The sequence below is a fragment of the Ectopseudomonas guguanensis genome, assembly GCF_900104265.1.
Taxonomy (GTDB): domain Bacteria; phylum Pseudomonadota; class Gammaproteobacteria; order Pseudomonadales; family Pseudomonadaceae; genus Aquipseudomonas; species Aquipseudomonas guguanensis.
Genome location: NZ_FNJJ01000005.1, coordinates 170,020 through 285,362 on the forward strand (window position 1 = coordinate 170,020; position 115,343 = coordinate 285,362).

At 64.3% G+C, this 115,343-nt stretch carries 95 protein-coding genes (2 of these 95 only partly in view); 43 read left to right on the forward strand and 52 right to left on the reverse strand.

What is annotated here, in order from left to right; translation table 11 throughout:
- The 6 genes from betI to BLS61_RS09510 all read right to left on the reverse strand — a co-directional run.
- Positions 1–565, reverse strand: the 5' portion of a protein-coding gene (gene betI / locus BLS61_RS09485) for a transcriptional regulator BetI (RefSeq protein WP_090430180.1). 26 nt of this gene lie to the left of the window's left edge; only the first 565 of its 591 coding nucleotides appear in the window; it begins with the start codon at positions 563–565; its stop codon lies beyond the left edge, outside the window.
- A 218-nt stretch (positions 566–783) separates the two neighbouring features.
- Positions 784–1,635 (reverse strand): glycine betaine ABC transporter substrate-binding protein, encoded by an 852-nt coding sequence (locus tag BLS61_RS09490; RefSeq protein ID WP_090430182.1) that lies wholly within the window; start codon positions 1,633–1,635, stop codon positions 784–786.
- A gap of 196 nt (positions 1,636–1,831) precedes the next feature.
- The gene (locus BLS61_RS09495; protein ID WP_090430184.1) at positions 1,832–2,776 is read right to left on the reverse strand and encodes a choline ABC transporter substrate-binding protein; all 945 of its coding nucleotides are present in this window, start codon (positions 2,774–2,776) and stop codon (positions 1,832–1,834) included.
- Positions 2,777–2,803: 27 nt separating this feature from the next.
- The gene (choW, locus tag BLS61_RS09500) at positions 2,804–3,688 is read right to left on the reverse strand and encodes a choline ABC transporter permease subunit (protein WP_090430186.1); all 885 of its coding nucleotides are present in this window, start codon (positions 3,686–3,688) and stop codon (positions 2,804–2,806) included.
- On the reverse strand, positions 3,681–4,886 hold the full coding sequence (locus BLS61_RS09505) for a quaternary amine ABC transporter ATP-binding protein (protein WP_090430188.1): 1,206 nt from the start codon (positions 4,884–4,886) through the stop codon (positions 3,681–3,683). Before BLS61_RS09505 ends, choW begins: the two co-directional genes overlap by 8 nt.
- Positions 4,887–5,837: 951 nt before the next feature.
- Entirely contained in the window at positions 5,838–6,734 is an 897-nt protein-coding gene (locus BLS61_RS09510) for an ABC transporter substrate-binding protein (protein ID WP_090430190.1), read from the reverse strand.
- Between the two features lie 600 nt (positions 6,735–7,334).
- Between BLS61_RS09510 and gbdR the strand changes: the two genes are divergently transcribed.
- Positions 7,335–8,432, forward strand: coding sequence for a choline metabolism transcriptional regulator GbdR (gbdR, locus tag BLS61_RS09515; RefSeq protein WP_090430192.1), 1,098 nt, complete (start codon positions 7,335–7,337; stop codon positions 8,430–8,432).
- 264 nt (positions 8,433–8,696) lie between these two features.
- Here gbdR and BLS61_RS09520 read toward each other — a convergent pair whose 3' ends face one another.
- From BLS61_RS09520 to BLS61_RS09555, 8 genes are all read right to left on the reverse strand, one after another.
- On the reverse strand, positions 8,697–8,948 hold the full coding sequence (locus tag BLS61_RS09520) for a hypothetical protein (RefSeq protein WP_090430194.1): 252 nt from the start codon (positions 8,946–8,948) through the stop codon (positions 8,697–8,699).
- 84 nt (positions 8,949–9,032) lie between these two features.
- Positions 9,033–9,806, reverse strand: coding sequence for an electron transfer flavoprotein subunit beta (gene etfB, locus BLS61_RS09525; protein WP_090430414.1), 774 nt, complete (start codon positions 9,804–9,806; stop codon positions 9,033–9,035).
- A gap of 62 nt (positions 9,807–9,868) precedes the next feature.
- Complete coding sequence (gene etfA / locus BLS61_RS09530) at positions 9,869–11,101, reverse strand: electron transfer flavoprotein subunit alpha (protein ID WP_090430196.1); 1,233 nt, start codon at positions 11,099–11,101, stop codon at positions 9,869–9,871.
- Between the two features lie 88 nt (positions 11,102–11,189).
- Positions 11,190–13,151 carry a dimethylglycine demethylation protein DgcB gene (dgcB, locus tag BLS61_RS09535; protein ID WP_090430198.1) on the reverse strand — a complete coding sequence of 654 codons (1,962 nt, stop codon included), beginning with the start codon at positions 13,149–13,151 and terminating at the stop codon, positions 11,190–11,192.
- A 159-nt stretch (positions 13,152–13,310) separates the two neighbouring features.
- A complete protein-coding gene (gene dgcA, locus BLS61_RS09540; protein ID WP_090430200.1) occupies positions 13,311–15,368 on the reverse strand; it encodes a dimethylglycine demethylation protein DgcA in 2,058 nt (685 codons plus the stop codon).
- Positions 15,369–15,476: 108 nt separating this feature from the next.
- On the reverse strand, positions 15,477–16,007 hold the full coding sequence (locus BLS61_RS09545) for a 4-vinyl reductase (RefSeq protein WP_024306595.1): 531 nt from the start codon (positions 16,005–16,007) through the stop codon (positions 15,477–15,479).
- A 170-nt stretch (positions 16,008–16,177) separates the two neighbouring features.
- The gene (locus BLS61_RS09550; RefSeq protein ID WP_090430202.1) at positions 16,178–17,155 is read right to left on the reverse strand and encodes a dipeptidase; all 978 of its coding nucleotides are present in this window, start codon (positions 17,153–17,155) and stop codon (positions 16,178–16,180) included.
- Positions 17,156–17,394: 239 nt separating this feature from the next.
- Positions 17,395–18,339, reverse strand: coding sequence for a GlxA family transcriptional regulator (locus BLS61_RS09555; protein ID WP_090430205.1), 945 nt, complete (start codon positions 18,337–18,339; stop codon positions 17,395–17,397).
- Positions 18,340–18,611: 272 nt separating this feature from the next.
- Between BLS61_RS09555 and choX the strand changes: the two genes are divergently transcribed.
- The 4 genes from choX (at position 18,612) to BLS61_RS09575 (ending at position 22,240) form a co-directional block, all read left to right on the forward strand.
- A complete protein-coding gene (choX, locus tag BLS61_RS09560; protein ID WP_090430207.1) occupies positions 18,612–19,544 on the forward strand; it encodes a choline ABC transporter substrate-binding protein in 933 nt (310 codons plus the stop codon).
- A 98-nt stretch (positions 19,545–19,642) separates the two neighbouring features.
- Positions 19,643–20,530 (forward strand): 3-dehydrocarnitine:acetyl-CoA trimethylamine transferase CdhC, encoded by an 888-nt coding sequence (gene cdhC / locus BLS61_RS09565; RefSeq protein ID WP_090430209.1) that lies wholly within the window; start codon positions 19,643–19,645, stop codon positions 20,528–20,530.
- A 139-nt stretch (positions 20,531–20,669) separates the two neighbouring features.
- Positions 20,670–21,635, forward strand: a complete 966-nt coding sequence (locus BLS61_RS09570) for an L-carnitine dehydrogenase (protein WP_090430211.1) — start codon at positions 20,670–20,672, stop codon at positions 21,633–21,635.
- A 122-nt stretch (positions 21,636–21,757) separates the two neighbouring features.
- Positions 21,758–22,240: a thioesterase family protein gene (locus BLS61_RS09575; RefSeq protein ID WP_090430213.1), complete on the forward strand. Its 483-nt coding sequence runs from the start codon at positions 21,758–21,760 to the stop codon at positions 22,238–22,240.
- A gap of 42 nt (positions 22,241–22,282) precedes the next feature.
- Here BLS61_RS09575 and BLS61_RS09580 read toward each other — a convergent pair whose 3' ends face one another.
- The gene (locus BLS61_RS09580; protein ID WP_090430215.1) at positions 22,283–22,678 is read right to left on the reverse strand and encodes a YkgJ family cysteine cluster protein; all 396 of its coding nucleotides are present in this window, start codon (positions 22,676–22,678) and stop codon (positions 22,283–22,285) included.
- Between the two features lie 224 nt (positions 22,679–22,902).
- Here BLS61_RS09580 and BLS61_RS09585 point away from each other — a divergent pair, with 224 nt between their 5' ends.
- From BLS61_RS09585 to BLS61_RS09615, 7 genes are all read left to right on the forward strand, one after another.
- Positions 22,903–26,526, forward strand: coding sequence for a DUF2339 domain-containing protein (locus tag BLS61_RS09585; protein ID WP_090430217.1), 3,624 nt, complete (start codon positions 22,903–22,905; stop codon positions 26,524–26,526).
- The gene (locus BLS61_RS09590) at positions 26,523–27,890 is read left to right on the forward strand and encodes a DUF3999 domain-containing protein (protein WP_090430219.1); all 1,368 of its coding nucleotides are present in this window, start codon (positions 26,523–26,525) and stop codon (positions 27,888–27,890) included. Before BLS61_RS09585 ends, BLS61_RS09590 begins: the two co-directional genes overlap by 4 nt.
- Positions 27,891–28,073: 183 nt before the next feature.
- Positions 28,074–29,774: a histidine kinase N-terminal 7TM domain-containing diguanylate cyclase gene (locus BLS61_RS09595; RefSeq protein WP_090430416.1), complete on the forward strand. Its 1,701-nt coding sequence runs from the start codon at positions 28,074–28,076 to the stop codon at positions 29,772–29,774.
- 34 nt (positions 29,775–29,808) lie between these two features.
- The gene (locus BLS61_RS09600; RefSeq protein ID WP_090430220.1) at positions 29,809–30,816 is read left to right on the forward strand and encodes a class 1 fructose-bisphosphatase; all 1,008 of its coding nucleotides are present in this window, start codon (positions 29,809–29,811) and stop codon (positions 30,814–30,816) included.
- A complete protein-coding gene (locus BLS61_RS09605; RefSeq protein WP_090430222.1) occupies positions 30,816–31,418 on the forward strand; it encodes a DUF924 family protein in 603 nt (200 codons plus the stop codon). The genes BLS61_RS09600 and BLS61_RS09605 overlap by 1 nt, the downstream gene beginning before the upstream one ends.
- 69 nt (positions 31,419–31,487) lie before the next feature.
- Complete coding sequence (locus BLS61_RS09610) at positions 31,488–31,739, forward strand: outer membrane protein assembly factor BamE domain-containing protein (RefSeq protein WP_090430224.1); 252 nt, start codon at positions 31,488–31,490, stop codon at positions 31,737–31,739.
- A gap of 11 nt (positions 31,740–31,750) precedes the next feature.
- Positions 31,751–32,293 (forward strand): lipocalin family protein, encoded by a 543-nt coding sequence (locus tag BLS61_RS09615; protein WP_090430226.1) that lies wholly within the window; start codon positions 31,751–31,753, stop codon positions 32,291–32,293.
- 66 nt (positions 32,294–32,359) lie between these two features.
- Here the strand turns inward: BLS61_RS09615 and BLS61_RS09620 are convergent, their stop codons facing one another.
- On the reverse strand, positions 32,360–32,797 hold the full coding sequence (locus BLS61_RS09620; protein ID WP_090430228.1) for a hypothetical protein: 438 nt from the start codon (positions 32,795–32,797) through the stop codon (positions 32,360–32,362).
- Between the two features lie 77 nt (positions 32,798–32,874).
- Between BLS61_RS09620 and pip the strand changes: the two genes are divergently transcribed.
- Both pip and dtd read left to right on the forward strand, forming a co-directional pair.
- Positions 32,875–33,846, forward strand: coding sequence for a prolyl aminopeptidase (gene pip / locus BLS61_RS09625; RefSeq protein ID WP_090430230.1), 972 nt, complete (start codon positions 32,875–32,877; stop codon positions 33,844–33,846).
- A complete protein-coding gene (dtd, locus tag BLS61_RS09630; protein WP_090430232.1) occupies positions 33,843–34,280 on the forward strand; it encodes a D-aminoacyl-tRNA deacylase in 438 nt (145 codons plus the stop codon). Before pip ends, dtd begins: the two co-directional genes overlap by 4 nt.
- A 209-nt stretch (positions 34,281–34,489) precedes the next feature.
- Here the strand turns inward: dtd and BLS61_RS09635 are convergent, their stop codons facing one another.
- From BLS61_RS09635 to ubiE, 9 genes are all read right to left on the reverse strand, one after another.
- Entirely contained in the window at positions 34,490–35,200 is a 711-nt protein-coding gene (locus BLS61_RS09635; protein ID WP_090430235.1) for a 16S rRNA (uracil(1498)-N(3))-methyltransferase, read from the reverse strand.
- Positions 35,197–35,991, reverse strand: coding sequence for a twin-arginine translocase subunit TatC (tatC, locus tag BLS61_RS09640; protein WP_090430237.1), 795 nt, complete (start codon positions 35,989–35,991; stop codon positions 35,197–35,199). Before tatC ends, BLS61_RS09635 begins: the two co-directional genes overlap by 4 nt.
- Positions 35,988–36,326 carry a Sec-independent protein translocase protein TatB gene (tatB, locus tag BLS61_RS09645; protein ID WP_090430239.1) on the reverse strand — a complete coding sequence of 113 codons (339 nt, stop codon included), beginning with the start codon at positions 36,324–36,326 and terminating at the stop codon, positions 35,988–35,990. The genes tatC and tatB overlap by 4 nt, the downstream gene beginning before the upstream one ends.
- Before the next feature lie 3 nt (positions 36,327–36,329).
- Positions 36,330–36,563 (reverse strand): twin-arginine translocase TatA/TatE family subunit, encoded by a 234-nt coding sequence (gene tatA, locus BLS61_RS09650; protein WP_024306614.1) that lies wholly within the window; start codon positions 36,561–36,563, stop codon positions 36,330–36,332.
- A gap of 22 nt (positions 36,564–36,585) precedes the next feature.
- On the reverse strand, positions 36,586–36,921 hold the full coding sequence (locus BLS61_RS09655; protein WP_011920745.1) for a phosphoribosyl-ATP diphosphatase: 336 nt from the start codon (positions 36,919–36,921) through the stop codon (positions 36,586–36,588).
- The gene (gene hisI, locus BLS61_RS09660; protein WP_090430240.1) at positions 36,914–37,312 is read right to left on the reverse strand and encodes a phosphoribosyl-AMP cyclohydrolase; all 399 of its coding nucleotides are present in this window, start codon (positions 37,310–37,312) and stop codon (positions 36,914–36,916) included. Before hisI ends, BLS61_RS09655 begins: the two co-directional genes overlap by 8 nt.
- A 70-nt stretch (positions 37,313–37,382) precedes the next feature.
- Positions 37,383–38,969: a ubiquinone biosynthesis regulatory protein kinase UbiB gene (gene ubiB / locus BLS61_RS09665; protein ID WP_090430243.1), complete on the reverse strand. Its 1,587-nt coding sequence runs from the start codon at positions 38,967–38,969 to the stop codon at positions 37,383–37,385.
- A complete protein-coding gene (locus BLS61_RS09670) occupies positions 38,966–39,583 on the reverse strand; it encodes a ubiquinone biosynthesis accessory factor UbiJ (RefSeq protein ID WP_090430245.1) in 618 nt (205 codons plus the stop codon). The genes ubiB and BLS61_RS09670 overlap by 4 nt, the downstream gene beginning before the upstream one ends.
- A complete protein-coding gene (ubiE, locus tag BLS61_RS09675; protein ID WP_004372941.1) occupies positions 39,583–40,353 on the reverse strand; it encodes a bifunctional demethylmenaquinone methyltransferase/2-methoxy-6-polyprenyl-1,4-benzoquinol methylase UbiE in 771 nt (256 codons plus the stop codon). The genes BLS61_RS09670 and ubiE overlap by 1 nt, the downstream gene beginning before the upstream one ends.
- 360 nt (positions 40,354–40,713) lie before the next feature.
- On the opposite strand from ubiE, the gene BLS61_RS09680 reads away from it, so the two are divergent.
- From BLS61_RS09680 to BLS61_RS09690, 3 genes are all read left to right on the forward strand, one after another.
- Positions 40,714–40,989 (forward strand): polyhydroxyalkanoic acid system family protein, encoded by a 276-nt coding sequence (locus BLS61_RS09680; RefSeq protein WP_090430247.1) that lies wholly within the window; start codon positions 40,714–40,716, stop codon positions 40,987–40,989.
- A gap of 207 nt (positions 40,990–41,196) precedes the next feature.
- Positions 41,197–41,643, forward strand: a complete 447-nt coding sequence (locus BLS61_RS09685) for a phasin family protein (protein WP_090430249.1) — start codon at positions 41,197–41,199, stop codon at positions 41,641–41,643.
- Between the two features lie 10 nt (positions 41,644–41,653).
- On the forward strand, positions 41,654–42,505 hold the full coding sequence (locus BLS61_RS09690) for a phasin family protein (RefSeq protein ID WP_090430250.1): 852 nt from the start codon (positions 41,654–41,656) through the stop codon (positions 42,503–42,505).
- A 66-nt stretch (positions 42,506–42,571) separates the two neighbouring features.
- On the opposite strand, the gene BLS61_RS09695 is transcribed toward BLS61_RS09690, so the two are convergent.
- The 10 genes from BLS61_RS09695 to BLS61_RS09740 form a co-directional block, all read right to left on the reverse strand.
- Complete coding sequence (locus BLS61_RS09695) at positions 42,572–43,186, reverse strand: TetR/AcrR family transcriptional regulator (protein ID WP_090430252.1); 615 nt, start codon at positions 43,184–43,186, stop codon at positions 42,572–42,574.
- 69 nt (positions 43,187–43,255) lie between these two features.
- Positions 43,256–44,938 (reverse strand): class II poly(R)-hydroxyalkanoic acid synthase, encoded by a 1,683-nt coding sequence (phaC, locus tag BLS61_RS09700; protein ID WP_090430254.1) that lies wholly within the window; start codon positions 44,936–44,938, stop codon positions 43,256–43,258.
- Positions 44,939–45,245: 307 nt separating this feature from the next.
- Entirely contained in the window at positions 45,246–46,103 is an 858-nt protein-coding gene (phaZ, locus tag BLS61_RS09705; RefSeq protein WP_090430256.1) for a poly(3-hydroxyalkanoate) depolymerase, read from the reverse strand.
- A gap of 140 nt (positions 46,104–46,243) precedes the next feature.
- Positions 46,244–47,923, reverse strand: coding sequence for a class II poly(R)-hydroxyalkanoic acid synthase (gene phaC / locus BLS61_RS09710; RefSeq protein WP_090430258.1), 1,680 nt, complete (start codon positions 47,921–47,923; stop codon positions 46,244–46,246).
- A gap of 365 nt (positions 47,924–48,288) precedes the next feature.
- Positions 48,289–48,660 carry a gamma-butyrobetaine hydroxylase family protein gene (locus BLS61_RS09715; RefSeq protein ID WP_090430260.1) on the reverse strand — a complete coding sequence of 124 codons (372 nt, stop codon included), beginning with the start codon at positions 48,658–48,660 and terminating at the stop codon, positions 48,289–48,291.
- A gap of 108 nt (positions 48,661–48,768) precedes the next feature.
- Complete coding sequence (gene hslU, locus BLS61_RS09720; RefSeq protein ID WP_090430262.1) at positions 48,769–50,109, reverse strand: ATP-dependent protease ATPase subunit HslU; 1,341 nt, start codon at positions 50,107–50,109, stop codon at positions 48,769–48,771.
- A gap of 41 nt (positions 50,110–50,150) precedes the next feature.
- Entirely contained in the window at positions 50,151–50,681 is a 531-nt protein-coding gene (hslV, locus tag BLS61_RS09725) for an ATP-dependent protease subunit HslV (RefSeq protein ID WP_024306625.1), read from the reverse strand.
- Positions 50,682–50,919: 238 nt separating this feature from the next.
- Complete coding sequence (locus BLS61_RS09730; RefSeq protein ID WP_090430264.1) at positions 50,920–51,594, reverse strand: SPOR domain-containing protein; 675 nt, start codon at positions 51,592–51,594, stop codon at positions 50,920–50,922.
- Positions 51,595–53,334 (reverse strand): arginine--tRNA ligase, encoded by a 1,740-nt coding sequence (argS, locus tag BLS61_RS09735; RefSeq protein WP_090430265.1) that lies wholly within the window; start codon positions 53,332–53,334, stop codon positions 51,595–51,597.
- A gap of 220 nt (positions 53,335–53,554) precedes the next feature.
- Positions 53,555–55,774: a primosomal protein N' gene (locus BLS61_RS09740; RefSeq protein ID WP_090430266.1), complete on the reverse strand. Its 2,220-nt coding sequence runs from the start codon at positions 55,772–55,774 to the stop codon at positions 53,555–53,557.
- A 158-nt stretch (positions 55,775–55,932) separates the two neighbouring features.
- On the opposite strand from BLS61_RS09740, the gene rpmE reads away from it, so the two are divergent.
- From rpmE to BLS61_RS09760, 4 genes are all read left to right on the forward strand, one after another.
- Entirely contained in the window at positions 55,933–56,145 is a 213-nt protein-coding gene (gene rpmE, locus BLS61_RS09745; RefSeq protein WP_024306629.1) for a 50S ribosomal protein L31, read from the forward strand.
- A gap of 28 nt (positions 56,146–56,173) precedes the next feature.
- Positions 56,174–56,974 carry a thermonuclease family protein gene (locus BLS61_RS09750; RefSeq protein WP_090430268.1) on the forward strand — a complete coding sequence of 267 codons (801 nt, stop codon included), beginning with the start codon at positions 56,174–56,176 and terminating at the stop codon, positions 56,972–56,974.
- On the forward strand, positions 56,971–58,407 hold the full coding sequence (locus BLS61_RS09755) for a M48 family metalloprotease (protein ID WP_090430270.1): 1,437 nt from the start codon (positions 56,971–56,973) through the stop codon (positions 58,405–58,407). Before BLS61_RS09750 ends, BLS61_RS09755 begins: the two co-directional genes overlap by 4 nt.
- Positions 58,408–58,511: 104 nt before the next feature.
- Positions 58,512–59,780, forward strand: coding sequence for a malic enzyme-like NAD(P)-binding protein (locus tag BLS61_RS09760; RefSeq protein WP_024306632.1), 1,269 nt, complete (start codon positions 58,512–58,514; stop codon positions 59,778–59,780).
- Positions 59,781–59,944: 164 nt separating this feature from the next.
- On the opposite strand, the gene BLS61_RS09765 is transcribed toward BLS61_RS09760, so the two are convergent.
- On the reverse strand, positions 59,945–62,356 hold the full coding sequence (locus BLS61_RS09765) for a penicillin-binding protein 1A (RefSeq protein ID WP_090430272.1): 2,412 nt from the start codon (positions 62,354–62,356) through the stop codon (positions 59,945–59,947).
- Positions 62,357–62,537: 181 nt separating this feature from the next.
- Here BLS61_RS09765 and BLS61_RS09770 point away from each other — a divergent pair, with 181 nt between their 5' ends.
- The 15 genes from BLS61_RS09770 to BLS61_RS09840 all read left to right on the forward strand — a co-directional run bounded on the left by BLS61_RS09770 (position 62,538) and on the right by BLS61_RS09840 (position 81,671).
- On the forward strand, positions 62,538–63,602 hold the full coding sequence (locus BLS61_RS09770) for a pilus assembly protein PilM (RefSeq protein WP_090430274.1): 1,065 nt from the start codon (positions 62,538–62,540) through the stop codon (positions 63,600–63,602).
- Positions 63,602–64,174: a type 4a pilus biogenesis protein PilN gene (pilN, locus tag BLS61_RS09775; protein ID WP_090430276.1), complete on the forward strand. Its 573-nt coding sequence runs from the start codon at positions 63,602–63,604 to the stop codon at positions 64,172–64,174. Before BLS61_RS09770 ends, pilN begins: the two co-directional genes overlap by 1 nt.
- Positions 64,171–64,791 (forward strand): type 4a pilus biogenesis protein PilO, encoded by a 621-nt coding sequence (gene pilO / locus BLS61_RS09780; RefSeq protein ID WP_090430278.1) that lies wholly within the window; start codon positions 64,171–64,173, stop codon positions 64,789–64,791. Before pilN ends, pilO begins: the two co-directional genes overlap by 4 nt.
- Positions 64,791–65,315, forward strand: a complete 525-nt coding sequence (pilP, locus tag BLS61_RS09785; protein WP_090430280.1) for a type 4a pilus biogenesis lipoprotein PilP — start codon at positions 64,791–64,793, stop codon at positions 65,313–65,315. Before pilO ends, pilP begins: the two co-directional genes overlap by 1 nt.
- 55 nt (positions 65,316–65,370) lie before the next feature.
- On the forward strand, positions 65,371–67,488 hold the full coding sequence (locus BLS61_RS09790; RefSeq protein ID WP_090430418.1) for a type IV pilus secretin PilQ: 2,118 nt from the start codon (positions 65,371–65,373) through the stop codon (positions 67,486–67,488).
- Between the two features lie 5 nt (positions 67,489–67,493).
- Positions 67,494–68,012 carry a shikimate kinase AroK gene (gene aroK / locus BLS61_RS09795; RefSeq protein ID WP_090430282.1) on the forward strand — a complete coding sequence of 173 codons (519 nt, stop codon included), beginning with the start codon at positions 67,494–67,496 and terminating at the stop codon, positions 68,010–68,012.
- Between the two features lie 51 nt (positions 68,013–68,063).
- Positions 68,064–69,167 carry a 3-dehydroquinate synthase gene (gene aroB / locus BLS61_RS09800; protein WP_090430284.1) on the forward strand — a complete coding sequence of 368 codons (1,104 nt, stop codon included), beginning with the start codon at positions 68,064–68,066 and terminating at the stop codon, positions 69,165–69,167.
- A 10-nt stretch (positions 69,168–69,177) separates the two neighbouring features.
- A complete protein-coding gene (locus tag BLS61_RS09805; protein WP_090430286.1) occupies positions 69,178–70,734 on the forward strand; it encodes an AAA family ATPase in 1,557 nt (518 codons plus the stop codon).
- Between the two features lie 238 nt (positions 70,735–70,972).
- Positions 70,973–75,421, forward strand: coding sequence for a glutamate synthase large subunit (gene gltB, locus BLS61_RS09810; protein ID WP_090430288.1), 4,449 nt, complete (start codon positions 70,973–70,975; stop codon positions 75,419–75,421).
- Positions 75,422–75,455: 34 nt separating this feature from the next.
- Complete coding sequence (locus BLS61_RS09815) at positions 75,456–76,874, forward strand: FAD-dependent oxidoreductase (protein WP_017678548.1); 1,419 nt, start codon at positions 75,456–75,458, stop codon at positions 76,872–76,874.
- A 130-nt stretch (positions 76,875–77,004) separates the two neighbouring features.
- A complete protein-coding gene (locus tag BLS61_RS09820; protein ID WP_003246668.1) occupies positions 77,005–77,394 on the forward strand; it encodes a GntR family transcriptional regulator in 390 nt (129 codons plus the stop codon).
- Positions 77,391–78,269 carry an ABC transporter ATP-binding protein gene (locus BLS61_RS09825; protein WP_003246667.1) on the forward strand — a complete coding sequence of 293 codons (879 nt, stop codon included), beginning with the start codon at positions 77,391–77,393 and terminating at the stop codon, positions 78,267–78,269. The genes BLS61_RS09820 and BLS61_RS09825 overlap by 4 nt, the downstream gene beginning before the upstream one ends.
- Positions 78,266–79,603: a hypothetical protein gene (locus BLS61_RS09830; protein ID WP_090430290.1), complete on the forward strand. Its 1,338-nt coding sequence runs from the start codon at positions 78,266–78,268 to the stop codon at positions 79,601–79,603. Before BLS61_RS09825 ends, BLS61_RS09830 begins: the two co-directional genes overlap by 4 nt.
- Positions 79,604–79,703: 100 nt before the next feature.
- Positions 79,704–80,771, forward strand: coding sequence for a uroporphyrinogen decarboxylase (gene hemE, locus BLS61_RS09835; RefSeq protein ID WP_090430292.1), 1,068 nt, complete (start codon positions 79,704–79,706; stop codon positions 80,769–80,771).
- A 129-nt stretch (positions 80,772–80,900) separates the two neighbouring features.
- On the forward strand, positions 80,901–81,671 hold the full coding sequence (locus tag BLS61_RS09840; protein WP_090430294.1) for a ParA family protein: 771 nt from the start codon (positions 80,901–80,903) through the stop codon (positions 81,669–81,671).
- 46 nt (positions 81,672–81,717) lie between these two features.
- Here BLS61_RS09840 and BLS61_RS09845 read toward each other — a convergent pair whose 3' ends face one another.
- The 10 genes from BLS61_RS09845 to BLS61_RS09890 all read right to left on the reverse strand — a co-directional run bounded on the left by BLS61_RS09845 (position 81,718) and on the right by BLS61_RS09890 (position 97,181).
- A complete protein-coding gene (locus BLS61_RS09845) occupies positions 81,718–82,515 on the reverse strand; it encodes a universal stress protein (protein ID WP_090430296.1) in 798 nt (265 codons plus the stop codon).
- Positions 82,516–82,637: 122 nt separating this feature from the next.
- A complete protein-coding gene (locus BLS61_RS09850; protein ID WP_090430298.1) occupies positions 82,638–83,081 on the reverse strand; it encodes a PaaI family thioesterase in 444 nt (147 codons plus the stop codon).
- A 240-nt stretch (positions 83,082–83,321) separates the two neighbouring features.
- Positions 83,322–83,756, reverse strand: coding sequence for a thioredoxin TrxC (gene trxC / locus BLS61_RS09855; protein ID WP_090430300.1), 435 nt, complete (start codon positions 83,754–83,756; stop codon positions 83,322–83,324).
- A gap of 59 nt (positions 83,757–83,815) precedes the next feature.
- Positions 83,816–85,093 carry a bifunctional O-acetylhomoserine aminocarboxypropyltransferase/cysteine synthase gene (locus tag BLS61_RS09860; RefSeq protein WP_090430303.1) on the reverse strand — a complete coding sequence of 426 codons (1,278 nt, stop codon included), beginning with the start codon at positions 85,091–85,093 and terminating at the stop codon, positions 83,816–83,818.
- A gap of 122 nt (positions 85,094–85,215) precedes the next feature.
- Complete coding sequence (locus BLS61_RS09865; protein ID WP_090430306.1) at positions 85,216–87,006, reverse strand: SLC13 family permease; 1,791 nt, start codon at positions 87,004–87,006, stop codon at positions 85,216–85,218.
- 307 nt (positions 87,007–87,313) lie between these two features.
- Complete coding sequence (gene selO, locus BLS61_RS09870; protein WP_090430308.1) at positions 87,314–88,777, reverse strand: protein adenylyltransferase SelO; 1,464 nt, start codon at positions 88,775–88,777, stop codon at positions 87,314–87,316.
- Positions 88,778–88,792: 15 nt separating this feature from the next.
- The gene (gene mscK, locus BLS61_RS09875) at positions 88,793–92,143 is read right to left on the reverse strand and encodes a mechanosensitive channel MscK (RefSeq protein WP_090430309.1); all 3,351 of its coding nucleotides are present in this window, start codon (positions 92,141–92,143) and stop codon (positions 88,793–88,795) included.
- A 126-nt stretch (positions 92,144–92,269) separates the two neighbouring features.
- Entirely contained in the window at positions 92,270–94,015 is a 1,746-nt protein-coding gene (locus BLS61_RS09880) for a potassium/proton antiporter (RefSeq protein ID WP_090430311.1), read from the reverse strand.
- Between the two features lie 164 nt (positions 94,016–94,179).
- The gene (locus BLS61_RS09885) at positions 94,180–95,985 is read right to left on the reverse strand and encodes an acyl-CoA dehydrogenase (RefSeq protein ID WP_090430420.1); all 1,806 of its coding nucleotides are present in this window, start codon (positions 95,983–95,985) and stop codon (positions 94,180–94,182) included.
- A 155-nt stretch (positions 95,986–96,140) separates the two neighbouring features.
- Positions 96,141–97,181 carry an NAD(P)H-dependent flavin oxidoreductase gene (locus BLS61_RS09890; RefSeq protein WP_090430313.1) on the reverse strand — a complete coding sequence of 347 codons (1,041 nt, stop codon included), beginning with the start codon at positions 97,179–97,181 and terminating at the stop codon, positions 96,141–96,143.
- A gap of 116 nt (positions 97,182–97,297) precedes the next feature.
- Between BLS61_RS09890 and BLS61_RS09895 the strand changes: the two genes are divergently transcribed.
- Entirely contained in the window at positions 97,298–98,152 is an 855-nt protein-coding gene (locus BLS61_RS09895) for a 23S rRNA (adenine(2030)-N(6))-methyltransferase RlmJ (RefSeq protein ID WP_090430315.1), read from the forward strand.
- Positions 98,153–98,256: 104 nt separating this feature from the next.
- Here BLS61_RS09895 and BLS61_RS09900 read toward each other — a convergent pair whose 3' ends face one another.
- The 4 genes from BLS61_RS09900 to BLS61_RS09915 all read right to left on the reverse strand — a co-directional run bounded on the left by BLS61_RS09900 (position 98,257) and on the right by BLS61_RS09915 (position 103,214).
- Positions 98,257–99,510, reverse strand: a complete 1,254-nt coding sequence (locus tag BLS61_RS09900) for a cyclic di-GMP phosphodiesterase (protein ID WP_090430317.1) — start codon at positions 99,508–99,510, stop codon at positions 98,257–98,259.
- A 70-nt stretch (positions 99,511–99,580) separates the two neighbouring features.
- Positions 99,581–99,778, reverse strand: a complete 198-nt coding sequence (locus BLS61_RS09905) for a putative motility protein (protein ID WP_090430319.1) — start codon at positions 99,776–99,778, stop codon at positions 99,581–99,583.
- Positions 99,779–99,794: 16 nt separating this feature from the next.
- A complete protein-coding gene (gene msrA / locus BLS61_RS09910; RefSeq protein WP_090430321.1) occupies positions 99,795–100,448 on the reverse strand; it encodes a peptide-methionine (S)-S-oxide reductase MsrA in 654 nt (217 codons plus the stop codon).
- Positions 100,449–100,499: 51 nt separating this feature from the next.
- A complete protein-coding gene (locus tag BLS61_RS09915) occupies positions 100,500–103,214 on the reverse strand; it encodes a putative bifunctional diguanylate cyclase/phosphodiesterase (RefSeq protein ID WP_090430324.1) in 2,715 nt (904 codons plus the stop codon).
- Between the two features lie 164 nt (positions 103,215–103,378).
- On the opposite strand from BLS61_RS09915, the gene BLS61_RS09920 reads away from it, so the two are divergent.
- A complete protein-coding gene (locus tag BLS61_RS09920) occupies positions 103,379–103,885 on the forward strand; it encodes a hypothetical protein (protein WP_090430326.1) in 507 nt (168 codons plus the stop codon).
- 92 nt (positions 103,886–103,977) lie between these two features.
- Here BLS61_RS09920 and aceF read toward each other — a convergent pair whose 3' ends face one another.
- Both aceF and aceE read right to left on the reverse strand, forming a co-directional pair.
- Entirely contained in the window at positions 103,978–105,954 is a 1,977-nt protein-coding gene (aceF, locus tag BLS61_RS09925; protein WP_090430328.1) for a dihydrolipoyllysine-residue acetyltransferase, read from the reverse strand.
- 11 nt (positions 105,955–105,965) lie between these two features.
- Positions 105,966–108,611 (reverse strand): pyruvate dehydrogenase (acetyl-transferring), homodimeric type, encoded by a 2,646-nt coding sequence (gene aceE, locus BLS61_RS09930; RefSeq protein WP_090430330.1) that lies wholly within the window; start codon positions 108,609–108,611, stop codon positions 105,966–105,968.
- 272 nt (positions 108,612–108,883) lie between these two features.
- Here aceE and glnE point away from each other — a divergent pair, with 272 nt between their 5' ends.
- The 5 genes from glnE to BLS61_RS09955 form a co-directional block, all read left to right on the forward strand.
- A complete protein-coding gene (glnE, locus tag BLS61_RS09935) occupies positions 108,884–111,826 on the forward strand; it encodes a bifunctional [glutamate--ammonia ligase]-adenylyl-L-tyrosine phosphorylase/[glutamate--ammonia-ligase] adenylyltransferase (protein WP_090430332.1) in 2,943 nt (980 codons plus the stop codon).
- Positions 111,827–111,970: 144 nt separating this feature from the next.
- Positions 111,971–112,894: a branched-chain amino acid transaminase gene (locus BLS61_RS09940; protein ID WP_090430334.1), complete on the forward strand. Its 924-nt coding sequence runs from the start codon at positions 111,971–111,973 to the stop codon at positions 112,892–112,894.
- A gap of 83 nt (positions 112,895–112,977) precedes the next feature.
- Positions 112,978–114,021 carry a lipopolysaccharide heptosyltransferase II gene (waaF, locus tag BLS61_RS09945; protein ID WP_090430336.1) on the forward strand — a complete coding sequence of 348 codons (1,044 nt, stop codon included), beginning with the start codon at positions 112,978–112,980 and terminating at the stop codon, positions 114,019–114,021.
- A 1-nt stretch (position 114,022) separates the two neighbouring features.
- On the forward strand, positions 114,023–115,027 hold the full coding sequence (gene waaC / locus BLS61_RS09950) for a lipopolysaccharide heptosyltransferase I (protein WP_090430338.1): 1,005 nt from the start codon (positions 114,023–114,025) through the stop codon (positions 115,025–115,027).
- Positions 115,028–115,036: 9 nt separating this feature from the next.
- Positions 115,037–115,343, forward strand: partial view of a glycosyltransferase family 4 protein gene (locus tag BLS61_RS09955; RefSeq protein ID WP_090430340.1) — the start only. Its footprint extends 818 nt past the window's final position; the window shows 307 of its 1,125 coding nt (coding positions 1–307); the start codon lies at positions 115,037–115,039; its stop codon lies off the right edge, out of view.

Sequence of the window (115,343 nt, forward strand, 5' to 3'; positions counted from 1 at the left end):
CGAGGTAGTCGTAGGCGATCCGGCGCGCCTGTTCGGTGTCGAAGGCTTCGCCGGAAAGCGCACCGCGCAGCCACAGGCCGTCGATCAGCGAGGCCAGGCCGCGGGCGGCGAAGCGGGCCTGGTCCTGCGGCAAAACCCGGCGAAACTGGCCGCACAGGTTGGAATAGAGGCGGTGGTCGTTGACCCGCTGCAGGCGGCGCAGGGCCGGCTGGTGCATGCTGCTGGCCCAGAACGCCAGCCAGGTCTTCATCGCCGGACCGCTGACCTGGCTGTCGTCGAAGTTGCCGTCGATCATCGCGCGCAGGTGGGCGCGCGGGCTGTCGTCGCTCAGGGCCTGGCGCCGCTCGGCCACGGCATCGCGCAGCGCCTGCATCAGGTGGCGCATGGTGGCTTCGAGCAGCCCGTTCTTGTCGTTGAAATAGTGGCTGATGATGCCGTTCGACACCCCGGCCAGGCGGGCGATATAGGCGATGCTGGCGTCCGCCATGCCGACCTGGTCGACGGCTTCCAGGGTGGCGGCGATCAGTTGCGAACGGCGAATGGGCTGCATGCCGACCTTGGGCATGGGGGATCTCCAGCGGGCGAAGTTGCGCCGGAGTCTAGGCGGATTCTGATCATGCGATCAATCAAGGGAAGCGGGGAGGACGCTCCCGCAGGGGGGCGCGTGGCCACCTGGGCCGTTCGTCCGGGCTTATCGTGGGTACCCGTGGTGCGCATGGCACACCCCGCGGAAACGACGAAGCAGGCCGCAGCAGCCCGCTTCGTCGCGTTAGCGGGCCTGCGTTACTTCAGCCAGCTGTCGACGCGATCCGGGTTGGCGGCGATCCAGTCCTTGGCGGCCTGATCCGGCTTGGCGCCTTCGCGAATGGCCAGCATCACCGCACCGACTTCCTCGCCACTCCAGGACAGCTTGGCGAGGAAGGCCGCAGCGTCGGCCGCCTTGCCCTTCAGCTCGGGGTTGGCCACGGTATCGACGCGCTCGTCGTCACCGAAGACCTTCTTCGGATCTTCGAGGAAGCGCAGTTTCCACTTGGCGAACATCCAGTGCGGGATCCAGCCGGTGACCACGATCGGCTTCTGCGCCTTCTCGGCGCGGGTCAGGGCAGTGGCCATGGCCGGGCCGGAGCTCGGCATCAGCTTGATGCTGGAGAGGTTGTATTCCTTGATGGCGTCCTCGGTGCGGCGCATCACGCCGGCGCCGGCGTCGATGCCGGTGATCTTGCCGTCGAAGTCCTTGGCGTACTTCTCCAGGTCTTCGATGGTCTTGGCTTCGACGTAATCCGGCACGATCAGGCCGATCTTGGCGCCGGAGTAGTTGGTGCCAAGCACTTCCACCTTGTCCTTGAGCTTCTCGTAGTACTCGCCGTGGGTGGCCGGCAGCCAGGCGGACAGGGTCACGTCGAGGTCGCCGCGGGCCACGCCCTGCCACATGATGGCGGGTTCGACCGGCTTGAGTTCGACGCTGTAGCCCAGTTTGCTTTGCAGGATTTCACCGGCGACATGGGTGACGGCGACGCTGTCGTCCCAGCCGTTGACGTAGCCGATCTTCAGGGTGGGTTTGTCGGCGGCCAGGGCGCTGCCCATGCCGATGGCCAGGGCGGCAGCGCCGAGGCAGAGATGCTTGATTACGCGCATGTTTGTTGTGCTCCATCAGTGAGTGGCAGTTGCAAGATCGTTGACTGGCTCGTTCTCATTGCGGGCCTTGCGAAACCGTATTGCGCAGCAGATTGCCGGTTCGCGGGCAAAGCCTCCCCGTCACGGCCAAATCGGCCGCTAGTGTTCAGCGAGGAGGATTCCGGGTCCTTGCGGGCCCGAATGGGGTCGTGGCCGCTTACAGCCCGACGTGTTTCTTCACGGCGGCGACGCCGTCCTGACCGTCGAAGGTGGTCACGCCGCTCAGCCACTGGTCGAGGATCGCCGGGTTGGCCTTGATCCACTCCTTGGCGACGTTCTGCGGGTTTTCCTTCTCCAGCACCTTTTCCATCAGCTGGCTTTCGATCTCGACGGTGAACTGCAGGTTGTTCAGCAGCTTGCCGACGTTGGCGCAGCGCGCTTCGTAATCCGGCGGCACCACGGTGTAGACCTTGGCGGCGCCATAGTCGGGGCCGAACACGTCGTCGCCACCGGACAGGTAGGTGATGTCGTGCTGGGTGTTCATCGGGTGCGGCGCCCAGCCGAGGAACACCACCGGCTCCTTCTTCTTGATGGCGCGCGACACCTGCACCAGCATGCCGGCCTCGCTGGACTCGACCATGCGGAAGCCGCCGAGGCCGAACTGATCGTTCTTGATCATGCCGTCGATCAGCAGGTTGCCGTCGTTACCCGGCTCGATGCCGTAGATCTTGCCGCCCAGCTGATCCTTGAACTTGGCGATGTCCTGAAAACTCTTCAGGCCGGCTTCGGCGGCGTAGGTCGGTACCGCCAGGGTGTACTTGGCGCCTTCGAGATTGGCCTTGGGCAATACCTTGACGCCGTTGTCCTTGAGGAAGGGCTCGATCACCGAGTCCATCGAGGGTGCCCAGTAGCCGAGGAAGACATCCACCTGGCCGCTTTTCACACCGGTGAAGGCGATGGGCACCGAAGCCATGATCTTGCGCGGCTGGTAGCCCAGGCCCTCGACCAGGGTCATGGCCACGCCGGTGGTGGCGGCGATGTCGGCCCAGCCGATTTCGGCGAAACGTACCTGTTTGCAGCTCGCCGGCTCTGCGGCCATGGCACCCTGCATCAGGGCGCAGGACAGCAGGCCGATTGCGGCGGTGATCTTGATCGTTTTCATCTGCGGTTCCCTGTGAAGTGAAACGGATTAGGTGGACTGGCGCTGCAGCTTGCCGCTGAACCAGGCGAACACGCCACGCCTGGCGGTCTGCTTGGTGCCGAAGCTTTCGGTGATGCGGTCGAGAATGATCGCCAGCAACACCACGGCCATGCCGCTCTCGAAGCCTAGCCCGATGTCCAGACGCTGGATGCTCGCCAGCACATCGTTGCCCAGGCCGCCGGCGCCGACCATCGAGGCGATGATCACCATCGACAGGGCCATCATGATGGTCTGGTTGACCCCGGCCATGATCGACGGCATGGCGTTGGGCAACTGCACCTTGAACAGCAACTGGCGACTGGTGCAGCCGAACGACTGGCCGGCCTCGACGATTTCCTTGTTCACCTGGCGAATGCCCAGGCTGGTCAGACGTACCGCCGGCGGCATGGCGAAGATCACCGTGGCGATGATGCCGGGCACGCGGCCAAGGCCGAACAGCATGGCCGCCGGGATCAGGTAGACGAACGCCGGCATGGTCTGCATGAAGTCGAGAATCGGCCGGATGATGGTGGCCACGCGCTCGCTGCGCGCCGCCCAGATGCCCAGCGGAATACCCAGCAGCAGGCTGATCAGGGTCGAGGAGAAGGTCAGTCCGAGGGTGACCACGGTCTGCTCCCAGAAGCCGGTCATGACGATGAGGATGAATGCCACCGCGGTGAAGATGGCGAAGCGTACGCCGATGCGCCACAGGCCAAGGCCGACGAAGATGGCGATCAGCAGCCAGGCCGGCGGCAGCATCAGCAGGTTCTCGATGCCCTCGGAGAAGCCGCTGACCAGTTGCCCGATGCTGTCGAACAGGCCGCTGTAGTTGTCCAGCAGGTGCTGGACCACGTCGTTGACCCAGCTGCCCAGGTCGAGTTTCTTGTCACTCATGGGATTCCCCCTGCAGGCGGGTCAGCAGACGGCCCTTGCTGATGGCGCCGCAGTAATGACCTTCGGCGTCCACCACCGGGATCGGCCCTTCGTTGTCCACCAGGCGGCTGATGACGTCTTCCAGCGGCATGTCCTCGGGCACCGGCACCACCTGCTTGAGGGCGTTGGCCTCGAGCGGACGGGGCTCGTCGCCGTCGACCATCAGGGCGATCTTTTCCAGGCTGATCGAGCCCTGGAAATGGTTGTCCTCGTCGACGATGAAGGCATAGTGCTTGTCCAGCGCCTGCAGCTCCTTGCAGATCTTCGCCGCGTCCGGCGCCTTGCCGTTGTACACGTAGGTCGGCACGCTGTCGGCCTTGAGCTGGCCGGCGGTGAGGTAGCGGCTGGTGTCGACGGTGTCGAAGAAGTTGCGCACGTACTCGTTGGCCGGCTTCTCGATCAGCTCCTGCGGGGTGCCGACCTGGATCAGCTTGCCGCCTTCCATGATGCCGATGCGGGTACCGATGCGCATGGCTTCCTCGATGTCGTGGGAGACGAAGATGATGGTGCGGCGGTGGGTCTTCTGCAGCTCCAGCAGCACGTCCTGCATCTCGCGGCGCTTGAGCGGGTCGAGGGCGGAAAAGGCCTCGTCCATGATGATCATCGAGGGGTTGACCGCCAGCGCGCGGGCCAGGCCGACGCGCTGCTGCATGCCGCCGGACAGCTCGTTCGGGTACTTGCTGGCGAAGGGTGCCAGGCCGACCTGCTCGAGCACCTCCATGGCGCGCTTCTCGCGCTCCTTGCGGCCGACGCCGGCCACTTCCAGGCCGAAGGCGGCGTTGTCCAGCACGCTGCGCGAGGGCATCAGGGCGAACGACTGGAAGACCATGCTCATGTCGCGACGGCGCAGGTCGATCAGTTGCGACTGCGGCAGCTTGGCCACGTTCTGGCCATCGATGTAGACATCGCCGGCGCTGGGTTCGACCAGGCGGTTGATCAGGCGGATCAGGGTGGATTTGCCGGAGCCGGACAGGCCCATGAGCACGAAGATTTCGCCTTCCTCGACGCTGAACGACACGTCGCTGACGCCGATCACGGCGCCCTTCTCGGCGAGGATCCGCTCCTTGCTCCAGCCTTCCTTGAGCAGGCCGATGGCTTCTTGTGGGTTGGAGCCAAACACCTTGTACAGGTGTTCGACCACGATCTTTCCAGACTGCATGGGACGTTTCCCCTTCAATCGGCATCCAGTTGGCGCTGGCACGACTGGGCACGCATCATCGAAGCGTAGAACAGCGGTGACCGGCCTCAGATATCTGTGGGTGTTTTCTGAAAGTCGAGGTTGGCGAACGTTTCGCTGCGCTGGCTGACGCAGTCACCCGGACACATCCACGCGGCGCACCGGCAGCCCGTCGCGTCGTTGTATCGTGTCGATGAGTGAACCTTGCCTTGCCGTACTGCAAACCGCTTTCCAAACCCTCTGGCAGTGTTTCGAAACCCAATCCCTTGGGGGTTCACGTTCCATCCTGGAACATGCGTACATCCGAAATTTCTTGTTGGGCTGGCGCCCGCAAAGGTGGTGGGCCAGCGCTTATCTGTTCTTCGGTCCGGGGTTGTGGGGCCCCGGTCTGCCGCCCTCTGAAGGAGCCGGCAGCGACGTTATCGGCTGACTCAACGATATAGCCTTGGAGCCTGCGCAATTATCGGTTTGCGACTCTGACATGTTGGGCGGCGACATGCCGCTGTTTGCTGCGTGTCCACCGATTTTCTTACCCGTCATCGCGGTGCCGACAGGGGGCGATCCGGCGATTCGCGCTGGCCTCCGCAGGCAGGTTTCGACTGCGCTGGTACGCTGTACGCGTTAAAAACCTTAACAGACTCTTTTACCCTCAGGTCAACCCTGAAGGCCGCGCACGGCGCGCTTTGCAGCGTGCCGATCAGGCTGCAGGCAGCATGTCACGGGCGCTGCGCTGGTGTTGAAAAAAATTGACAGCGATGCGTCGGAAAAGATCATTCTTCACCGAAAAACATTCCTGCAGCATTGCGCTTCAGCGTTGAACAGGCAGCCGTTGCTGTGCTGCCAAAAGCTTCTTCCGGAAGGTGCCAGGGATTCGAGTGGTACGGCGGATTTTTCCGCTGTTTAGCTGCAATTTACTGGTTTTTCGCGATCTTTTCATTGCCGACGGCTGACGCCCTCGCGCCAGCCTGCAACCAGTTCCGGGTTGTCGTCCATCCAGCGTTTGGCCACGCGCCGCCGGTTGGTATTGCCTTCGAGCACGCCGCTCATCAACTGGTTTTCCGCGGCGATGGTGAAAACCATGTTGCGAAACAGCCGAGCCACGTTCGGGCACTCCCTGGCGAAGCCGCCGCGGGCGACGGTATTGACCTTGGCCGCGCCATAGTCGGGGCCGAAATACTGGTCGCCGCCGGAGAGATAGAACATGCGCAGCCGATCGTTCATCGGGTGCGGCTCCCAGCCGAGGAATACGGCGGAGCGCCCCATCTGCTGGGCACGTTCGACGTGGTTGAGCATGCCCTTCTCGCTGCTTTCCACCAGGGTGAAGTCACTCAGGCCGAAGACGTTCTCGCGGATCATGCTCTTGACCATCTCGTTGCCTTCGTTGCCCGGTTCGATGCCGAAGATCTGCCCACGCAACTGGTCCCTGAAACGATGGATATCGGCGAAGTCCTGCAGGCCGGCTTTGTGCGCAGGCTCCAGCACGGCGAGGGTGTAGCGCACGGTGGGCAGGTTGGTCTGCAGGGTTTCGATGCGGCCGTTTTGCAGGTGGGGGTCGATCAACTGGGTCTGCGCCGGCATCCAGTTGCCGAGAAAGACATCGACTTTGCCTTCGGCGAGCGCCTGATAGGTGTCAGGCAGCGACAGGCGCCTGACCTGGGTGCGATAGCCCAGATCGGTCAGTACCAGGCGGGCGACGGCAGTGGTCATGGTGATGTCGGTCCAGCCGACATCGGCGAAGGTGATCATCTCGCATCGTTCGGCTTCCGCCGCAGGCAGGGTGGCACCGTACAGCAGGCCGGCTACAAGCAGCCAATGAGCGAGTCTGTTCATGGATCACACCTGCCTGTTCGAGAGCGATGGATGGAGTCGCTGACTAGAAAGCAAATCACGGACCGCCTGCATCGTGAAAAACGACCTCCACATGCCCAGGAGGGACGTCATTCGGCGTCGGGCGCAGGTCTTGACCGACGCCGGCGAGTGCGGAGGCACTCCGCGCTGCGCAGTGTGCGCTCGGCTCGGACGGCGACCTGCCATGCGCTTCTTTTCCCGCCGCTACCCGAATCAGGGCAGCGCAGGGGCAGGCGAGGGCATTTCGCCAGTTTTTGGTGCGCTGCACCCTTCAGCAAGCCGTGCGATGAGCTGTTACCGCCCATCCGTTACTGCCTTGAAGGGGCTGTGTAGGGGCTATCCTCGACAGTGCTACCGAAATGCACAGAGCCCTTGGAAACCGGGCCTCACGGGCTGTTCGCAGGCTGCTGCAACAGCTTGCGAAGCCCGGTTGGCGCGCCGGTCGTTTTTTATTGAAGGCCTGATCAATTTCGGCATGGGCTTTGCGTGATTTCCATGACCAGCTGGTCTCGAATCAGCGCATAACAAAACCAAGGTCCGCCCGTCGGGCCGATACCGTGCTTAGCGTGAGGGTTTCCATCGATGTCGCAGTCCAGCCAAGGGGCGCAACCCCAGAATCGTGCCGCCCAGTCCATCGGCTTCCTGCTCCTGGACAATTTCACCCTGATTTCCCTGGCCTCGGCCGTGGAGCCCCTGCGCATGGCCAACCAGCTCTCCGGCAAGGAGCTGTATCGCTGGCACACGCTGACCCTCGATGGCCAGCCCGTCAGCGCCAGCGACGGCTTGCAGATCACCCCGGACGCTTCCATGCACAACGCACCGGCACTGGACGCGGTGATCGTCTGCGGCGGCGTGGACATCCAGCACAGCGTCAAGCGTGAGCACGTCAGCTGGCTGCAGCTGCAGGCACGCCAGGGTCGCCAGCTCGGCGCCGTGTGCACCGGCAGCTGGGCACTGGCCAAGGCCGGTCTGCTCGACGGCTACGATTGCAGCGTGCACTGGGAGTGTCTGGCCTCGATGCAGGAAGCCTTCCCGCGTGCGGCCATCACCACCCGTCTGTTCTCCATCGACCGCAACCGCAATACCTCGTCCGGCGGCACCGCGCCGATGGACATGATGCTGCACCTGATCGGCCAGCAGCATGGTCGCGAACTGGCCGCCGGCATCTCCGAGATGTTCATCTACGAGCGCATTCGCAACGAGCAGGACCACCAGCGCGTGCCGCTCAAGCACATGCTCGGCAGCAACCAGCCGAAGCTGCAGGAGATCGTCGCGCTGATGGAGGCCAACCTCGAGGAGCCGATCGACCTCGACGAGCTGGCCTGCTTCGTCGACATCTCGCGGCGCCAGCTCGAGCGCCTGTTCCAGAAATACCTGCACTGCTCGCCATCGCGCTACTACCTCAAGCTGCGCCTGATCCGTGCACGCCAGCTGCTGAAGCAGACCAGCATGTCGATCATCGAAGTGGCCTCGGTGTGCGGCTTCGTTTCCACCCCGCACTTCTCCAAGTGCTATCGCGAATATTTCGGCATTCCGCCGCGCGACGAGCGTGCCGGCCAGCAAGGCCACAACCTGGTGGTGCTGCTGCCGATTCCCGAACAGCAGCAGGTCAATTCCAGTGCGGTGCTGGCGCTTAGCCGGGCGCAGGGTGAATCGACCTTTGCCAGTGTGCGGATCTGAGTCGAGCCGCAATGAAAACGGGGCGCCACTGGCGCCCCGTTTCGTTTTGAGTGGTGGTCGTTTCTGGTGGGCTTAAGCCCACCCTACGGTCTGAAACGGATCGCCGCCCGGCCCACCCTGCGCGGTGCATTGTAGTCGTTGTAGGGTGGGCTTCAGCCCACCAATCTATGCGTGAACCCCTCCGGCATGGCGGTGAGGTCCACGTTGGTGAGCTCGGCCTTTACAGGGCTGCGACACCCTTCGGGTAGGCCGAAGAGGAGTAAGTCAGGCCGGCTTTGGCACCAGAGCCGGCAGCAGATGCCGGCTGATGGCTTCGCGTACATTCGGCAGCAGGGTGGCGCTGCCGCCGAGCAGTTCCTCTACCAGATGACGCAGGGCCACGGCGCGCTCCGGGCTGAGGCCACTGACGGCCAGTTCGCAGGCCTGCTCCGGCGTGGCGCCCGCGGGAATGCTCATGCCCAGCGCGATCAGGCGTTCGCGAAAATCCTCCTGGTCGATCAGGTCGGCGTGCATCATGGTTGTGACTCCTTGTGGCAAGGCTGGCGTTTGACAACGTAGACGAAGCGGCAAGGGTGATGCAGGCAGTCTTCCAATCGCCTGCTAACGCAGGACGCCTTCTTCGATCAGCAGGTTGAAGATAGCCTCCGCACCCTCCTGTGGCGAGACATCCTTGAGTATCTTGCCACCGCCACCACTGGCTTTGGCCGTTGCGGCCTTCATCCGTTCCGCACCGGTCTTGGCCTTGATCACCTTCAGGCGCTTCGGCCTTGGCTTGGCCGGCTGCAGGCTGGACTCGGCCAGCAGCGGATCGTCTATCACGGTGACTTCGTGGGCTTCGATCTGGCCACGGCGGGCCGGGCCGAAGGCGCTCTGGCGTGCCACTGGAGCGGCATTGTCGACGCTGGCCACACAGGGCAGGCGTACCTTGAGGCGACGGCGCTGGCCCCGTGGCAGTGCCTGCAGCACCTGGGCCACGCCGTTCTCGACCTTCTCCACTTCGGCCAGGCCGACCACCATCGGCCAGCCCAGGCGTTCGGCCAGCAGGAACGGCAGCATGCCGGAGCCTTCGCCGGTTTCAGCCTGGCTACCGGTGAGTACCAACTGCGTGCGGCTGCCTTGCAGGTAGTCCACCAGCAGCGGCAGGGCGTCGGCGCCTTCCGGCTGCTCAAGTACATCGAGCTGCTCCAGGCCCATCCCCAGGTAGCCGCGCAGCGCTTCAGCCTGCGGATCGCCGGCATGCAGCAGTTGCAGATTCTGCCCGGCCAGGCGCAGGCCGAGCTCCACCGCGCGGGCGTCCTGTTCGGCGCGGCGCGAGCGGCCGGAGGTCGGGTGGGCGCCGACCGAGACCAGGGCGACGATATTCAGATCAGTCATGGTGTCCCCGTAGCCCGGATGCAATCCGGGAAAGCTGGTGGTGAACCCGGATTTCATCCGGGCTACGCCGCATCACGTTTTCCTTCCTCACGCCAGGCGGCGACGCGTTCCATCAGCGCGCAAAGGATCTCCGCCGAGTCGCCGATCACTGAGAGATCGGCACGCTTGATCATGTCGCAGCCAGGATCCATGTTCACCGCCACCACCTTGTCGCAGGCGCCAATGCCCTGCAGGTGCTGGATGGCGCCGGAAATACCGACGGCCAGGTAGACGCGGGCGGTTACCCAGGTACCAGTGGCGCCAACCTGGCGGTTACGCGGCATGAAGCCGTCGTCCACCGCCACGCGCGAGGCGCCTTCGGTGGCGCCGAGGGCGACGGCGGCCTGGTGGAACAGCTCCCAGTCCTTGACGCCGTTGCCGCCGGAAAGAATGAACTCGGCCTCGGCCATGGGAATCTGTGCCGGGTCCACGGCCACCGGGCCGAGATCCTCGATGCGCGGCAGGCTGTGGGCGACCTTCTCGGCCAACTCCAGCGGGCGCGCTTCATGACGGGTTTCGCTGACCGGTTCGGCGCATTCGGCTGCCGCCAGGATCAGGCGGGGCAGGGCGCGCTGGATGTCCTGCTGGCCACTGCCGGCACGGCCAATAGCCTGTTCGCCGGTGACCTGCCAGACGCGCGTGGCAGGGCGTTCGCCCAGCTTGGCGGCCAGGCGCCGGCCCAGTTCGCCGCCACCGGTGCGGCTGTCGGGCAGCAGCCAGTGACGCGGCGCCAGCTGGCTTTCCACTGCGCTCAGGGCCAGTACGCGAGCTTCCGGGGCGTAGCCGTCGAAGGCATCGCCCTCGATGCGCAGCAGGCGGTCGACGCCGGCCGTGTCGAAGGCGCTTTCCTTGTCCTCGCCGAACACCACGGCGACCACGGCGCCACTCTCGCCGGACAGCTTGCGGGCCAGGCCGAGCAGATCCTTGTCATGGCTGGACAGGCGACCGCCGACCATGTCCGGCACCACGCAGACGTGGAAGGCCGGTTGCTCGACCACATGCAGCGGCAGCTGGACTTCGACGCTGGCGCTGCTGCGCTTGCCGGCGGTGCCCTGCTGGGCACCGCTGCGATCGATACGCTTGAGCCCGGCCGGGCCGATGAAACCGGCGGCGATGGCGTGCGGGTTCTTGCGGATGATGCCGTTGGGGCCCATCCAGCTGGTCTGGTTCTGGCTCTGCATGGCCGCATGCAGCGGATGCAGGCGGTTACGGGCGATCCACTCGGCGCGTGGGTCGCGGCGGATGATGTCGCTCATTGCATAGCCTCCAGGCTGTGCGTAGGGCGGGTGCAACCCGCCGGAGAGATGCTGGCGGGTTGCACCCGCCCTACGTCGATCGTGTTCATCACTGCACCTCCGCCAGTTCACGCCTGGCTGCCGGCTTTTTTGCCGCCACCTCGACGGGCTCGATCAGCACTTCGGCCACCAGCTCGGCGATGTCCTTGATCTCCGGACGCGGTGCGACCACGCCTTCGAGCATTGCCGTGCACTGCGGGCAGCCCACGGCCACCAGTTCGGCGCCGGTCTCCTTGATGTCGACCATGCGCATGTCGGGAATCCGCTGCTTGCCGGGGATGTCGGTGATCGGTGCGCCGCCGCCACCGCCGCAGCAGCGCGAACGGAAACCGGAGCGTTCCATTTCCTTCACTTCGATGCCGATGGCCTTGAGCACGGTGCGCGGCGCCTCGTACTCGCCGTTGTAGCGGCCGAGGTAGCAGGGGTCGTGATAGGTCACACTGGTCGCCTTGCTCTGGCCCAGGTTGAGCGAACCCTTGCGCACCAGCTCGTCGATGAAGGTGCTGTGGTGCAGTACTTCGTAGTGGCCGCCGAGGGCGCCGTATTCGTTTTTCAGCACGTGGAAGCTGTGCGGGTCGCAGCTGACGATGCGCTTGAAGCGGTACTTGGCCATGGTGGCGATATTGCGCTTGGCCAGCTGCTGGAAGGTCGCCTCGTCGCCCAGGCGGCGGGCCACGTCGCCGCTGTCGCGCTCTTCCAGGCCGAGCACGGCAAAATCGACGTCAGCAGCCTTGAGGACCTTGACGAAGGCGCGCAGGGTGCGCTGGTTGCGCATATCGAAGGCACCATCACCGACCCAGAACAGCACATCGGCCTCCTGCTTGTCGGCAAGCAGCGGCAGGTTCAGGTCTGCGGCCCAGTTCAGGCGACCGCCCGGGTTGAAGCCGCCGGGGTTGTCGGTGGCGATCAGATTGTCCAGCACCTCGGCACCCTTGTTCGGGGTGGCGCCCTTTTCCAGGGTCAGATGACGGCGCATATCGACGATGGCATCGACGTGCTCGATCATCATCGGGCATTCCTCGACGCAGGCGCGGCAGGTGGTGCAGGACCACAGGGTCTCGGCATCCACCAGGGCCTTGCCGTTCAGATCGACGATCGGCTGGTGTGGGCCGCCGCTGTGTTCGCCCAGCGGCTTGCCGGGGTAGGGCGAACCGGCGAACTTGGCGTCATTGCCACCAGCCAGGCCGATGACCATGTCCTGAATCAGCTTCTTCGGGTTCAGCGGCTGACCAGCGGCGAAGGCCGGGCACATGGCCTCGCACTTGCCGCACTGCACGCAGGCGTCGAAGCCAAGCAGTTGGTTCCAGGTGAAGTCGGTGGGCTTTTCCACGCCCAGCGGGGCTTTCGGGTTGTCCAGATCGAGGGCTTTCAGACCAGTCGAGCGACCGCCGCCGAAACGCTCGGCGCGGCGGTGCCAGGCCAGGTGCAGGGCGCCGGCGAAGGCATGCTTCATCGGCCCGCCCCAGGTCATGCCGAAGAACAGCTCGGACACGCCCCAGGCCACGCCGACGGCGAGGATGACGGCCAGAATCCAGCCGCCGAAGCCGGCTGGCAGAATTCCGGCGACCGGCAGGGTGGCGATAAAGAAGCTCGCCGCGAACATCAGCAGACTCTTGGGCAGACGCATCCACGAGCCTTTCGACAGGCGCGAAGGCGGATTGCGCCGGCGCTTGGCGACGAACAGGGCGCCGACGAACATCAGCACCGTGGCCGCCAGCAGGGCGAAGCCGAGGATGCGGTTATGCAGGCCGAAACCGTGCACGACGATCGCCAGTACGGCGGCGAGGACGAAACCACCGGCGGTGGCCACGTGAGTCTTGGACATGTACTTGTCGCGTTCGACCACATGGTGCAGGTCCACCAGGTAGCGACGCGGCATCTTCAGCAGGCCGCCGATCCAGTCGACCTTGGCCGGTCGGCCGCGACGCCACATGAAGAAGCGCTTGGCCGCGCCAATGACCGCAAGGGCCAGGGCGGCGAAGAGCAGGATGGGGAGGAGGGTGTTCAACATCTCGTGGTCTCCTTCGCGGGACCGGAAAACAACACGTTTCAGTCCCCTCGCCCCTGCGGGGAGAGGGTTAGGGAGAGGGGGAGCAGGGACCGAAAGTCACCGCCTAACGGCCCCTCTCCCCCGCCCCCTCTCCCGCAAGCGGGAGAGGGGAGACCAGCATCAGAAATCCTTGCACAACCGCAGGGCGTCGTAGATCGCCGCATGGGTGTTGCGCTGGGCCACGCAGTCGCCGATGCGGAACAGCAGGTAACCCCCTGTCTCGCTCAGGCAAGGTTGCGGCTTGATCGCGAACAGCGCCTCGACGTCGATCTGCCCCTTGTTGCGCGAACCGTCCTTGAGCGCGTAGTAGAGGCCCTCGTCCGGACGGACGCCGTTCTCCACCACCACCTGATCGACCACCCGCTCTTCCTTCTGGCCGGTGTATTCGTTCTCCAGCACGGCAACCAGCTTGTCGCCCTCGCGGTAGACCTTCTCCAGCATCATGTCGCCGGTCATGATCACTTCTTTCGGGTACAGGCTGCGGTAGTAGGTAGGGAAGGTGGTACCGCCCATGGCTACGCCCGGCTTGATGTCGTCGGTGACGATCTCGACCTGCGCGCCCTTGTCGGCGAGAAAATCCGCCACCGACATGCCGGTGAATTCGCAGATGGTGTCGTACACCAGCACGTTCTTGCCCGGTGCAACCTTGCCCGAGAGCACATCCCAGCTGCTCACCACCAGACCTTCGGCAGCGCCCCAGTGCTCGTTCTGCTCGAGGAACGGATGACCACCGTTGGCCAGCACCACGATGTCGGGCTTGAGATCGAGGATGGTGGCTTCGTCGGCACCGGTGCCCAGGCGCAGGTCGATGCCCAGACGTGCCAGCTCCAGCTGGTACCAGCGGGTGATACCGGCGATCTGGTCACGCTGCGGTGCGCGGGCAGCGATGGTGATCTGCCCGCCGAGCTGGTCCTGCTTCTCGAACAGGGTCACGTCGTGGCCGCGCTCGGCAGCGACGCGCGCGGCCTCCATACCGGCCGGGCCACCACCGACGATCACCACCTTGCGCTTCGGCCCGGTGGATTTCTCGATGATGTGCGGCACGCCCATGTATTCACGGCTGGTGGCGGCGTTCTGGATGCACAGCACGTCCAGGCCCTGGTACTGGCGGTCGATGCAGTAGTTGGCGCCGACGCACTGCTTGATCTGGTCGATCTTGCCCATCTTGATCTTGGCGATCAGGTGCGGGTCGGCGATATGCGCGCGGGTCATGCCGACCATGTCCACGTAGCCGCCTTCGAGGATGCGCGTGGCCTGGTTCGGGTCCTTGATGTTCTGCGCGTGCAGCACCGGCACCTTGACCACTTCCTTGATGCCGGCCGCCAGGTGCAGGAAGGGCTCCGGCGGGTAGCTCATGTTGGGGATGACGTTGGCCAGGGTGTTGTGGGTGTCGCACCCTGAGCCAACGACCCCAATGAAATCGATCATGCCGGTGGCGTCGTAGTAGGCGGCGATCTGCTTCATGTCCTCATGGGACAGGCCATCCGGGTGGAATTCGTCGCCGCAGATACGCATGCCCACGCAGAAATCGTCACCGACTTCCTTGCGCACGGCCTTGAGCACTTCCAGGCCGAACTTCATGCGGCCCTCGAAGGTACCGCCCCATTCGTCGGTACGCTTGTTGACGCGTGGCGACCAGAACTGGTCGATCATGTGCTGGTGCACGGCGGACAGCTCGACGCCGTCCAGGCCGCCCTCCTTGGCCCGACGCGCAGCCTGCGCGTAGTTGCCGATCACCCGCCAGATTTCCTCGACCTCGATGGTCTTGCAGGTGGCGCGGTGCACCGGTTCACGGATGCCGGACGGCGACATCAGGGTCGGCCAGTGGTAGCCATCCCAACGCGAGCGACGGCCCATGTGGGTAATCTGGATCATGATCTTGGCGCCGTGCTTGTGCATGGCATCGGCAAGATTCTGGAAGTGCGGAATGATGCGGTCGGTGGACAGGTTCACCGAGCTCCACCATTGCTGCGGGCTGTCGATGGCGACTACCGACGAGCCGCCGCAGATGGCCAGGCCGATGCCGCCCTTGGCTTTCTCTTCGTAGTACTTGACGTAGCGCTCGGTGGTCATGCCGCCGTCGGTGGCATAGACCTCGGCATGCGCGGTGGAGAGCACGCGGTTGCGGATGGTCAGTTTGCCGATCTGGATCGGCTGGAACATTGCTTCGAAAGCCATTGCGGCACCCTCACGGAAAAGCGGCCTGGGGTTACTTCGTGGGAGGCGCTTTAGCGGCGATAGCGGTTGGCCAGTCGCGGCTGAAGCCCCTCCCACAGACCTTTGTTGTTAGAGCGGTTTGACGCGGAACAGGCCGTGGTCGTGGCCTTCCTGCGAAGCACCGTAGACCTGTTCGGCGACGGTGCGAATGCTGCTGCCCTGGGCCTGCAGAATCTGGTCCATGGCCCCGGCGAACCAGCCGGTGAACATGTAGTCGACCGGGCGCCCGCACTTGCCGTAGACGTAGACGAAGGCCGAGTGATCCAGGCGCACCTCGCAGGTACCGGCCTCAAGGTCGATCGACTGGATCTTGAACAGACCCCAGCCGCGCTGCGACAGGCGCTTCATGTAGTGCTCGAACACCGCCACGCCGGACAGGCCATGGCACTCGGCTTCCTTCTCGCACCAGTGCCAGGCGGACTTGTAGCCGGCCTTGTAGAGAATCTCGGCGTACTTCTCGGCGCCGAGCACTTCCTCGATGCCGATATGGTTGTTGACGAAGAAATGCCGCGGTACGTAGAGCATCGGCAGGGCGTCGGTGGTCCAGACGCCGGTTTCGTCGTCGACCAGGATGGGCATTTCGGGGGCGTGGGTGGCCATGTGTTCAAACTCCAGAATTCGTTGGTTTTTTTTGCCCTCTCCCCAGCCCTCTCCCGCAAGCGGGAGAGGGGGCTGTCCGTGCATGCATGACTTCAAGTGCATGCCGGCCGCTTTGCTCCCCTCTCCCATTTATGGGAGAGGGGCCGGGGGAGAGGGGCTGTTAAAAAGGCTTACTCGCCCCAGACGTCGGCCAGTACGCGCACCCAGTTCTCGCCCATGATCTTGCGTACAACGCGCTCGGAATGGCCGCGCCCCAGCAGGGTTTCGGTGAGGTTGGGGAACTCGCCGACGGTACGGATACCCAGCGGGTTGATGATCTTGCCGAAGTTGGTCAGGCGGCGGGCGTAGCCCTTGTCGTGGGTCAGGTATTCGAAGAATTCCTTGCCGTGACCCTGGGTAAAGTCGGTACCGATGCCGATGGCGTCTTCACCGACGATGTTCATCACGTACTCGATGGCTTCGGCGTAGTCGTCGATGGTCGAGTCGATGCCCTTGGCCAGGAACGGCGCGAACATGGTCACGCCGACGAAACCGCCGTGGTCGGCAATGAACTTCAGTTCTTCATCGGACTTGTTGCGCGGGTGCTCTTTCAAGCCGGAAGGCAGGCAGTGGGAGTAGGTCACCGGCTTCTTCGACTCGAGGATGACTTCCTCGGAAGTCTTGCTGCCGACGTGGGACAGGTCGCACATGATGCCCACGCGGTTCATCTCGGCGACGATCTCGCGACCGAAGCCGGACAGGCCACCGTCACGCTCGTAGCAGCCGGTGCCGATCAGGTTCTGGGTGTTGTAGCACATCTGCACGATGCCCACGCCGAGCTGCTTGAACACCTCGACGTAGCCGATCTGGTCCTCGAACGCATGGGCGTTCTGGAAACCGTAGATGATGCCCGTCTTGCCCTGTTCCTTGGCCTTGCGGATGTCGGCGGTGGTGCGTACCGGCATCACCAGGTCGCTGTTCTCGCGGATCAGCTTGCTGCTGGCAGCGATGCTGTTGACGGTGGCCTGGAAACCTTCCCACACCGACACGGTGCAGTTGGCGGCGGTCAGGCCGCCTTTGCGCATGTCTTCGAACAGTTCGCGGTTCCACTTGGCAATGATCAGACCGTCGATGACGATGCTGTCGGCGTGCAATTCGGCTGGGCTCATCAGGCTTGTCCCCTAATACTGGCGCGCCGAGTCGGTTGTCGGCGCTTTGGGGAGAGCTTATCCCCGGGGGGCTGGGCGACCCGGTACAAAAACGACTGGGGGTTTGCCGAAAGCGTCAAGCCGAGGTCGCGAACGGATATGTTCGCCCCGCGCACTTCATCACCTGTAGGAGCGGCTTTAGCCGCGATCGTTGACGGCAGGCTTCGCGGCTGAAGCCGCTCCTACGGGTAGCTTTGCATTCAGGCTGGTCGTTCGTGGCGGTCCTGGCTGGGGCTGGCGGCGAAGCGCCGGCGATAGCAGCGCGAGAAGTAGGAGGCCGACTCGAAGCCACACGCCAGGCTCACCTCCATGACGCTGAGGTCGCTCTGGCGCAGCAACTGGCGCGCCTTGTCCAGGCGCAGCTCGAGGTAGAAGGCCGATGGCGTGGTGTGCAGATGATGGCGAAACAGGCGTTCCAGCTGACGCACGCTGATGCCCACCTGAGCGGCCAGCGTCTCGCTGGATAGCGGCTGCTCGCACTGGCGCTCCATTTCGCCGATCACCCGCACCAGTTTCTTGTTGTGCAGGTCGTAGCGGCTGGCCACCTGCATGCGCTGGTGATCCAGGCGGGTGCGGATACGGCTGACCACGAACTGTTCCGACACCTGCACCGCCAGCGCCTCGCCGTACTCCTGGCCGATCAGCCCCAGCATCAGATCCAGGCTGCTGGTGCCGCCTGCGCTGGTGATGCGCTTGCCGTCGATCTCGAACAGTTCCTGGGTTACCAGTAGTGCCGGGTAGCGCTCGCGAAAGGCATCGATGGCTTCCCAGTGCAGCGTCAGGCGCTGGTGCTGGAACAGCCCGGCCTCGGCCAGTACGAAGCTGCCGGTATCGATGCCGCCGAGCACCGCCAGTTCCGGCTCGCGCCGTTGCAGCCAGTGCGCCAGGTGATGGTCGTAGTGTGCCAGTGGCTCGAAACCGGCCACCACGAACAGGGCGCGGGTTGCGTGTGGCAGTTCCAGCGCGCCATCGACGTTCAGCGACATGCCGTTGCTCGCCTGCACGGCGTCACCGTTCTGGCTTAGCAGGCGCCAGCGGTATAGCTCGCCACGAAAGCGGTTGGCCACGCGCAGCGGCTCGATGGCCGACATCAGGCCCATCATGGAAAAACCGGGCAGTAGCAGGAAGCAGAAGATCTGGGGCATTCGGTTCACGGCATCGGTGCAGGGTGCTCGTGGCCCGGATGAAATCCGGGGGAATTGCGTATCGGCATGCTGGGAGATTAATACGCCATCATCGCTCTTGTACTGGAAAGTGGTCGGATAAAGTCAACAAACAGTCGTTCAAGTGCGAATTTCGCAGTCTTGTCGAGCGTAAGGTGCTTTCATCGGGAGACGAAGATTCCCGAGCACGGTGGGGGCTTAAAGCCTCTAGAAGAACGAAATAGAACCGCTGTGACACGATGAGGAGCACCCAGATGAAAGGTCTTACCGCGCTGGCCGCGTGCTGCACCCTGAGCCTGTTCAGTACCTCCCTGCTGGCCGACGAAGCCAGTTGCAAGAACGTCCGCATCGGCGCCGTCGGCTGGACCGACGTGGTCGCCACCACCGCCGTCGCCAGCGAGCTGCTGAGCGGTCTCGGCTACGAAACCAGGCAGACCCAGGCGTCGCAACAGATCATCTTCGCCGGTATCCAGAAGGGGCAGATCGATGCCTTCCTCGGCTACTGGAAGCCGATCATGGACGACAACATCAAACCCTTCCTCGATGCCGGTGCGGTCAAGGTCGCGGCCGAGCCGTCGCTGGATGACGCCGTGGCCGTGCTCGCCGTGCCCAGCTACACCGCCGACAAGGGCCTGAAAACCCTGGCCGACATCGCCAGGTTCAAGGATGAACTGGACGGCAAGATCTACGGTATCGAGGCCGGCTCCGGGGCCAATACGGCGATCCAGAAGATGATCGATTCCAACCAGTTCAGTCTCGGCGGCTTCAAATTGGTGGAATCCAGCGAGGCCGGCATGCTGGCCGCCGTTGGCCGTGCCGTGCGCAATGAGAAACCCGTGGTGTTCTTCGGCTGGAAACCACATCCGATGAACCTGTCGATGCAGATCACCTACCTCACCGGCACCGAGGATGTGTTCGGCCCCAACGACGGTGCCGCCACGGTTTCCACCGTGACCGCACCGGATTACGCCGAACGCTGCCCCAATGCCAACCGCCTGCTGACCAACCTGCGTTTCACCAGTCAGCAGGAGGCCGAGCTGATGCAGCCGATCATGGATCGCAAGCCGGCCGCACAGGTGGCGCGTGACTGGATCAAGGCCAACCCGCAGGTGGTCGAGACATGGCTCGAGGGCGTCACCACCCTGGATGGCAAGCCCGCCAACGTCGCATTGCTCGCCGGTAACTGAAACCCCGGCGCCGGGCTAGCTGGCGCCGATCTCCCTCTTTGTTTAGCGCCTGCGGCCTGGCCGTCGGCACTTGTTCGCCCCTGGAAAGGACAATCGAAATGAATTACGAGGTTATCGTCACCTGCGCGGTGACCGGCGCCGGCGACACCGTCGGCAAGCACCCGGCGATCCCGGTCACGCCCAGGGAAATCGCCGCCGCCGCCATCGAGGCAGCCAAAGCCGGCGCCACCGTTGCCCACTGCCATGTGCGCGACCCGCAAACCGGCAAGCCGAGCCGCAACGTGGCGCTGTACCGCGAGGTGGTCGAGCGCATCCGCGAGAGCGACACCGACGTGATCATCAACCTCACCGCCGGCATGGGCGGCGATCTGGAAATCGGTCGCGGCGAGCAGCCGCTGGAATTCGGCGCCGGCACCGACCTGGTCGGCCCGCTGGAGCGCCTGGCGCATGTCGAGCAGCTGCTGCCGGAAATCTGCACCCTGGACTGCGGCACCCTGAATTTCGGCGACGGCGATTTCATCTATGTCTCCACCCCGGCGCAGCTGCGTGCCGGCGCCAAACGCATCACCGAGCTGGGGGTGAAGGCCGAGCTGGAAATCTTCGACACCGGCCACCTGTGGTTCGCCAAGCAGCTGCTCAAGGAGGGCCTGCTGGAAGACCCGCTGATCCAGCTGTGCCTGGGCATCCCCTGGGGCGCGCCGGCCGACACCACGACCATGAAGGCCATGGCCGACAACCTGCCGCCCGGCATCACCTGGGCCGGCTTCGGCATCGGCCGCATGCAGATGCCCATGGTCGCCCAGGCCATGCTGCTCGGCGGCAACGTGCGGGTCGGCCTGGAGGACAACATCTGGCTGGATCGCGGCGTGCACGCCAGCAACGGCCAGTTGGTCGAGCGCGCCATCGAGATCATCGAACGCCTCGGCGGCCGCGCCCTGACCCCGGCCGAGGGGCGGGAAAAGATGAAGCTCAAACCCAGACGCTAACGCTGCTTCCTCCCCTCTCCCATTTATGGGAGAGGGGCCGGGGGAGAGGGCCTGTGTGCATTCCCCGTAGCCCGGATGAAATCCGGGAAAACTTCACCTGCCATGCCCCGGATTGCATCCGGGCTACCGGAGTTCAACCATGACCTTCGTTACCGATATCAAGACCTTCGCCGCCCTCGGCACCGGGGTGATCGGCGCCGGCTGGATCGCCCGCACCCTGGCCCACGGCCTCGACGTGATCGCCTGGGACCCGGCGCCCGGCGCCGAGGCCGCGCTGCGCGCGCGCCTGGCCAATGCCTGGCCGGCGCTGCAGAAGCAGGGCCTGGCCCCCGGCGCCTCGCTGGAGCGCCTGCGCTTCGTGAACACCATCGAAGACTGCGTACGCGATGCCGATTTCATCCAGGAGAGCGCCCCCGAGCGCCTCGAACTCAAGTGCGAACTGCACGCCAAGATCAGCGCCGCCGCGCGCCCCGATGTGTTGATCGGCTCCAGCACCTCGGGCCTGCTGCCCAGCGAATTCTATGCAGACGCCAGGCATCCCGAGCGCTGCGTGGTCGGCCACCCGTTCAACCCGGTCTACCTGCTGCCGCTGGTGGAGGTGGTGGGCGGTGTGAAGACCGCGCCCGAGGCGGTGCGGGCCGCCATCGAGGTCTACCAGTCGCTGGGCATGCGCCCGCTGCATGTGCGCAAGGAGGTGCCTGGCTTTATCGCCGACCGCCTGCTCGAGGCGCTGTGGCGCGAGGCGCTGCACCTGGTCAACGACGGCGTGGCGACTACCGGCGAGATCGACGATGCGATCCGCTTCGGCGCCGGCCTGCGTTGGTCGTTCATGGGCAGCTTCCTGACCTACACCCTGGCCGGTGGCCCGGCTGGCATGCGCCACTTCATGGCGCAGTTCGGCCCGGCGCTGAAGCTGCCCTGGACGTACCTCGAGGCACCGGAGCTGACCGAGGGGCTGATCGATGCGGTGGTCGAGGGCACTGCCGAGCAGCAGGGCGAACGCAGCCTGGATGCCCTGGAGCGCTATCGCGACGATTGCCTGCTGGCGGTGCTGGAGGCGATCCGTCAGACCAAGGCCAGGCATGGCTTTGCGTTCGCCGAGTAATCGAACCCTTCCCGGTGCGCGCGGCGCACCCTACGCGGAGATAGCCAACGACTCCGAACCGCCCCCCTCTCCCGCTTGCGGGAGAGGGGCTGGGGGAGAGGGGCATTTCAGGAGTCACCTGTATGCCAGCCAAGCCGCTGACCAGCTACCAAACCACCATCTCCCCTGACTGGGTCGACTACAACGGCCACCTGCGCGATGCCTTCTATCTGCTGATCTTCAGCCACGCCACCGATGCGCTGATGGATATGCTGGGCCTGGACGAAGCTGGCCGTGCCCGCACCGGGCATACCCTGTACACCCTGGAATGCCACCTCAACTTCCTGGCGGAGGTGAAGGAGGGCGAAGCGGTGGAAGTGCGCACGCAATTGTTGGCACACGACACCAAGCGCCTGCATATCCACCACGCGCTGTACCGACCTGGCGAGGACGCCAGCCTCGCGGAGAGCGAGCAGATGCTGATGAACATCGACAGCGCCGCCGGCCGCGCGGCGCCGTTCGACGCTAAGGTGACCGACAAAGTCGCGCAGCTGGCCATCGAGCATCAGGGCTTGCCACCGCCGGCGTGCGTTGGCCGGGTCATTGGCCTGCGCCGGGCTTCGTAGGGTGCGCTGTGCGCACCAGATCCGGTGCCCACGTGACCGGCCCTACTTGGGCTTGTACGCGCAATACCCCGGCCGCGGGCCGACCTTGGGATGATGGCGGCAGGTATCCGGGCGCTTGTCGTAGACCGTGCACAGGCGCGTCTTGCGATCGAGGAACAGGCAGTCGTTGTTGGACATGCGCGTCAGGGTGAAGATGCCCGACTTCTGGTTGAAGCGCTCGACGATGCCATCCTTCTGCAGGCGCTTGGCGATGTTCTTCGGTGGCTCGCTGCGCTCGAACTCATCCACCAGCTCCAGGCGGATCAGATCGTTCAGGCGTACTTCCACCGGCAGGGTGCAGCAGCTGGAGATGCAGCTGTGGCACATGTCGGCCGTGTATTTGGCCCAGGTTTCCAGGCGGTCGATCTCGGCGGCGGCTATCAGGCGGGGCTTCATCATGGCTTTATCGTGCGGTCTGCGCCGCTGCTGTCACGGGGCGGCGATGATAGCGGGCGCGCGGCATTTGTGAAGCACCGGCTGGCAGTTGGCTACTTTGCGTTGTGCCTGTGACCTGGGTGGCAGTCGTCTCTCTGTGGCTGGACGCTCGCTGCTCCTATACTGGCACCCACCTCGGGCTGCCGGCAGGGACGCGAGGACACTTCCACAGCGGTAGGACACAACGCATGCAATGGATCTTCATGCTGGTCGGACTGGTGCTCGGCGCTGGTGCCAACGAATCCGTCACGGGCGCCATTCTTGGCGGCCTGCTCGGCCTCAGTCTGGGGCAGGCGCTGCGCCTGCAAGGGCTGGAGACGCGCAACGCGCAACTGACCGCACAGCTCAAGGAATTCGCCGAGCGCTTCGAGCGCGGCACGCGCGCCATGCACGAGCGCCTGGTCAAGGTGGAGCAGGGTCAGCGCGATGAACCCGCGCCCGAGCCGACTCCAGCCCAGGCCAGCGTCAATAGCGAGCCGCAAGCCGAACCACCAGTGGAGTTGGTGGTGGCGCAGGCCGCCGAGCCGACGCCGGAACCGGAGCTGGACTGGACGCTGGCGCCGGAGATCGGGGCGCCAGCCCCGCAGCCGGCCGCAGAACCTGCACCCGCCGCCGCACCAGCTGCTCATCGACCGCCACTCGCGCCGCAGCAAAGCCCCTGGCGCGCGCAGACGCCGCGTGAACCGAATCTGCTCGAACGCGGCTTCGCCGCCGCCAAGGCCTGGCTGCTTGGTGGCAACACCGTATTGCGGGTCGGTGTGGTGCTGCTGTTCCTCGGCCTGGCCTTCCTGCTGCGCTACGCCACCGAAGGTGTCGAGGTGCCGATCGAGCTGCGCTACATGGGCGTGGCGGCCAGTGCCCTGGCTCTGCTCGGCCTGGGCTGGTGGCTACGCCGACGCAATCCCGGTTACGCCCTGGTGCTGCAGGGTACCGGCATCGCCGTGCTGTACCTGACGGTGTTCGCCGCCATGCGCCTGCACCCATTGCTCGACTCCGGCATGGCGCTGGGGCTGCTGGTGGCGGTGACGCTGTTCTCGGCGATTCTCGCCGTGCAGCAGAATGCCCTGGGCCTGGCCGCCGCGGCAGCGTTGGGCGGGTTCGCCGCACCGATCCTGACCTCCACCGGCAGCGGCAACCATGTCGCGCTGTTCTCCTATTTCGCCCTGCTCAATGCCGGCATCTTCGCCATCGCCTGGTTCAAGGCCTGGCGTCTGCTCAACCTGATCGGCTTCGTCGGCACCTTCGGCATCGGCTTCGCCTGGGGCCTGCGTTCCTACACGCCGGAGCTGCTGGGCAGCACCCAGCCGTTCCTGATCCTGTTCTTTTTGATGTACGTGGCCATCGGCCTATTGTTCGCCCGCCGCACCCTGCGTGACGCGGCGGATTCGCCCGAGGCGCGTGACGAGCTGCTGCGCTGGTCGCTACGGCGTGGCGACTACGTCGATGCCACCACGTTGTTCGGCCCGCCGTTGATCGGCTTCGGTCTGCAAGTCGCATTGGTTCGACATATCGAGTTCGCCGCAGCGTTCAGCGCCCTCGGTCTCGGTCTGTTCTATTTGCTGCTGGCGCGGGTGCTCAAGGCGCGCGCTGGCGACCGCGCACTGCTGCTGGTGGAAACCTGCCTGGCACTTGGTGTGATATTCGCCAGCTTGGCCATCCCCCTGGGGCTCGATGCGCGCTGGACAGCGGCGGCCTGGGCGGTGGAAGGCGCCGGTATCTACTGGCTCGGCCTGCGCCAGGGGCGGCCGCTGGCGCGTGCCTTCGCCCTGCTGCTGCAAGTCGGCGCAGCGCTGGCTTTCCTCGGTGGACTGGAGCTCGGCTACGCCAGCCTGCTGGACGGTTCGCCGCTCGGCGCGCTGATGCTCGGTGTGGCGCTGCTGTTCAGCTACTGGCAACTGCGACGCGAACCTGAGGCGGGCAGCGCCTGGGAGAGGCGCCTGCTGCCCTGGCTCGGCATTGCCGGCCTGGCGTTTCTCTATCTGATCGCACCGCTGCTGTTCGAGGCCCCCGGCACGGCCATCGCCTGGGCGCTGGCGGGGCTGGCGACGCTGCTCGTTGGTCTGCGCCTGGCAGCGCCGAGCTTCGTCTACAGCGCCTTTGCCGTGCAGCTGCTCGGCGGGCTGCTGTTCCTCGGGCAGATGGCGCTGGATTCGCTGTTTGGCGGTAACAGCTTCAAGGCGGGCTGGTTCGGCCTGCTGGCCGCGTCGATGGTCGGTTTCGGCCTGATTGCCGGCATGCTGCTGGCGGCGCGCGACCCGCAGATTCGCGAGAACCGCCGGCTGCTCGGCGCATTGTCGATGGTCATGCTCGTGGGCCTGGTGTTCATCAATCTGGCCGTGCTCTTCGTTCTGCCCTGGGTGGCTGCTGCGGCGGTATGGGGCGGCACGGGGCTGCTGATTCTCTGGCTGGCGCTGTATCTGCAGCAGCGCGCCGCCTTCCTGTTCAGCCTGGCGCTGCAGCTATTCGCCGGCCTGGCCTTCCTCGCCGCCGGGCCGCTGCTGCTGGCAGGAATCAGCGGCGAGGGCCTATCGCCGCTGGCGCATACCGGCTTCTGGACGCCCGCTGTGCTCGGCCTGGCCGCGCAGATCGGCGCCTGGCGTCTGCACAGCCTGGCGCACGGCGGTCGCGAGACGGGCATCGACGGCGTCAGCCTGCAGCGCCTGGGCCAGCTGTTATTGGCCTGGGGCGCGGCCTGGTGGGCACTGGCCCTGGCCAGCGAGGTGCTGCGCTTCGTGGCGCCGCAGCTGCAGGCAGCTGTTCTGTTGCTGGCGGCGGCGCTGACGACCCTGCTCTGGATGCTGCTGGCGCTGCGCACTCGCTGGCGCGAGCTGGCGCTGCTGTGCAGCCTGCTGGCGCCGGTGGCCGGTCTGATCCTGGCCTATGCCTGGCATCCCTTGCATCACCCGGCGGCGAATTTCGGCTGGCTCGGCTGGGCTGCGGTGCTGGTGGTGCATCTGCTCGCCCTGCGCCGTCTGGCTGAACTGCTGCCGAGCCGCGCGGCCAGCATTGCCCATGTGCTTGGCTGCTGGTTGCTGATCGGCGTGCTGGCGCTGGAACTGCGCTACCTGATGCTGAGTCTGGCCGATCACTACAACGCCTGGCGCTGGCTGGGCTGGGCGCTGCTGCCGACGGCCTATCTCTGGCTTATGGCGCAGGCGCGTCGCCTACCCTGGCCGGTGGCCGGCTTCGAGCGCGAATACCGCCTGTGGGCAGCGGCGCCGCTGGCGGCGCTGATGCTTGGCTGGTTCTGGCTGGCCAACGCCAACAGCGCCGGCGACAGCGATCCACTGCCTTACCTGCCGCTGTTCAACCCGCTGGAGCTGGGGCTGCTGCTGTGCCTGGGTGCGCTGTTTGTCTGGGCACGCGATGCGCTGCCGCGCTTGGGCCTGGAACCTGTGCGTGCGCAGCAGCTGGTGCAGGGCATGGCGGGGCTGTCACTGTTCGCCCTGCTGACGGTGATGGTGATGCGTAGCGCCCACCACTGGGGCGGCGTGCCCTGGCATACGTCGGCTTTGTTCGACTCGATGCTGGTGCAGGCTGGCCTGTCCATCGTCTGGACCCTGATCGCCCTGGCGCTGATGCTCTTCGGCCACCTGCGCGTACGCCGCGAGCTGTGGCTGGTGGGAGCGGCGCTGATCGCCCTGGTGGTGGCCAAGCTGTTCTTCGTCGAACTGGGCAACCGCGGCGGCCTGGAGCGCATCGTGTCGTTCATCGGGGTGGGCGTACTGCTGCTGGTGGTGGGTTACTTCGCCCCCTTGCCGCCACGCAAGACCGAACCTTCAACCCGCAACGAGCAGGAGCCTGCCGCGTGAATATCCTTCGTCTTGGCCTACTGCTGTCCCTGTCGCTGAGCGCCGCGCTGCAGGCCGCCGAGCGTGCGCAGGACTTTCGTCATGGCGCGCCGTTGCAACTGTCCGGCGAGGGCCCCTGGTACCGCCTGGAGCTGCCGATCGCTGCGCACTTTGCCGCGCAGCATGGCGACCTGCGCGACCTGCGCGTGTTCGATGCCCAGGGCCAGGCGCAGGCCTATGCGCTGATTCCGGGGCGCAGCGAGACCGTGGCGCATGAACAGGAGCACGGCGTGCGCTGGTTTCCCCTGCATGGCCGCGCCGATGCACAGGCGGCGCCGGCCTTGCGGGTCGAGCGCAGCACCACGGGCACACTGATCGAGCTGCGTGGCGAGTCCGCTGCCGAAGCGGACCAGCAACTGCGTGGCTGGCTGCTCGACGCCAGCGCCATCGACGCCCCATTGGTGCGCCTGAGCCTGGATTGGAGCGGTGGCGAGGACGGCTTCCAGCGCTTCAGCATCGAAGCCAGTGACGACCTGCAGCGCTGGCAGAGCTGGGGCGAGGGGCAGGTGGCGCGGCTGAGCTTCGCCGACGAACGCATCGATCAGCGCCAGATCGAGCTGCCCGGCCAGCGCGCCCGCTATCTGCGTCTGCTGTGGCGTGCGCCGACGCAGGCGCCGCAGCTGGAAGTGGCGACCCTGCGCAGTCGCCGCCAGGATCAGCAGGCGGCGCCGTTGGTCTGGTCCGAGCCGCTGCCGGCCGAGCACGGCGCCGACGGGCTGTATCGCTGGCAGCTGCCGCTGGCGTTACCTCTGGAGCGGCTGCGCCTGCCGCTGGCGCAGGCCAATACCCTGGCACCGCTGCGTATCGAGGCGCGCAGCAGCGATCAGGGCGCGTGGCGGCCGCTGGCCAGCGGTCTGCTCTATCGCCTGCCGGAGAACGGTCGGGAGATGGTGCACGACGAACTGGCCTTGCCGGGCTGGCCGGTGCGTCAGTTGCGTCTGCAGCTCGACCCGCGAGGGGGCGGTCTGGGGCCGGAGGTGCCGAACCTGCAGGTCGCCGTGCGCGCCACCCAGCTGGTCTTTCTCGCCCGCGGCGAGGCGCCCTATCGCCTGGCCCTGGGCAATGCCGGTGCGCAATCGACGGCGCTGCCGCTGCCCAGCCTGATTCCCGGTTACCAGGCCGAGCGCCTGGCCAGTCTCGGCCGCGCCGAGCTGGACGACGCGAGCCTGCTGGCCGGTACGGCGGAGCAACCCTCCGCCCTGGCGCAAGCGGACTGGCAACGTTGGGGGCTCTGGGCTGTACTGCTGGCAGGAGTCGGGTTGCTGGCCGCCATGGCGACCAGCCTGCTGCGACGTCCATCCAGCGCCGGAGGCGAGGGTGGATGAATAAACCCCTGTATTGGTGGGGGTTTTGCAGTACATTAGGCGCCCTGCGCCAATCCAGCATTCGAGGTCAGGAAGGCCCTTGCGTATCTTGGTCTGCGTCACCCTCCGAGCGTCTCGCTACACCACTCCCGGCCGTGGCGTGCGCGCCGCTTGCCATTCGCAGCCGTTATGGCGGGTGTGCTGATGCAGGCCTGCCTGGCTTCCGGCTGGAGCCTGTCACCGCCGGTACTGATGACCCTGCTGGTGAGTCTCGGGGTCATCCTGCTGGCGCACTGGGTCACCCGCCAGCGCGATTTTCCGGGGCGTGACAGCTTCATCCTGCTGCACCTGGCCAGCTTGTGGTGGATGGGCGCTGCGGCCCTGGAAATGAGCTTCTTCGCCGCCGACTGCAAGATGTTCTGGGCCAGCATGGCCTGGCCCGGCATCGTCTCCACGCCCACGTTCTGGGCGGTGTTCCTCTGGCAGTACGTCAACAGCATGCGCACGCCGCTGCCGCGCAGCCTGCTCTGCGGGCTGGGCCTGGCGCCGCTGCTGGTCTGGGGCCTGGCCCTGAGCAACCCCTGGCACGGCCTGTTCTACGGCGCCGGCAGCGCGCCCGTCGACGACAGCCTGGGAGCGCCGGTGCGCTATCAGCACGGCCCGCTGTTCTATGCCACGGCGGTCTACGTCTACCTGTTCATGGCGTTCTGCATGGGTGTGGTCAGTCGCGCTGCGGCGCTCAGCCAGGGGCTGCACCGCCGTCACTACCTGGCGTTCGTGCTGGTCACCGCGGTGCCCTGGGTGGCCAACGTCGGTTATGTGGTGTTCGGCTGGACCCTGTTCGGCTTCGACCCGACGCCCTTCAGCTTCGCCTTCACCCTGGTGGCCTTCTCCTGGCTGATCGTCGGCGTACGTCTGTTCGACCTGCTGCCGGTGGCGCGTCATCTGTTGCTGGAGGCACTGCTCGACCCGGTGCTGGTGATCGACCCGAGCGGGCGGGTGATCGAAGCCAACCCGGCGGCGCTGAAGCTGGCAGGCCTGCAGCAGGGCTGGCAGGGCACCGAGCTGGCGCAGTGGCCGGTGTTCGGCGCCGACCTGCAGCGCCTGCTGCATGAAGCGGCCGACCAGGATCAGGATCGGCCGCTGACCCTGACCAGTACCGCGCGCTACTACGAAGTTCGCGTGCGCGCCATCGAACGCAGCACGCGCCATGGCCCGGCCCTGCTGGGCCATATGCTCTACGTGCGCGACGTGACCCAGCGCCACCTCAGCGAGCTCAAGCTGGCCGAGGCCCTGGCACTGAGCGAGGAACGCCTGCGCACCATCTCCAGCCTGCACGAGCAACTACGCGAACAGGCCCTGTGCGACCCGCTGACCGGGCTCTACAACCGCCGCTACCTGGATGAGTTCTTCGAACGTGAGCTGGCCAGAGCGCAGCGTGAAAATCTGCCCTTGGCTCTGGCGCTGATCGACCTCGATCACTTCAAGAAACTCAACGACGAATGCGGGCACCTGGTCGGCGACGACGTGCTCAAGGCCGTCGCGCAGCACCTGCTGGGCAACCTGCGCAGCACCGATGCGGTGTTCCGCATCGGTGGCGAAGAGTTTTTGCTGATCCTGCCGGGCGCCGATTCGTGTGAGGCGGTCGAACGTCTGCAGGGTATCTGCGCGCAACTGGCGGTAAGCGATATCGCCACCCGCGGTGGTGATCAGCGCGTAACCCTGTCTGCCGGCCTGGCCCATTGGCCAGAGCAGGGGCAGGCGCTCGACGAGCTTTTGCAGGTCGCCGACGCCGCGCTGTACCAGGCCAAGCGCGACGGCCGTAACCGCGTCTGCGGCTTGCCGGACGATGGCGATGCCAGCCATCCATCCCGGCAGGCAGCATTGCGCGGCGACTCGGGTTAAACTGCCCGCGATTTTTTTCTTTCCGGAGTCTTCCATGTCCCGCGTCACCCTGAGCCGCTACCTGATCGAGCAGACTCGCAGCCATAACACCCCGGCCGATCTGCGTTTCCTTATCGAAGTCGTGGCACGGGCCTGCAAGGCGATCAGCCACCAGGTTTCCAAGGGCGCCCTCGGCGGCGTACTGGGCAGCCTGGACAGCGAGAACGTGCAGGGCGAAGTGCAGAAGAAGCTTGACGTGATCTCCAACGAGATCCTGCTCGAGGCCAACGAATGGGGCGGTCACCTGGCCGGCATGGCGTCCGAGGAGATGGACAACGCCTACCAGATCCCCGGCAAATATCCGAAAGGCGCCTACCTGCTGGTCTTCGACCCGCTGGACGGCTCCAGCAACATCGACGTCAACGTCTCGGTCGGCACCATCTTCTCCGTGCTGCGTTGCCCCGAGCGCAACGGTGAGACTGGTGATCTGGGCGAGGAAGCCTTCCTCCAGCCGGGCACCCAGCAGGTCGCCGCCGGCTACGCCATCTACGGTCCGCAGACCATGCTGATGCTGACCCTCGGCGATGGCGTCAAGGGCTTCACCCTGGATCGTGAACTGGGCAGCTTCGTGCTCACCCACGACAACATCAAGGTGCCGGAGTCGACCAAGGAATTCGCCATCAACATGTCCAACCAGCGTCACTGGGAGGCGCCGGTACAGCGTTACGTCTCCGAGCTGCTGGCCGGCGAGACCGGGCCGCTGGGGCGCAACTACAACATGCGCTGGATCGCCTCGATGGTGGCCGACGTGCATCGCATCCTCACCCGTGGCGGCGTGTTCATGTACCCGCGCGATGCCCGCGAGCCGGACAAGCCGGGCAAGCTGCGCCTGATGTACGAAGCCAACCCGATGTCGATGATCATCGAGCAGGCTGGCGGCGCCGCCACCGACGGTAACCAGCGCATTCTCGATATCCAGCCCACTTCCCTGCACCAGCGCGTACCGGTGTTCCTCGGTTCCAAGGAAGAAGTGCTGCGCATCACCGCGTACCACCGCAACTGATGCCCGCCTGGCAGCCGCTGCTCGACTGGTGGTTCGGTGCCGATCACGGCACGGCTGCCGAGGTGGCGGCGGCTCGCCAGAGCTTGTGGTTCGGCAAGCGCGACAGCCAGGACCGTGAGGCCGAGGCGCGTTTCGGCGCGCTGGTCGAGCAGGCACTGGCTGGCCAGCTCAAGGGTTGGCAGGACGACCCGCAGGGCTGGCTGGCGCAACTGATCCTGCTCGATCAGCTGCCGCGCATGATCTTCCGCGATACGCCGCGCGCCTTCGCCGGTGACAGCCTGGCCCGGCCGTTGTTGCAGGATGGCCTGGAACGCGGCTGGGATCGCCGGCTGGCACCGATCCAGCGGGTGTTCGCCTATCTGGTGTTCGAGCACGCCGAGGATCTGCCCTTGCAGAATCGCGCCGTCGAACTGTTTGCCAGTCTGCTTGACGAAGCTGCTGACAACGAGCGCACGTTGTTCGCCGACTATCTCGATTTTGCCGAACGTCACCAGCGGGTGATTGCGCGCTTCGGCCGCTTCCCTCACCGCAACGCCATTCTCGGTCGTCTCAGCACCGACGAAGAGCAGGCCTTCCTGCGGGAACCCGGCTCGCGTTTCTGAACTCCAAGCGGGCAAGTCGTCGCCGGCTATGCCAAGCTTGCTGGCATCTTCCCATCAGGAGCTCCATCCATGTCGATGCGTATCGTCGCGTTGCTCGCCTGCTGCCTGCTTGCCGCCTGCAGCAAGGTCAATCAGGAAAACTACTCCAAGCTCAAGGCCGGCATGAGCAAGGCAGAGGTCGAGAGTCTGCTTGGCGCACCGGGCGAGTGCGCCGGCGCGCTGGGTATGACCAGCTGCACCTGGGGCGACGACAAGGCCTATATCAGCGTCCAGTACGCCGGGGACAAGGTGATGATGTTCTCCGGCAAGGGACTCAAATGACAGGAGCTTTCATGCGTTCGATCCTAATCGCCAGCGCCGTTCTCGCTCTCGCCGGCTGCGCCAACTCCGGCACCGGCAGCATCCCCAAACCGCCACCGCAGACGATGCAGGTCGACCTGCAGCGCTATCAGGGCACCTGGTACGAGCTGGCGCGTTTGCCGATGTTCTTTCAGCGCAATTGCGTGCAGTCAGAAGCGCACTACGGTTTGCGTGACGACGGCCGCATCGACGTGACCAACCGCTGCCGTGACAAGGACGGTGAGTGGATCGAGGCCAAGGGCGTCGCCGAGCCTCAGGTCGAAGGCAAGACCGACAAGCTGTGGGTGCGCTTCGACAACTGGGCCAGCAAGCTGCTGCCGATCAAGGGCGACTACTGGGTGATCTACCACGACGAGGATTACCGCGTGGCGCTGGTTGGCCACCCGGAGCACAAGTACCTGTGGCTGCTGTCGCGCACCCCTGAGGTGGACCAGGAAACCCGCGACAAGCTGCTGAGTATTGCGCGCGAGCAGGGTTACGTGACCTCGGACCTGATCTGGCGCCAGGCCGACTAGCCTGTAGCCCGGATGTAATCCGGGGATGCCTACAGGGTATTTCCAGGATTGCATCCGGGCTACGAATCACTCCCAGTCCAGGCGCGCGAGCTTCCATTCGCCGCCGTCGAGCCACCACTCCAGTTTCACCGAATAGTGCCGCGCACTGTCGGGGATCAACCCTTCGGCTCCGCTCAGGCCCACCTGCGCCTCGGTGTAGCCCTTGCTGCTGATTGCCGAGTCGATCCAGCTGTTCTTGCCCAGGGCGAGCACCTTGACGTTCTTGTGGCGCAGGAACAGCAGGGTCATGGTGCGCTTGGCCCATTCGCGGTCAAGCTCCTGGCGGGCCAGGAAATCGCCATGCAACTGCTCCATCACCGCGCCGGTGCTCTTGGCTTCGATATTGTCCTGCAACTGCTGCACGGCCGCTTCCAGCTTGGCCTGCGGGTCGTCACGGCCGCCGCAGCCGGCGAGCAGGAGCGGCAGGGCGATGAGCAGCGACCAGGTTAGATGACGCATCGACATGCTGAACTTCCTTTTCATGGTTATGATGCCGGGCAGAGCGGACACGGCAGTTGTAGCCCAGCCAACAGGAGCCAACCATGCAGACTTTGTATCCGGAGATCAAACCCTACGCCCGCCATGAGCTGGCGGTCGAGCCGCCGCACGTGCTGTACGTCGACGAGAGTGGTTCGGCGGACGGGCTGCCGGTGTTGTTCATCCATGGTGGCCCGGGTGCCGGCTGCGACTCTGCCAGCCGCCGCTACTTCGACCCAGCCCTGTATCGCATCGTCACCTTCGACCAGCGCGGCTGCGGCCGCTCCACGCCTCATGCGAGCCTGGAGAACAACACCACCCAGGCGCTGATCAGCGATATCGAGCGTATTCGCGAGCACCTGGGGATAGACAGGTTCGTGCTGTTCGGCGGCTCCTGGGGCTCGACCCTGGCGCTGGCCTATGCACAGGCCCATCCACAGCGCGTGCACGGGCTGATTTTGCGCGGCATCTTCCTCTGTCGGCCGCAGGAATTCAGCTGGTTCTACCAGGAAGGCGCCAGCCGCCTGTTCCCCGATTACTGGGAAGACTACGTCGCACCGATTCCGCCTGAGGAGCGTGGCGATCTGATGCAGGCCTTCTACAAACGCCTGACCGGCGCCGACCAGATCGCTCAGATGCACGCGGCCAAGGCCTGGTCGACCTGGGAAGGGCGCACCGCCACCCTGCGTCCGAATACCCAGGTGGTCGAGCGCTTCAGCGAGGCGCACCGGGCGCTGTCCATCGCCCGTATCGAATGCCACTACTTCGTCAACGACGCCTTTCTCGAGCCGAACCAACTGCTGCGTGACATGCCGAAGATCGCGCATTTGCCGGGCATCATCGTGCATGGCCGCTACGACGCCATCTGTCCGCTGGATAACGCCTGGGCGCTGCATCAGGCCTGGCCCAACAGTGAACTGCAGATCATCCGTGACGCCGGCCACTCGGCGGCGGAGCCTGGCATCACCGATGCACTGATCCGTGCCGCTGAGCAGATGGCCCGCCGTCTGCTCGACCTGCCGCCGGAGGATGCATGAAGCTGCTGATCCAGCGCGTCAGCGCAGCCAGGGTCGAGGTCGAAGGTGAAGTGGTGGGGAGCATCGATCAGGGCCTGCTGGCGCTGGTCGGCATCGAGCCGCAGGACGATCAGACCAGCCTGACTCGCGCCCTGCACAAATTGCTCAACTACCGCGTATTCAGCGACGAGGCGGGCAAGATGAACCGCTCGCTGGCGGATGTGCAGGGCGGGCTGCTGCTGGTCTCGCAATTCACCCTGGCAGCCGATACCAGGAGTGGCATGCGCCCCAGCTTCTCCAGCGCGGCGCCGCCTGCGCAGGGCGCGGCACTGTTCGATGCCCTGGTCGAGCTGGCTCGGGCTCAGCACCCGCAGGTCGCCACCGGACGCTTCGGCGCCCATATGCAGGTGCACCTGGTCAACTACGGGCCGGTGACCTTTCTGCTGGAGGTGTAAGCCTGGCATTGAGGGACCCTCACAGCTTTCGCGGCTAAAGCCGCTCCCACATTAGTGTGGGACGCGCTGGAAAAGCAGGTCTGCCACCTCCCCGTGGGAGGGGCTTCAGCCGCGACTAGCAATCAGCACTGTGCAGCGGGTAGACAACACGCAGCTCGTCCACCGCCCGTAGGGTGCGCCGCGCGCACCAGCGCTTCAGGGGAGCGCGATCAGAACAACCTGGCCAGCAACGCCGGCACCGCCGTCTCCACGCGCAGAATGCGCTCCCCCAACTGTACCGGCTGCAGGCCTGCGGCCTCACGCAGCAGCTCGACTTCGTAGGGAATCCAGCCACCTTCCGGGCCGATGGCCAGGGTCACCGGCTCCTGCACGGCGCGCGGGCAGGCCGGGTAGTCGCCCGGGTGGCCGATCAGACCCAGCGTGCCGCTTGCCAACGCCGGCAGGCGATCCTCGACGAAGGGCTTGAAGCGTTTCTCGATGCTCACCTCGGGCAGCACCGTATCGCGCGCCTGCTCCAGGCCGAGAATCAGCTGTTCACGAAGCGCTTCGGGGGCGAGAAAGGGCGTCTGCCAGAAGCTCTTCTCCACCCGGTAGCTGTTGACCAGCACCAGACGCGGTACGCCCATGGCGCTGACGGTTTGCAGCACACGTTTGAGCATCTTCGGGCGGGGTAGGGCGAGGATCAGGGTCAGCGGCAGTTTGGCCGGTGGCGGCTGGTCGAGGCTGACCTGCAGCTCTGCATGCTCGGCATCCAGCGCGAGCAGTTGGCCCTCGCCCATCAGCCCGCCAAGGCGACCGACGCGCAGGCGATCCCCCGCTTCGGCGCGATGCACCTCATGCAGATGCTTCAGGCGTCGGCCAGTGAGGCGGACCCGATCGACGCCGGTGAAATCGGCGTCTTCCAGCAGCAGCAGGTTCACGACAGGGGCGCGGGCGGCTGGTCTTCGGGCTTGGCCTCTTCCTCGGCCGGCTCCTCGTCGCGCTTGCGCTTGACCAGCGCGCCGGCCAGCAGGCCGCTTTCGAACAGCAGCCACATCGGCACGGCCAGAAGCGTTTGCGAGAACACGTCCGGCGGCGTCAGCACCATGCCGACCACGAAACAGCCGACGATCACGTAGGGACGGCTCTTGCGCAGGGTGGCGACGTCGACCAGGCCGACCCAGATCACCAGAAAGGTGGCGATGGGAATCTCGAAGGCCACGCCGAAGGCGAAGAAAAGGGTCAGGACGAAGTCCAGGTACTGGCCGATGTCGGTCATCATCGCCACGCCCTGCGGGGTCACGCTGGCGAAAAAGCCGAACATGATGGGGAACACCACGAAATAGGCGAAGGCCATGCCCGCATAGAACAGGAAGATGCTGGAGATCAGCAACGGCACGGCGATGCGCCGTTCATGGGTGTACAGCCCCGGCGCGATGAAGCCCCAGGCCTGGTGCAGGATCACCGGCATGCCAAGAAACAGCGCGCACATCAGCGTCAGCTTGAACGGCGTGAGGAAGGGCGAGGCGACGCCAGTGGCGATCATCGTCGCGCCTTCCGGCAGGTAGGCGCGCAGCGGCGCCGCCACTAGGGCGTAGATGTCCTGGGCGAAATAGAACAGGCCGGCGAAGATCACGAAGATAATCACCACACAACGCAGCAGGCGCGTGCGCAGCTCGGTCAGGTGCGAGACCAGGGGCATTTCCTGGTCGGCGTCCGGCAGTTTGCTCATGGCTGGGGATTCTTGTCCTGGGCGGCGGGCTGGGGCGTTTCGGCGGGCTTGCCGGGTTCGCTACCCGGCTTGAGGCTGGTGGTGTCGAGGATGTCCTGCTTCATCGCCTTCATTTCCCGCTCCAGTTCGAGAATCCGCTCGTTGTGCAACTGGCGGCGGATCTCGTCGGCGCCGATTTCGCGTTCCACCTCGGCCTTGATCGAGTTGAAGCTGCGCTTGATCCGACCGATCCACAGGCCGGCCGTGCGCACCGCGCCCGGTAGACGCTCAGGGCCGAGCACCACCAGAGCGACCAGGCCGACCAGCAGCAGTTCGGTAAAACCGATGTCGAACATGGCTCAGTCTTTCTTCGCCGGCTCTTCGACCTTGCGTGCCTGGGCGTCGATGGTCTGCCCCTTGGGCTCTTCGACTGCCGGCTTGTCGGCTTCGCCGTTGTCCATCGACTTGCGGAAGCCCTTGATCGCGTCGCCCAGGTCCGAGCCCAGATTCTTCAGGCGCTTGGTGCCGAACAGCATGACCACGATGAGCAGGATGATCAGGAGTTGCCAGATGCTGATACCGCCGAAACCCATGATGAGTTCTCCGTTGTGAAAGTTATTCGGATTGCGGTCGCGCGGCTTTTTCCGCGTGGCCGGAGAGGCCGAAACGGCGATCCAGTTCATCCAGCACGGCCTGCGGATGCTGGCCGAGGGCGGCGAGCATGACCAGGCTGTGGAACCACAGATCGGCGGTTTCGTAGATCAGGTCCTTGCAGTCGCCGCTGGCGGCGGCGTCCTTGGCGGCGAGAATGGTTTCCACCGATTCCTCGCCGACCTTTTCCAGAATCTTGTTCAGGCCCTTGTGATACAGGCTGGCGACATACGAACTGTCCGGCGCTGCACCCTTGCGCGCTTCCAGTACCTCGGCCAGGCGGCTCAGGGTGTCACTCATGGCTGTGTCCTGCATAGATGGCGTGCGGATCTTTCAGCACGGCGTCGACGGTTTTCCAGCCGCCATTCTCGTACACGCGATAGAAGCAGCTCTCGCGCCCGGTGTGGCAGGCGATGCCGCCCAGCTGCTCGACCATCAGCACGATCACGTCGGCGTCGCAGTCCAGGCGCAGCTCGTGCAGCTTCTGCACATGGCCGGACTCCTCGCCCTTGCGCCACAGCTTGCCACGCGAGCGTGACCAGTAGATGGCGCGCTGTTCGCTGGCGGTGAGGGCGAGGGATTCACGGTTCATCCAGGCCATCATCAGGATGCGGCCGGTCTGGTGGTCCTGGGCGATGGCCGGCACCAGGCCGTCTTCGTTCCAGTGGATTTCGTCGAGCCAATCGTTCATCGGTGTTCCAAATCTGCCGGGCCTGCCGGATGGTCAATTCGCCAAGTGTGCCAGTGCTGTGGCTAGCTGGCTATCGGCGCAGCACCAGATAGAGACCGCCGCCGACCATCAGCCAGGCCGGCCAGGCGGCCAGCAACGGCGCCAGGCCTTGAAGCGTGCCGGCGCCTATCAGTGCTGCACCGAGCAGGCGTAGCGGCCATTGATCGCGGTCGGGGCGCTGCTCTTCGCGCTGCTGCGACCTCTGCAGGCGTTCCAGGGTGTCGCGGGCGATCTGCGACAGGTGTGGCACCTGCTCGGCCTGTTGCTGCAGGTTGCGCAGCAGGTGCAGCGGGCTGATGCGCTCGCGCATCCAGCGCTCGAGGTAGGGCTGGGCGGTGCTCCACAGGTCCAGATCCGGGTACAGCTGGCGGCCCAGGCCTTCGATGTTGAGCAGGGTCTTCTGCAGCAGTACCAGCTGCGGCTGCACTTCCATGTTGAAACGACGTGCGGTCTGGAACAGGCGCAGCAGCAGCTGACCGAAGGAGATGTCCTTCAGCGGCTTTTCGAAAATAGGCTCGCACACGGTGCGGATGGCGGCCTCGAACTCGTTGACCTTGGTTTCGGCCGGTACCCAGCCCGAGTCGATGTGCAGTTGTGCCACCTTGCGGTAGTCACGCTTGAAGAAGGCCAGCAGGTTGCGCGCCAGGTAGTCCTGGTCCTCGTCGGTGAGGCTGCCGACGATGCCGCAGTCGATGGCGATGTACTGCGGGCTCCAGGGCGTGCGGGTGCTGACGAAGATGTTGCCAGGGTGCATGTCGGCGTGGAAGAAACGGTCGCGGAACACCTGGGTGAAGAAGATCTCCACGCCGCGTTCGGCCAGCAGCTTCATATCGGTGCGCTGGTCGGCCAGGGTGGCCAGGTCGGTCACCGGAATGCCGTAGATGCGCTCCATCACCAGCACCTGGTGGCGGCACAGGTCCCAGTAAACCTGCGGCACGTAGAGCAGTGGCGAGCCTTCGAAGTTGCGCCGCAGCTGGCTGGCGTTGGCCGCCTCGCGCAGCAGGTCGAGCTCGTCGTAGATGGTCTTCTCGTAGTCGCTGACCACATCCACCGGATGCAGGCGGCGAGCATCGGCAGAGGCCCTCTCGGCGATGCGGGCGAGCAGGAACAGCCAGGCCAGGTCCTGGCGGATCACCGGCTTGAGGCCGGGGCGTACTACCTTGACCACCACTTCCTCGCCACTTTTCAACTGCGCGGCGTGCACCTGGGCCACCGAGGCCGAGGCCAGCGGCTGGCTGTCGAAGCGGGCGAACAGCTCGCTCACCGGCGCGCCGAGCTGCCGCTCGATCAGGGCGATGGCCTGATCCTCCGGGAAGGGTGGCACCTGATCCTGCAGGCGTGCCAGCTCGTCGGCGATGTCCGGCGGCAGCAGGTCGCGACGGGTGGACAGCAGCTGGCCGAACTTGATGAAGATCGGCCCCAGGTCCTCCAGAGCCAGACGCAGGCGCGCCCCGCGTGACAGCGCCAGCGGCCTGCGCGGCAGCCAGCGCCATGGCAGCAGCCAGGACAGCGCACGCAGCCAGAAGGGCAGCGGCAGCTCGAAGAGCATTTCGTCCAGTTGATAGCGGATCACTACGCGCTGGATGCGCAGCAGACGGCGAACGGCAAGCAGCTTCATGCGTCGGGCTTATTGGCAGAAGTGAGGCGCTCGATGCGTGCTTCCAGGCGGTCGAGGGCGAGTTTGAGTTGGTCCAGTTCGGCGAAGCGCACATCGGCTTCGCGCTGGCCCACCAGGGTTCGTGATTCTTCGGCCAGGTAGTCGGCCAGGTCCTGCCTGAGGCTGGCGGCGCCGTTGCTGGCCAGGTTCACTCGGCTGCGCAGATGACCGGCGAGCAGGGTGGTGGCCACCGGGCCGAGCCAGCGCGAGACTTCGTATTCCCAGTCCAGCTCCAGATCCTGCAGGACGCCGGCCAGTTGCAGCAGCACCGCGCTGTCGCCATCGAGCGATACTTCGGGACGATGCAGCACGGCGGTCTTCTCGCGGCTCAGGGCCAGGCGCGCCAGGCTGGCAGCTGGAGCTGTCAGCGTGCAGTCGGCGGGCGCATGCCATTGCGCAGCCAGCTGCAGGCCATCGCCGCTGGGCAGGATATACAGCTCAAGCGCAGGGCTCTGGCACTGCACGGCGATGACCTTGCCGCTCAGCGATTGCAGACGCGGCAAGGCCGTACCATCGAGGCGCAGGACGCGGTTGAGGCCCGTCTCGACGCCTGCCAATAGTCCCGTAATGAGCATTAAGGCTTGATGCCGCGGTGCAGGGCGACGATGCCGCCGGTCATGTTGTGGTAGGTGACGCGCTCGAAGCCGGCGTCGACCATCATCGCCTTGAGGGTTTCCTGATCCGGGTGCATGCGGATCGACTCGGCGAGGTAGCGGTAGCTGTCGGCATCGTTGGTGATCAGCTTGCCGGCCAGCGGCATGAAGCTGAACGAGTAGGTGTCGTAGACCTTGGCCAGCAGCGGGTTGCCGGGCTTGGAGAATTCCAGCACCAGCAGGCGGCCGCCGGGCTTGAGCACGCGCAGCATGGAGCGCAGGGCATCTTCCTTGTGGGTGACGTTGCGCAGGCCGAAGGCGATGGTGACCACGTCGAAGTGGTTGTCGGGGAAGGGCAGCTTTTCGGCATCGGCCTGGACGAACTGCACGTTGCCCGCCACGCCCTTGTCCAGCAGGCGATCACGACCGACCTTGAGCATGGAGTCGTTGATGTCGGCCAGCACCACCTCGCCGGTGGGGCCGACGATGCTGGCGAACTTGCGGGTCAGGTCACCGGTGCCGCCGGCGATATCCAGCACACGGTTGCCCGGGCGCACGCCTGACAGCTCGATGGTGAAGCGCTTCCACAGGCGATGCAGGCCGCCGGACAGCACATCGTTCATCAGGTCGTACTTGGCCGCCACCGAGTGGAAGACTTCGGCCACTTTCTCCGCCTTCTGGCTTTCCGGCACGTCCTGGAAACCGAAGTGAGTGGTGGGTTCCTGCTCCTGGGCCTTGCGTGGATCGCTCATGTCGCTCTCACCGGATAGAAAACCGCCCCATTCTAAAGCTGCCTGCCGCCTTTGTCTTGCCTGGGTGCCAGGTGGGCTGGCGGGCTGTTAGCAGGCCGTTGAAAAACGTAGGCGAGGCAGCCAGTGCAAGGCAAAAACAGGCGAAAAACGGTCGGAGTCGCGCTCGACTTTACGAGCTGTAAATGAGCACTTGATTCGCTTCGCTCACCCCTTCGGGGCCGCGCTAAAGCGCGTTCAGCCTTCGGCTGTGAGCCTGTTTTTAACGCAGCAATGGCAACGTAGGTAGTTTTTCAACAGCCTGTTAGAGTGCTGTGACTTCATGCCGCAGTGCTGCGGCGCCTGCCAGTTCAAGGAGTTGCCATGTCCCGCATTCGAGTCGAACGATCCCATACCCTCGGTCGCGAGGGCGCCCGCGAAAAGGCCGAGCGCCTGGCCGAACGCTTGGCCAGCGAGTACGACGTACGTTATCGCTGGAATGGCGACGTCCTGGAGTTCAAGCGCAGTGGTGCCGATGGCAGCATCGCGGTCGGTGAAGACACCGTGCGCGTCGAGCTCAAGCTCGGGCTGCTGCTGTCGCCCATGGGCGGCATGATCCAGCGCGAGATCGAGCAGGTGCTGGACAAATCTTTGGGTTGAAGAGGCTGCAGGCCGCAGGTAAGAGCAAAAGCAATTCGGCACACTGCCTGGCCTGAAGCCTGAAGCCTGAAGCCTGAAGCCTGAAGCCTGAAGCCTGAAGCCTGAAGCCGCTCCTAGTATGCGATTTCTAATTTTTCTCCCTAGGGTGTACCCAAGCCTGCATTCCGTGGGCGTTTCCGCTAACTGTAAAAGCGCGTGAGGTGCACCATGTCGAAAGTCGCCGTGAAGAAGAAAGTCGAAGCCGTGGCCGAAGAAAAAGCCGGTCTGTTCGACGATGTGAAGGGCTATGCCCGCAAGATCTACCTCGCCGGTCTGGGTGCCTACGCCAAGGCCGGCGCCGAAGGCGCCGAGTACTTCAAGGAGCTGGTCAAGGCTGGCGAAGGCGTCGAGAGCAAGGGCAAGAAGCTGGTCGACGAGCAGGTCGAGGCCGCCAACAGCCAGATCGAGTCGGTGAAGAAGTCGGTCAACTCCAACGTCACCAGCGTCAAGGGCAAGGTCGAAGTTCAACTCGACAAGATCGAGAAGGCTTTCGATACTCGTGTGGCTTCCGCTCTGAACCGCATCGGCATTCCGTCCAAGCAGGATGTTGAAGCACTCTCTGCTAAGCTGGATGAGCTGAGCGCGTTGCTCGAGCATGTCGCGCGTACCAAATAAGGAGATCAGGATGGCTGTTAAGAAGAAAACCGAGAAACAGACCAGCTCCTGGATCGGCGAGGTCGAGAAATACTCGCGTCAGATCTGGTTGGCAGGCTTGGGCGCTTACTCCAAGGTCAGCAAGGACGGCACCAAGCTGTTCGATACGCTGGTCAAGGACGGCGAGAAGGCCGAGAAGCTGGCCAAGAGCGAAGTCGACAAGCAGGTTGATGCGGTGAAAGCCGGTGTCGGCTCCAGAGTCGGCTCTGCCAAGTCCAAGGTCGACGAGGTCAAGGGCAAGGCGATCGGCAAGTGGAGCGAACTGGAAGAGGCGTTCGACAAGCGTCTGAACAACGCCATTTCGCGCCTGGGTGTGCCCAGCCGCAACGAAGTGAAGGCGTTGAACGACAAGGTCGACAGCCTGACCAAGCAGCTGGAAAAAATCGCCGGCGTGTCGGCCAAGTCGGTGGCCAAGCCCGCTGCCAAAGCCGCACCCAAGCCTGCCGCGAAGGCCGCTGCCAAGCCCGCCGCGAAGCCGGCAGCCAAACCGGCCGCCAAGGCCGCAGCTAAACCGGCAGCAGCCAAACCGGCCGCGAAAGCCGCTGCCAAACCCGCTGCGAAGCCGGCTGCCAAGGCTGCAGCTAAACCCGCTGCCGCCAAGCCTGCTGCAGCAGCCAAGCCTGCTGCAGCAGCCAAGCCGGCTGCCGCCAAGCCTGCAGCCAAACCGGCTGCGGCTAAGAAGCCGGCCGCGAAAAAACCTGCTGCGCCCAAGGCGGCTGCACCGAAACCGGCAGCGCCTGCTGCAGCTCCGGCGGCCACGGCGACTCCGGCTGCTGCTCCGGCTCCGGCTGCTGCCCCGGCCACTCCAGCCACCCCGTCCTGAGTTTCACGGGACTGAAAACGCCCGGCCTGGTGCCGGGCGTTTTCGTTTCTCGCTCTGGGAGGCGCCTCAGGCTTCCAGGTAACGCTGCGCCAGATGCTCGACCGTGCCGCGCGATGGCTGGTTCAGGTGTGGCGCGACCAGCATCATGATCTGGTACACCACCAGGCGTACTTCGCCTTCCTGATCGAGGATGCGCTGATAGTCCAGGGAGAACAGCAGGGTCAGGGTGATCTGCTCCACCAGCTGACCGAGCGCCTGGGTGCCGCTGTTCAGTTGCCCGTTGGCCATCAGCCGAGCGAGCAACGACGCCAGGGTACGCTTGAGTGCGTTCAGCCAGTGGCGAATGCCGCGCGCCAGTTTCGGCAGGCGTCCCGCCAGGTTGGACAGATCCTGGAACAGGAAGCGGTACTGCGCCAGGCGTTCGACGATCAGGTGCAGGAACAGCCAGTAGTCCTCGACGTCCAGCTCGGCATCCGCAGGCGGATCGAGCAGCGGCGCCATCTCGGCCTGGAAGCGTTCGAACAGCTCCAGCACCAGCGGCTCCTTGCCGTGGAAGTGGTAGTAGAGATTGCCCGGGCTGATGTCCAGCTCGTTGGCGATCTCCAGGGTGGAGACATTGGGTTCGCCCTGTTCGTTGAACAGTTGCAGGGCAGTCTGCAGGATGCGCTCGCGGGTCTTCATCCGTGGTTTCTTGTTGGTCGTGGCGCGGAAGTATGACGATAACCGGCCGGCAGGTTGCCGGCCAGGCTTTCAGCGGATATGCACGTAAGTGCCCGGTGCCGCCTCCATCGCTGGATAGTGCTGGTTGCCCAGCGCCATCAGGGTTTCCCGTTGCTCGCCGGAGCGCGCCTGAATCCATTCCAGCCACTGCGGCCACCAGCTGCCCTGCTGGTGCTGGGCATCGTGGAACCAGGCGCGCGGGTCGAAGGAGAGCCTGGTGTTCTCGTAGTAGTTGGCCTTGGGGTTGCCGGGCGGGTTGAGAATGCTCTGGATATGGCCGCTGTTGGACAGGATGAAGCGGCGGTTGCCGCCCAGCAGCAGGGTCGAACGATAGACCGCGTCCCAGGGCGTGATGTGGTCGTTGATGCCGGCCACGCTGAAGCTGTCGACGTTGACCTTGGCCAGGTCCACCGGCGTGCCGCAGACCTCCAGCCCGCCTGCGCGGCTGAGCGGGTTGTGCTTGAAGAAGTCGATCAGGTCGCCGTGGAAGGCCGCGGGCAGGCGGGTGTTGTCGTTGTTCCAGTAGAGGATGTCGAAGGCCGGTGGCTGCTTGCCGAGCAGGTAGTTGTTGATCCAGTAGTTCCAGATCAGGTCATTGGGACGCATCCAGGCGAATACCTTGGCCATGTGGCGACCGTCCAGCACGCCTTGCTGGTAGGAGCGGCGCTTGGCCGATTCCAGGGTTTGCTCGTCGGCGAAGAGCATGGCCGGGCTGTCGATCTGGCTGTCCAGCAGACTGACCATGTAGGTGGCGCTGGAGATGCGGCGTAGCTGGCGGCGCGCCTGCAGGTGGCCTTGCAGGGCGGCGATGGTGAGGCCGCCGGCGCAGGCGCCGAGCAGGTTGACGTCCTTGCTGCCGGTGATGGCGCGGCAGGCTTCGACGGCGTCCTCGACTGCCTGCACGTAGCTCGACAGACCCCACTCGCGGTGTCGCGGATCGGGGTTGCGCCAACTGATCATGAAGGTCTGCAGCCCGTTCTTCAGCGCGTACTGGACGAAGCTCTTATCGTTGGACAGGTCGAATATGTAGTACTTGTTGATCTGTGGCGGCACGATCAGTAGCGGGCGCAGGTACTGCTTCTCGCTCATCGGCCTGTACTGGATCAGTTCCAGCAGCTCGTTGCGAAACACCACGGCGCCGGGGGTGCAGGCCAGGTTGCGACCGACCTCGAAGGCGTGCTTGGTGACCTGGCTGGGCAGGCCGTCGTTGTGCAGCAGGTCCTCGAACAGGTGACGCAGGCCCTTGAAGACGCTGCTGCCGCCGGTGTTGAACAGCTCCTTTACCGCCTGCGGATTGAGCGGGCTGTTGGACGGCGACAGGGCATCGCTGAGCAGCGAGGCGAGGAAGCGCGCACGGGCGCGATCGTCGGCCGACAGGTCGCTGTCATCGATCCAGGCCGCCAGCTGTTGCTGCCACGCCAGGTAGGCCTGCAGGCTGCGTCGATAGAAGGGGTTGAGGTGCCAGGTCGGGTCGGCGAAGCGGGCGTCCTGCGGGTTGACCTTGTGCAGCGTGTCGCCGAGCAGCACGCGGCCGAGCTGGCCGCCGAAGGCCAGCAGATGCCGGCCGCTGCGCACCGGGTTCTTCAGACCCTGGGTCGCCAGCAGGCGCAGGGTGGACAACAGGTCGCGGCCGCGTACGCCCACCACCGCGCTCTGGGCATTCATGAAACTGGCAGGTGCCGGCAGTGATGCCGGGTTCGACTTGTCTCGCATGGGGCAACACTCCGTCGTCAAACCGTTTAGAGACTTCATGGCGCGGACTGCCTGATGCGCGCCTTGTGCTTGTGCATCATATGCAGCAAGCCCTGTACCAGGCGCACTGGAAGGGGTTCCGGTGCGCCGGCTCGAAAATGAAAGGCTTCATGCGGCCGATACCGAACGGCCCGGTGTCGATCAAGCGCCGTCGCACCCTTCCCGTCTGGTGTGGGGAGTGAACTGCGTACAGCCTTGACTCATTGGCACCGGCCTCGAGCGGCCCCATTGTCGAGCATGCAGAACATTGCGCACTAAGTTGGTGCCGTCAATGCTGGCGTAGCGGGGTGGGCTGCGGGTGCATCACTGCGCGGTGCCGCTCCTCTTCGAGAAACTTCATGATGATCGGCGCCACCGCTTCGGCGCGGGTCACCAGGAACAGGTGGCCGTCGTCGATGATGTGCAGCTCCGAGTTGGGAATGCGCCAGGCCAGCAGACGCATGTTGATCAGCGGGATCAGTGGGTCGTCGTCGCCGGCCATGATCAGCGTGGGCTGGCGAATCTTGTGCAGCCAGTGGATGCTGGTCCAGCCCAGACCTGCGAACAGTTGCCAGTAGTAGCCCATCTTGCCGCCCGAGCGCACCTTGCTGGCATGCGCCATGGCCAGCTTGGGATCGCGACGGAAGGCACCGCCGTAGATGTCCGGGGCGATGCGCACGCCGTAGGACGGCTGCACGTAACGCCGCGGGCTGGCCATGCGCCAGAGCACCTTGGGCTTGCCCGGCACCATCACCGCACCGGCCGAGGTGGCGGCGAGGATCAGCTTCTTGCAGCGCTCGGGATAGTCGTGGGCGAACTGCTGGGCCAGGGCGCCACCCCAGGACACGCCGATGGCGTTGACCTGACCGTAGTCGAGGTAGTCGAGCATGCGCGCCGCCAGCTTGGCCAGACCGGGGAAGCGATAGGGCGTGGTCGGTGTCGAGGAGCCGCCGACGCCGGGCACGTCGAAGGCAATGATTTCCAGCTCCGGGTCCAGGGCGGCGACGAAGGGCATCACCAGCTCCAGGTTGGCGCCGATGCCGTTGAAGATCAGCAGTGGCACCAGTTGGCCGTTACCCGGCCGCACCGCGGTGCGGATGGTCTGCCCATCGAGATCGATGGTGCGGAATACGAATGGTTGCGGCATGGGCGCAGCCCCTGTGGAGTTGAGCGCTGGAGAGGGCCGTCCGGGCCGCCTCCAGGATTACCAGGGATTACCTGGTTCGCCACGCCGGTTCACCCGTCGTGGCGTGCGGCACTTCCCGGTGCCGCTGCGGTTGAGGTTGATCAACGTTCATGTACATAGGTGCCCGGGGCGGCTTCACCGGCCGGGTATTTCTTGTTGCCCAGGGCCCGTGGAGCATTCTTGGTTTCGCCCGAACGCTCGGCCAGCCAGCTCTGCCAGTGCAGCCACCAGGAGTCGGCGTGCTTGGTCGAGCTTTCCTGCCAGGCTTTCGGGTCCAGCGGCATCTCGCTGTTGGTCATGTAGCGCGCCTTGGGGTTGCCCGGCGGGTTGAGAATGCTCTGGATATGGCCGCTGTTGGACAGCACGAACTCGCATTTGCCGCCGAACAGATGGGCCGACTTGTAGCAGGAGTCCCATGGCGTGATGTGGTCGGTGGTGCCGGCGACGACGAAGAAGTCGCAGGTGACCTGCTTGAGGTCGATCGGCGTGCCGCAGACTTCCAGCGCGCCCGGGCGGGTCAGCGGGTTGGTCTGGAACATCTCGATGAATTCGCCATGCAGCGCCGCCGGCAGGCGTGTGGTGTCGTTGTTCCAGTAGAGGATGTCGAACACCGGCGGCTCATTGCCCAGCAGGTAGTTGTTGACCCAGTAGTTCCAGATCAGGTCGTTGGGGCGCATCCAGGCGAACACCTTGGCCATGTCGCTGCCTTCCAGCACGCCGGCCTGGTAGGAGCGGCGCTTGGCGGCCTCCAGGGTCTTCTCGTCGGCGAACAGGGCGACCTGGGTGTCGAGCTGGGTGTCGAGCACGCTGACCAGCAGGGTCAGGGCATTGACCTTGGGCTGGCCGAGGGCGGCGTAGTGGCCGAGCAGCGAGGCGGTGGTCAGCCCGCCGGAGCAGGCGCCGAGCATGTTGATGTCCTTGCTGCCGGTGATGGCGCAGATGACGTCGATGGCGTCCTTGAGCGCCTCGATGTAGGTGGACAGGCCCCACTCGCGCTGCGCCTTGGTCGGGTTGCGCCAGCTGACCACGAAGGTCTGCACCTGGCTGCGCAGGAGGAAGCGCGCCAGGCTCTTGTCCGGCGACAGGTCGAAGACGTAGAACTTGTTGATCTGCGGCGGCACCACCAGCAGCGGGCGCTCATGCACGCTTTCGGTGATCGGCTTGTACTGGATCAGCTCGAGCACGTCGTTGCGAAACACCACGGCGCCCTCGGTGGTGGCCAGGTTCTTGCCGACCTCGAAGGCCTCCATGTTCACCTGGCTGGGCATGCCGCCGTTGTGCACCAGGTCCTTGGCCAGGTGCGAGAGACCGTCGAGCAGGCTCTTGCCGCCGGTTTCGAAGAAGCGCTTGACCGCTGCCGGGTTGGCCATGCTGTTGGAGGGTGCCATGGCTTCGGTCATCAGGTTGATGACGAAGTGGCCGCGGCTGGCGTCCTGCTCGGACAGCGAGCTGTGCTCGATCCAGTCGTGCAGTTCCTTGCGCCAGGCCAGGTAGGTCTGCAGGTAGCGGCGATACAGCGGATTCTGGCTCCAGGCCGGGTCGGCGAAGCGACGGTCGCCGTCCTCGGGTTTGAGCTGGGACTGGCCGAGCATGACGTTCTTCAGTTCGAGTCCGAAATGAGCGACATGCTTGGCGCTGTGGAAGGGTTGCTTGAGTGCCTGGGCGAGCACCATGCGGGCAGAGGTCAAGAGATCCTTGCCGCGGATACCGATCACCGGGTTGAGTCCCAGGGTGTTTTCCGAGGCCTGGCGTTTCAGGTCTTCGTTGTTCTTATCACTCATCTACGACGCTCCATTGTCCTGAGACGAATACCGGCGTGTTGGCGCGCACGGCGACACAGGGCCTGGTACTGCTCGGGTTACCGGGGGCGGATCGAGTCCGCATCTTTCTTTGCATCTGGCGCAGCCAAATGCAGGGAACCTGCCAGTTCCTTGGTTACCCGAGTTTGTGAAGTTAAGCAAGCTGATCGATGGGGCAGGAGTATGCAGCGATAGATTAGAAAACGCGCCCTAACTGCAGGGATCGCCGCAGGTGCACAAGGCGGACGCTCTAGGGCGAGGCTTTGTCGCGCAACCGCCCTGGGCGGGCCGTTGCGCATGCGATGACCAGGGGCGTGGGCCCGGCGAGCCAGCCCGAGGGCGACGTTTCAGAGCATCAGGCGCACGACCGACTCGTTGGGGTCGCGGGACTTGCCGGCCGCGCTGAGCTGCGCCAGGTAGTCGGCCCACAGCTGGTCCTGTCGGGTGGCCAGCTCATGCAGGTAATCCCAGGTGAACAGGCCGCTGTCATGGCCGTCGTCGAAGCACAGTTTCAGTGCATAGTTGCCGGCCGGTTCGATGCGTTCGAGGCCGACGCCGAGCTTGCCGGTCTGCAGGATCGGCTTGCCATGGCCCTGCACCTCGGCAGACGGCGAGTGCACGCGCAGGAACTCGGCGCTGAGCGAGTAGCTCTGTTCGCCGTAACGCAGCTCCAGCGTCTTCGACGCCTTGTGCAGTTTGATCGCGCTGGGGATGGGCATGGGAGAATTTCCGGCTACAGGCTACAGGCTACAGGCTACAGGCTACAGGCTACAGGCTACAGACCTTGCTTTGGCTTGCAGCCTGCCGCCTGAAGCCTGCAGCCGCTTTTAAAGAATATACCGCGACAGGTCTTCGTCCTGCGCCAGTTCGCCCAGGTGGCCGTTGACGTAGGCAGCGTCGATGCGGATCGGCTCGCCGTTCTGCTGGCCGGCTAGGTCGGAGGCCTTGAAGGAGACTTCTTCGAGCAGGCGTTCGAGCAGGGTGTGCAGGCGTCGGGCGCCGATGTTCTCGGTCTTCTCGTTGACCTGCCAGGCGATCTCGGCAATACGCTTGATACCGTCCTCGGCGAATTCGATGTCCAGCCCTTCGGTCTTCAGCAGCGCGCTGTACTGCTCGGTGAGCGAGGCGTGCGGCTCGCTGAGGATGCGTTCGAAGTCCTGCGGGCTGAGGGCCTTGAGCTCGACGCGGATCGGCAGGCGGCCCTGCAGCTCGGGCACCAGATCGCTGGGCTTGCTCAGGTGGAAGGCGCCCGAGGCGATGAACAGGATATGGTCGGTCTTGACCATGCCCAGCTTGGTGTTCACCGTGCAGCCTTCGATCAAGGGCAGCAGGTCACGCTGCACGCCCTCACGCGATACATCGGCGCCGCCGGTATTGGCGCGCTTGGCCACCTTGTCGATCTCGTCGATGAAGACGATGCCGTGCTGCTCGACGGCTTCCAGCGCGCGGGCCTTGAGCTCTTCCTCGTTGACCAGGCGTGCGGCTTCCTCGTCGCGCACCAGCTTCAGCGCATCGGCAACCTTGAGCTTGCGGCTCTTCTTCTTGCCCTTGCCGAGGCCGGCAAACAGGCTTTGCAACTGATTGGTCATCTCCTCCATGCCCGGCGGGGTCATGATCTCCACGCCCATGGGGGCCTCGGCGACTTCGATGTCGATTTCCTTGTCGTTCAGCTGCCCCTCGCGCAGGCGCTTGCGGAACAGTTGGCGGGTGTTGGAATCCTCGCTGCGCACCGGCTCGTCGCCAAAGCCCTGGCGTGCGGGCGGCAGCAGGGCGTCGAGGATGCGCTCCTCGGCGGCATCTTCGGCGCGGTGGCGCACCTTGGTCATTTCCTGTTCGCGCAGCATCTTCACCGCCGCATCGGCCAGGTCGCGGATGATCGACTCGACATCGCGACCGACATAGCCGACCTCGGTGAACTTGGTGGCTTCGACTTTCAGGAACGGTGCGTTGGCCAACTTGGCCAGGCGCCTGGCGATCTCGGTCTTGCCGACGCCGGTCGGGCCGATCATCAGGATGTTCTTCGGCGTCACTTCCTGGCGCAGCTCTGCCGGCAGCTGCATGCGCCGCCAGCGGTTGCGCAGGGCGATGGCGACGGCGCGCTTGGCGTCGTCCTGGCCGATGATATGGCGGTTGAGTTCGTGGACGATCTCGCGGGGCGTCATGGACATGGAATCGGGCTCGCTATCGAATCGGTATGAAGAAACGGACGTCACTCGGGGGCGTCCAGTTCCTCGATGGTCTGGTGATGATTGGTGAAGACGCAGATATCGCCGGCAATACCGAGCGCGGTCTCTGCCACTTCACGAGCGGACAGGTCGGTCTTCATCAGCAGGGCGCGTGCGGCCGCCTGGGCGAAGTTGCCGCCGGAGCCCATGGCGATCAAGCCCTCCTCGGGTTCGACGACGTCGCCGTTGCCGGTGATGATCAGGGATGCGTCCTTGTTGGCCACCGCCAGCATGGCTTCCAGGCGGCTCAGGCTGCGGTCGGTGCGCCAGTCCTTGGCCAGCTCGACGGCGGCGCGTACCAGATGGCCCTGATGTTTTTCCAGTTGCCCTTCGAAGCGCTCGAACAGGGTGAATGCATCGGCGGTGGCACCGGCGAAGCCGGCCAGCACCTGGCCGTGGTAGAGGCGCCGGACCTTCTTGGCGTTGCCTTTCATCACGGTGTTGCCGAGGGATACCTGGCCGTCGCCAGCCATCACGACCTTGCCGTGGCGGCGTACTGAAACGATGGTGGTCAAGGGAAGAGTCTCCGCGCTGCGGGGCGAATTGCCCGAATGGAAACTCAGATGGGGTGCCCGCCCCAGCTTTTCAACCGGCGGCGGGCTCAACAGGCTGTTGAAAAAACTACCTGCGTTGTCTGGCCGTCGTTAAAAACAGCCTCAAAATGCTCATTTACAACGCGTAAACTGCGCTTTTTCGGCTGTATTTCCTCGGCCAGCCTGCCTCGCCTACGTTTTTCAACGGCCTGTTGGGCGATCAGCGGACCTGGCGCTGCTGTAACAACAGGTTGCTGAAACCGTTGCCGGCCAGGGTCTTCTGCGCGACCGCCAGTTGTTCGCGGCTGGCGAAGGGGCCGACCAGCACGCGGTGCCAGGTTTCCTCGCGCACCTTGCCGGTTTCCACCCGCACGTTCTGGCCGAGCAGGATGATCTGCGCACGCAGAGTGTCGGCATCGTCGCGCTTGCGGAACGAGCCGGCCTGCAGGAAGAACTGCGTGGTGACCGGCGCGCTGGCCAGCACGGGCGGCGGAGGCGGCGGTACCTGGCCGTTGAGCGCGGCTTCGGCACGGGCCGTATCGATCTTCGCGGCTTCTTCCGGGGTGACCGGTTTCTGCTCCGGTGCAGGTGGCGGCGTTTCCTCCAGCGCCTGTGGCAGGATCACTTCGGATTCCGGCAGCAGGGTGTAGAAGTCGTATTTGGGCCTGGCCGGCTCGGGCTGCGTTGGCTTGGGTTCCGGCTTGGTGCTGCGCACCTGCTCGCCCTTGTCGCGCTTGATCTCGTCACGGCCCGGTTCGAGACTGAACAGGAACATGAAGAAACCACCGACCACCAGGCCGCAGGCCAGCCAGATCCAGCCCGGTACGGGCTTGTTCGCCGGGGCCTGATAGCGACTGGCGCCGCGTTTCGGCGCCGGCTTCTTGCGCGCTGCCATTTACATCCGCTCCAGAGTTTCCAGGCCGAGCAGCTCCAGGCCCTGCTTGAGGGTGCGGCCAGTCAGGGCTGCCAGGCGCAGACGGCTGTCGCGTGTGGCTTCGCTCTCGGCGCTGAGGATCGGGCAGTTCTCGTAGAAGCTGGAGAACAGGCCGGCGATGTCATACAGGTAAGCGCACAACATATGCGGCGTGCCTTTCTCGGCGACATTGCCGAGCAGCTCGCCAAACTGCGCCAGTTTGGCAGCCAGGGCCTGTTCCTGATCGGCGACCAGGGTGATCTGCCCGCCGATTTCATCCACGCCCTTGCCCAGCTTGCGGAAGATGCTGGCGACGCGGGTGTAGGCATACAGCAGGTACGGCGCTGTATTGCCTTCGAAGCTCAGCATCAGGTCGAAGTTGAAGCTGTAGTCGCTGGTGCGGTGCTTGGACAGGTCGGCGTATTTCACCGAGGCGATGCCGACCACGCGGGCGATTCTACGCAGCTCGTCCTCGTCCAGTTCCGGGTTCTTGTCCTTGACCAGGCTGTAGGCGCGCTGCTCGGCTTCATCGAGCAGTTGCACCAGTTTCACGGTGCCGCCGTCGCGGGTCTTGAACGGGCGGCCGTCCGGGCCGTTCATGGTGCCGAAGCCCATGTGTTCCATTTCCATGCTGGACGGGACGAAGCCGGCCAGGCGCGCGCAGGCGAAGACCATCTGGAAGTGCAGGGCCTGGCGCTGGTCGACGAAGTACAGCACGCGGTCGGCCTTGAGCACGCCTGCGCGGTAGCGGGTGGCAGCCAGGTCGGTAGTGGCGTACAGGTAGCCGCCGCCAGCCTTCTGCACGATCAGCGGCAGCGGGTTGCCTTCGGCATTCTTGAACTCGTCCATGAACACGCACTTGGCGCCATTATCCTCGGTCAGCAGGCCCTTGGCGGCGAGGTCGGCGACCACCTGTGGCAGGTCGTCGTTATAGGCGCTCTCGCCCTTGACATCGGCCATGGAGAGCTTGACGCCGAGGCGGTCGTACAGCGCCTGGCAGTGCGACAGGGAAATGTCGTTGAAGCGATGCCACAGACGCAGACACTCGGCGTCGCCGGCCTGCAGCTGGACCACCAGTTCGCGGGCGCGGTCGGCGAACTCGGGCGACTCGTCGAAGCGTTTCTTCGCTGCACGATAGAAGCCTTCCAGGTCGGCCAGCTCGCTCTCGGCGGCCGCCGGGTTTTCCTGCATGTAGGCCAGCAGCATGCCGAACTGGGTGCCCCAGTCGCCGACATGGTTCTGGCGAATCACGGTGTCGCCGAGAAACTCCAGCACCCGCGCCACGCCGTCGCCGATGATGGTCGAGCGCAGGTGGCCGACGTGCATTTCCTTGGCCAGGTTGGGCGCGGACAGATCGACCACCACGCGCTGCGCCGGGCCGTTCTTGCGCACGCCAAGTTTGGCATCGGCCAGTGCCGCTTCCAGACGCTGTGCCAGGGCATCACTGTTCTGGAAGAAGTTGAGGAAGCCGGGGCCGGCGATTTCCACCTTGGTGATCTGCTCATCGGCCGGCAATGCTGCGATCAGCTTTTCGGCCAGGTCGCGCGGCTTCATGCCGGCCGGCTTGGCCAGCATCATGGCAATGTTGCTGGCGAAGTCGCCGTGGCTCTTGTCCTTGGTGTTCTCCACCTGGATGACCGGCGTCAGGCCTGCAGGCAGCACGCCTTCGGCGGTCAGGCGGTCGAGGGCTTGCTGGATCAGGTGGCGAATGCTGTCTTTCATGTTCGGCTCGGGTTGCCTTGGGGCTTTGGTCGAAAACTGCGCATTATAGAAGTAGCTGCAGGTTGCAGGCCACAGGCTTCAGGCAAAGCGATCGGCCTGCAGTGGGTAGGGTGGGCTTCAGCCCACCAAGGCTGGCCGCTGTTGGTGGGCTGAAGCCCACCCTACGGACTGAAGCGGGACGCCGCCCGGACCTCTCTATGGACTGTTGCAGCGCGTCGGTTTAGAACAGATCGATCGGGTCGACATCCAGCGACCAGCGCACCGCGCGGCCACTGGGCATTTGCTCCAGCGCATGCAGCCAATGGTTGAGCAGGCGGTGTAGCGGGGCGCGGGCATTGCCCTGCAGCAGCAGTTGGGCGCGAAAGCGTCCGGCGCGGCGTTCCATCGGCGCCGGTACCGGGCCGAGCAGTTCGATGCCGGTCAGCCCCAGTTCACCCAGCAGGTGCTCGGCTTCGCTGCAGGCCTCATCGAGAAAACCTTCTGCCTGGCCGGGCTTGTGCGCTTCGGCGCGCAGCAGGGCCAGGTGGCAGAACGGCGGCAGGCCGGCACTGCGGCGCTCGCTCAACGCCTGCTCGGCGAAGGCGAAGTAGCCCTGCTCGGTCAGTTGCACCAGCAGCGGATGGTCGGCCAGGTGGCTCTGAATGATCACCTTGCCCGGTTCCTCGGCACGCCCGGCGCGGCCGGCGACCTGTACGATCAGCTGCGCCATGCGCTCGCTGGCGCGAAAATCCGCCGAGAACAGGCCCCCGTCGGCGTCGAGGATCGACACCAGCGTCACCCGTGGGAAGTGGTGGCCCTTGGCGAGCATCTGGGTGCCGACCAGGATGCACGGCTCGCCCTTGTTGATGGTAGTGAACAGGCGATCCATCGCGCCCTTGCGCGAGGTGCTGTCGCGGTCGATGCGCAGCACCGGGTAGTCGGGGAACAGCAGCGCCAGGCGTTCTTCGGCGCGCTCGGTGCCGGCGCCGACCGGGCGCAGGTCGACGTGCTGGCATTTCGGGCAGTTGCTCGGTTGCTTCTCGACGTGGCCGCAGTGGTGGCAGCGCAGCTCCTGATAACGCTGGTGCACGGTCATGCGTGCATCGCAACGCGGGCATTCGGATAGCCAGCCGCAGTCGTGGCAGAGCAGGGTCGGGGCGAAGCCGCGGCGGTTGAGAAACACCAGCACCTGCTGGCCGGCCGCCAGGGTCTGGGCGATGGCCTGCTGCATCGGTCCGGAGATACCCGAGTCCAGTGGCCGGCTCTTCACGTCCAGGCGCAGAAAGCGCGGCTGGCTGGCGCCGCCGGCGCGCTGGGTCAGCTTGAGCAGGGCGTAGCGGCCGCTGTGGGCATTGTGCAGGCTTTCCAGCGAGGGTGTGGCCGAGCCGAGGACGATGGGGACGTCTTCCTGGTGCGCGCGAACCAGTGCGAGGTCACGGGCGTGATAGCGCAGACCTTCCTGCTGTTTATAGGAGGCGTCGTGTTCTTCGTCGACGATGATCAACCCAGGGTTCTTCATCGGCGTGAACAGTGCCGAGCGGGTGCCGATGATGATGTCGGCCTCGCCATCGCGCGCCGCCAACCAGGCATCGAGGCGATCGCGATCATTGACTGCTGAATGCAGCAGGGCGATACGTGCGTTGAAGCGGCGGGCGAAACGGTCGAAGGTCTGCGGGCCGAGGTTGATCTCGGGGATCAGCACCAGCGCCTGCTTGCCGGCTTGCAGGCATTGGTGGATCAGTTGCAGGTAAACCTCGGTCTTGCCGCTGCCGGTGACGCCAGCGAGCAGGAAGGCATTGAACTGACCCCAGCCCGACGCCACGGCATTCACCGCCGCGCGCTGCTCGGCATTCAGCGGCAGTTCCGGTTGCGCCAGCCAGTGTGCAGGCTTGGCATGCGGCTGGGTGCGGCGCACCTCGACCCGTACCAGCCCCTTCTCATGCAGTAATTGCAGGCTGTCGCGGTTGAGTTGCAGCTGGCCGAGCAGACTGTGGGCCACGCCGTGCGGGTGTTGTGCCAGTGCCTTGAGTGCGTCGCGCTGGCGTGGGGCGCGGGCCAGGCGTGGGTCGTCGACACTGGCGCCTTTGCTGGCCAGCCAGTAACGCTCCTGGCGAGTTTCGGCCGGTTCGCCCTGGCGCAGCAGTACCGGCAAGGCCCAGCTCAGGGTGTCGCCCAGGCTGTGCTGGTAGTACTGCGCTGTCCACAGGCACAGTTTGAACAGCGGCGCTGGCAGCGGTGGGTGAGCATCGAGCAGTTCCAGAGCGGGCTTGAGCTTGTCGAGTGGGACTTCGCTCTGGCTGTCGACTTCCACCAGCACGCCGATCATCTCGCGGCGGCCGAAGGGCACGCGCAAGCGTACGCCTGGCTGCAAGGCACTGCGCGACACGCCAGCGGGGGCGAGGTAGTCGAACAGGCGGCGCAGCGGCGAGGGCAGGGCAAGGCGCAGGATCAGGTTGGGCAAGCCAGGAGCTCCTTTGACAGGCCGGCGATCTTAGCACGCGACGGCCGGCACCTTGCGCAGCTTGCATCGTGTCGGGTGTCTGGTAAGATGCGCGGCCTATTTCTGTGCGGTGCCTGACATTGGTCGGGTGGCGGCACGACTACCCCGAGGAAAGCACCATGAAAGCCGATATCCATCCGAACTACGTCGAGATCGACGCCACCTGCTCCTGCGGCAACGTGATCAAGACCCGCTCCACCATTGGCAAGAACCTGAGCCTGGACGTTTGCTCCGAGTGCCACCCGTTCTATACCGGTAAGCAGAAAGTGCTGGACACCGGCGGCCGTATCGATCGCTTCAAGCAGCGCTTCGGCGTATTCGGCGCCAAGTAAGCGACCGAACGAAAAAACGGAAACTGGCATGCGCCACTCCGTGATACTGAAAAAGGCGTCCCTGGTGGGCGCCTTTTTCGTTTCTCTGCTTTGTGCCGGCCTGGCCCAGGCCTTCTGTCCGCAGCGTGCCGATCTTGCTCAGGTCGCCGTGCGCCAGGTGGTCGATGGCGACACGGTGCGCCTGGTCGACGGGCGCAGCATTCGCCTGATCGGTATCAACGCCCCTGAACTGGGGCGCAAGGGGAAAAGTGACGAGCCTTTCGCCGTGCAGTCCAAGCGGCGTCTGCAGGCGCTGGTCGATGCCAGCGATGGGCGTGTCGGCCTGCTTTACGGCAAGCAGCGCAAGGACCGCTACGGGCGCACCTTGGCGCACCTCTATGACCGCCAGGGGCGTAATCTCGAAGAGCAATTGCTGAGCGAAGGTCTCGGTTTCATGGTCGCGGTGGCGCCCAATGCTGCGCTGGCCAGCTGTCAGGCGCAGGCCGAGCGCCAGGCGCGGCGTCAGCGCCTCGGCTTGTGGCGTAGCAATCAGGTGAAGGCGGCTGGCCAGCTGAAAGGTGGCGGTTTCGCCCTGCTCGGCGGTCGGGTTGTCGAGGTGCAGCGCAATCGCGGCGGCCTGTGGATCGATCTCGAAGGCGGTCGGGTGCTGCGCGTCGCGCCCGAACTGCTCGGCGAGTTCGATCTGCCCGCTTTGCAGAAACTCAAGGGGCGGCGGGTGGAGGCGCGTGGCTGGGTCATCGATCGCCAGAGTCGCGGCGGCTTGAAATCCGGGCAGGCGCGCTGGATGCTGCCGCTTACCCATTCGGCGATGCTGGAGGTGTTGCCATGATTCGTGCATTGATGCTGTGTCTGTTCTGCAGCGGGTTGGCCGGTTGCGCGGTCAATCCCGCGACCGGTCGTACCGATTTCGTGATGATGAGCGAGCGCCAGGAGCTGGATCTCGGCGCGCGCTACAACCAGGAAATCCTCAAGCAATACCCGCGCTACGAGGATGCCAAGCTGCAGGCCTACATCCAGCGCGTCGGCGAGCGGGTGGCGCGCAGCAGCCATCGCAATCAGCTCAACTACGTCTTCACCCTGGTGGACAGTCCGGACGTCAATGCCTTCGCCTTGCCGGGTGGCTACATCTATATCCATCGCGGCCTGCTCGCCTACCTCAACTCCGAGGCGGAGCTGGCTGCTGTGCTGGGCCATGAGGTGGGGCACGTGACGGCACGCCATAGCGTGCGCCAACAGAGCCAGTCCACGGCCTGGGGGCTGCTCGGCCAGGCTGCGGCCATCGGTACCGGTGTCGGTGCGGTGGGCGATCTGACCAATGTGATGGGCAATGCCTTCGTACGCGGCTACGGGCGCGACATGGAGCTGGAGGCCGATGGTCTGGGCGCGCAGTATCTGGCGCGCAGCGGCTACGACCCGCAGGCGATGATCGAGGTAGTCAAGGTGCTCAAGAGCCAGGAGGACTTCGCCCGCGAGCAGGCCGCCAGGCGTGGCGAAGCACCGACAGCGGGCGGCTATCACGGCTTGTTCGACACCCACCCGGACAACGATAGGCGCCTGCAGGAAGTGATTGGCCCTGCGCGTGCGCTGGCCGGCGGCAACCAGGAAGTGGGGCGCGACAATTTCCTGCAGATGCTCGACGGCCTGGTGTTCGGCGATTCGGCCGCCAGCGGGATTCGCCGCGGTCGCAACTTCTACCATGGCGAGCTGGATTTCACCCTGAGCTATCCGCAGGGCTGGCAACTGGTCAACCGCCCGGATGTGCTGATCGGCCATACCCCGGATGAGCAGGCATTCATCGCCATGACGCTGGAAGCGGCGGACAAGCAGCTTTCGCCCGCCGAATTCCTGCGCAGGCGCGTCGGCAATCAGCGGCTGGTTGCCGGCGAGGAGCTGCGTCTGGGTGCGCTGCAGGGCTATACGGCGGTGCTGCAGGGACAGTCGGCGCGGCGTGTCGCGGTAATCTATCGGGGCGACAGCGCTTACCTGTTCGTGGCGGCGGTGAAGGGGCGCGCTTCGCTGGAAACCGAGGATCAGCGGTTCCTCGAGGTGATTCGCAGTTATCGGCCGCTGAAACCGGCCGAACGCAAGCTGGCCGAGCCGGTGCGTCTGCATCTGGTGCGCGCCAAGGCGGGGCAGAGCCTCGCCGCTCTGGCCAAGGATTCGCCTTTGCCGGCTGATGGCGAAGCGCAGTTGCGCCTGCTCAACGGGCTCTACCCAAGCGGCGAACCACGCCCCGGCGAGTGGCTGAAAACGCTGCGCTAGCGCGGCGCTTCAATCGCGACCGAACGGTCTTGTGCAGGTGTATACAACTTGCGTATCCTCGGCCGCCTGCCCGTTCAACAGCCAACAAAAGCGGAAATGCCACTATGTCAGATCTAAAAACTGCCGCTCTCGAATATCACGCCCAGCCCCGCCCCGGTAAGCTGAGTGTCGAGTTGACCAAAGCCACTGCTACTGCCCGCGACCTGTCGCTGGCCTACAGCCCGGGTGTTGCCGAGCCGGTACGCGAAATCGCGCGTGACGCCGAGCTGGCCTACCGCTACACCGGTAAGGGCAACCTGGTCGCCGTTATTTCCGACGGTACCGCCATCCTCGGTCTGGGTAACCTCGGCCCGCTGGCTTCCAAGCCGGTGATGGAAGGTAAGGGCGTGCTGTTCAAGCGTTTCGCCGGTATCGACGTATTCGATATCGAAGTCGATTCGGAAAGCCCGCAGGCATTCATCGACACCGTAAAGCGCATTTCCATCACCTTCGGCGGCATCAACTTGGAAGATATCAAGGCCCCCGAGTGCTTCGAGATCGAGCGCGCACTGATCGAGCAGTGCGACATTCCGGTATTCCACGATGACCAGCACGGCACCGCGATCGTGACCGCCGCAGGCATGCTCAACGCCCTGGAAATCGCCGGAAAGACCCTGGAGGAGGCGAAGATCGTCTGCCTGGGCGCCGGTGCTGCTGCCATCTCCTGCATGAAGCTGCTGGTGAGCATGGGCGCCAAGGTCGAGAACATCTTCATGATCGACCGCAAGGGCGTGATTCACGCTGGCCGTGACGACCTGAATCAGTACAAGGCCGTGTTCGCCACCGAGACCGACAAGCGCACGCTGTCCGACGCGCTCGACGGCGCTGATGTGTTCGTCGGCCTGTCCGGTGCCAACCTGCTGAGCCCGGAAGACCTCAAGCGCATGGCGGCCAACCCGATCGTCTTCGCCTGCTCCAACCCGGATCCGGAAATCAAGCCGGAGCTGGCGCACGAGACCCGCAACGACGTGATCATGGCCACCGGTCGTTCCGACTACCCGAACCAGGTCAACAACGTGCTTGGCTTCCCCTTCATCTTCCGCGGTGCGCTGGACGTTCGCGCCACCCGCATCAATGAAGAAATGAAGATCGCCGCGGCCCTGGCGCTGCGCGACCTGGCCAAGCTGCCGGTCCCGCAGGATGTGTGCGATGCCTATGGCGGTATCGAACTGTCGTTCGGCCGCGAGTACATCATTCCGAAGCCGATGGATCAGCGTCTGATCACCGTGGTCTGCGATGCCGTGGCCAAGGCTGCCATCGAGTCCGGCGTGGCGACCCTGCCGTATCCGAAGCACTATCCGCTGAAGTCGGTGGATGACGTGTTCAACGGCTGATCGGCCGAACAATAAAAAACCCGCTTCGGCGGGTTTTTTATTTTCATCTTGGCTACAGGCTACAGGCTACAGGCTACAGGCCACAGGCTACAGGCCACAGGCCACAGGCCACAGGCTACAGGCTCTTGCCTGCCGCTTGCAGCCTGAGGCCTGCAGCCGTTTTCCTAGAACAGATCGATCGGCGCCATTTCGTCAGCCGGCAGCGGGCTGCCCGGGATGCCCATGCCGGGTTCGAACTCGCTCATCGGCGGCGGCGAGTCCTCGCTCTTGAACAGCTCGAAGTAAGCGTCGGGTGTGCCGGGCGCCGCGGCGCGGCCGCTGACCGGGTCTACGCGCAGGGTCAGCAGGCCCTTGGGTTCCTTGGGTAGATGGTTGGGACGGTCCTTGAGCACTGCGCCCATGTAGTTCATCCAGATCGGCAGGGCCACGGTGCCGCCATACTCGTGCCGGCCCAGGCTTTCCGGCTGATCGAAGCCAGCCCAGACAGTGGTCACGTAGTCGGCGTTGTAACCGGAGAACCAGCTGTCCTTGGACTCGTTGGTGGTGCCGGTCTTGCCTGCCAGGTCGTTACGCCCCAATGCCAGGGCGCGGCGACCGGTGCCGCGCTTGATCACGTCCTGCAGCATGCTGGTCATGATGTAGGCCGTGCGCTCGTCGATGATCTGCTCGGCCACCTTGGGTTCTTCCAGAGGCAGATCATCGGTCGCGTTCACCGCCAGGTTGGCGTTTTCCTCGACTGGCTCGCTGCCGGGTACACGTGCCGGGTTGGCGCGGAACAGCAGCTTGCCGTTGCGATCTTCGATGCGTTCGATCAGGTAGGGCTCGATCTTGTAGCCGCCGTTGGCGAAGGTGGCCCAGCCTTCGGCGATTTCCATCGGCGTCAGGCTGGCGGTGCCGAGTGCCAGCGACAGGTTGCGTGGCAGGTCCTGCGGGGCGAAGCCGAAACGTTCGATGTAGCGCAGGCTGCGATCGATGCCCATGTCCTGCAGCAGACGGATCGAGACCAGGTTGCGCGACTTGTACAGGGCCTCGCGCATGCGGATCGGACCGAGGAAGGTGTTGTTGTCGTTCTTCGGCCGCCACTTCTGTGACAGATAGTCGTCGGAGAGGATGATCGGCGCATCGTTGACCAGTGTCGCCGCGGTGTAGCCGCTATCCAGTGCCGCGCTATAAATGAAGGGTTTGAAGCTGGAGCCCGGTTGACGCTTGGCCTGTACGGCGCGGTTGTAGTTGCTCTGGTCGAAGGAGAAGCCGCCGACCAGTGCCTGAATGGCGCCGCTATAAGGATCGAGGGAAACCAGCGCGCTCTGCGCCGCTGGCACCTGGGTAAAGCGCAGGCTGCCATCCTCCTGGCGCTGCACGCGCACGATATCGCCGACCTGAGCGACGTCACCGGGTTGTTGCGGGCGCGGACCAAGACTGTTGGTGTTGAGGAAGGGGCGTGCCCATTTCATGCTGTCCCAGGCCACGGCCTGCTCTTCGCCGTTGCGGGTCATTACCAGGACGCCGCTCTTCTCCACCTGGGTCACCACCGCAGGTTCGAGGCCGCCGATGCTGCGGAACTTGCCCAGCTCGGCGAGCCAGGCTTCGCGGGTCATGCCCGGCAGGCGGCTTTCGGGACCGCGGTAGCCATGGCGCTGATCATAGGCGATCAGCCCGTCACGCAGCGCGGTGTTGGCCACTTCCTGCAGATGGCTGGGCACGGTGGTGGTGACGTTGAAGCCTTCGGTATAGGCCTCGCTGCCATAGCGACCGACCATTTCCGCGCGTGCCATCTCGGCTATATAAGGTGCGCTCAGCTCGGGGGCGGGCACGTGATAGCGTGCGTCGACTTCTTCGGCCAGGGCTTGCTCGTAGCTGGTCTGGTCGATACGGCCGAGACGATACAGGCGGCCGAGAATCCAGTCGCGACGCTCCTTGGCGCGTGTCGGGTTGACCAGCGGGTTGTAGCGCGACGGGGCCTTCGGCAGTCCGGCGATCATCGCCATCTGGGCCAGATTCAGGTCGCGGATCGACTTGCCGTAGTACACCTGAGCGGCGGCTTCGATGCCGTAGGCGCGGTGGCCGAGATAGATCTTGTTGACGTACAGCTCGAGAATTTCGTCCTTGCTCAGTTCGCGTTCGATCTGCAGGGCCAGGAGAATTTCGGTGGCCTTGCGCGAGAAGCTGCGCTCGCTGGTGAGGAAGAAATTCTTCGCCACCTGCATGGTGATGGTGCTGCCGCCGCTCTGGATCTGACCGCTTTTCAATAATTGCGTGGCAGCGCGCATCAGGCTGGTCACATCGACGCCATAATGATTGGCGAAATTGTCGTCCTCGGCAGCCAGCAGGGCGCTGATGAACTCCTTGGGGATCTCGTCGAAGCGAATGGGCGAGCGGCGCATCTCGCCGAACTCGGCGATCAGCTTGGCATCGCTGCTGTAGACGCGCAGGGGGATCTGTAGCTGGACCTGGCGCAGCGACTCGACGGACGGAAGGGTCGGGCTAAGATAAAGAAACGCACCGCTGAAACTGAGCAACAGCCCACAAAAAACGGCAACGCAGGACCACCAGATGAACTTCAGCAGGCGTATCAAAATGTTCGGAATTCCAAGTAAAAGAATGAGTTAAGCAGGAGTCGAGGCAAAAAGGGAAAAGCTGATCACATTATAAGCGTTTTTTTTCCCGGGGAGCCATTTGCGCTTCTGTCAAGACTGATATTTAATGTGGAAAAACATAAATAGTCCGTAAGTCGCGGATGCCAATAGGAAAACGGTCGTGCTAGGGCTCTTCACTAAGAAAGCGAATACGCTGCTGGGGATCGATATCAGCTCGACTTCGGTCAAGCTCCTCGAACTGAGTCGCTCGGGAAGCCGCTACAAGGTAGAGGCATACGCAGTCGAGCCGCTTCCGCCAAACGCAGTGGTCGAGAAGAACATCGCCGAGTTGGAGGGTGTCGGTCAGGCGCTTTCCCGCGTATTGGCCAAGGCCAAGAGCGGCGTCAAGGCAGCAGCCGTTGCCGTTGCCGGTTCGGCCGTCATCACCAAGACCATCGAGATGGAAGCGGGGCTTTCCGAGGATGACCTGGAAAACCAGCTGAAGATCGAGGCTGACCAGTACATCCCCTATCCGCTGGAAGAAGTCGCCATCGATTTCGAGGTGCAGGGGCCGGCGCCGCGCAACCCGGAACGGGTCGAAGTCCTGCTGGCTGCATGCCGCAAGGAAAACGTCGAGGTTCGCGAGGCTGCGCTGGCGCTCGCCGGTCTGACCGCCAAGGTGGTCGACGTCGAAGCCTATGCCCTGGAGCGTGCCTACGCTCTGCTGGAAGCGCAACTGGGTGGCGGGCACGACGATCTGACGGTCGCCGTGGTGGACATCGGTGCCACCATGACCACCCTCAGCGTTCTGCACAACGGCCGCACCATCTACACCCGCGAGCAGCTCTTCGGCGGCAAGCAGCTGACCGAGGAGATCCAGAGGCGCTACGGGCTGTCGGTCGAGGAGGCCGGTCTTGCCAAGAAGCAGGGTGGTCTTCCAGATGACTACGACAGCGAAGTGTTGCAACCGTTCAAGGAGGCTGTCGTTCAGCAGGTATCCCGTTCGCTGCAGTTCTTCTTCGCTGCCGGCCAATACAACGATGTCGACTATATCCTCCTGGCTGGCGGTACCGCGTCCATCCCCGATCTTGATCGGCTGATCCAGCAGAAGATCGGCACGCAGACGCTCGTGGCCAATCCGTTCGCCGATATGGCGCTCAGCAGCAAGGTCAACGCCGGCGCGTTGGCCAGTGATGCGCCGGCACTGATGATTGCCTGTGGTCTGGCGATGAGGAGTTTCGACTGATGGCGCGGATTAACCTACTTCCCTGGCGTGAACAGCTGCGCGAGGAGCGTAAGCAGCGGTTCCTGGTGAGCCTGGTCGGTGTGCTCATCATTGCGGCTGGCTTGGTCTTTCTCGCTGACCAGATGCTGAGTGCAGCAATCGATAATCAGAATGCGCGGAATGATTTCATCAAGAAGGAAATCGCGGTGCTTGATGCGCGCATTCAAGAAATCAGTGAGCTGCGCACGCGCAGGCAGCAGCTCTTGGAGCGCATGAAGATCATTCAGGACTTGCAGGGCAATCGACCGATCATCGGGCGTGTATTTGACCAATTGGTAAGAACGCTACCTGATGGCGTGTATTTCACTGGGGTCAAGATGGAAGGCAAGAATATCGCCATTGTCGGTGCTGCCGAGTCGAATAACCGCGTATCCAATCTGATGCGCAACCTGGATGCTTCGGAATGGCTGACGGCGCCTAATCTGACCGAGGTCAAGGCGGTTACGGCGGGAGCTCTGGATCAAGCGAATGTGTTCCAGTTGAGCGTTCAGCAGACACAGCCTGAACAGGAACAGCCGGAGGCGGCGCAATGAGTATCAAGGACTCTCTCGAAGGTCTGCGCAGCATTGATCTTAATAATCTCGATCTAAATAACGTCGGATCTTGGCCGGGTGCCGTAAAATTCGTTGCAGGTCTTCTGCTTCTGATTCTGGTTCTGGCACTGGGGTACAACTTCCATCTCAGGGACTTGCAGTCTGTTCTGGAGCAGCACCAGCAGGAGGAGCTGACGCTTAAAGAGCAGTTCTCCAGCAAAGCCTTTCAGGCCGCGAATCTGGAAGCTTACAAGGAGCAGATGCAGGAAATGGAGGTTTCGTTCGGGGCGCTCCTGCGTCAGCTGCCGAGCGATACTGAAGTGCCGGGGCTTTTAGAAGACATTACTCGCACAGGCTTGGGAAGTGGGCTGGAGTTCGAGGAGATCAAGCTGCAGCCTGAGGTTGCTCAGCAGTTTTATATCGAGTTGCCCATACAGATTAAGGTGACCGGTGGTTATCACGATCTGGCCACTTTCGTTAGTGGTGTTGCCAGTTTGCCGCGTATTGTGACTCTGCACGATTTTCAACTGGCCCCTGCCAGTGCAGACAGTTCTAGTCGCTTGAGTATGCAAATTATGGCCAAAACTTATCGTTACAATGATAAGGGGGCTCAATAATGAAATTCTCACGTTTGGCGTTGGTGGTTGGGCTCTCCTTCCTCGCTGGTTGTGGCGCTAGTGGTGATTTTTCAGATTTGCGCGCTTATATGGATGATGTCCGCGCTAGGCCTAAAGGCTCCATTGAGCCTTTGCCGAAATTTCAGCCGTACGAAAGCTTTACCTATCGCGCAGCATCGTTGCGCAGCCCCTTTCAGCCGCCGGTCAAGATTGATGTCGTAGCTCGTCAAAGGGGGGCGGCGGAAATTAAACCGGACGAAAGTCGTGTCAAACAGTTCCTCGAAGGCTTCAATATTGAAACCTTTGAGATGGTTGGCACTTTGAGAAATGATCGCGAATTGTACGCGCTGGTTAACGGTGCGGGCGGGGTTCATCGGGTAAAAGTAGGCGACTATCTGGGGCGCAATCACGGCAAGATTCTTGTGATCGACGACTCCAAGATCGATGTGATGGAAATTGTTCCAGATGGCGAAGGTGGCTGGCTTGAGCGTCCACGCAGCCTTTCCCTGAAGGAGCGCTCCTGACGGGGCTGGGTGAGAAATGAATACAAATAATCTGTCTGCCAAACGGGATACGAAAATGAACAGCTCTCTTTCGCGTCTGAGCGTCGCCTTGTTGGCTACGCTGCTGTCGCCCGCAATATTGGCGGCCAATCTGCAGGATTTGAGTGTTGCCAGTCTGCCCGGGGATCGGGTGGAGCTGAAGCTTTCCTTCGATGAGCCGGTTACTGCTCCTCGTGGCTATACCATCGAACAACCGGCGCGCATTGCGCTTGATTTGCCAGGTGTTTCCAACAAGCTTGGCTCGAAGAATCGTGAGCTTGGCGTTGGCAATGCACGCAGCGTTACCATCGTCGAGGCCAAGGATCGCACCCGTCTGATCGTTAACCTCACCAGCCTTGCCCCCTACAGTACTCGAGTCGAGGGCAATGACCTGTATGTATTGGTTGGCGACTCCTCTGCCGTTGCGGCGCGTCCGGCGGCCTCTGTACCTGCTCCGGTAGCGTCGGTTCCGCCCAAGAAGACCTATGGTCCGCAACCGAAGGCCATCAGCAACATCGACTTTCAGCGTGGCGAGCAGGGAGAGGGTAATGTCGTCATCACCTTGTCCGATGCTTCGGTAAGTCCAGATATTCAAGAGCAAGGTGGCAAGATCCGTCTTGATTTTGCCAAAACGGATTTGCCCGAATCACTGCGCGTGCGTCTGGACGTGAAAGACTTTGCGACTCCGGTGCAGTTCGTCAGTGCTACCGGCAGTGCCGATAAAACGAGCATCCTTGTCGAGCCGGTAGGTCTCTATGATTACCTGGCCTACCAGACTGAAAACACGCTGACACTGAGCGTCAAGCCGCTTTCTCAGGATGACGCCGAGCGCCGGAAGGCTGAGCGTTTTGCCTACTCGGGCGAAAAACTGTCGCTTAACTTCCAGGATATCGATGTGCGCTCGGTCCTGCAGCTGATTGCTGACTTCACCGATCTGAACCTGGTGGCGAGTGATACCGTTGCCGGCAATATCACCCTGCGTCTGCAGAACGTGCCTTGGGATCAGGCCCTGGATTTGGTACTGAAAACCAAGGGTCTCGATAAGCGCCAAGTGGGTAACGTCCTGCTGGTTGCGCCTGCTGACGAAATTGCCGCGCGTGAGCGGCAGGAGCTGGAGTCACAGAAGCAGATTGCTGAGTTGGCGCCACTGCGTCGGGAACTGATCCAGGTGAATTACGCCAAGGCGGCAGATATGGCGAAACTGTTCCAGTCTGTCACCAGTGCTGACGGGACCTCTGATACTCGTGGCTCTGTAACCGTTGATGAGCGCACCAACAGCATCATTGCCTACCAGACGCAGGATCGGTTGGATGAGTTGCGCCGTATCATTGCCCAACTTGATATCCCTGTACGTCAGGTGATGATTGAGGCGCGTATCGTCGAGGCCAATGTGGACTACGACAAGGCTCTGGGTGTGCGCTGGGGCGGCGCTAGTCGTCGCGGTAATTGGAGTGTGTACGGCAAGGACGGAGCAACTTCTTTCGATAGCGAGAGCGGACAAGCTTTCTTACCAGGGACGGACACCGTTGGTGACTTTGCGTTACAAGATGGTGTTGCTCCGGTGCCTTTCGTTGATATGGGGGTGCTTGGCAGTACTTCGGGTATAGGTATCGGCTTCCTCACTGACAATGTCACGCTGGATCTGCAACTTTCCGCTATGGAGAAGACGGGTAATGGCGAGATCGTTTCTCAGCCGAAGGTTGTTACCTCGGACAAGGAAACTGCCAAGATACTGAAAGGACAGGAGGTTCCCTATCAGGAGGCAAGTTCCAGTGGGGCTACCAGTACTTCATTCAAGGAGGCTGCCCTGTCTCTTGAGGTAACTCCGCAGATTACCCCGGACAATCGCATCATCATGGAGGTCAAGGTAACCAAGGACGCTCCAGACTTTGCGCGCGCTCTGAATGGTGTGCCGCCGATCAACAAGAACGAAGTCAACGCCAAGGTATTGGTGAATGATGGCGAGACGATCGTGATTGGTGGCGTATTCTCCAACACCCAGACCAAGGGTGTGGAGAAGGTCCCCTTCCTTGGCGATTTGCCATTCCTCGGTCGGGTGTTCCGCCGCGATGTCGTGGCAGACAACAAAGCCGAGTTGCTGGTTTTCATCACTCCGCGCATCATGAACAACCAAGCCATTGCCGTGAATCGATGATCTAAGTGCGCAATGTAATCCTCGTTGGCCCGATGGGTGCTGGAAAGAGCACCATCGGGCGTTTGCTTGCCAAAGAGCTGCGTTTGCCCTTCAAGGACTCCGACAAGGAGATCGAGCAGCGTACCGGCGCCGATATTCCCTGGATCTTCGATGTCGAGGGCGAGCAGGGCTTTCGTGAGCGGGAGCAGGCGGTGATCGCCGAGCTCTCGCAGCAGGACGGTCTGGTGCTGGCAACTGGCGGTGGTGCCGTGATGCGTGCGGAGAATCGTCAGGCGCTGCATGCTGGCGGGCGAGTCGTCTATTTGCATACCTCCGTGGAGCAGCAGATCGACCGTACTTCGCGTGATCGCAATCGTCCGCTGTTGCGCACGGCCAACCCCGCTCAGGTACTCAGGGATCTGATGGCCATGCGTGACCCTCTTTACCGAGAGGTTGCCGATATCGTCATCGAGACCGACGAGCGTCCGCCGCGCATGGTGGTTCAGGAAATTCTCTCGCGTCTGGAAGCCTTGTCGCCCCGTTAAAGCGCGTGGCGAACTGCGCTATCCTAGTGGCCTTTTTATTCTGGGGGCCTCATGCAGACTCTTCACGTTGAACTCGGCGAGCGCAGCTATCCCATCTACATCGGCGATGGCCTTCTGGCGCTTCCCGAGTTGTTCGCTCGTCATATCGCGGGGCGTCAGGTGGCCGTCGTCACCAATGAGACCGTGGCACCTCTGTATCTCGAGGCGCTGATGCGCTCCCTGGATGGCTTCAAGGTCGCCTCCGTCGTGTTGCCCGATGGCGAGGCGTTCAAGAACTGGGAGACCCTGCAGCTGATCTTCGATGGCCTGCTGAAGGCTCGGCATGATCGGCGCACCACCGTTATCGCCCTGGGGGGCGGTGTGATAGGTGATATGGCAGGGTTCGCAGCTGCCTGTTACCAGCGTGGCGTGGATTTCATTCAGGTGCCGACGACGCTGCTGTCGCAGGTGGATTCCTCGGTGGGTGGCAAGACCGGGATCAACCATCCGCTGGGCAAGAACATGGTCGGGGCCTTCTATCAGCCCAAAGCGGTGCTGATCGATACCGCCAGCCTGCACACCTTGCCGGAGCGCGAGCTGTCCGCCGGTTTGGCTGAGGTCATCAAGTACGGCTTGATCTGCGATGAGCCTTTCCTGGCTTGGCTGGAGGAAAACATGGCTGCGCTGCGCGCTCTGGATGGCGCTGCACTGACCCATGCCATCGAGCGTTCCTGTGCGGCCAAGGCGCGGGTGGTCGGCGCGGATGAGCGTGAGTCGGGGGTGCGCGCCACTCTCAATCTGGGGCACACCTTCGGTCATGCCATCGAGACCGAGCAAGGCTATGGCGTGTGGCTGCACGGCGAAGCCGTTGCCGCCGGAACGGTGATGGCGCTGGAAATGTCCCATCGCCTCGGCTGGCTGTCGGCTGCCGATCGTGATCGTGGCGTGCGCCTGTTGCAGGCTGCCGGGCTGCCCGTGGTGCCGCCGCAGGATATGACACCCGAGCAGTTCCTCGAGCATATGGCAGTGGACAAGAAGGTTCTCGATGGCCAATTGCGCCTCGTGCTGCTCAAGCGCCTGGGCGAAGCGGTAGTGACCGCGGACTACCCGCGCGAAATTCTCGACGCCACGCTGCGTAGCGACTACGCCGCGCTGGCTCAGTCGTCCAACTCTTGAAGAGTGATTCATGACCAGTCTGCATGCTGACGAAGCTTTCCTCGCTCATTACCAGTTCAGTCACGACCCGTTCGCGCCGCGAGTGCCCGGTTTCAAGTTCTTTCCGGCGCAGCGCAAACCGGTACTGGGGCAACTGCATCACCTCGCGCGCTACAGCCAGCTCCTGCTGGCAGTAGTCGGGCCCGAGGGCAGCGGCAAGACGCTGCTGCGCCAGGCGCTGGTTGCCAGCACCAACAAGCAGGCGGTGCAGAGCATCGTGATTGCGCAGGGTGTCACCGGTAGCGAAGCGTTGCTGCGTCAAATAGCGCAGGGCCTGTCCATCGCACAGGCTGACGTGCGCTCCATTCTGGCGCAGGTTGGGCAGCTGGCGTTGACTGGTCAGGAGGTTTACCTGCTGGTCGACGATGCGGACCAGCTGGATGACGTCGCGTTGAAAAATCTGCTGGTGCTCGCCGCAGGCGGTGATGAAGGTCGCCCGCATGTCTTCCTGTTTGCCGAGCATGAATTGTTGGCTCGACTGGAGGCGCTGTCTGGTGGCGAAGAGTGTTATCACGCCATCGAGCTGCAGCCTTATGCCGAGGAGGAAACGCGCGAATACCTTGCTCAACGCTTGGAAGGGGCCGGGCAGGGGATCGACGTCCTGACCGATGAGCAGATTGAAGAGATTCATCTGCGTGCCCAGGGTTGGCCGGGGGCGATCAATCAGGAGGCCCGCGAACTTCTGGTCGAGCAGATGCTGGCGCAGCGTGCGGCCGGGCGCGGGGCGGCGGGCGGCGGATTCACGCTGCCAAAGAAGCACCTGTTGGCGCTGGCGGTGGTCTTGGCAGGTGTCGCAGCCGCCTGGTTCATGCAGGGGCGCGAATCTTCCACCTCTGCCCCGGTAGCGAGCAATACCTCGTTGCCTCTGCAGCCCTCTACCCCGACGTCAGAAGCCGAGGAGCCCGTACAGGCGCCTGCGCCGCAGAACCGGACGCCGGCCATCGAGTTCGCAGGTGCCAGCCAGCCGCTGCCATTGCCGCTGGTGGGGGAGTCGCAGACCGTGATCCGCCAGCCGCTGGCCGAGGCGGCTGGTGAGGAACTGGACAACTTCGAGCCGCCGGCTGTGCCCGAGCCCTCGACAGTGACCGTGCCATCGACTGCAATCGCTGCTGCACCTGCACCTGCACCTGCACCTGCCAGGCAGCCTGAGCCAGCCGCGTCCAAGCCTGCGGCTCCGGCTCCGGCTCCCGCGCCTGCCCCGGCACCCAAGCCAGCACCTGCGCCAGCTGCTGCGCCAAGTGCGGCGGCGAGCAACTGGTACGCACAGCAGCCGGCGTCCCGCTATGCCTTGCAGGTGGTGGGGTCGCGTTCGGAAGCCAACATCCAGGCGCTGGTGCGTGAGGGTGGCAGCGAGTACCGCTATTTCAAGAAGATTTACCAGGGGCAGCCGCTGTTCGTGCTGACCTATGGTAGTTTCCCCAGTCGCGACGCCGCTCAGGCAGCCGTGAAGAACCTGCCTGCCAAGCTGCAGGCTGGCAAGCCCTGGCCCCGCACCCTGGGCAGCATCCAGCAGGAAATGAGCCGCTAAGGGCTCTGTCGCAAGATGACCGCCTGGTCGTTAGCACGACCTTGCGGTCTTATCCTTCGTTTTTGCGACATAAATATTCACCCCCTCGTCACGAAAGTTTGTGACGCCATGGGTGGATATGTACAATGACCTCCCTTTTGCCTATGCAAAGCATGCCTGTGCCTGCTTTTCGGGTTTAAGCAATTGAATTAGAAAGCAATTTGCCTGAGGTCTAGGCAGCCTGGTGAGAGTTTCCCCTATGAAAGCAGGTTTGTACCGTCCTGATGAGTTCAAGGATAACTGCGGCTTCGGCTTGATCGCCCACATGCAAGGTGAGCCTAGTCATCACCTGCTCAAGACCGCTATTGAGGCCCTCACCTGCATGACTCACCGCGGCGGTATCAACGCCGACGGCAAGACTGGTGATGGCTGCGGCCTGCTGATCCAGAAGCCCGATCAATTCCTGCGCGCCATCGCCCAGGAGCAATTCGGCGTCGAACTGCCTGCGCAGTATGCCGTGGGCATGGTGTTCTTCAATCAGGATCCGGCCAAGGCCGAGGTCGCACGCGAGAACATGAACCGCGAAATCCTCGCGGCCGGCCTGCAACTGGTGGGCTGGCGCAAGGTGCCGATCGACACCAGCGTGCTCGGCCAGCTGGCACTGGAGCGCCTGCCGCAGATCGAGCAGGTGTTCATCGGTGGCGAGGGTCTCTCCGACCAGGAATTCGCCATCAAGCTGTTCAGCGCCCGCCGTCGTTCCTCGGTGGCCAATGCCGACGACGCCGATCACTACATCTGCAGCTTCTCGCACAAGACCATCATCTACAAAGGCCTGATGATGCCGGCGGACCTGCAGCAGTTCTACCCGGACCTGGGTGACGAGCGCCTGCAGACCGCCATCGCGGTCTTCCACCAGCGTTTCTCCACCAATACCCTGCCGAAGTGGCCGCTGGCGCAGCCCTTCCGCTTCCTCGCGCACAACGGCGAGATCAACACCATCACCGGCAACCGCAACTGGGCGCAGGCCCGTCGCACCAAGTTCGCCAACGAGCTGATTCCCGATCTCGACGAGCTGGGCCCGCTGGTCAACCGCGTCGGCTCCGACTCCTCGAGCATGGACAACATGCTCGAGCTGATGGTCACCGGCGGCATCGACCTGTTCCGCGGCCTGCGCATGATCATTCCGCCGGCCTGGCAGAACGTCGAGACCATGGACGCCGACCTGCGCGCGTTCTACGAGTACAACTCCATGCACATGGAGCCCTGGGATGGCCCGGCCGGCGTGGTGCTGACCGATGGTCGCCATGCCGTGTGCCTGCTCGACCGTAACGGTCTGCGCCCGGCGCGTTGGGTCACCACCAAGAACGGTTACATCACCCTGGCCTCGGAAATCGGCGTGTGGGACTACCAGCCCGAGGACGTCATCGCCAAGGGCCGTGTCGGCCCGGGGCAGATCCTCGCCGTCGACACCGAGACCGGCCAGGTGCTGGACACCGAGTCCATCGACAGCCGTCTGAAGTCGCGCCACCCCTACAAGCTGTGGCTGCGCAAGCATGCCCAGCGCATCAAGGCGACGCTGGAAGACCGCGACCACGGTTCGCCCTTCTACGACCCGGACCAGCTCAAGCAGTACATGAAGATGTTCCAGGTCACCTTCGAGGAGCGTGACCAGGTGCTGCGTCCGCTCGGCGAGCAGGGCCAGGAAGCCGTCGGCTCCATGGGCGACGACACGCCGATGGCGGTGCTCAGCCAGCGCGTGCGCTCGCCATACGATTACTTCCGCCAGCAGTTCGCGCAGGTCACCAACCCGCCGATCGACCCGCTGCGCGAAGCGATCGTCATGTCCCTGGAAATCTGCCTGGGCGCCGAACGCAACATCTTCAGCGAATCGCCCGAGCACGCCACCCGCGTGATCCTCAGCAGCCCGGTGATCTCGCCGGCCAAGTGGCGCGCGCTGATGAACCTGGATCGTCCGGGCTTCGACCGTCATGTCATCGACATGAACTACGACGAGTCGCTTGGCCTGGAAGCCGCCGTGCGCAACATGGCCGACCAGGCCGAGGAAGCCGTGCGCGCCGGCAAGGTGCTGCTGGTGCTGACCGACCGTCACATCGCCCCGGGCAAGCTGCCGGCGCATGCGTCGCTGGTCACCGGTGCCGTGCACCACCGCCTGGTGGAAAAGGGCCTGCGCTGCGACTGCAACATCCTGGTGGAAACCGCCACCGCGCGCGATCCGCATCACTACGCCGTGCTGCTGGGCTTCGGCGCCTCGGCGGTATACCCCTTCCTGGCCTACGAAGTGCTGGGCGACCTGATCCGCACCGGCGAAGTGCTGGGCGATCTATACGAAGTGTTCAAGCACTACCGCAAGGGCATTTCCAAGGGCCTGCTGAAGATCCTGTCGAAGATGGGCATCTCCACTGTCGCGTCCTACCGCGGTGCGCAGCTGTTCGAGGCCGTCGGCCTGGCCGACGAAGTCACCGAGCTGTGCTTCCGTGGCGTGGCCAGCCGCATCCAGGGCGCGCGCTTCGTCGATATCGAGAGCGAGCAGAAGCTGCTGTCCTTCGAGGCCTGGAACAACCGCAAGCCGATCCAGCAGGGTGGTCTGCTCAAGTTCGTCTACGGCGGCGAATACCACGCCTACAACCCGGACGTGGTGCGCACGCTGCAGGAAGCCGTGCAGCAGGGCAACTACGCCAAGTACAAGGAATATTCGACGCTGGTCGACACCCGTCCGGTGTCGATGATCCGCGACCTGCTCAAGGTCAAGGAATCCGCCACGCCGATCGGCCTCGACGAAGTCGAGCCGCTGCAGTCGATCTTCAAGCGCTTCGACGCCGCTGGTATCTCGCTCGGCGCACTGTCTCCGGAGGCGCACGAGGCGCTGGCCGAGGCGATGAACCGTCTGGGTGGTCGCTCCAACTCCGGTGAGGGCGGTGAAGACCCGGCCCGCTACGGCACCATCAAGAGCTCCAAGATCAAGCAGGTGGCCACCGGCCGCTTTGGCGTGACTCCGGAATACTTGGTCAACGCCGAAGTTCTGCAGATCAAGGTGGCCCAGGGCGCCAAGCCCGGTGAGGGCGGCCAGCTGCCGGGTGGCAAGGTCAACGGCCTGATCGCGCGTCTGCGTTATGCGGTGCCGGGCGTGACCCTGATCTCGCCGCCGCCGCACCACGACATCTACTCGATCGAAGACCTGGCGCAGCTGATCTATGACCTCAAGCAGGTCAACCCGAAGGCGCTGGTGTCAGTCAAGCTGGTGGCGGAAGCCGGTGTCGGCACCATCGCTGCCGGTGTGGCCAAGGCCTATGCCGACCTGATCACCATTTCCGGCTACGACGGCGGTACCGGCGCCTCGCCGCTGACCTCCATCCGCTATGCCGGCGCGCCCTGGGAACTGGGCCTGGCCGAAACCCACCAGACCCTGCGCGGCAACGACCTGCGCGGCAAGGTGCGGGTACAGACCGACGGTGGCCTGAAAACCGGTCTGGACGTGATCAAGGCGGCCATCCTCGGCGCCGAGAGCTTCGGCTTCGGTACTGCGCCGATGGTGGCCCTGGGCTGCAAATACCTGCGCATCTGCCACCTGAACAACTGCGCCACCGGCGTGGCCACGCAGAACGACAAGCTGCGCAAGGATCACTTCATCGGCACCGTCGAGATGGTGATGAACTTCTTCACCTATGTCGCCGAGGAAACCCGCGAGTGGCTGGCCAAGCTGGGCGTGCGCAGCCTGGAAGAGCTGATCGGCCGTACCGATCTGCTCGAAGTGCTGCCGGGCGAGACCGCCAAGCAGGGCAACCTGGATCTGTCGCCGCTGCTGGCCAGCGCGCATATCCCGGCCGACAAGCCGCAGTTCTGTCAGGTGCCGAAGAACCCGCCGTTCGACGAAGGCCTGCTGGCCGAGAAGATGGTGGACATGGCCAAGGACGCCATCGCCGGCAAGACCGGCGGTGAGTACGAGCTGAACATCGGCAACTGCGACCGCTCCATCGGCGCGCGCATTTCCGGCGAGATCGCCCGCGTGCATGGCAACCAGGGCATGAACGACGCACCGATCACCTTCCGCTTCAAGGGCACTGCCGGTCAGAGCTTCGGCGTGTGGAACGCCGGTGGTCTGCACCTGCGCCTGGAAGGCGATGCCAACGACTACGTGGGCAAGGGCATGACCGGCGGCAAGATCGTCATCACCCCGCCTGCCGGCAGCCCGTTCGCCACCGAGGACAGCGCCATCATCGGCAACACCTGCCTGTACGGCGCCACCGGCGGCAAGCTGTTCGCCACCGGTACCGCGGGCGAGCGTTTCGCCGTGCGCAACTCCGGCGCCCACGCCGTGGTGGAAGGCACTGGCGACCACTGCTGCGAGTACATGACCGGCGGTTTCGTCTGCGTGCTTGGCAAGACCGGCTACAACTTCGGCTCGGGCATGACCGGCGGCTTCGCCTATGTGCTCGACATGGACAACGGCTTCTACGACCGCGTCAACCACGAACTGGTGGAAATCCAGCGCATCAACAACGAAGCGATGGAGGCCTACCGCAGCCACCTGGAAAGCGTGCTGGCCGAGTATGTCGAGGAAACCGGTAGCGAGTGGGGCCAGAATCTGCTGGAAAACCTGGACGATTACCTGCGCAAGTTCTGGCTGGTGAAACCGAAAGCGGCAAGCCTGAAGTCGCTGTTGTCCAGCACCCGTGCCAACCCGCAATAAGAATGCGCCTGAAGTGGTTTGATGAGGTAATGCAATGACTGAACGTCTGAATAACGACTTCCAGTTCATCGAAGTCGGGCGCAAAGACCCGAAGAAGAAACTGCTGCGTCAGCGCAAGAAGGAGTTCGTCGAGATCTACGACAACTTCAAGCCGGCGCAGGCTGCAGACCAGGCGCATCGCTGCCTGGGCTGCGGCAACCCGTATTGCGAGTGGAAGTGCCCGGTGCACAACTTCATTCCGAACTGGCTCAAGCTGGTGTCGGAAGGCAACATCCTGGCCGCCGCCGAACTCTCGCACCAGACCAACACCCTGCCGGAAGTCTGCGGTCGCGTGTGCCCGCAGGATCGTCTGTGCGAGGGTGCCTGCACCCTCAATGACGGCTTCGGCGCGGTGACCATCGGCTCGGTGGAGAAGTACATCACCGACACCGCTTTCGCCATGGGCTGGCGTCCGGACATGTCCAAGGTCAAACCGACCGGCAAGCGCGTCGCGGTGATCGGCGCCGGCCCGGCGGGCCTGGGCTGCGCCGACGTGCTGGTGCGCAACGGCGTGACCCCGGTGGTGTTCGACAAGAACCCGGAAATCGGCGGTCTGCTGACCTTCGGCATCCCCGAGTTCAAGCTGGAAAAGACCGTGCTCAGCCGCCGCCGTGAAGTCTTCACCGGCATGGGCATCGAGTTCCGCCTGAACACCGAGATCGGCAAGGACGTGACCATGCAGCAATTGCTGGATGAGTACGATGCCGTCTTCATGGGCATGGGCACCTACACCTACATGAAGGGTGGCTTCCCGGGTGAAGACCTGCCGGGCGTCTATGACGCGCTGGACTTCCTCATCGCCAACGTCAACCGCAATCTCGGTTTCGAGAAGTCGCCGGAAGACTTCATCGACATGAAGGGCAAGCGCGTCGTGGTACTGGGCGGTGGCGACACCGCGATGGACTGCAACCGCACCTCGATCCGTCAGGGCGCCAAGGCCGTGACCTGCGCCTACCGCCGTGACGAAGAGAACATGCCGGGCTCGCGCAAGGAAGTGAAGAACGCCAAGGAAGAGGGCGTGAAGTTCCTCTTCAACCGCCAGCCCATCGCCATCGTCGGCGAAGACAAGGTGGAAGGCATCAAGGTGGTCGAGACCCGTCTCGGTGAGCCCGATGCCCGTGGCCGTCGCAGCCCCGAGCCGATCCCGGGTTCCGAGGAGATCATCCCGGCCGAAGCCGTGCTGATCGCCTTCGGTTTCCGCCCGAGCCCGGCGCCCTGGTTCGAGCAGTTCGAGATCCAGACCGACAGCCAGGGCCGCGTCGTGGCGCCCGAGCAGTCTCAGTTCAAGCACCAGACCAGCAACCCGAAGATCTTCGCCGGTGGCGACATGGTGCGTGGTTCCGACCTGGTGGTGACGGCGATCTTCGAAGGCCGCAACGCCGCCGAAGGCATCCTCGACTATCTGGGCGTCTAATGACGCAGGGCAAGTAAAGGCGAGACAAATCGTCGCGATGGACAAAAGGCACGGCACTCGCCGTGCCTTTTGTTTTGTATTGCTGTTTCTGGCTTGCAGCTTTCTTTAGTGTATCGCTATATTAATACACATGAATCCAGAAGCCCTATATATCGAGCCCGCTTCGCCCGACCCCATCTACCGACAGATTGTGGGGCAAATCGCGCGCCTGATCGCGGCAGGTCAATGCCCGCCAGGCACTCGCCTCCCCTCGGTGCGAGAGGTGGCAGCTGCGCACGCCATCAATCCCATGACTGTATCCAAGGCTTATTCGTTGCTGGAGGAGCAGGGTTTCCTCGAGCGACTGCGCGGCAAGGGCATGGTGGTTATGGCGCAGGCTGCCGTTAGGCAGCCAAGTGCTGAGCGTTTACAGGCACTGACGCCTCTGCTCACCGAGCTGGTCCGTCAGGCGCGCCAACTTGATCTGAATTTTCAGCAGGTAACGGAGGCTTTACGGCCCTTGATGGAGAAAAAGGAATGAGCGCAGTGTGCAACTCGGAAGCAGTGATCGAGGTTCGTGGTCTGGCAAAACGCTATGCCGATAATCAGGTGCTGGATGATGTATCGCTACGTGTCGAGTCAGGCAGCATTTTGGGCTTGGTTGGCCGTAATGGAGCCGGCAAGAGCACCTTGCTGCGCTGCATGCTCGGTCTGCTACGCGCCGATACCGGGCAAGCGTTTGTGCAGAGGCGTGACGCAACGCGCCTAGATGATCAGACCAAGAGCGCGCTGAGTTATGTGCCGCAACTGCCCGACAGTTTCCCGTGGATGACGGTCGGCGCCATGCTGGATTTTGTCGGGAGTCTTTATCCGAATTGGGATGTCGAGTTGGTAAAGCGACTACTCGAACGCTGGGAGCTGTCGCGGGCGCGGCAATTGAACAAGCTATCACCCGGCGAGCGTCAGCAGGTGGCCCTGATTCGTGCGTTGGGCAGTCGACCGCGGTTGCTGGTGCTGGATGAGCCAGCTGCAGCACTCGATCCGGTCGCGCGTCGCGAGCTGCTGCGCGAGATTGTCGGTAGTGCGGCCGAGCAGGGCGCTACGGTGATTTTGTCGACGCATATCGTTTCCGATCTGGAGCGCATCGCCTCTGAGGTCGCCTTTCTGCATCAGGGACGACTGCTGTTGCAGGCCGGCCTGGATGAATTGAAAGACGAAGTTCGGCGTATCGTACTGCCGGCTGACTTCAGCCTCCCGCAAGAGCGATTACCCGGGGAGATCGTGCGCCATCGTCTTGGCGATGGTGGCTATAGCGTGTTGTTACGCCTTGCTGCGGGTAGCGCTTCTCCATTGCCTGGCAGGTTCCAGGCGCAGGCTCTTGGCCTGGAGGATCTGTTCCTGGAGTTGGTGCGGTGATCGCTGTGCACTGGCGTAGTCTGTGGCCTGAAAACCAGCGTCTGCTGTTTGCCCTTGCCATCTGTAGTGCCTTGATGACCTTGAGTCTTCTCTTCGGGCCGAGCGTACGCGGCAATCATGCACAGAATGTACAGACGCTGGCTTGGTTGCTCGCGGGATTACACTGGGGGCTGCTGATCTCTGCGCGGCCTTTTCATCTTGCCTGGTACATGCTCGGATTGCGAATGCCGGGGGCTATCAGGGTCGTAGCCTTTGGTGCTCTTGCCAATTTTGCGTTATGCCTGCTGGCTATTGTCAGCCTGGCGGCGCTGTCTGAACACGCAAATGTCGCCCGCCTGGGGGCCGGACTGCTGTTGGGCTGGGGGCTGGCCCTGCTGATACTGGTTCTGCCGGCCCATCGAATGACCGCGGCTATCGTGCCTGCCCTGCTGCTGGCTGGCACTTACTGGCAGGTCTGGTGGCCGCAGACGGCTTTACAGTACGGCGCGTCGGCCCTGGTCACCCTATCATTAGCAGCTGTCCTGTGGTCTTGCGTATGCAAGCGACGCTGGCCGGTGCTAGCTCTCGCTGTCGAGACGCCATTGCGCCTGATCGTGCAGGACGAGGATGTGGCGCTGTTTCGTCAGAAAAGTGCGCCTGAGTCAAGCTCTGGGTTCACTCCAGTCCAGCGGATGCGCGAGGTGCTCGGTCCCGAACTGAAGGGCATCATCCAGGAGTCGAGCTGGCGTAACCGACTGCTGGGTGGGCTATATGTATGCAGTGGCATTGGCTTTCTGCTGTGGCTGGAGCCGGATCGCGGTACGCGTTTTATTATTGCGTACGGACTAGTTGCCGCCTGTCTGATACTGGTATCGCAGCCTGCACGTTATTTGCTGGCAGAGCGTACTCGTACCAGCCAGTCGCTGGTCGCCGAGTTGTGCTTGCTGCCGGGGTTGCCGAGTGACAGGCGGTGGCTCTTGGGGGTGTGCCTGCAGATATTGCGTGGAATGTCGGAGCGACTGGTTTTCCTGGGCCTCTTTATCAGCCTGATCGGTTGGAATTATGGTTTCCCAGTCGCCTGGCTTCAGTGGGTCTGGCTCTATCTGCTGGTGATTCTGTTTTTGAGCTTGGGGCAGGCTCTGCATGTTGGCCTGTACGGTTGTAAGTCAAGTGGTTGGCGACTTTTCGAGTTTGTGTTGCTAGGCGTCGCTATTGCCAGCAGTGCTTGGCTGCTCTCTGGGCATGAATCTGTCAGTTTATTACTGTCGTGGTTGGTTCTGCTGATGTCATCTCTGACCTTTTGCGGACTTATCTTCCTGCGCCTGCAGCGACGTGGGGCGCCTTACTTTTCCTGAGCGAGACAAATCGTCGCGATGGATAAAAGGCACGGCACCCGCCGTGCCTTTTGTTTTGCGCTCTGCGAAAATGCCCGCACTTTTTTCGCCGGATGCCGCCATGACTGCCCTGAAGAACGACCGTTTCCTTCTTGCCCTGCTCAAGCAACCCGTGGATGTCACGCCGATCTGGATGATGCGCCAGGCAGGCCGCTATCTGCCGGAGTATCGCGCGACCCGGGCCAAGGCCGGCGACTTCGTGAGCCTGATGAAGAATCCCACGCTTGCCTGCGAGGTCACCATCCAGCCGCTGGACCGCTACCCGCAACTGGATGCGGCGATTCTCTTTTCCGACATCCTCACCATCCCCGATGCCATGGGCCAGGGTCTGTACTTCGAAACCGGCGAAGGTCCGCGCTTCAAGAAGGTGGTCAGTAGCCTGGCCGATATCGAGGCGCTGCCGGTGCCGGATGCCGAGAAGGACCTGGGCTATGTGATGGACGCGGTGCGTACCATTCGCCGCGAGCTGAACGGTCGTGTGCCGCTGATCGGTTTCTCCGGCAGTCCCTGGACGCTGGCTACCTACATGGTCGAAGGCGGCTCGTCGAAGGATTTCCGCAAGACCAAGGCCATGCTCTACGACAACCCGCAGGCCTTGCATGCACTGCTCGACAAGCTGGCGCAGTCGGTCACTGCCTACCTCAACGGGCAGATCCTGGCCGGGGCGCAGGCGGTACAGATCTTCGATTCCTGGGGCGGCGCGCTGTCGGCGGCGGCCTATCAGGAGTTCTCCCTGGCCTACATGAAGCAGATCGTCGACGGCCTGATCCGCGAGCACGACGGGCGCCGCGTGCCGGTCATCCTGTTCACCAAGGGTGGCGGTCTGTGGCTGGAGTCCATGGCCGATAGCGGCGCCGAGGCGCTGGGGCTGGACTGGACCTGCGACATCGGCAGCGCTCGTGCCCGAGTCGGTGCCAAGGTCGCCCTGCAGGGCAACATGGACCCGGCAGTGCTCTACGCCAAGCCGGAAGCGATCCGCGCCGAGGTGGCGCGCATCCTGGCCGCCTACGGTGCCGGCAGCGGCCATGTGTTCAACCTCGGCCATGGCATCACCCCGGAAGTCGATCCGGGTCATGCGGGCGCCTTCTTCGAGGCGGTGCACGAGCTGTCGGCGGCTTACCACCGCTGATCGATCGTCCTGCAGAGGCCGCGTAAGCGGCCTCTTCCTTATCCAGTGGTCAGCACATGACCAAACACCTCGCGCTTGTCACAGCCTTTGCATAGAATCCAATGCCATCGAGGCTCAGGGAGGTGTGCAATGCGACGTGTGGTGTTCAACCAGAAGGGCGGCGTAGGCAAGTCCAGCATCGCCTGCAATCTCGCGGCGGTGAGTGCGGCGCAGGGCTACCGCACCCTGTTGATCGACCTGGACGCCCAGGCCAACTCGACCCATTACCTTACCGGCCTGAGCGGTGAGGATATCCCCGTGGGCATCGCCGATTTCTTCAAGCAGACCCTGTCATCCGGTCCCTTCGCCAAGAAGGGCAAGGTCGATATCTACGAGACGCCCTTCGACAACCTGCACGTGGTCACCGCCACCGCCGAGCTGGCCGAGCTGCAGCCCAAGCTGGAGCAGAAGCACAAGATCAACAAGCTGCGCAAACTGCTCGAGGAGCTGGCCGAGGATTACGATCACATCTACTTGGATACCCCGCCTGCGCTGAATTTCTATACGGTATCGGCATTGATCGCGGCAGACCGCGTGCTCATCCCTTTCGACTGCGACAGTTTCTCGCGCAATGCCCTGTACGGTCTGCTGGCCGAGATCGAAGAGCTCAAGGACGACCACAACGAGGAGTTGGAGGTGGAGGGTATAGTGGTCAACCAGTTCCAGCCGCGCGCAACCTTGCCGCAGCAACTGCTCGATGAGCTGATCGCCGAAGGGCTGCCGGTGCTGCCGGTGAATCTGATGAGTTCGGTGAAGATGCGCGAGTCGCACCAGGTATGCACGCCGCTGATCCATCTGGATGCACGGCACAAGCTGACCCAGCAGTTCGTCGAACTGCACGATCTGCTCAACGCCAGTTGAGAATGAACAAGGCGCCGACAGGCGCCTTTTTTCTGTGTCGCGGTTTCTAGCGCACCACGAACACGTCGCACGGCGCCTTGTGCAGGAAGTGCTGGGCCAGGCTGCCCAGCAGCGCCTGGGAGAAGGCGCTGCGGCCATGGCTGCCGAGCACCAGCAATTCACCGCGGCGCACCTTGATCTGCTCCTGCAGGCTGCGCAGGATGCCGCCTTGCAGCACTTCGTGGCTCAGTTTGGGGCCGCCAGGCGTAAGGTTCTGCGCCTCGTCCTGCAGCAATTGATCGATCAGCGCGCGCTGGGTCTGCAACTGCAGCTCGACCTGTTGCGCGGTGCCCTTGTCCGGCTCGAACACGTGCAGGGCATGCAGTTCGGCCTCGGCGGGCAGCAGGCGATAGGCCTGGCCGAAGGCGCTGCAGGCACAGAGCGAGAAGTCGATGGCGGCCAGTGCGCGCTGATAAGGCTGGAAGTCGTTGCGCGCCACCAGCAGCAGCGGCACGGTGCAGCGTCGGGCGATGCGATCCAGGCTGGTGCCGGAGAAGAAGTCATGGCGCTGATGATGGCCGCCCAGTACCAGCAGGTCGCAGCCGCTGGCCTGCACCTGCTGCAGCACCACTTCCGAGGGTTTGCCGCTGAGCATGCGCAGCTCGGTGCCGGGCGGGGCGAATTGGGTCAGGCTGCGATCCAGTGCCTGGCGCGCTTTTTCATGCTGCTCGCTGCTCTGGCTGGGGTCCAGTACATGGAGGATGGTCAGGCGGGCGTTGTGCTGGCGGGCCAGCTGGGTTGCGCGGCACAGCGCCATGTCGGCGGTGTCGCGCAGGTCATGGGCGATGAGAATGTGATTGAACATGGTGACGGCTCTCCTGCCGATACCCGTCGGCAATTTTATTGTGCCTGTTCAAATAGCCGCTCTTTTGACCTGTGGCAAGTTCGCAGACTGTTACCGTTTGCGAATCCCATGGGCGACGCCATTCAGCGTAAACGCAATTGGTAGTGGCCGCGACTTTCCGCGACCACTTCGCCGCTGCCGTCGGTCAGTTGCAGTTCGAGCACATATTCGGCCTTGCCCTGCTGGCTCGCCTGTTCTTCCAGGCGGGCGATCTCCTCGGTCGAGAGGCGTGCTTCTACCTGAATGTCGCCCATGGCCGGGCGACGAAAACGCAGGTTCATTTCCCTGATGATGGGGTAGAAGCGCTGGGCGTCGAAGCTGGTCAGGAACAGCGCGCCGCCGGGAATTTCCGCGAGGGTGAAGAGGGCGCCGGCGTACATGCTGCCGATATGGTTCTGGTTGCCGTGCAGCGGCATGTACAGGCGCACGAAGCCGGGTTCGAGCACCTCGGCCTTGAGGCCGCTGCGTTTGACGAAGGCGATCTGCTCCTCGGTGAGCTGGCGAGCGATTTCCACGGGCAGGGGCATGGAGGTACTCCTAGGGGGCGTGCCGCCAGCCTAAGGCCTGATGGTCAACGTGCAATTGACCGCAGCGGTCACCGCGCATGACCGAAGCGCTCAAGCTCTGTCGATACTCTGGAGGCCGTACCCAGGCCCTAGGGGGCGCTGTGCACACCGGGCATCGCGTTTATCGGCGGTGCGCATGGCCTGGGCGGCCCCGCGACACCCTACGCTCGAACGATGGTTGAGCGCGGGATAGCGCGTAGTCTAGATGCCCTGTTGGCGCAGCCAGGCCAGCAGTTGCGGCAGGGGCATGGCGCCGCTCTGGCGCGCGATTTCCACGCCACCCCTGAACAGGATCAGGCTGGGAATGGAGCGAATCCCGAGTTGGCCGGACAGCTGCGGGTTGGCTTCGCTATCGAGCTTGCCCAGGCGGCAGCGTCCTTGCAGCTGAACTGCGGCCTGGGCGAAGGTCGGGGCGAAGGCCTGGCAGGGGCCGCACCAGCTGGCCCAGACGTCCACCAGCAGCGGCAGGTCGCCCTTGAGCTGGCTGGCGAAGTTGCCTTGCGTGAGCGTGAAGGGCGCTGCAGGCAGCACCTCGGCCTTGCAGCGGCCGCAGCGCGGGGCATCGCCCAGGCGCTCGGCGGGAATGCGATTGAGCCCGTTGCAATGCGGGCAGGGGATCAGCAGGGGAGTGCTCATGATTCGGCTCCAGCGGCAATCACACCTATCTGGAGCCGAAATCGCAGCTTTTCAAGCGATCAGCCGCGCGCCGCCTCGAGTGCCTGGGTCAGGTCGGCGAGGATGTCGTCGATATGCTCGATGCCGATCGACAGGCGCACCATGTCGCGTGGCACGCCGGCTTTCTGCAGTTCCTCGTCGCTGAGCTGGCGGTGGGTGGTGGACGCCGGGTGGCAGGCCAGCGACTTGGCATCGCCGATATTGACCAGGCGCACCACCAGTTGCAGCGCATCGATGAAGCGTGCCCCGGCTTCCTGACCGCCCTGAATGCCAAAGGAGAGGATCGCCGCCGGCTTGCCGCCGAAGTAGCGCTGGGCCAGCTCGTGCTCGGGATGATCGGCCAGGCCGGCATATTTCACCCAGGCCACTTGCGGGTGGTTTTGCAAATATCGCGCGACTTTCAGCGCGTTCTCGGTGTGCCGCTCCATACGCAGGGCCAGGGTTTCCAGGCCTTGCAGGATGAGGAAGGCGTTGAACGGCGACAGCGCCGCGCCGGTGTTGCGCAGCGGTACCACGCGGCAGCGGCCGATGAAGGCAGCAGGGCCGAAGGCTTCGGTGTAGGTCACGCCGTGGTAGGAGGGATCGGGCGTATTGAGCAGCGGGAAGCGCGCCTTGTTGTCGGCCCATGGGAATTTGCCGGAGTCGACCACGATGCCGCCGATGCTGGTGCCGTGGCCGCCGATGTACTTGGTCAGCGAGTGGACGACGATGTCCGCGCCATGCTCGAAGGGGCGGCAGAGAATCGGCGTGGCCACGGTGTTGTCGACGATCAGCGGCACGCCATGACGATGCGCGGCTTCGGCCAGGGCCTTGAGGTCGACAATGTTGCCGGCCGGGTTGCCGATGGACTCGCAGAACACTGCCTTGGTGCGCTCGTCGATCAGTGCTTCCAGTGCGGCGATATCATCGTGTGCGGCGAAGCGGGTCTGGATGCCGAAGCGCGGCAGGGTGTGGGCCAGCAGGTTGTAGGTGCCTCCGTAGAGCTTGGCCACCGAGACGATGTTGTCGCCGGCCTCGGCTACGGTCTGGATGGCATAGGTAATGGCCGCCATGCCGGAGGCCACGGCCAGCGCACCGACGCCGCCTTCCAGCGCCGCCACGCGCTCTTCGAGCACGGCGTTGGTCGGGTTCATGATGCGCGAATAGATGTTGCCGGCGACTTTCAGGTCGAACAGGTCGGCACCGTGCTGGGTGTCGTCGAAGGCGAAGGAGCTGGTCTGGTAGATGGGGACCGCCACCGCCTTGGTGGTCGGGTCGGGGCTGTAGCCGGCGTGGATGGCCAGGGTTTCCAGTTTCATGCGCGCGTTCCCTCAGAGCAGATTGAAAGGATCGCAGCATGGAGAAGGCGGCGAGGCCCGGTCAATGCGCTGGAGCAATGAAACGGGCTGCGCCTTAGAACATTGTCTTCGCTGCTTATTCCCTATAACGGGGTCAGTGGGAAGAACCAGGGAATCACCAGCGTTGCCACGCCCCACAGCAGCAGGTTCAGCGGGATGCCGACCTTCATGAAGTCGGTGAAGCGGTAGCCACCGGCGTTGTACACGAAGGTGTTGGTCTGGTAGCCGATGGGCGTGGCGAAGCTGGCGCTGGCGGCGAACATCACCGCGACCACGAAAGCGCGCGGATCGACGCCCATGTGCTGGGCCATGCCGATGGCGATGGGCGTCACCAGTACCGCCACCGCGTTGTTCGACAGCATCTCGGTGAGGATCGAGGTGAACAGGTAGATGAAGCTCAGCATCAGCAGCGGCCCGGCCCAGGGCAGCCAGCCCATGACGTTCTCCACCAGCAGCTTGACCAGGCCGACCTTGTCCATGGCGATGCTAATGGCCAGCATGCCGAAGATCAGGCTGAGGATCTTCCAGTCCACTGCCTTGTAGGCGTCCTCCACATCCAGGCAGCGGGTCGCCAGCACGGTCACCGCGCCGATGATCGCCAGGCCCTCGATGGGCATCACGCCGAAGGCGGCCAGCAGCATCACCGCCAGGGTGGCGCCGATGGCGATGGGCGCCTTGTCGCGGCGGAAGGCGCGTTCCTGCACGGCGTTGAGGCTGATCAGCTCGCCGTTGTCGGCGAAGCGCTTGATCTGCGCCGGGGTCCCTTCGACCAGCATCACGTCGCCGAACTGCAGTTCGAAGTCGTCGAGGTTGCCCTGCACGTTCTCGTCCTGGCGGTGCACGGCGAGCACGGCGATGCCGTAACGTGCGGTGAGGTCGAGGTCGCGCATGGGGCGGTGGCTGTAGCGCGAGTTACGCCCGACTATGGCCTCGGCGAGGATCACGTCATGGCTGCTGATGGTCTCGAAGGCGTCGCCACGGTTGAAGCTCAGGTGGCCGCTTTCGCGCAGTTCCACCACGTCCTTGACCTGGCCGTGCAGCACCAGGCGGTCGCCGCTGGCCAGCAGGGTGTCGGCATCCGGCTCGGTCAGCTCCTGTTCCTCGCGAAACAGCTTGAGCACCTGCAGGCCGCTACCGCCATTGAGGTTGGCCTCGTGCAGGGTCTTGCCGATCATCGGCGAATCGTGCGGCACCAGCAGCTCGGTCATGAAGGTGCGCGACAGGTCCGGGCGCAGCTGGCGCGACAGGGTCTCGCGCTCCGGCAGCAGATGGCGGCCGACGGTCAGCAGGTAGGCCATGCCGCAAGCCGCCATGACCAGGCCGACCCCGGTGATCTCGAAGATGCCGAAGGGGGCCAGGCCGGCCTTGCGCGCCACGCCGTCGACCAGGATGTTGGTGGAGGTGCCGATCATGGTCAGGGTGCCGCCGAGGATGGTGGCGTAGGACAGCGGAATCAGCAGCTTGGACGGCAGGGTGCCGGAGCGGCGTGCCAGGGCGATGGCCACCGGGGTGAGGATGGCCACCACCGGGGTGTTGTTCAGGCAGGCCGATACCACCAGGGCAGTAACGGTAAGGCCGGTGAGTACGCGAATGGGGTTGCTGCCGACCAGGTTACCCAGCCAGTTGCCAAGGGCGTCGATGCAGCCGGTGCGCTCCAGTGCGGCGGATAGCACGAACATGCAGGCGATGGTCACAGGCGCCGAGTTGGAGAGCACGCCGAGCACTTCCCTGGGCTCCAGCAACTGGCTGACCAGCAGCGCTGCCACGGCGATGGCAGCAACTATGTCCGGGCTCCATTTTTCCCGGATGAAGGCATAGAGCACCCAGATCAGCAGGGCGCCGACGAATAGCAAGGGCAGGGAGTCCCAGGACATGAGCATCCTTAGCGTCGAATCTCGTGTGAGGTATCGGGCGCGCACCGGGCGGCCTGGCAGGGCGCCAAGATAGTGGGCTTGTATTAGATAGTCTAAGAATGTTTAGAAAGGTTTATATGCCTTTTCGATTTAATGGATAAGGCATACGGCTTGGGGGCTGGCGCGGTCCGTCCATCCATCTGAGCCGAGCGGATGGGTAGGGCAGGTGTTCTCGCAGGCCGTTGTGGTGGATCTTCACCTGCGCTGCGCGGGTCACCGGGGCGGTTGGTGCGCGCGGCGCACCCTACGCTCAGGTGACCATTCATCTCTACGACGAGCAGCTGATTTCCAGGTGCTTGCCCCATTCCGGCGGGCGCTCGGCATAGCGCTCCTTGCCCGGCTGCTCGTCGAATGGCCGGGAGAGCACCGCATGCAGTTCGCGCACCGGGCCATAGTCGCCGGCTTCGGCCGCCTCGATGGCCTGCTGCGCCAGGTAGTTGCGCAGGATGTACCTGGGGTTGACCGAATGCATGCGTGCCTGGCGTTCGGCCTGCTCGCCGCCCTCACGCTCGCAGCGCGCCAGGTAGGCCTGGCCCCAGGCGTCGAAGCCGGCCAGATCGACGAAATCATCGCGTACCACCTTGAGCGCATCGGCAGGCGCCTGCTCGCCAAGGCGGCGGAAGAACAGGCTGTAGTCGGTGGCCTGGCCCTGCTGCATCAGCTGCAGCAGGCGCTGGACCAGCGCTTCGTCATCGTCCTCGGCGCTGGTGAAGCCCAGGCGCCTGCGCATCAGGTCCAGGTAGTGCGCCTGATACAGCGGCAGGAACAGCTCCAGCGCTTCACGCAGCTTTTCCACGGCGGTGAAGGGCGTCAGCGCCTGCGCCAGGGCCGCCAGGTTCCAGTGGGCGATGGGCACCTGGTTGCTGAAGCTGTAGCGACCGGTGTCGTCGGAATGGTTGCAGATGTGGTTGGCGTCGAAATCGTCGAGGAAGGCGTAAGGGCCGTAGTCGAAGGTGATGCCGAGGATCGACATGTTGTCGGTGTTCATCACCCCATGACAGAAGCCATAGGCCTGCCAGTGGGCGATCATCGCGGCGGTGCGTTCGATTACCTCGCGCAGCAGTGCCAGCCAGGGTTCGTCCTGCTCCAGGCAAGCCGGGAAATGGCAAGCCATGACGTGTTCGCCGAGGGTTTTCAGCTGCTCGTGCTGGCGGGTGTAGTAGAAATACTCGAAGTGACCGAAACGCACGTGGCTCTGCGCCAGGCGCAGCACCATCGCTGCGCTTTCCTTCTTCTCGCGCCACACCGGGGTGTCCGAGCCGGTGACGCACAGCGCGCGCGAACTGGGAATCCCGAGGGCATGCAGGTGTTCACTGGCGAGAAATTCGCGGATCGAGCTACGCAGCACCGCGCGACCATCGCCCATGCGCGAGTAGGGCGTCATGCCGGCGCCTTTCAGGTGCAGATCCCAGTGCTCGCCAGCCGCGTTGACAACCTCGCCGAGCAGCAGGCCGCGGCCGTCGCCGAGGCGCGGCGTGTAGCCGCCGAACTGATGGCCGGAATAGACCATCGCGCGCGGCTCGGCCGCTTCCCACAGCTTGTGGCCAGCGAACAGTTCGGCGAACTCGGGGCGTTGCGCCTCGCCCGGATCGAGATCGAGCAGGGCCATGGCCGCCTCGCTCGCCACCACCAGACGCGGCTGTTCGATGGGCTCGGGCAGCACCTCGGTGGAGAAGGCGTCACCGAGGCGGGCGAAGCGGTTGTCGAAGGTCAGCTGGTCGAGGCTTTTCACCGGGGCTCCTGGCGCTCAGGGCGCTGCGGGCGGTTTGGGCGCTTGCTGCACGGCGGCTGCACCGGCGGCTGCGGCTTTGCTCAGGTCCGTCTGGTCGAGCTTCTGCTCGCCATGGGCGAGGTTCTTCACGTACACCTCGACCTGGCGGAAGGCGATGTTGATGCCGTTTTTCGGGAATTCACGGTCGATGAAGCGGTTGATCTCGTCGGTGGCCGGGTTGCGGTCGCCGAGGTCACGCACGTGGATGCGCAACTCATGATCGAGCGTGCTCTCGCCGAAGTTGAGGAAGTAGACGATGGGCGCCGGTTCCTTGAGCACTCGCGGATTTTCCTGCGCGGCCTGCAGCAGCAGCTTGCGCACCAGATCCAGATCCGAACCGTAGCCGACCCCCACCTTGAGGGTGACGCGGGTGACCGTATCGCTCAGCGACCAGTTGATCAGCTGGCCGGTGATGAAGGTCTTGTTCGGAACGATGATTTCCTTGTGGTCGAAATCGGTGATGGTGGTGGCGCGAATGCGGATCTTGCTCACCGTGCCGGACAGGTTGCCGATGGTCACCACGTCGCCGATACGCACCGGGCGCTCGAACAGGATGATCAGACCGGAGATGAAGTTGGCGAAGATCTCCTGCAGGCCGAAGCCCAGGCCCACCGACAGCGCCGCCACCAGCCATTGCAGCTTGTCCCAGCTGACCCCCAGGGTGGACAGGGTGCTGACGATACCGATACCCACCAGTACGTAGGACAGCAGGGTGGTGGTGGCGTAGGCGCTGCCCTGCGCCAGCCGCATGCGTGACAGCACCAGCACCTCGAGCAGGCCCGGCAGGTTGCGCGCCAGGGCCACGGTGATGGCGACGATGATCAGCGCGCCAATCACGTCCATCAGGCTGATGGGCACCAGCGTCGCGCTGTCTCCGCTGCCACTGCTGTATTCGTAGAGGTTGATGGTGTCGAGGTAGGTGAATACCCCGATCAGGTCGGCCCAGACCGCGTACAGGCAGACCAGGAAGCCGCCGAGCAGGGCCAGGCGGATCAGGCGCAGGGACTGCTGGTTGACCTGCTCGATGCCCAGGGTCGGTTCCTCCACCGGCGCTTCGCCATCCAGGCTTTCCTTGCTCTGCGCCTGGCGTTTGCTCAGGGCGCGCTGATAGGCCAGGCGCCGTGCCGCCACGCTCAGGCCGCGCACCAGCGTGGCCTCGACGATCAGCAGGATGATCAGCAGGTACAGGGTGTCGATCAGTCGGTCGGTGAGCTTGAGCGCGGTGTAGTAGTAGCCGAAGGCGACCGCCCCGATCAGCGCCAGCGGCAGCAGGTTGAACAGCACGCCGACGCTGGTGCGCAGAGGCGAGGTGTTCTCCCGCAGCGGTGCGCTGAACAGCAGGTGGAACAGCATCCAGGCCATCAGGGCATAGCAGCTGAGCACCACGATGATGCCGATCACGTCGTTTTCCAGGCTTGCCGGTTGGTGTTCGGCGATGCTCACCACGGCCACCAGGGCCATCACCACCAGGCCCAGGCGACGCAGGTGCTGGCGGAAGAAAGCGACGTTGGCCGGCGGCCAGTGGAAGTGCAGGACGGCCACGCCATCCGGGGACAGGATGCGGTGCAGGGTATAGAACACCAGCCAGGCCTCGGCCATCTCGTACAGCGCGGCGCCCAGGTAGAGATTCTGCCCGCGCGCATCGTGCAGCAGGGCATAGCCGCACAGGGCCAGGAACAGCGTCACCGGCAGCGCCAGGATGATGTTGAGGCCCAGCGCCATCGGCGTGTGCAACTGGCTGTCGTGCTTGTAGTGGCCGATGTCGCCATGCAGCCCGCTGAGCTTGTCGAACAGGAACTGGCGCCGCCAGAGGATCAGCGCACAGAGCAGGATCAGCGGCAGGAACACCAGCGGACGTTCGACCAGGCCCGCGCCCAGTTCGCTGATGGCCATGCTCCAGGGCAGGTCGGCCAGTTGCCGCTCGAGGCGCCGCGGTGCCGATTTCAGCCAATCCAGATCAATTGGCTTGTTGCTGGGAATCCAGAACATCTGCTCGTCGATGGTGGCGCGCAGGCTGCTGGCGGTGCTTTCCAGCTCCTTCTGGTTGAGCTGCAGGGTGATCGACTCGTTGAGCAACGCGTTCAGCGAGCGGTTGAGGCGGTCGAGCAGTTCGCGCCGGGTATTGAGCTGCTCGCGCAGTGCGTTGCGCAGCTCCGGGGTGACTTCCTCGCTCGGTTGGCCGCTGAGCAGGTTCTCCATGTAGCGGGCCGGATCGCTGATCTCCTCGCGCTGCTTGTTGAGCTCGAACTGATAGAGACGAATATCGGCGATCTCGTTGGCCAGCGAACCGTCTTCGAGTTTCAGCTTCGGCAGCCCCTGCTTCTGCTGGTAGAGAATCTTCGACAGTAGCAGGCTGCCCTGCAGCACCCGAATCTGTTCATCCAGAGCCCTGTTGGCCTGGTTGAGGTTGTCCAGCTGCTGGCGGGTCTGCAGGTTCTGCTCGGTCAGGCCGTTGAGGCGATCGGTCGCACGCAGCAGGTAGTCGGAGAGCTTGAGGTTGAGCGAGCTTTCCCGAGCCAGCAGCCTGTCCGAGCTGGCCCGTTCGGCCTCGCGCGATTGTTCGGCGACGGTCTGTTCCGATTCCGCGCGACGGCGTTCGTTGATCAGGCCCTGCAGGGCCTGGCGCTCCTGCTCGGCGCGATTGATGCGTTCCTCGAGCAGTGCGCGCTGGGCGCTGCCGAGGTCCTGCAGGAGGCTGTTGCCCGCCAGTTCCTGGCGGCGCAGCTGGGTTTGCGCGGCGAGCAGGGAGAGTTCGGCGTTGAGCTGATTGCGCCGCTCCTGATTCAGTGCCTTGCCTTCGAAGCGGCCGCTCTTCAGGGCGTCGTTGAGCAGCTGGCTGCGTGCCTGGTTCTGGCTGATCTCCGCCTGGGCGCGTTCCGGGCGGGTCTGTGCGGTGATCACCAGGCTGTTGGCCTCGATGATCGCCTTGTTCCAGTCGCTGATCTGGCTGGAGCGTTCGCTCAGCAGCTGTTCGAGCTGAGCCAGCGAGCTGCGCGCATGGCGCGCGGAAATCTGCTGTTCGGGGCTCGACTTGAGCCGGTCCAGCTCGCGCTGGGCTTCGTTGATCAGGCGCGGCGCATCGTCCAGCTGCTTGCGCAGGTCGCTGAGGCGCTGCTCGGCATTCTGCCGGTCCTGCAGCATGCGCAGCGTCTGTTCGAGTGTCTGCTTGAGCGCCAGTTGTTCGGCCTCCGGCAGTTTGCGCTCGGCCAGGCCGTCGAGGCTCTGCTGCACGCTTTCGATCTGCGGCGGCTCTTCGGCAAATGCCCGCGGCATGCCGAGACACAGGGCGAACAGGACGGCTGCTAGGGAAAGACGCGACAAATGCATGGTCGATTGAATACCAAAGTGGACGGTTGCGATTGAGGATACCGCGGCACAACGAAGGCGCGGGCCTGTTGGCCCGCGCGCGATGCTGATGCTAGCAGAGTCCCTGCCGGGAGTTTTGACCGCCTGCTAGAAGTGCAGCCCAGGGCCCGGACGTGTGCCCTCGGGGAATCTGACGCCGACTTTGCGCACCTTGTTCCCTTCCATGGCCGCCACGGTCCAGGTCAGGCCCTGCCACTCCACCTGGTCACCGACTACCGGCTCGCCACCGATCTCGTGGGCGATGAAGCGGCCCAGCGGCTGATTGCCTTCCAGCTCGTCGAGCTTCAGGCCATACAGTGCTGCGACTGCACTCAGTTCGGCGTCGCCCTCCAGTACGAAATCGCCGAAGAAACGCAGGTCCTGACCGCGTTTGGGAGCCTGGCTGAACAGCTTGCCGAGCGCCGGCAGGTCATGTTCGTGGCCGATCACGCAGAGCAGGTCGCCCGCTTCCAGGCGCGTGCTGCCAGACGGGTGAAGCAGCTCGCGGCCGCGGAACAGGGCGGCGATACGGGTGCCCTCGGGCATGTTCAGCTCGCGCAGGGCGGCGCCGATGCACCATTTCTCGGCGCCGAGGCGATAGACGAACAGCTCCCACTGGCTGGTTGGGTGCACTTCCAGGCCGGCGCGCGACACTGGTGCCGGCTCCGGCGGTACGGTGACGCGCATCAGCTTGGCTGCCAGCGGCAGGCTGGTGCCCTGCAGCAGCAGGGAGACGATCACGATGAAGAACGCCACGTTGAAGAACAGCTGCGCGTTGGGCAGGCCGGCCATCAGCGGGAACACCGCGAGGATGATCGGCACCGCGCCGCGCAGACCGACCCAGGCGATGAAGATCCGCTCGCGGTCGTGGAAGGCGCGAAATGGCAGCAGGCCGAGGAGGATCGACAGCGGCCGTGCGAAGAGGATCATCCACAGCGCCAGGCCCAGTGCCGGCAGGGCGATCGGCAGCAGCTCGTGCGGGGTGATCAGAAGGCCGAGGACGAGGAACATGCCGATCTGCGCCAGCCAGGTGAGGCCGTCGAGCATGTGCAGGATGCCGTGGCGCGAACGGATCGGCCGGTTGCCCAGCAGCAGGCCGCACAGGTAGATGGCGAGGATGCCGCTGCCACCCACGGCAGTGGTGATGGCGAAGATGATCAGGCCGCCGCTGACCACCAGTAGCGGATACAGGCCGGTAGCCAATTCCATGCGATTGATCAGTTTCAGCAGCAGCCAGCCGCCACCCAGGCCGAACAGGGCGCCGAGGCCGAACTGCTGCACCAGCTGGATCGGCAGGTCCCAGCTGAAACCGGTCTGGCCGCTGGCGAGCATGGCGATCAGGGTCACGGTGAGGAACACCGCCATCGGATCGTTGCTGCCGGACTCGATTTCCAGGGTGGAACTGACGCGTTCGTTGAGGCCGCGCCCGCCCAGCAGGGAGAACACCGCCGCGGCATCGGTGGAGCCGACGATGGCGCCGATCAGCAGGCCCTCGAGCAGTGTCAGGTTGAACAGCCAGGCGGCGGCCAGGCCGGTGAGCCCGGCCGTTATCACCACGCCCACCGTGGCCAGCGACAGCGATGGCCACAGGGCCACGCGGAAGCTGGAAACCCTTGTGCGCATGCCGCCGTCGAGCAGGATCACCGCCAACGCCAGGTTGCCCACCAGGTAGGCCAGGGGGTAATTGTCGAAGACGATGCCGCCGGGGCCGTCGACGCCGGCGAGCATGCCGACCGCGAGGAAGATCACCAGGATGGGGATGCCGAAGCGCGTACCGAACGCGCTGACCAGAATACTGGCCGCTACCAGCAGGGCGCCGATCAAGAACAGATTGTTGATGGCGCTGGCATCCAACTGCGCGTACTCCTGGCAGGCAAATGTGGGGCGCCGTTATGCATGGCGCGTGCCAGGGATTCTAACCGTAGCCTTCGTACCGCTGTCAAAAAGGTTATTACATTTTTCTTGAAGGCTTCAGGCTGCAAGTCTGCTTTGCTTTGCCTGCAGCCTGTAGCCGCTCCCTAGAACCATGCGTCCTGCATGCCCAGGCAGGTGTCATCGCGCGCTTCGAGGATGGCCAGGTCGTGGTGGCAGCTCGGCACTTCCCAGGTCAGGAAATAGCGCGCGGCCTGCAGCTTGCCGCGGTAGAAGGCCTGCTCCTCGGCATTGTCGGTGCGGGCCAGGCCCAGCTCGGCGCGAATCGCCTGCTCCAGCCAGCGCCAGCCGATCACCGTATGGCCGAACACCTTCAGGTACAGCGCCGAGTTGGCCAGGCCCTGGTTGACCTTGCCGCTCATCAGGTCGCCGAGCAGGGCCAGGGTCACCGCCTGCAGGCGCGCCAGCAGCTGCTCCAGCGGTTGGCGCAGGGCGGTGAGCGACTCGTGTTCGCTGGCGCGCTGGCAGCAGTCGTTGATCAGCTTGAGCAGCTGCTTGAGCGCGGCGCCGCCGTTCATCGATACCTTGCGCCCTAGCAGGTCGAGCGACTGGATGCCGTGGGTACCCTCGTGGATCGGGTTGAGGCGGTTGTCGCGGTAGTACTGCTCCACCGGGTACTCGCGGGTATAGCCGTGGCCGCCGAGAATCTGGATGGCCAGCTCGTTGGCCTTGAGGCAGAACTCCGAGGGCCAGGACTTGACGATGGGCGTGAGCAGGTCAAGCAGCTCCAGCGCGCAGGTGCGATCTTCGGCGGTTTCCAGGGTCTGGGTGTCGTCGAACAGGCGTGCGGCGTATAGGCCAAGATCGAAGGCGCCTTCGACGTAGGCCTTCTGCGTCAGCAGCATGCGCCGCACATCGGCATGCTCGATGATCGAGATTTGCGGGCTGGTCGGATCCTTGCCGTCCGGCTGGCGGCCCTGCGGACGATTGCGCGCATAGTCCAGCGAGTACAGGTAGCCGGCATAGCCGAGCATGATCGCGCCCATGCCGACGCCGATGCGCGCCTCGTTCATCATCTGGAACATGTAGGAAAGACCAGCGTGCGGCTTGCCCACCAGATAGCCGACGCATTCGCCGTTGTCGCCGAAGTTCAGTGCCGTGGAGGTGGTGCCGCGCCAGCCCATCTTGTGGAACAGGCCGGCCAGCGTGACGTCGTTGCGCGCACCCAGACTGCCGTCGTCATTGACGTGGAACTTGGGCACCAGGAACAGGCTGATGCCCTTCACCCCGGGCGGTGCGTCCGGCAGCTTGGCCAGCACCATGTGCACGATGTTCTCGGAAATCGGCTGGTCGCCGCCGGAGATGAAGATCTTGTTGCCCTTGATGCGGTAGCTGCCGTCGGGGTGCGGCTCGGCGCGGGTTCTGATGTCCGACAGCGAGGAGCCGGCGTGCGGCTCGGTCAGCGCCATGGTGCCGAAGAAGCGGCCATCGATGATCGGCTGCAGGTAGCGGGCTTTCTGCTCCTCGCTGCCGAAGGCCTCGATCAGGTTGGCCACGCCCATGGTCAGCATCGAGTAGGAACTGGTGGCGATATTGGCCGACTGGAAATGGGCGAAGCAGGCCTGCGACAGCAGGTTGGGCAGCTGCATGCCGCCATGCTCGAAATCGCGCGTCGCATTGAGGAAGCCCGCCTCGTGGAAGGCGCGCAGGGCCGGCTCGACCTCCGGGATCAGTACCGCGCCGCCGTCGACGTACTGCGGCTCGTGTTCGTCGTTCTTGCGGTTGTGCGGGGCGAACAGCTCTTCGGCGATGCCGCGCGCGGTGCTGATCGCCGCCTCGAAGGTCTCGCGGTTGTGGTCGGCGAAGCGCGGGCGCTGGGTCAGGGCTTCGGCGTCGAGCACCTCGAAGAGTTCGAACGCCAGGTTGCGGGAGCTGAGCAGGGTCTCGGACATGGGACGGGCCTCCAGATGATCGACCGAGTCTAGGCAGGCGGTCGCCCGGCTGCCCAGCATCATCATCGGTGGTGATAATCGCTCGTTGGTGGAAGGTAGGGCGGGTGAAACCCGCCGCTCCGGGAATGGCGGGTTGCACCCGCCCTACCAGGCTGTCAGGCGAAGCCCCGCGCCAGCTCACGGGTCAGCTCGGCCGCCGGCATTGGCCGGCAGCTGGCGACGTTCTGCCCGGCCCACAGTGGCGAGAAGTCGCCGCTGCCCTGGGCCTCGGCCGCCGCGCGCAGCGGCGCGATGGCCGCGGTGGCCAGGGGGAACTCCGGCGCCTGCGTGCTGATCGGCCCCAGCTCACGCATCAGCCGGTTGACGATGCCGCGCGCGGGGCGGCCGCTGAACAGGTTGGTCAGCGCCGTATGGTGCGCCGCCGGGCTCTGCAGGGCAGCGCGGTGAATGGCGCCGGTAGCGGCCTCCGGGCACAGCAGGTAAGCGCTGCCGACCTGCACCCCGGCAGCGCCGAGGACCATGGCCGCGGCTACGCCCCGCGCATCGCCGATGCCGCCGGCGGCGATCACCGGCACCGACAGTGCATCGACCAGTTGCGGCAGCAGGGCGAAGGTGCCGAGCTGGCGGCTCAGGTCGTGATCGAGAAAATGTCCGCGATGGCCGCCGGCTTCCAGCCCCTGAGCGATCACCGCATCGACGCCGCGTTCCTGCAGCCACAGCGCCTCGTCCAGGGTGGTGGCGCTGGAGAGGATCTTCGCACCGCTGCGGCGGACTCGCTCCAGCAGGTCCGGCTGCGGCAGGCCAAAGTGGAAGCTGACCACCGCCGGGCGGAACTCCTCCACCAATTCGGCCGCTTCGTCGTTGAATGGCAGGCGCCCCGGCCCGCTGGCGCTGTTCGCCGGGTCCACGCCCAGCTCGGCATAGTAGGGCGCCAGGGCTTCGCGCCAGCCTGCCTCGCGGGCTGTGTCCGGCTCGGGCGGCATATGGCTGAAGAAGTTGAGGTTGAACGGCCGCGCGCTCAGCTCGCGCATCGCCTGTAGCGCCTGGCGCAGGGCTACGGGTGTGAGCATGGCGCAGGGAATCGAGCCGAGGCCGCCAGCCTCGCACACGGCAGCAGCCAGACGGTGATCCTGCGAGCCGGCCATCGGCGCCTGGATCAGGGGCAGTTCGCTGCCGAGCAGTTCTTGCAGAGACATGGCGGGTTCTCGCTATCCGTGGAGAAGCGCAGCCTAGGCCGTAAGGGCGCGAAGGGGCAAGCCGCAATGCCAGGCGCCGGCCTGTTAAACTGCGCGCCTGATTCGAGGACTCCCGCATGAACTACCGCCACGCCTTCCATGCCGGCAACCACGCCGACGTGCTCAAGCACCTGATACTGACCCGCCTGCTCGCCCTGCTGTCGAAGAAGGAGGCCCCCTTTGCCTACCTCGACAGCCACGCCGGCCTTGGCCTGTATGACCTGCTGGGCGATCAGGCCAGCCGCACCGGCGAATACCTGGAAGGCATCGGTCGCCTGTGGCAGGCCACGCAGCTGCCGGATGCGGTGGAGGCCTATCTGGAGGTGGTGCGGGCGATGAACCCGGATGGCGAGCTGCGTTACTACCCGGGTTCGCCTGAGCTGGCGCGCCTGCTCAGCCGTGAGCAGGATCGTCTGCAGCTCAACGAGAAGCACCCCGAGGACGGCCGCCTGCTCAAGGACAACATGCGCGGCGACCGTCGCGTAGCGGTGCACCTGGGCGAGGGCTGGCTGGTGCCGCGGGCGCTGATGCCGACCCGCGAGAAGCGCGTGCTGCTGCTGATCGACCCGCCCTTCGAAAAGACCGACGAGCTGCAGCGCTGCGTCGAAGCGCTGAACGAGGCACATGGGCGCATGCGTCAGGCCATCGTGGCGATCTGGTATCCGATCAAGGACGAGCGCCAGCTGTCGCGCTTCTACCGCGACCTGCAAAAGAGCGCTGCGCCCAAGCTGCTGCGCGCCGAGCTTTACGTGCATGCCCCGGACGATGCGACGCGCCTGAGCGGTTCCGGCCTGGTGATCAGCAATCCACCCTGGGGCCTGGAAGACGAGCTCAAGCAGCTGCTGCCTTGGCTGGCCGATGTGCTTGGCCAGAGCCAGGGTGGCTGGCGTCTGGATTGGCTGATAGAAGAAGCCGCAAGCGGCAAGCCATAAGCTGCAAACTAGCCGCACACTGCTCTTGCCTGCAGCGCGTAGCCCGGATGCAATACGGGAGCCGTGGCCCCCGATCCCCGGATTGCATCCGGGCTACAAGGGGCTCAAGCAGGCTTGTGATTGGGCTCGATGTGATAGCTAAGGTTGCGCCGCGGGCTGAGGTATTCCAGCACCTCCAGCGGTAGCTGCGAAGGGCGCAGGCTGCGGGCGATGGCCAGCTTCGGCTCCTGGGCGAGATCGAGGATCAGGGCTTCCTGCTTGGGCGTGTCGGCATCGTAGACGATCAACGTCGGCTTCAGCGCCTGGGTCGGGTTCATGCCCAATACCAGCGCATAGCGCTCGTCTTCCAGTTGCACCAGGCTGCCGGGTGGGTAGATGCCCATGACGCGGATGAAGGCCTTCAGCGCCACCTCGTCGAAGTGCTCGCGCTGCTGCTTGAACATCAGCGCCAGGGCCTCGTGCGGGCTTAGTGCCTGGCGCGGGTCGAGCGGGTTGCACAGGCCGTCGAAATGGTTGGTGATGGCCACCAGGCGGCTCAGCCGGCCGATCGCAGCTTCGCGCAGGCCACGCGGGTAGCCGCTGCCGTCACAGTGCTCATGGTGCTCGTGGATGATGCGCAGCACCTCGTCATCGAGCATCAGCTTCTGCCCCATGCGCAGGCCGAACTCTGTGTGCATCTGCAACAGCTGCTGCTCCGGACGGCTCAGGGGCTCGGGCTTGAGCAGCACCTTGCTCGGCACTTCCAGCATGCCGATATCGTGCAGCAGCGCGCCGAGGCCCAGGCTGTGGCAGGCCTCGCTGTCAAGGCCGAGCTGACGCCCGAGCAGCAGCGACAGCACGGTGACGTTGAGCGCGTGGAAGTAGCTGTCCTCGGCGGCCTTGCCGGTGATGCCGTGCAGCACCACGCCGGGGGCGCCGAGCAGCGTCTCGACCATCTCGCCGACGATGGCGCCGGCCTGGCGCATGGCATCTTCCGGGCGGCTGCGCAGGGTCTGGTTGAGTGCCTTGATGCGCTGGCTGGCCTCGATGAAGCGGCGGTCCACGTCGGCCAGGCGGCTGCGCAGCTGGCGCAGCTTCTGCGCACGCTCCTGGCGTTGCTGTGCTTGCGGATCGACGGGCAGTTCGATGGGGGCCGGCGCCGGCACGTCTTCGGTCAATGCCAGGGGCGGGCAGTCGCTGCGCGACGGATCGTAGCGCAGCTGCTTCAGCTTCAGCGCACGCAGGGCACGAATCTGCGCTTCATCCTTGATCTTGAAATTGCTGAAGGCGAAATCATGCTCCCACCAGCTCAGGTCCAGATGGACGTAGAGGCCGACGCAAAGCTGATCAGGCGAGATGTAGGGCAGGGTGGCGGGCATGCCAGGCTCGTCGGTTGATGGCTAATTGCCCGCAGTTTAGTCCGGCGGTCGACGTCAGGTCAGCAGGTCTTCAGGCCATTACGTCGATGCTGTTGCCGAGATGGGGCGGGTTGCCGGAGGCGCCGGGCGGTGCAGCGGCCTGCACCAGCCCCGTTATGGAGCTGGCCTGCAGCTCCAGCGTCTTGCGCAGTAGCAGGAGCGACATCTGCGCAGCGATCTGCGCCGATGCCTGGCTCGATACCTGGCTGGAAATGCTGCTCAGCTCCACGACGTTCTACCTGGGGTCAGGACTCAGGAGGTAGACATACGCCTGTTCCGCCCAGGCCGCAATAGCCATTGGGGTTCTTCGCCAGGTATTGCTGGTGATAGGTCTCGGCGTAGTAGAAGGTCGGCGCCTCGCGGATTTCGGTGGTGATGCTGCCCAGGCCGGCCTTGTCCAGTTCGGCCTGGAAGCGTGCCTGACTGGCTTTGGCCGCGCTCAGTTGCGCCTCGTCCTGGCAGTAGATGGCCGAGCGGTACTGGGTGCCCTGATCGTTGCCCTGGCGCATGCCCTGGGTCGGATTGTGCACTTCCCAGAACACCTTGAGCAGCGCCTCGAAGCTGGTCTGCTGCGGGTCGAACACCACCAGCACCACCTCGGTGTGCCCGGTCAGGCCGGAGCAGACTTCCTCGTAGGTGGGGTTGGGGGTGAAACCGCCGGCATAGCCGACTGCCGTGCTGAACACGCCCGGCTGCTGCCAGAAGCGCCGCTCGGCGCCCCAGAAACAGCCCAGGCCGAACACCGCCTGCTGCAGGCCGGCGGGGAACGGCGCTTTGATCGGGTTGCCGTTGACATGGTGGGTATCGGCCACCGGCAGCGGCTCGGCACGACCGGGCAGGGCCTGTTCGGCGCTGGGCAGGGCCTGTTTGTCGACGAGAATCTGGGAGCGCAGAACCATGAGGGTCTCCTGAACGGTGATTGAGGTGTGGACTACGCGCAGTGCCGCGTATTACGTCCGTTGGTCGGCCTGTGGCCGGCAGGGATAGCGGCGCAGGCTGTCGATCAGCTCGCGGCCGGAAATCGGTTTGTCGAACAGGTAACCCTGGCCGACGTCGCAGTGCTGGCGGCGCAGGAAGGCCAGCTGCGCGCCTGTTTCGATGCCTTCGGCGACCACCTTGAGCTTGAGGTTGTGGGCCATGGCGATCACCGCCGAGGTGATCTCCATGTCGTCCTGGTTGTCCGGGATGTCCTTGATGAAGCTGCGATCGATCTTGATCACGTCGATGGGGAATTTCTTCAGGTAGCTGAGCGAGGAATAACCGGTGCCGAAGTCGTCCATGGCCAGGGTCAGGCCCAGGCTCTTGAGGCGGCCGAGCTGGTGGCGGGTGTCTTCGGTGGCTTCCAGCAGCAGGCTTTCGGTCAGTTCCAGCTCCAGCAGGCGTGGGTCGAGCTGTTCCTCGTGCAGGATGGCGGCGATGGAGCCGACCAGGTCCGGGTCGGAGAACTGCTTGGGCGACAGGTTGATCGCCACCTGCAGCGTGCCCATGCCGATGGCGGCGATCTGCTTGCTCATGCGGCAGGCCTGGCGTACCACCCACTTGCCGATGGGGATGATCAGGCCGGTTTCCTCGGCCACGCCGATGAACTGGTCGGGACTGATCATGCCCTTTTCCGGATGCTGCCAGCGCAGCAGCGCTTCCATGCCCAGCAACTGGCCGCTCTTGAGGCACAGCTTGGGCTGATAGAAGACTTCCAGTTCGTTCTGGGTCAGGGCGCGGCGCAGGTTGTTCTCGACGAACAGCTTGTAGTTGGCCTCGGCATTGAGCGCCTCGGTGAACAGCTGCACCTGGTGCTTGCCGTTGGCCTTGGCCTTGTGCAGGGCCAGGCCGGCGTGCTTCATCAGGGTCTGCGGGTCGTTACCGTGTTCCGGGGCGATGGCCAGGCCCACCGAGCCGGTGATGCTGATCAGCTGGTTGTCGACGAACAGCGGTTTGTCCAGGGTCTGCAGCACCTGATGGGCGACGCGCAGGCCGCTGTCCTGGTCGCAGCCATCGAGCAGGATGGCGAACTCGTTGCTGGCGAAGCGCGCCAGGGTGCCCTTGGCGCCGAGGCTGTTGCGCAGGCGGCGGGCCAGGGCCGAGAGCAGCTTGTCGCCGGTCTGGTGGCCGAGGCTGTCGTTGATGCGCTTGAAGTTGTCGATGTCCACCAGCAGCAGCCCCAGCGATTGCTGGGTGTTGCGGGCGAAACGCTCTTCGAGGCTGCGGATGAACGACGGGCGATTGCCCAGGTTGGTCAGATTGTCGGTGTAGGCCAGGCGCTCGATGCGTTGTTGCGCCAGCTTGGCCTCGGTGATGTCTTCGTAGATGCCGATGTAGTGGGTCAGCTCGCCGTCGTCGCCATAGACCTTGGATATCGACAGGTGGCCCCAGTACGGTTCCTGGTTCTTGCGCCGGCTGCGAAACTCGCCCTGCCAGCTGCTGTGCTCGGCCAGGCTCGAGTCGGTATCGAACAGCAGGTCGCTGAGGTTGGCCAGCGCCGGCAGTTCCGACAGGCGATGACCGCAGACCTCGTCGCTGCTGTACAGGGTGATGGCGGTGAAGCTGGGGTTGACGTATTCCACCCGGCCGTCGCGATCGACCAGCAGGAAGGCGCTGGCGCTCTGCTCGACGGCGCGCTGGAACAGATACAGCGCATGGGTGACCGAGCGCTTCTCCTGGTTGATCAGCACCTGGGCGAACTGATCGGCCAGCTCGCCGGCGAAGGCGATCTCGTCGGCCTGCCAGATGCGCTTGGGACCTACGTGTTCGAGACAGAGGATGCCCACCACCTCGCCCTCGATACGAATGCTGGCATCGAGCATCGAGGTGATGCCCAGCGGCAGCAGATAACCGGGAGTCAGCTCGCGTGTGCGCAGGTCGTGCTGCGCGTCGTGAGCGTCGATCGCGCGACCGCTGTGCAGGGCCTCGAGGTAATGCGGGAAGTTGCGAGCATCGATCGACGGCAGTTGTTCATGCCGGGCCAGGTCGCGGCGGTACAGCGATATGGAGTCGAGGCTCTGACTGCCCAGGCGCCAGATACCCGCACGGGCCACGCCATAGACCTCGCATGCCGCCTGGGTGATCAGCTCGGCCGCTTCCCGTTGCGGGTCGCTGGAGACGTAGCGCTGGCGTGCCAGGCGGACGATCAGCTGTTGCTGGGTATGCGAGCGGGCCAGATGCTGCAGGTGGTTGTCCTGCGTGCGCTGGTAATGCTGCAGCGAACTGCGCAGGTTCTGATTCTGCGTCTGCAACTCCAGCTCGAGTTCGCCGGCATCGGCAGCGGCGCTCGGTTGCTCATCGGTGACCAGCAGATAGCCGCGCAGCAGCTGGCGGTTGCGCTGTTTGAACGGCTCACCGACCTCCAGCAGGTTCAGTGCACCCTGCGGTGTATGCAGGGTGTAGCGCACCAGGTAGTGCGGACCCTGCAGCAGTTGCTGCTGGATGGCATCGTGCAGACGGTAGCGCGCTTCCGGCTCCATCAGGCTGGCATAGGGGGCGTCCACCAATGCGCAGAGGTCGGCGGCGCTGATGCCGAGTTTGCGCTCACAGGCCGGGTCGAGAAAAAGCAGTGCCCAGCTTGGCTCGTTCAAGCGCTCGAAACGCAACATGCCGAGCCGCGATGGCACTGGCAACTGCGTCACAACCTCGGCTGCCGAGCGGGTGCCGGCATCGGGATGGCTTTTCATTGGGCGTTGGGCTTCCAGTATGCTGACCAGGCGAGGCTTCCGTTCTCTGCACAGGGCCGCTGCTGCCAGGGTGCAACGGCGTGGACGGAGGCTAGGGCTCAGGCCTACTTCACTATAGCGTTCGGCAAGGGTGCATCATGCAAGCAAGACTGACAAGGAAACTGATGGCCATGTTGTTGGGAACAGCGCTTTGCGCTGCGCTTCCGGCCCTCGCCAGCGCCGCTGACGAAGGCGCGTTGCAGGGCGCTGAGCAGGCCGCTTACCTGGACGGGCTCAAGCGTCTTTACCTGACCGATAACGAGCGCCAGGCACTGCTGGCGCACAGCAATGCCTTGCTGGAAACCTATGCCCTGCGGGCCGGCTACCAGGTCGGCCAGGCGCAGCGGCAGGATCTGCTGTACCGCTTCGCCGTCGGCAATGCCGGCGAACTCATCCTGCGCGAAGAGAGCCGCGGCCAGCAGGGTACCGCCATCGCCGTGCGCAACCAGCGCGTTCCGGTGTTCGGCATCGACCCGTTCATCCGCTACGAATGTCCGACAGGCGGTATCCGCTGTGTGCTGTTCAACCCGGCTGACGGCAGCCCGTTGCTGAGCATCGTGCGTGATCATCAGGGCGCCGGCGAGCTGGCCAAGGCGCTGAGCTTTCTGATTCGCAACGTGCAGAAGGGATAAGTTGGCCAGGCGCCAGAAGCTTGCCGCTGAATAAAAAAACCCCGCCTGAATGGGCGGGGTTGAGGATGCGAGCGTGGCGTGCTCGAAACGATTTACAGCAGGATGGTGCGGATGTCGGCCAGCAGCTGCGACAGGCGCTGAGTGAAGCGGGCAGCGGCTGCGCCATTGATCACGCGGTGATCGTAGGACAGCGATAGCGGCAGCATCAGCTTGGGCTGGAAGGCCTTGCCGTCCCACACCGGCTGCATGGTGGCCTTGCTCACACCGAGGATCGCCACTTCCGGCGCATTGACGATCGGCGTGAAGCCGGTGCCGCCGATATGGCCGAGGCTGGAGATGGTGAAGCAGGCGCCCTGCATGTCGTCAGCCGAGAGCTTCTTGTTGCGTGCCTTGTCGGCCAGTGCGGCGGCTTCGCCGGCCAGCTGCAGCAGGCTCTTCTGGTCGACGTTCTTGATCACCGGCACCAGCAGGCCGTCCGGCGTATCGACGGCGAAGCCGATGTGCACGTACTTCTTGCGGATCAGTGCCTTGCCGCTCGGGGCCAGCGAACTGTTGAAGTCAGGCAGCTCCTTGAGCAGGTGGGCACAGGCCTTGAGCAGCAGCGGCAGCACGGTCAGCTTGACGCCGGCCTTTTCCGCCACGGCCTTCTGCGCGACGCGGAAGGCTTCCAGGTCGGTGATGTCGGCCGAGTCGAACTGGGTCACGTGCGGTACGTTGAGCCAGCTGCGGTGCAGGTTGGCGGCGCCGACCTGCATCAGGCGGGTCATCGCCACTTCTTCGATTTCACCGAACTTGCTGAAGTCCACGGCCGGGATCGGCGGGATGCCGGCGCCGCCGGTAGCGGCTGCAGCAGTCGCCTGCGGTGCGGCCTTGGCCTTGTGCATCATCGCCTTGACGTACGCCTGCACGTCTTCCTTGAGGATGCGACCTTTCGGGCCGGTACCGGCGATATCCGCCAGCTCCACGCCGAAGTCGCGGGCCAGCTGACGCACGGCCGGGCCGGCATGCACCTTGGCGCCATCGCGCTTGGGCGCATTGGCGACTTCGGCGGCAGCAGCCGACAGCGAGGCGATGGCGCGCACTTCGGCGGCCACTTCCGGCGCCGCACCTTCCGGCACTCGGTGCACTTCCTGGCTGGCTTGCGCCGGCGCGGGTGCAGACGCAGAGCCGGCTACCTTGAGCTTGAGGATCAGGTCGCCGGTGCCGATTTCATCATCCAGCTTGACCAGCACTTGCTCCACCACGCCGGCAGCCGGCGAGGGGATCTCCATGGAGGCCTTGTCGGACTCCAGGGTCAGCAGGCTCTGGTCGGCTTCGATGCTGTCGCCGGCCTTGACCATGATCTCGATGACCTTGCCCTTGGCGCTGGAGCCGATGTCCGGCACGTGCACGTCCTGCACGCTGCTGCCGCTCGGTGCGGCGGCCGGTGCAGGGGCTGCAGCGGGTGCGGCAGCTTGTGTCGGCGCGGCAGCCGGAGCCTGCGCAGAGGCTGCCGGAGTGGAGCCTTCGACTTTCAGCTTGAGGATCAGGTCGCCGGTGCCGATCTCGTCGTCCAGCTTGACCAGCACCTGCTCCACCACGCCGGCAGCCGGTGCGGGGATTTCCATGGAGGCCTTGTCGGACTCCAGGGTCAGCAGGCTCTGGTCGGCTTCGATGCGATCGCCGACCTTGACCATGATCTCGATAACCTTGCCCTTGGCGCTGGAGCCGATATCCGGCACGTGCACGTCCTGCACGCTGCTGCTGGCAGCAGCGGCGGGCGCGGCTGCCGGAGCGGCCGCTTTAAGGGCTTCGGCAGGCGCAGCTTCGGCTTTCGGCGCCGGTGCGGCTTGCGCAGCCCCTTCGACTTCCAGCACCAGCAGCTCGTCGCCTTCCTTCAGGCGATCGCCGATCTTGACCTTGATTTCCTTGATCACGCCGGCTTTGGGCGAGGGCACTTCCATGGAGGCCTTGTCGGACTCCAGGGTCAGTACGCTCTGCTCGGCTTCGATGCGGTCGCCGACCTTGACCAGCAGTTCAATCACCTCGCCTTCACCGCCGAGGTCGGGTACGCGAATCAACTCACTCATCGCTACGCTCCTTAGCAGTCCAGGGGGTTGGCTTTGTCGGCGTCGATGCCGAACTTGGCGATGGCGTCGGCCAGCACCTTGGCTTCGATCTCGCCACGGTCTACCAGGGCTTCCAGGGCGGCCAGCACGACCCAGTTGCGATCCACTTCGAAGAAGTGACGCAGCTGCTTGCGGCTGTCGCTGCGGCCGAAGCCGTCGGTGCCCAGGACCTTGTATTCCTTGCTCGGTACCCACTGACGAACCTGTTCGGCGAACAGCTTCATGTAGTCGGTGGAGGCGATGACCGGGCCCTTGCGACCGCTCAGGCACTGCTCGATATAGGTCTGCTGCGGCTTCTGGCCCGGGTGCAGGCGGTTGCGACGCTCCACGGCCAGGCCGTCGCGACGCAGTTCGTTGAAGCTGGTGACGCTCCAGACATCGGCAGCGATGTTGTACTCGTCGCGCAGGATCTTCGCCGCTTCGCGCACTTCGCGCAGGATGGTGCCGGAGCCCAGCAGCTGCACGTGGTGTGCAGCTTCCTTCTTGTCTTCCTCGAGCAGGTACATGCCCTTGATGATGCCGTCTTCCACGCCTTCCGGCATGGCCGGCTGCTGGTAAGACTCGTTCATCACGGTGATGTAGTAGAAGATGTCCTGCTGCTCTTCGGTCATCTGGCGAATGCCTTCGCGGATGATCACGGCGAGCTCGTAGCCGTAGGTCGGATCGTAGGTGCGGCAGTTGGGGATGGTCGCTGCCAGCATGTGGCTGTGACCGTCTTCGTGCTGCAGGCCTTCACCGTTGAGGGTGGTACGGCCGGCGGTGCCGCCGATCAGGAATCCACGGGTGCGGCTGTCGCCAGCGGCCCAGGCCAGGTCGCCGATGCGCTGGAAGCCGAACATCGAGTAGAAGATGTAGAACGGCAGCATCGGCTGGTTGTGGTTGGAGTACGAGGTACCGGCGGCGATGAAGGAGCTCATGGCGCCGGCTTCGTTGATGCCTTCCTCGAGGATCTGACCTTTCTTGTCCTCCTTGTAGAACATCACCTGGTCTTTATCGACCGGCTCGTACAGCTGGCCGACCGAGGAGTAGATGCCGAGCTGACGGAACATGCCTTCCATACCGAAGGTACGGGCTTCGTCCGGGATGATCGGGACGATGCGCTGGCCCAGTTCCTTGTCCTTGACCAGCTGCGCGAGGATGCGCACGAAGGCCATGGTGGTGGAGATTTCGCGGTCGCCCGAGCCGTCGAGGATGGCCTTGAGGGTATCCAGCGGCGGGGTGGGGATGCTGAAGCTCTTCTGCCGACGCTGCGGGACGAAGCCGCCCAGCGCGTTGCGGCGCTCGTGCAGGTACTTGTACTCGGGGCTGCCCGGCTCCGGGCGCACGAACGGCAGGTTTTCCAGGTCCTCGTCCTTGACCGGAATGTCGAAGCGGTCGCGGAACTGACGCAGGCTGTCGACATCGACCTTCTTGGTGTTGTGCGCGGTGTTCTTCGCTTCACCGGCGCCGGTACCGTAGCCCTTGATGGTCTTGGCCAGGATCACGGTCGGCTGGCCGCTGTGGTTCACGGCCTGATGGTAGGCCGCGTAGACCTTGTACGGGTCGTGGCCGCCACGGTTGAGCTTCCAGATCTCGTCGTCGGAGAGGTCCTTGACCATCTCCTTGAGTTCCGGGGTATTGAAGAAGTTTTCGCGCACATAGGCGCCGTCTTTGGCCTTGTAGTTCTGGTATTCACCGTCGACCACTTCGTCCATGCGACGCTGCAGGGCGCCGTCCTTGTCCTTGGCGAACAGCGGATCCCAGAAGCGACCCCAGACCACCTTGTTGACGTTCCACTGGGCACCGCGGAATACGCCTTCGAGTTCCTGGATGATCTTGCCGTTGCCGCGCACCGGACCGTCGAGGCGCTGCAGGTTGCAGTTGATGACGAAGATCAGGTTGTCCAGCTTCTCGCGGCCGGCCAGGGAGATGGCGCCGAGGGATTCCGGCTCGTCGCACTCGCCGTCGCCCATGAAGCACCAGACTTTCTGCTTGCCGGCCGGGATGAAACCGCGCGCTTCCAGGTACTTCATGAAGCGGGCCTGGTAGATCGCCTGGATCGGGCCAAGGCCCATGGACACGGTGGGGAACTGCCAGAAGTCCGGCATCAGCCAGGGGTGCGGGTAGGACGACAGACCCTTGCCGTCGACTTCGCGGCGGAAGTTCTTCATCTGCTCTTCGCTGATGCGTCCTTCCATGAAGGCGCGGGCGTAGACGCCAGGGCTGGCGTGGCCCTGATAGAACACCAGGTCGCCGCCGTGTTCTTCGGTCGGGGCCTGGAAGAAGTAGTTGAAGCCGATGTCGTACAGCGTCGCGGAAGAGGCGAAGCTGGAAATGTGGCCGCCCAGATCCGGGTCGTCCAGGTTGGTGCGCATCACCATGGCCAGGGCGTTCCAGCGCACCAGCGAGCGAATGCGGCGCTCCATGAACAGGTCGCCGGGCATGCGCGCTTCGTGGGTGACCGGGATGGTGTTGCGGTACGGCGTGGTGATCGCGTAGGGCAGTTGCGCACCGCTGCGGGTGGCCAGCTCGCCCAGACGGGTCATCAGGTAATGGGCACGGTCTTCACCCTCACGGTCGAGGACGGATTCAAGGGCGTCCAGCCATTCCTGGGTTTCGATCGGATCGAGGTCTTGCATGGCTTGCTCCAGGGCGGAAAGGCTTCCAGAATCGGAGGCCAGTTGGGTCTCGCCGGCTTTTTGGGCGGGCGAGTTGAAATTCTTGGATTTACCGGGGGTAGGGCCGGCCGCGTGTAGTTTTACTACATTTCGACGACGGATTCAGCCCTCTGGATACAATTCTTCCGTAGTAAAACTACAATTCGCGGCGCTGCCGGCCGCGCGCACCCTGCGCCAGCAAGGTTCCGGGCGGTTGCGCCGTGCATCCGGCAGTCCGCAAAAAAGGATAGACCATGAGCCTGCCGTTGCCGGTCGAGTTGCCCCCTTCCCTGATCGTCCTGGCCGAGCGCGCCGAACAGTCGCTGCAGGCTGCGCTGGTAGCGCATGAGGGGCTGGTCGAGCGCATCGCGACCTGGCCGCAAGCGCGGCGCGAGGCCTGGCGACGGGTGTCGGCCCTGAGCGACTTCATCACCGAGCAGGCCCGACGTGATCCGCAGATGTTCGTCGCGCTGGCCGATTCCGGCGAGCTGGAACGCAGCCTGGCGCCAGGCGAGCTGCGCCAGCAGCTGCAGGCGCAGTTGGCCGAGTGCGCCGACGAGGAGGCGCTGGGGCGCTACCTGCGGCGTTTTCGCAATCGTCAGCAGCTGCGCATCATCTGGCGCGACTTCAGCCGGCAGGCGGCGCTGGCCGAGACCTGTCGCGACCTTTCCGATCTGGCCGATGCCTGCATCGACCTGGCCTATCACTGGCTCTATCCACGCCACTGCACGCAGTTCGGTACGCCCATCGGCCGGCGCAGCGGCCAGGCGCAGCACATGGTCATTCTCGGCATGGGCAAGCTCGGCGCGCACGAGCTGAACCTGTCTTCGGATATCGATCTGATCTTCGGCTATCCGGAAGGAGGCGAGACCGAGGGGGTCAAGCGGCCGCTGGACAACCAGGAGTTCTTTATCCGCCTCGGGCAAAAACTCATAAAAGCCCTGGACGCCATCACCGTCGACGGTTTCGTGTTCCGTACCGATATGCGCCTGCGTCCGTACGGCTCAAGTGGTGCGCTGGTGTTCAGCTTCAATGCGCTGGAGCAGTACTACCAGGACCAGGGGCGCGACTGGGAACGCTACGCCATGATCAAGGCGCGCGTGGTGGGAGGTGATCAGAAGGCCGGTGCCGAGCTGCTGGAGATGCTGCGGCCCTTCGTCTATCGCCGCTACCTGGACTTCTCCGCCATCGAGGCGCTGCGCGCGATGAAGCTGCTGATCCAGCAGGAGGTGCGGCGCAAGGGCATGAGCGAGAACATCAAGCTCGGCGCCGGCGGCATCCGCGAGATCGAGTTCATCGCCCAGGCCTTTCAGCTGATTCACGGCGGGCGCGACCTCAGCCTGCAGCAGCGGCCGCTGCTCAAGGTGCTGGCGACCCTGGAGGGGCAGGGCTATCTGCCGCCGGCCGTGGTCGCGGAGATGAAGGAGGGTTACGAGTTCCTGCGCTATGCCGAGCATGCCCTGCAGGGCATCGGCGACCGGCAGACGCAGATGTTGCCGGAGGATGCTCAGGATCAGGCGCGCGTGGCGGCGATCATGGGCTTTGCCGACTGGGCGAGCTTCCATGAGCGTCTGATGCACTGGCGCGGGCGCATCGAATGGCATTTCCAGCAGGTGATCGCCGACCCCGACGAGGATGAGGCGCAGGCTGGCGATGCCTGTGTCGGCGCCGAATGGCTGCCGCTATGGCAGGGCGCGCTGGATGACGAGGCGGCCGTGCTGCAGTTGCAGGAGGCGGGCTTCGTCGAGCCGGCAGCGGCCAGCCGGCGCCTGGATGACCTGCGCAACGGCCCGCAGGTGCGCGCCATGCAGCGTCTGGGGCGCGAGCGACTGGATGCCTTCATTCCGCGTTTGCTGGCGCAGACGGTGGAGCATGCTGCGCCGGACCTGGTGCTGGAGCGAGTACTGCCGTTGGTGGAGAAGGTCGCCCGACGTTCCGCCTACCTGGTACTGCTGAGCGAAAACCCCGGTGCGCTGGAGCGCCTGATCACCCTCTGCGCCGCCAGCCCGTGGATCGCCGAGCAGATCGCCCGCTACCCGCTGTTGCTCGACGAGCTGCTCAACGAAGGGCGGCTGTACCATCCGCCGCTAGCGCCTGAGCTGGCGGCCGAGCTGCGCGAGCGCCTGATCCGCATCCCCGAGGATGACCTGGAGCAGCAGATGGAGGCGCTGCGTCATTTCAAGCTGGCCCACGGTCTGCGCGTGGCTGCCTCGGAAATCGCCGGCACGCTGCCGTTGATGAAGGTGTCGGACTACCTCACCTGGCTGGCCGAGGCCATTCTCGATCAGGTCCTGGCGCTGGCCTGGCAGCACACGGTGCAGCGCCATGGCCGCCCGCAGCGTGTCGATGGCACGCCGTGCGACCCGGATTTCATCATCGTCGGTTACGGCAAGGTCGGCGGCCTGGAATTCGGCCACGGTTCGGACCTGGATCTGGTGTTCATCCATGACGGCGATCCGCAGGCCGAGACCGATGGCGCCAAGCCCATCGACGGCGCGCAGTTCTTCACCCGTCTGGGTCAGCGCATCATTCACCTGCTGACCACCCAGACTACCTCCGGTGCCTTGTATGAGGTGGATATGCGCCTGCGACCTTCGGGCGCAGCCGGGCTTCTGGTCAGTTCATTGGGCGCCTTCCAGCGTTACCAGGAAAACGAGGCCTGGACCTGGGAGCATCAGGCGCTGGTGCGGGCGCGGGTGCTGGTAGGCTGTTCGCGGCTGGCCGGCGAATTCGCCCGTGTACGCGCCGAAGTGCTGGGCCGTCAGCGCGATATCGAGGCGCTGCGCGTCGAGGTCAGCGAGATGCGGGCGAAGATGCGCGACAACCTCGGCACCCGGGCCACCGCCGCCGGCACCGCGGAAAATGCCTTCGACGCCGCGGCTTCCTTCGATCTGAAGCAGGATGCCGGTGGTATCGTCGATATCGAATTTATGGTGCAATACGCGGCCCTGGCCTGGTCATGGCAATACCCGCAACTGCTCGAATTCACCGATAACATCCGCATTCTGGAAGGTCTGGAGCGGGTCGGTCTGATGTCTTCGGAGGATGCCGGTCTGCTGCGTGAGGTCTACAAGGTTTACCGTTCGGCTGCCCATCGCCAGGCGCTGCAGAAGCAGCCCGGGGTGGTGCCGGGCGATCAGTTCCAGGACGAGCGCCGCGCCGTGATGCGCCTGTGGCGGCAGCTGGAGCTGAGCTGAGCGATTGTGCCCATGCCTGCAGGAACGGTCCGTCCGCGATGATCGAGTCGTTCCAGCGCAGGCATGGCCGGCGGATATCCTGCCTCTGTGGTGAACAGGGGTGGGGAGCAAAACAGTCATAGAACGAATTGAGGAGCAGGCAAGATGTCGATGTCCGACCGTGATGGCGTGATCTGGTACGACGGCGAGCTGGTGCCGTGGCGCGAAGCGACCACCCATGTGCTGACCCATACCCTGCACTACGGCATGGGCGTGTTCGAGGGCGTGCGCGCCTACAACACCCCGGACGGCACCGCCATCTTCCGCCTGCAGGCGCACACCGACCGCCTGTTCGATTCGGCGCACATCTTCAACATGCAGATCCCCTTCACCAAGGAAGAGATCAACGAAGCGCAGCGCGCTGCCGTGCGTGAAAATGGTCTGGAAAGCGCCTACCTGCGCCCGATGGTGTTCTTCGGCAGCGAGGGTATGGGCCTGCGCGCCTCGGGCCTGAAGGTACACGTGATCGTCGCCGCCTGGCACTGGGGCGCCTACATGGGCGAAGAAGCGCTGGAAGCCGGCATCAAGGTGCGTACCAGCTCCTACACTCGCCACCACGTCAACATCGCCATGACCCGCGCCAAGGCCAATGGCAACTACATCAACTCGATGCTGGCCCTGCAGGAAGCCATCTCCGGTGGCGCCGACGAGGCCATGTTGCTGGACCCGGAAGGCTATGTGGCCGAGGGTTCGGGCGAGAACATCTTCCTGGTCAAGGACGGTGTGGTGTACACCCCGGAAGTGACCTCCTGCCTCAACGGCATCACCCGCAGCACCATCCTTACCCTGGCTGCCGAGCACGGCATCAAGGTGGTGGAGAAGCGCATCACCCGCGACGAGGTGTATATCGCCGACGAAGCCTTCTTTACCGGTACCGCCGCCGAGGTCACGCCGATCCGCGAAGTCGATGGCCGCAAGATCGGCGCTGGCCGCCGCGGCCCGGTCACCGAGAAGCTGCAGAAAGCCTACTTCGACCTGGTCACCGGCAAGACCGGTGGTCATGCCGAATGGCGTACGCTGGTCAAGTAAGCGGCAGGCTGCGGGCGGCAGGCTGCAGGCGGTTGGTAGCCGCTTGTGCCTGCCGCTTGAAGCTTGCAGCTTGAAGCTGCCTTATGAAGATACTTATCGTTGGGCCAAGCTGGGTAGGCGACATGGTGATGGCGCAGACCCTGTTCCAGTGCCTGAAACAGCGCCACCCGCAGTGCGAGATCGATGTGCTGGCGCCGGACTGGAGCCGGCCGATCCTCGAGCGCATGCCCGAGGTGCGCGCCGCGCTGAGCCTGCCGCTGGGGCATGGCGTGCTCGATCTGGCCACGCGCCGGCGCATCGGCAAGTCGCTGGCCGGTCAGTACGATCAGGCCATCCTGCTGCCCAATTCGCTGAAGTCCGCCCTGGTGCCCTGGTTCGCCGGCATTGCCAAGCGCACCGGCTGGAAGGGCGAGATGCGCTACGGCCTGCTCAACGATATCCGCACGCTGGATAAAGAACGCTACCCGCTGATGATCGAGCGTTTCATGGCGCTGGCCCATGAACCGGGCGCCGCCTTGCCGCAGCCTTATCCGCAGCCGCGTTTGCAGATCGATGAGGCCAGTCGTGACGCCGCCCTGGCCAAGTTCGGCCTGCAGCTGGATCGCCCGGTGCTGGCGCTGTGCCCGGGGGCCGAGTTCGGCGAGGCCAAGCGCTGGCCGGCCGAGCACTATGCCAAGGTCGCCGAGATCAAGATTCGCGCCGGCTGGCAGGTGTGGCTGTTCGGCTCGAAGAACGACCATGCCGGCGGCGAGGACATTCGCATGCGCCTGATTCCGGGGCTGCGTGAGGAAGTCAGCAACCTGTCCGGGCAGACCAGCCTGGCCGAGGCCATCGACCTGATGTCGGCGGCCACTGCCGTGGTGTCCAACGACTCCGGGCTGATGCACGTGGCAGCGGCGCTGAACCGTCCGCTGGTGGCTGTCTACGGCTCCACCTCGCCAGGTTTCACCCCGCCGTTGGCTGATCGCGTCGAGATCGTTCGCCTGGGGTTGGAGTGCAGCCCCTGTTTCGAGCGTACCTGCCGCTTTGGTCACTACAACTGCCTGCGCGAGCTCAAGCCGCGGCCGGTGATCGAGGCTCTGGACCGACTGGTTGGCGATCCGCTGGCGTTGGTCGAGGGCGACTGATTTGCGGGTGCTGATCATCAAGACCTCGTCGCTGGGCGACGTGGTGCATACCTTGCCGTCACTGACCGATGCGGCGCGGGCCATTCCCGGCATCCGCTTCGACTGGGTGGTGGAGGAAGGCTTCGCCGAGATTCCCGCCTGGCATCCGGCGGTGTCCCAGGTGATTCCGGTGGCCATCCGCCGCTGGCGCAAGCACCCGCTGCGCACCTGGCGCAGCGGCGAGTGGGCGCGCTTCAAACAGCGCCTGCGCGAAACACGTTACGACCTAGTGATCGATGCCCAGGGCCTGCTCAAGAGCGCCTGGCTGACGCGCTACGTCTCGGCGCCGGTGGCCGGTCTGGATCGTGATTCGGCGCGTGAGCCGCTGGCCAGCCGCTTCTACGATCGCTGTTACGCTGTGGCCAAGGACCAGCATGCCCTGGAACGCGTGCGCCAGCTGTTCGCCCAGGCGCTGGATTATCCGCTGCCGGTCGGTAGCGGCGACTACGGTCTGAACCGTGCGGCGATGATGGACGTCGTGGCGCAGCCCTATCTGGTGTTCCTGCATGGCACCACCTGGGCCAGCAAGCACTGGCCGGAAGCCGACTGGCGTGCGCTGGCCGAGCGCATGGACGAGCTGGGCTGGGCCGTGCGCCTGCCCTGGGGCAACGAGACGGAGAAGGCGCGTGCCGAGCGCATCGCCGCCGGACTCACGCATGCTGCCGTGCTGCCGAAACTGAACCTGGCCGGGGTGGCCAAGGTGATCGCCGGTGCCAGCGCCTGCGTCTCGGTCGACACCGGCCTTGGCCACCTGGCCGCGGCGCTGGATGTGCCGAACATTTCCCTCTATGGGCCGACCCTGCCCGGCAAGGTGGGCGCCTACGGGCGTAGCCAGATTCACCTGTGCGCCAGCGGCCCGAACGCCGGCAGCGGTGACCGTGACAAGCCCTGCTTCGATGGTCTTGGCGCCGAGCGCGTCGGCCTGGAACTGGAGGCGCTGCTGCTGGCCCCTCCCGGCACCCTTTAAGGAGCGGCTATGCAACTGGCCTTCGTTCTCTACAAGTACTTCCCGTTCGGCGGGCTGCAGCGCGATTTCATGCGCATTGCCCTGGAGTGCCAGGCGCGCGGTCATGCCATTCGCGTCTACACGCCGATCTGGGAAGGGGAAAACCCCGGTGGCTTCGACGTGCGCGTGGCACCGGTGCGGGCGCTGTTCAATCACCGCCGCAACGAGAAATTCACCGCCTGGCTGCAGGCGGACCTGGCACGCGACCCGGTCGACCGGGTGATCGGCTTCAACAAGATGCCGGGTCTCGACGTGTACTACGCCGCCGACGGCTGTT

Bases quoted from the DNA above. Each gene is read 5' to 3' on its own strand.
- BLS61_RS09490 (WP_090430182.1), bottom strand. From the start codon at position 1,635: ATGCGCGTAATCAAGCATCTCTGCCTCGGCGCTGCCGCCCTGGCCATC.
- BLS61_RS09495 (WP_090430184.1), bottom strand. From the start codon at position 2,776: ATGAAAACGATCAAGATCACCGCCGCAATCGGCCTGCTGTCCTGCGCC.
- choW (WP_090430186.1), bottom strand. From the start codon at position 3,688: ATGAGTGACAAGAAACTCGACCTGGGCAGCTGGGTCAACGACGTGGTC.
- BLS61_RS09505 (WP_090430188.1), bottom strand. From the start codon at position 4,886: ATGCAGTCTGGAAAGATCGTGGTCGAACACCTGTACAAGGTGTTTGGC.
- BLS61_RS09510 (WP_090430190.1), bottom strand. From the start codon at position 6,734: ATGAACAGACTCGCTCATTGGCTGCTTGTAGCCGGCCTGCTGTACGGT.
- gbdR (WP_090430192.1), top strand. From the start codon at position 7,335: ATGTCGCAGTCCAGCCAAGGGGCGCAACCCCAGAATCGTGCCGCCCAG.
- BLS61_RS09520 (WP_090430194.1), bottom strand. From the start codon at position 8,948: ATGATGCACGCCGACCTGATCGACCAGGAGGATTTTCGCGAACGCCTG.
- etfB (WP_090430414.1), bottom strand. From the start codon at position 9,806: ATGACTGATCTGAATATCGTCGCCCTGGTCTCGGTCGGCGCCCACCCG.
- etfA (WP_090430196.1), bottom strand. From the start codon at position 11,101: ATGAGCGACATCATCCGCCGCGACCCACGCGCCGAGTGGATCGCCCGT.
- dgcB (WP_090430198.1), bottom strand. From the start codon at position 13,151: ATGTTGAACACCCTCCTCCCCATCCTGCTCTTCGCCGCCCTGGCCCTT.
- dgcA (WP_090430200.1), bottom strand. From the start codon at position 15,368: ATGGCTTTCGAAGCAATGTTCCAGCCGATCCAGATCGGCAAACTGACC.
- BLS61_RS09545 (WP_024306595.1), bottom strand. From the start codon at position 16,007: ATGGCCACCCACGCCCCCGAAATGCCCATCCTGGTCGACGACGAAACC.
- BLS61_RS09550 (WP_090430202.1), bottom strand. From the start codon at position 17,155: ATGAGCCCAGCCGAATTGCACGCCGACAGCATCGTCATCGACGGTCTG.
- BLS61_RS09555 (WP_090430205.1), bottom strand. From the start codon at position 18,339: ATGCCCCAGATCTTCTGCTTCCTGCTACTGCCCGGTTTTTCCATGATG.
- choX (WP_090430207.1), top strand. From the start codon at position 18,612: ATGAAAGGTCTTACCGCGCTGGCCGCGTGCTGCACCCTGAGCCTGTTC.
- cdhC (WP_090430209.1), top strand. From the start codon at position 19,643: ATGAATTACGAGGTTATCGTCACCTGCGCGGTGACCGGCGCCGGCGAC.
- BLS61_RS09570 (WP_090430211.1), top strand. From the start codon at position 20,670: ATGACCTTCGTTACCGATATCAAGACCTTCGCCGCCCTCGGCACCGGG.
- BLS61_RS09575 (WP_090430213.1), top strand. From the start codon at position 21,758: ATGCCAGCCAAGCCGCTGACCAGCTACCAAACCACCATCTCCCCTGAC.
- BLS61_RS09580 (WP_090430215.1), bottom strand. From the start codon at position 22,678: ATGATGAAGCCCCGCCTGATAGCCGCCGCCGAGATCGACCGCCTGGAA.
- BLS61_RS09585 (WP_090430217.1), top strand. From the start codon at position 22,903: ATGCAATGGATCTTCATGCTGGTCGGACTGGTGCTCGGCGCTGGTGCC.
- BLS61_RS09595 (WP_090430416.1), top strand. From the start codon at position 28,074: ATGCAGGCCTGCCTGGCTTCCGGCTGGAGCCTGTCACCGCCGGTACTG.
- BLS61_RS09600 (WP_090430220.1), top strand. From the start codon at position 29,809: ATGTCCCGCGTCACCCTGAGCCGCTACCTGATCGAGCAGACTCGCAGC.
- BLS61_RS09605 (WP_090430222.1), top strand. From the start codon at position 30,816: ATGCCCGCCTGGCAGCCGCTGCTCGACTGGTGGTTCGGTGCCGATCAC.
- BLS61_RS09610 (WP_090430224.1), top strand. From the start codon at position 31,488: ATGTCGATGCGTATCGTCGCGTTGCTCGCCTGCTGCCTGCTTGCCGCC.
- BLS61_RS09615 (WP_090430226.1), top strand. From the start codon at position 31,751: ATGCGTTCGATCCTAATCGCCAGCGCCGTTCTCGCTCTCGCCGGCTGC.
- BLS61_RS09620 (WP_090430228.1), bottom strand. From the start codon at position 32,797: ATGTCGATGCGTCATCTAACCTGGTCGCTGCTCATCGCCCTGCCGCTC.
- pip (WP_090430230.1), top strand. From the start codon at position 32,875: ATGCAGACTTTGTATCCGGAGATCAAACCCTACGCCCGCCATGAGCTG.
- dtd (WP_090430232.1), top strand. From the start codon at position 33,843: ATGAAGCTGCTGATCCAGCGCGTCAGCGCAGCCAGGGTCGAGGTCGAA.
- tatC (WP_090430237.1), bottom strand. From the start codon at position 35,991: ATGAGCAAACTGCCGGACGCCGACCAGGAAATGCCCCTGGTCTCGCAC.
- tatB (WP_090430239.1), bottom strand. From the start codon at position 36,326: ATGTTCGACATCGGTTTTACCGAACTGCTGCTGGTCGGCCTGGTCGCT.
- tatA (WP_024306614.1), bottom strand. From the start codon at position 36,563: ATGGGTTTCGGCGGTATCAGCATCTGGCAACTCCTGATCATCCTGCTC.
- BLS61_RS09655 (WP_011920745.1), bottom strand. From the start codon at position 36,921: ATGAGTGACACCCTGAGCCGCCTGGCCGAGGTACTGGAAGCGCGCAAG.
- hisI (WP_090430240.1), bottom strand. From the start codon at position 37,312: ATGAACGATTGGCTCGACGAAATCCACTGGAACGAAGACGGCCTGGTG.
- ubiB (WP_090430243.1), bottom strand. From the start codon at position 38,969: ATGAAGCTGCTTGCCGTTCGCCGTCTGCTGCGCATCCAGCGCGTAGTG.
- BLS61_RS09670 (WP_090430245.1), bottom strand. From the start codon at position 39,583: ATGCTCATTACGGGACTATTGGCAGGCGTCGAGACGGGCCTCAACCGC.
- ubiE (WP_004372941.1), bottom strand. From the start codon at position 40,353: ATGAGCGATCCACGCAAGGCCCAGGAGCAGGAACCCACCACTCACTTC.
- BLS61_RS09680 (WP_090430247.1), top strand. From the start codon at position 40,714: ATGTCCCGCATTCGAGTCGAACGATCCCATACCCTCGGTCGCGAGGGC.
- BLS61_RS09685 (WP_090430249.1), top strand. From the start codon at position 41,197: ATGTCGAAAGTCGCCGTGAAGAAGAAAGTCGAAGCCGTGGCCGAAGAA.
- BLS61_RS09690 (WP_090430250.1), top strand. From the start codon at position 41,654: ATGGCTGTTAAGAAGAAAACCGAGAAACAGACCAGCTCCTGGATCGGC.
- BLS61_RS09695 (WP_090430252.1), bottom strand. From the start codon at position 43,186: ATGAAGACCCGCGAGCGCATCCTGCAGACTGCCCTGCAACTGTTCAAC.
- phaC (WP_090430254.1), bottom strand. From the start codon at position 44,938: ATGCGAGACAAGTCGAACCCGGCATCACTGCCGGCACCTGCCAGTTTC.
- phaZ (WP_090430256.1), bottom strand. From the start codon at position 46,103: ATGCCGCAACCATTCGTATTCCGCACCATCGATCTCGATGGGCAGACC.
- phaC (WP_090430258.1), bottom strand. From the start codon at position 47,923: ATGAGTGATAAGAACAACGAAGACCTGAAACGCCAGGCCTCGGAAAAC.
- BLS61_RS09715 (WP_090430260.1), bottom strand. From the start codon at position 48,660: ATGCCCATCCCCAGCGCGATCAAACTGCACAAGGCGTCGAAGACGCTG.
- hslU (WP_090430262.1), bottom strand. From the start codon at position 50,109: ATGTCCATGACGCCCCGCGAGATCGTCCACGAACTCAACCGCCATATC.
- BLS61_RS09730 (WP_090430264.1), bottom strand. From the start codon at position 51,594: ATGGCAGCGCGCAAGAAGCCGGCGCCGAAACGCGGCGCCAGTCGCTAT.
- argS (WP_090430265.1), bottom strand. From the start codon at position 53,334: ATGAAAGACAGCATTCGCCACCTGATCCAGCAAGCCCTCGACCGCCTG.
- rpmE (WP_024306629.1), top strand. From the start codon at position 55,933: ATGAAAGCCGATATCCATCCGAACTACGTCGAGATCGACGCCACCTGC.
- BLS61_RS09750 (WP_090430268.1), top strand. From the start codon at position 56,174: ATGCGCCACTCCGTGATACTGAAAAAGGCGTCCCTGGTGGGCGCCTTT.
- BLS61_RS09755 (WP_090430270.1), top strand. From the start codon at position 56,971: ATGATTCGTGCATTGATGCTGTGTCTGTTCTGCAGCGGGTTGGCCGGT.
- BLS61_RS09760 (WP_024306632.1), top strand. From the start codon at position 58,512: ATGTCAGATCTAAAAACTGCCGCTCTCGAATATCACGCCCAGCCCCGC.
- pilN (WP_090430276.1), top strand. From the start codon at position 63,602: ATGGCGCGGATTAACCTACTTCCCTGGCGTGAACAGCTGCGCGAGGAG.
- pilO (WP_090430278.1), top strand. From the start codon at position 64,171: ATGAGTATCAAGGACTCTCTCGAAGGTCTGCGCAGCATTGATCTTAAT.
- pilP (WP_090430280.1), top strand. From the start codon at position 64,791: ATGAAATTCTCACGTTTGGCGTTGGTGGTTGGGCTCTCCTTCCTCGCT.
- BLS61_RS09790 (WP_090430418.1), top strand. From the start codon at position 65,371: ATGAACAGCTCTCTTTCGCGTCTGAGCGTCGCCTTGTTGGCTACGCTG.
- aroB (WP_090430284.1), top strand. From the start codon at position 68,064: ATGCAGACTCTTCACGTTGAACTCGGCGAGCGCAGCTATCCCATCTAC.
- BLS61_RS09805 (WP_090430286.1), top strand. From the start codon at position 69,178: ATGACCAGTCTGCATGCTGACGAAGCTTTCCTCGCTCATTACCAGTTC.
- gltB (WP_090430288.1), top strand. From the start codon at position 70,973: ATGAAAGCAGGTTTGTACCGTCCTGATGAGTTCAAGGATAACTGCGGC.
- BLS61_RS09815 (WP_017678548.1), top strand. From the start codon at position 75,456: ATGACTGAACGTCTGAATAACGACTTCCAGTTCATCGAAGTCGGGCGC.
- BLS61_RS09820 (WP_003246668.1), top strand. From the start codon at position 77,005: ATGAATCCAGAAGCCCTATATATCGAGCCCGCTTCGCCCGACCCCATC.
- BLS61_RS09825 (WP_003246667.1), top strand. From the start codon at position 77,391: ATGAGCGCAGTGTGCAACTCGGAAGCAGTGATCGAGGTTCGTGGTCTG.
- hemE (WP_090430292.1), top strand. From the start codon at position 79,704: ATGACTGCCCTGAAGAACGACCGTTTCCTTCTTGCCCTGCTCAAGCAA.
- BLS61_RS09840 (WP_090430294.1), top strand. From the start codon at position 80,901: ATGCGACGTGTGGTGTTCAACCAGAAGGGCGGCGTAGGCAAGTCCAGC.
- BLS61_RS09845 (WP_090430296.1), bottom strand. From the start codon at position 82,515: ATGTTCAATCACATTCTCATCGCCCATGACCTGCGCGACACCGCCGAC.
- BLS61_RS09850 (WP_090430298.1), bottom strand. From the start codon at position 83,081: ATGCCCCTGCCCGTGGAAATCGCTCGCCAGCTCACCGAGGAGCAGATC.
- trxC (WP_090430300.1), bottom strand. From the start codon at position 83,756: ATGAGCACTCCCCTGCTGATCCCCTGCCCGCATTGCAACGGGCTCAAT.
- BLS61_RS09860 (WP_090430303.1), bottom strand. From the start codon at position 85,093: ATGAAACTGGAAACCCTGGCCATCCACGCCGGCTACAGCCCCGACCCG.
- BLS61_RS09865 (WP_090430306.1), bottom strand. From the start codon at position 87,006: ATGTCCTGGGACTCCCTGCCCTTGCTATTCGTCGGCGCCCTGCTGATC.
- mscK (WP_090430309.1), bottom strand. From the start codon at position 92,143: ATGCATTTGTCGCGTCTTTCCCTAGCAGCCGTCCTGTTCGCCCTGTGT.
- BLS61_RS09885 (WP_090430420.1), bottom strand. From the start codon at position 95,985: ATGTCCGAGACCCTGCTCAGCTCCCGCAACCTGGCGTTCGAACTCTTC.
- BLS61_RS09890 (WP_090430313.1), bottom strand. From the start codon at position 97,181: ATGTCTCTGCAAGAACTGCTCGGCAGCGAACTGCCCCTGATCCAGGCG.
- BLS61_RS09895 (WP_090430315.1), top strand. From the start codon at position 97,298: ATGAACTACCGCCACGCCTTCCATGCCGGCAACCACGCCGACGTGCTC.
- BLS61_RS09900 (WP_090430317.1), bottom strand. From the start codon at position 99,510: ATGCCCGCCACCCTGCCCTACATCTCGCCTGATCAGCTTTGCGTCGGC.
- msrA (WP_090430321.1), bottom strand. From the start codon at position 100,448: ATGGTTCTGCGCTCCCAGATTCTCGTCGACAAACAGGCCCTGCCCAGC.
- BLS61_RS09915 (WP_090430324.1), bottom strand. From the start codon at position 103,214: ATGAAAAGCCATCCCGATGCCGGCACCCGCTCGGCAGCCGAGGTTGTG.
- BLS61_RS09920 (WP_090430326.1), top strand. From the start codon at position 103,379: ATGGCCATGTTGTTGGGAACAGCGCTTTGCGCTGCGCTTCCGGCCCTC.
- aceF (WP_090430328.1), bottom strand. From the start codon at position 105,954: ATGAGTGAGTTGATTCGCGTACCCGACCTCGGCGGTGAAGGCGAGGTG.
- aceE (WP_090430330.1), bottom strand. From the start codon at position 108,611: ATGCAAGACCTCGATCCGATCGAAACCCAGGAATGGCTGGACGCCCTT.
- glnE (WP_090430332.1), top strand. From the start codon at position 108,884: ATGAGCCTGCCGTTGCCGGTCGAGTTGCCCCCTTCCCTGATCGTCCTG.
- BLS61_RS09940 (WP_090430334.1), top strand. From the start codon at position 111,971: ATGTCGATGTCCGACCGTGATGGCGTGATCTGGTACGACGGCGAGCTG.
- waaF (WP_090430336.1), top strand. From the start codon at position 112,978: ATGAAGATACTTATCGTTGGGCCAAGCTGGGTAGGCGACATGGTGATG.